This is a genomic window from Streptomyces sp. NPDC005435 (assembly GCF_040703155.1).
Classification (GTDB): domain Bacteria; phylum Actinomycetota; class Actinomycetes; order Streptomycetales; family Streptomycetaceae; genus Streptomyces.
In genome coordinates this window covers 1-112064 of record NZ_JBEXEQ010000007.1, presented here as the reverse complement: position 1 = coordinate 112064, position 112064 = coordinate 1, and the positions used below count along the sequence as shown (strand labels likewise).

95 protein-coding genes and 1 pseudogene (1 of these 96 running past the window's edge) are annotated in these 112064 nt (G+C 74.0%); 41 read left to right on the top strand and 55 right to left on the bottom strand.

The window, feature by feature from the left end; translation table 11 throughout:
* On the top strand, positions 1-822 hold the 3' portion of the coding sequence (locus tag AB0898_RS10985; protein WP_366802569.1) for an ABC transporter substrate-binding protein. Its footprint begins 153 nt before the window's first position; 822 of the gene's 975 nt are visible here — the last part of the coding sequence; the start codon falls outside the window, past its left edge; it ends in the stop codon at positions 820-822.
* 37 nt (positions 823-859) lie between these two features.
* Here AB0898_RS10985 and AB0898_RS10980 read toward each other — a convergent pair whose 3' ends face one another.
* From AB0898_RS10980 to AB0898_RS10965, 4 genes are read right to left on the bottom strand one after another with little or no spacing between them, the layout of a single operon-like run.
* Positions 860-2014: a betaine/proline/choline family ABC transporter ATP-binding protein gene (locus tag AB0898_RS10980; protein ID WP_366802568.1), complete on the bottom strand. Its 1155-nt coding sequence runs from the start codon at positions 2012-2014 to the stop codon at positions 860-862.
* Positions 2011-2712, bottom strand: coding sequence for a lactate utilization protein C (locus AB0898_RS10975; protein WP_366802567.1), 702 nt, complete (start codon positions 2710-2712; stop codon positions 2011-2013). The genes AB0898_RS10980 and AB0898_RS10975 overlap by 4 nt, the downstream gene beginning before the upstream one ends.
* A complete protein-coding gene (locus tag AB0898_RS10970; RefSeq protein WP_366802566.1) occupies positions 2709-4187 on the bottom strand; it encodes a LutB/LldF family L-lactate oxidation iron-sulfur protein in 1479 nt (492 codons plus the stop codon). The genes AB0898_RS10975 and AB0898_RS10970 overlap by 4 nt, the downstream gene beginning before the upstream one ends.
* A complete protein-coding gene (locus AB0898_RS10965; protein WP_366802565.1) occupies positions 4184-4939 on the bottom strand; it encodes a (Fe-S)-binding protein in 756 nt (251 codons plus the stop codon). Before AB0898_RS10965 ends, AB0898_RS10970 begins: the two co-directional genes overlap by 4 nt.
* Positions 4940-5050: 111 nt before the next feature.
* On the opposite strand from AB0898_RS10965, the gene AB0898_RS10960 reads away from it, so the two are divergent.
* Entirely contained in the window at positions 5051-5890 is an 840-nt protein-coding gene (locus AB0898_RS10960; protein ID WP_366802564.1) for a pentapeptide repeat-containing protein, read from the top strand.
* Here the strand turns inward: AB0898_RS10960 and AB0898_RS10955 are convergent.
* Positions 5852-7453, bottom strand: a complete 1602-nt coding sequence (locus AB0898_RS10955) for a cytochrome P450 (RefSeq protein WP_366802563.1) — start codon at positions 7451-7453, stop codon at positions 5852-5854. The genes AB0898_RS10960 and AB0898_RS10955 overlap by 39 nt on opposite strands.
* A 121-nt stretch (positions 7454-7574) precedes the next feature.
* Here AB0898_RS10955 and AB0898_RS10950 point away from each other — a divergent pair, with 121 nt between their 5' ends.
* Both AB0898_RS10950 and AB0898_RS10945 read left to right on the top strand, forming a co-directional pair.
* Positions 7575-8180: a TetR/AcrR family transcriptional regulator gene (locus tag AB0898_RS10950; protein ID WP_366802562.1), complete on the top strand. Its 606-nt coding sequence runs from the start codon at positions 7575-7577 to the stop codon at positions 8178-8180.
* A 163-nt stretch (positions 8181-8343) separates the two neighbouring features.
* Positions 8344-9066, top strand: coding sequence for a DUF2470 domain-containing protein (locus tag AB0898_RS10945; protein WP_366802561.1), 723 nt, complete (start codon positions 8344-8346; stop codon positions 9064-9066).
* Here AB0898_RS10945 and AB0898_RS10940 read toward each other — a convergent pair.
* From AB0898_RS10940 to AB0898_RS10925, 4 genes are all read right to left on the bottom strand, one after another.
* Complete coding sequence (locus AB0898_RS10940) at positions 9034-10302, bottom strand: beta-propeller fold lactonase family protein (protein ID WP_366802560.1); 1269 nt, start codon at positions 10300-10302, stop codon at positions 9034-9036. The genes AB0898_RS10945 and AB0898_RS10940 overlap by 33 nt on opposite strands.
* A 130-nt stretch (positions 10303-10432) precedes the next feature.
* Positions 10433-11686 (bottom strand): aromatic acid exporter family protein, encoded by a 1254-nt coding sequence (locus tag AB0898_RS10935; RefSeq protein WP_366802559.1) that lies wholly within the window; start codon positions 11684-11686, stop codon positions 10433-10435.
* 73 nt (positions 11687-11759) lie between these two features.
* A complete protein-coding gene (locus tag AB0898_RS10930; RefSeq protein WP_366802558.1) occupies positions 11760-12254 on the bottom strand; it encodes an FBP domain-containing protein in 495 nt (164 codons plus the stop codon).
* A 111-nt stretch (positions 12255-12365) separates the two neighbouring features.
* Positions 12366-13010: a PAS domain-containing protein gene (locus AB0898_RS10925; RefSeq protein ID WP_366802557.1), complete on the bottom strand. Its 645-nt coding sequence runs from the start codon at positions 13008-13010 to the stop codon at positions 12366-12368.
* 208 nt (positions 13011-13218) lie between these two features.
* On the opposite strand from AB0898_RS10925, the gene AB0898_RS10920 reads away from it, so the two are divergent.
* Positions 13219-16395 carry a cytochrome P450 gene (locus AB0898_RS10920; protein ID WP_366802555.1) on the top strand — a complete coding sequence of 1059 codons (3177 nt, stop codon included), beginning with the start codon at positions 13219-13221 and terminating at the stop codon, positions 16393-16395.
* A gap of 133 nt (positions 16396-16528) precedes the next feature.
* Positions 16529-17818 carry an ROK family transcriptional regulator gene (locus tag AB0898_RS10915; RefSeq protein WP_366802554.1) on the top strand — a complete coding sequence of 430 codons (1290 nt, stop codon included), beginning with the start codon at positions 16529-16531 and terminating at the stop codon, positions 17816-17818.
* A 205-nt stretch (positions 17819-18023) separates the two neighbouring features.
* Here AB0898_RS10915 and AB0898_RS10910 read toward each other — a convergent pair whose 3' ends face one another.
* Positions 18024-19064 carry a PHP domain-containing protein gene (locus AB0898_RS10910; protein WP_366802553.1) on the bottom strand — a complete coding sequence of 347 codons (1041 nt, stop codon included), beginning with the start codon at positions 19062-19064 and terminating at the stop codon, positions 18024-18026.
* Between the two features lie 161 nt (positions 19065-19225).
* Between AB0898_RS10910 and AB0898_RS10905 the strand changes: the two genes are divergently transcribed.
* On the top strand, positions 19226-19471 hold the full coding sequence (locus AB0898_RS10905) for a hypothetical protein (RefSeq protein ID WP_366802552.1): 246 nt from the start codon (positions 19226-19228) through the stop codon (positions 19469-19471).
* A gap of 65 nt (positions 19472-19536) precedes the next feature.
* Here AB0898_RS10905 and AB0898_RS10900 read toward each other — a convergent pair whose 3' ends face one another.
* The 3 genes from AB0898_RS10900 to AB0898_RS10890 all read right to left on the bottom strand — a co-directional run bounded on the left by AB0898_RS10900 (position 19537) and on the right by AB0898_RS10890 (position 22249).
* On the bottom strand, positions 19537-20769 hold the full coding sequence (locus AB0898_RS10900; protein WP_366802551.1) for a ricin-type beta-trefoil lectin domain protein: 1233 nt from the start codon (positions 20767-20769) through the stop codon (positions 19537-19539).
* Positions 20770-20874: 105 nt separating this feature from the next.
* Positions 20875-21543, bottom strand: coding sequence for a VanZ family protein (locus AB0898_RS10895; RefSeq protein WP_366802550.1), 669 nt, complete (start codon positions 21541-21543; stop codon positions 20875-20877).
* A 76-nt stretch (positions 21544-21619) separates the two neighbouring features.
* A complete protein-coding gene (locus AB0898_RS10890) occupies positions 21620-22249 on the bottom strand; it encodes a DUF4230 domain-containing protein (RefSeq protein WP_366802711.1) in 630 nt (209 codons plus the stop codon).
* Between the two features lie 213 nt (positions 22250-22462).
* Here AB0898_RS10890 and AB0898_RS10885 point away from each other — a divergent pair, with 213 nt between their 5' ends.
* Together AB0898_RS10885 and AB0898_RS10880 are read left to right on the top strand one after the other, a co-directional pair.
* Positions 22463-23416 carry a ribose-phosphate pyrophosphokinase gene (locus AB0898_RS10885; protein WP_366802549.1) on the top strand — a complete coding sequence of 318 codons (954 nt, stop codon included), beginning with the start codon at positions 22463-22465 and terminating at the stop codon, positions 23414-23416.
* Positions 23409-23891, top strand: coding sequence for a hypothetical protein (locus tag AB0898_RS10880; RefSeq protein WP_366802548.1), 483 nt, complete (start codon positions 23409-23411; stop codon positions 23889-23891). The genes AB0898_RS10885 and AB0898_RS10880 overlap by 8 nt, the downstream gene beginning before the upstream one ends.
* 29 nt (positions 23892-23920) lie before the next feature.
* Here the strand turns inward: AB0898_RS10880 and AB0898_RS10875 are convergent, their stop codons facing one another.
* Complete coding sequence (locus AB0898_RS10875) at positions 23921-24295, bottom strand: anti-sigma factor antagonist (RefSeq protein WP_366802547.1); 375 nt, start codon at positions 24293-24295, stop codon at positions 23921-23923.
* 238 nt (positions 24296-24533) lie between these two features.
* Positions 24534-24833 (bottom strand): DUF4235 domain-containing protein, encoded by a 300-nt coding sequence (locus tag AB0898_RS10870; protein WP_366802546.1) that lies wholly within the window; start codon positions 24831-24833, stop codon positions 24534-24536.
* 156 nt (positions 24834-24989) lie between these two features.
* On the opposite strand from AB0898_RS10870, the gene AB0898_RS10865 reads away from it, so the two are divergent.
* On the top strand, positions 24990-25976 hold the full coding sequence (locus AB0898_RS10865) for a cation diffusion facilitator family transporter (RefSeq protein WP_366802545.1): 987 nt from the start codon (positions 24990-24992) through the stop codon (positions 25974-25976).
* 59 nt (positions 25977-26035) lie between these two features.
* Here AB0898_RS10865 and AB0898_RS10860 read toward each other — a convergent pair whose 3' ends face one another.
* Complete coding sequence (locus AB0898_RS10860; protein WP_366802544.1) at positions 26036-26485, bottom strand: nitroreductase family deazaflavin-dependent oxidoreductase; 450 nt, start codon at positions 26483-26485, stop codon at positions 26036-26038.
* A 347-nt stretch (positions 26486-26832) separates the two neighbouring features.
* Here AB0898_RS10860 and AB0898_RS10855 point away from each other — a divergent pair, with 347 nt between their 5' ends.
* Genes AB0898_RS10855 through AB0898_RS10845 form a run of 3 tightly spaced genes read left to right on the top strand, consistent with a single transcriptional unit; the run spans position 26833 to position 28860 of the window.
* The gene (locus AB0898_RS10855) at positions 26833-28062 is read left to right on the top strand and encodes a cytochrome P450 (protein WP_366802543.1); all 1230 of its coding nucleotides are present in this window, start codon (positions 26833-26835) and stop codon (positions 28060-28062) included.
* A 13-nt stretch (positions 28063-28075) separates the two neighbouring features.
* On the top strand, positions 28076-28303 hold the full coding sequence (locus AB0898_RS10850) for a ferredoxin (RefSeq protein WP_366802542.1): 228 nt from the start codon (positions 28076-28078) through the stop codon (positions 28301-28303).
* A 44-nt stretch (positions 28304-28347) separates the two neighbouring features.
* On the top strand, positions 28348-28860 hold the full coding sequence (locus AB0898_RS10845; RefSeq protein ID WP_366802541.1) for a flavoprotein: 513 nt from the start codon (positions 28348-28350) through the stop codon (positions 28858-28860).
* A gap of 21 nt (positions 28861-28881) precedes the next feature.
* Here AB0898_RS10845 and AB0898_RS10840 read toward each other — a convergent pair whose 3' ends face one another.
* A complete protein-coding gene (locus AB0898_RS10840; protein ID WP_407078326.1) occupies positions 28882-29682 on the bottom strand; it encodes an endo alpha-1,4 polygalactosaminidase in 801 nt (266 codons plus the stop codon).
* A 152-nt stretch (positions 29683-29834) separates the two neighbouring features.
* Here AB0898_RS10840 and AB0898_RS10835 point away from each other — a divergent pair, with 152 nt between their 5' ends.
* Both AB0898_RS10835 and AB0898_RS10830 read left to right on the top strand, forming a co-directional pair.
* Complete coding sequence (locus AB0898_RS10835) at positions 29835-30803, top strand: aldo/keto reductase (RefSeq protein WP_366802540.1); 969 nt, start codon at positions 29835-29837, stop codon at positions 30801-30803.
* Positions 30804-31119: 316 nt separating this feature from the next.
* Complete coding sequence (locus AB0898_RS10830; RefSeq protein ID WP_407078325.1) at positions 31120-33084, top strand: ricin-type beta-trefoil lectin domain protein; 1965 nt, start codon at positions 31120-31122, stop codon at positions 33082-33084.
* Positions 33085-33091: 7 nt separating this feature from the next.
* Here AB0898_RS10830 and AB0898_RS10825 read toward each other — a convergent pair whose 3' ends face one another.
* The 4 genes from AB0898_RS10825 to AB0898_RS10810 form a co-directional block, all read right to left on the bottom strand.
* Positions 33092-33574 (bottom strand): universal stress protein, encoded by a 483-nt coding sequence (locus tag AB0898_RS10825; protein WP_366802538.1) that lies wholly within the window; start codon positions 33572-33574, stop codon positions 33092-33094.
* 54 nt (positions 33575-33628) lie between these two features.
* Positions 33629-34924: an arsenic transporter gene (locus AB0898_RS10820; protein WP_366802537.1), complete on the bottom strand. Its 1296-nt coding sequence runs from the start codon at positions 34922-34924 to the stop codon at positions 33629-33631.
* A 53-nt stretch (positions 34925-34977) separates the two neighbouring features.
* Positions 34978-35703 (bottom strand): DUF4232 domain-containing protein, encoded by a 726-nt coding sequence (locus AB0898_RS10815; RefSeq protein WP_366802536.1) that lies wholly within the window; start codon positions 35701-35703, stop codon positions 34978-34980.
* 190 nt (positions 35704-35893) lie between these two features.
* Complete coding sequence (locus AB0898_RS10810) at positions 35894-37276, bottom strand: serine/threonine-protein kinase (protein WP_366802535.1); 1383 nt, start codon at positions 37274-37276, stop codon at positions 35894-35896.
* A 44-nt stretch (positions 37277-37320) separates the two neighbouring features.
* On the opposite strand from AB0898_RS10810, the gene AB0898_RS10805 reads away from it, so the two are divergent.
* Positions 37321-37893, top strand: coding sequence for a sigma-70 family RNA polymerase sigma factor (locus tag AB0898_RS10805; RefSeq protein ID WP_366802534.1), 573 nt, complete (start codon positions 37321-37323; stop codon positions 37891-37893).
* A 15-nt stretch (positions 37894-37908) separates the two neighbouring features.
* Here the strand turns inward: AB0898_RS10805 and AB0898_RS10800 are convergent, their stop codons facing one another.
* Together AB0898_RS10800 and AB0898_RS10795 are read right to left on the bottom strand one after the other, a co-directional pair.
* Complete coding sequence (locus AB0898_RS10800) at positions 37909-40317, bottom strand: SpoIIE family protein phosphatase (RefSeq protein ID WP_366802533.1); 2409 nt, start codon at positions 40315-40317, stop codon at positions 37909-37911.
* Positions 40318-40425: 108 nt separating this feature from the next.
* On the bottom strand, positions 40426-42039 hold the full coding sequence (locus AB0898_RS10795; protein WP_366802532.1) for a multicopper oxidase family protein: 1614 nt from the start codon (positions 42037-42039) through the stop codon (positions 40426-40428).
* A 151-nt stretch (positions 42040-42190) separates the two neighbouring features.
* Here AB0898_RS10795 and AB0898_RS10790 point away from each other — a divergent pair.
* From AB0898_RS10790 to AB0898_RS10780, 3 genes and pseudogenes are all read left to right on the top strand, one after another.
* A pseudogene (locus tag AB0898_RS10790) lies at positions 42191-42415 on the top strand (hypothetical protein); the annotation flags it as partial.
* Positions 42416-42553: 138 nt separating this feature from the next.
* A complete protein-coding gene (locus AB0898_RS10785; RefSeq protein ID WP_366802531.1) occupies positions 42554-42934 on the top strand; it encodes a toxin Doc in 381 nt (126 codons plus the stop codon).
* Between the two features lie 447 nt (positions 42935-43381).
* Positions 43382-45037: an RICIN domain-containing protein gene (locus tag AB0898_RS10780; RefSeq protein WP_366802530.1), complete on the top strand. Its 1656-nt coding sequence runs from the start codon at positions 43382-43384 to the stop codon at positions 45035-45037.
* Positions 45038-45158: 121 nt separating this feature from the next.
* Here AB0898_RS10780 and AB0898_RS10775 read toward each other — a convergent pair whose 3' ends face one another.
* On the bottom strand, positions 45159-46316 hold the full coding sequence (locus AB0898_RS10775; protein WP_366802528.1) for a lactate 2-monooxygenase: 1158 nt from the start codon (positions 46314-46316) through the stop codon (positions 45159-45161).
* Between the two features lie 87 nt (positions 46317-46403).
* On the opposite strand from AB0898_RS10775, the gene AB0898_RS10770 reads away from it, so the two are divergent.
* A complete protein-coding gene (locus AB0898_RS10770; protein WP_366802527.1) occupies positions 46404-46526 on the top strand; it encodes a hypothetical protein in 123 nt (40 codons plus the stop codon).
* Here the strand turns inward: AB0898_RS10770 and AB0898_RS10765 are convergent.
* Complete coding sequence (locus AB0898_RS10765) at positions 46513-47190, bottom strand: cyclase family protein (RefSeq protein WP_366802526.1); 678 nt, start codon at positions 47188-47190, stop codon at positions 46513-46515. The genes AB0898_RS10770 and AB0898_RS10765 overlap by 14 nt on opposite strands.
* Positions 47187-48779 carry a cytosine permease gene (locus AB0898_RS10760; RefSeq protein ID WP_366802525.1) on the bottom strand — a complete coding sequence of 531 codons (1593 nt, stop codon included), beginning with the start codon at positions 48777-48779 and terminating at the stop codon, positions 47187-47189. Before AB0898_RS10760 ends, AB0898_RS10765 begins: the two co-directional genes overlap by 4 nt.
* A gap of 484 nt (positions 48780-49263) precedes the next feature.
* Between AB0898_RS10760 and AB0898_RS10755 the strand changes: the two genes are divergently transcribed.
* Positions 49264-49686: a subtilase-type protease inhibitor gene (locus AB0898_RS10755; RefSeq protein ID WP_366802524.1), complete on the top strand. Its 423-nt coding sequence runs from the start codon at positions 49264-49266 to the stop codon at positions 49684-49686.
* 214 nt (positions 49687-49900) lie between these two features.
* Here AB0898_RS10755 and AB0898_RS10750 read toward each other — a convergent pair whose 3' ends face one another.
* The 4 genes from AB0898_RS10750 to AB0898_RS10735 form a co-directional block, all read right to left on the bottom strand.
* A complete protein-coding gene (locus AB0898_RS10750) occupies positions 49901-52717 on the bottom strand; it encodes an NHLP bacteriocin export ABC transporter permease/ATPase subunit (RefSeq protein ID WP_366802523.1) in 2817 nt (938 codons plus the stop codon).
* A gap of 1 nt (position 52718) precedes the next feature.
* Positions 52719-54956 carry an NHLP family bacteriocin export ABC transporter peptidase/permease/ATPase subunit gene (locus AB0898_RS10745; RefSeq protein WP_366802522.1) on the bottom strand — a complete coding sequence of 746 codons (2238 nt, stop codon included), beginning with the start codon at positions 54954-54956 and terminating at the stop codon, positions 52719-52721.
* Positions 54953-55759, bottom strand: a complete 807-nt coding sequence (locus tag AB0898_RS10740) for an HlyD family efflux transporter periplasmic adaptor subunit (RefSeq protein ID WP_366802521.1) — start codon at positions 55757-55759, stop codon at positions 54953-54955. Before AB0898_RS10740 ends, AB0898_RS10745 begins: the two co-directional genes overlap by 4 nt.
* A gap of 132 nt (positions 55760-55891) precedes the next feature.
* Positions 55892-56107, bottom strand: coding sequence for a type A2 lantipeptide (locus AB0898_RS10735; protein WP_161181995.1), 216 nt, complete (start codon positions 56105-56107; stop codon positions 55892-55894).
* A gap of 685 nt (positions 56108-56792) precedes the next feature.
* Between AB0898_RS10735 and AB0898_RS10730 the strand changes: the two genes are divergently transcribed.
* On the top strand, positions 56793-58199 hold the full coding sequence (locus tag AB0898_RS10730; protein ID WP_366802709.1) for a S1 family peptidase: 1407 nt from the start codon (positions 56793-56795) through the stop codon (positions 58197-58199).
* Between the two features lie 196 nt (positions 58200-58395).
* Here the strand turns inward: AB0898_RS10730 and AB0898_RS10725 are convergent, their stop codons facing one another.
* Positions 58396-60534, bottom strand: coding sequence for a SpoIIE family protein phosphatase (locus tag AB0898_RS10725; protein WP_407078324.1), 2139 nt, complete (start codon positions 60532-60534; stop codon positions 58396-58398).
* Positions 60535-60873: 339 nt separating this feature from the next.
* Between AB0898_RS10725 and AB0898_RS10720 the strand changes: the two genes are divergently transcribed.
* A complete protein-coding gene (locus AB0898_RS10720; protein WP_161179247.1) occupies positions 60874-61482 on the top strand; it encodes a response regulator transcription factor in 609 nt (202 codons plus the stop codon).
* Here the strand turns inward: AB0898_RS10720 and AB0898_RS10715 are convergent.
* From AB0898_RS10715 to lanKC, 4 genes are all read right to left on the bottom strand, one after another.
* Complete coding sequence (locus tag AB0898_RS10715; protein ID WP_366802519.1) at positions 61412-63205, bottom strand: ABC transporter ATP-binding protein; 1794 nt, start codon at positions 63203-63205, stop codon at positions 61412-61414. The genes AB0898_RS10720 and AB0898_RS10715 overlap by 71 nt on opposite strands.
* A gap of 27 nt (positions 63206-63232) precedes the next feature.
* Positions 63233-64942 (bottom strand): ABC transporter ATP-binding protein, encoded by a 1710-nt coding sequence (locus tag AB0898_RS10710; protein ID WP_366802518.1) that lies wholly within the window; start codon positions 64940-64942, stop codon positions 63233-63235.
* A gap of 171 nt (positions 64943-65113) precedes the next feature.
* On the bottom strand, positions 65114-65227 hold the full coding sequence (locus AB0898_RS10705; protein ID WP_018548652.1) for a SapB/AmfS family lanthipeptide: 114 nt from the start codon (positions 65225-65227) through the stop codon (positions 65114-65116).
* A gap of 38 nt (positions 65228-65265) precedes the next feature.
* Positions 65266-67980, bottom strand: a complete 2715-nt coding sequence (lanKC, locus tag AB0898_RS10700; RefSeq protein WP_366802517.1) for a class III lanthionine synthetase LanKC — start codon at positions 67978-67980, stop codon at positions 65266-65268.
* Positions 67981-68189: 209 nt separating this feature from the next.
* Here lanKC and AB0898_RS10695 point away from each other — a divergent pair, with 209 nt between their 5' ends.
* Both AB0898_RS10695 and AB0898_RS10690 read left to right on the top strand, forming a co-directional pair.
* A complete protein-coding gene (locus AB0898_RS10695; protein ID WP_366802516.1) occupies positions 68190-70625 on the top strand; it encodes a SpoIIE family protein phosphatase in 2436 nt (811 codons plus the stop codon).
* Positions 70626-70680: 55 nt separating this feature from the next.
* Positions 70681-70947 (top strand): hypothetical protein, encoded by a 267-nt coding sequence (locus AB0898_RS10690; protein ID WP_366802515.1) that lies wholly within the window; start codon positions 70681-70683, stop codon positions 70945-70947.
* Positions 70948-71052: 105 nt separating this feature from the next.
* On the opposite strand, the gene AB0898_RS10685 is transcribed toward AB0898_RS10690, so the two are convergent.
* The gene (locus tag AB0898_RS10685; protein ID WP_366802514.1) at positions 71053-71637 is read right to left on the bottom strand and encodes a hydrolase; all 585 of its coding nucleotides are present in this window, start codon (positions 71635-71637) and stop codon (positions 71053-71055) included.
* Positions 71638-71756: 119 nt separating this feature from the next.
* Positions 71757-72194 (bottom strand): MarR family transcriptional regulator, encoded by a 438-nt coding sequence (locus AB0898_RS10680; protein WP_366802513.1) that lies wholly within the window; start codon positions 72192-72194, stop codon positions 71757-71759.
* Between the two features lie 180 nt (positions 72195-72374).
* On the opposite strand from AB0898_RS10680, the gene AB0898_RS10675 reads away from it, so the two are divergent.
* Entirely contained in the window at positions 72375-73406 is a 1032-nt protein-coding gene (locus AB0898_RS10675) for an alcohol dehydrogenase (RefSeq protein WP_366802511.1), read from the top strand.
* A 323-nt stretch (positions 73407-73729) separates the two neighbouring features.
* On the opposite strand, the gene AB0898_RS10670 is transcribed toward AB0898_RS10675, so the two are convergent.
* Positions 73730-74095 carry a nuclear transport factor 2 family protein gene (locus tag AB0898_RS10670; protein WP_366802510.1) on the bottom strand — a complete coding sequence of 122 codons (366 nt, stop codon included), beginning with the start codon at positions 74093-74095 and terminating at the stop codon, positions 73730-73732.
* A 173-nt stretch (positions 74096-74268) separates the two neighbouring features.
* Here AB0898_RS10670 and AB0898_RS10665 point away from each other — a divergent pair, with 173 nt between their 5' ends.
* The 3 genes from AB0898_RS10665 to AB0898_RS10655 all read left to right on the top strand — a co-directional run bounded on the left by AB0898_RS10665 (position 74269) and on the right by AB0898_RS10655 (position 76400).
* Positions 74269-74574: a hypothetical protein gene (locus AB0898_RS10665; protein ID WP_366802509.1), complete on the top strand. Its 306-nt coding sequence runs from the start codon at positions 74269-74271 to the stop codon at positions 74572-74574.
* 108 nt (positions 74575-74682) lie between these two features.
* Positions 74683-75771, top strand: coding sequence for an S-(hydroxymethyl)mycothiol dehydrogenase (locus AB0898_RS10660; RefSeq protein WP_366802508.1), 1089 nt, complete (start codon positions 74683-74685; stop codon positions 75769-75771).
* Positions 75771-76400, top strand: coding sequence for an MBL fold metallo-hydrolase (locus tag AB0898_RS10655; RefSeq protein WP_366802507.1), 630 nt, complete (start codon positions 75771-75773; stop codon positions 76398-76400). The genes AB0898_RS10660 and AB0898_RS10655 overlap by 1 nt, the downstream gene beginning before the upstream one ends.
* Positions 76401-76470: 70 nt before the next feature.
* Here the strand turns inward: AB0898_RS10655 and AB0898_RS10650 are convergent, their stop codons facing one another.
* Entirely contained in the window at positions 76471-77601 is a 1131-nt protein-coding gene (locus AB0898_RS10650; RefSeq protein WP_366802506.1) for an acyltransferase, read from the bottom strand.
* A 185-nt stretch (positions 77602-77786) separates the two neighbouring features.
* Between AB0898_RS10650 and AB0898_RS10645 the strand changes: the two genes are divergently transcribed.
* The 3 genes from AB0898_RS10645 (at position 77787) to AB0898_RS10635 (ending at position 79737) form a co-directional block, all read left to right on the top strand.
* Entirely contained in the window at positions 77787-78575 is a 789-nt protein-coding gene (locus AB0898_RS10645; protein ID WP_366802505.1) for an SDR family NAD(P)-dependent oxidoreductase, read from the top strand.
* Positions 78576-78699: 124 nt separating this feature from the next.
* The gene (locus AB0898_RS10640; protein ID WP_366802504.1) at positions 78700-79398 is read left to right on the top strand and encodes a L,D-transpeptidase; all 699 of its coding nucleotides are present in this window, start codon (positions 78700-78702) and stop codon (positions 79396-79398) included.
* A 153-nt stretch (positions 79399-79551) separates the two neighbouring features.
* Positions 79552-79737, top strand: a complete 186-nt coding sequence (locus AB0898_RS10635; protein ID WP_161180205.1) for a hypothetical protein — start codon at positions 79552-79554, stop codon at positions 79735-79737.
* 130 nt (positions 79738-79867) lie between these two features.
* Here the strand turns inward: AB0898_RS10635 and AB0898_RS10630 are convergent, their stop codons facing one another.
* Together AB0898_RS10630 and AB0898_RS10625 are read right to left on the bottom strand one after the other, a co-directional pair.
* Positions 79868-81247 (bottom strand): S1 family peptidase, encoded by a 1380-nt coding sequence (locus tag AB0898_RS10630; RefSeq protein WP_366802503.1) that lies wholly within the window; start codon positions 81245-81247, stop codon positions 79868-79870.
* A 185-nt stretch (positions 81248-81432) separates the two neighbouring features.
* Positions 81433-82263 (bottom strand): SAM-dependent methyltransferase, encoded by an 831-nt coding sequence (locus tag AB0898_RS10625; protein WP_366802502.1) that lies wholly within the window; start codon positions 82261-82263, stop codon positions 81433-81435.
* Between the two features lie 191 nt (positions 82264-82454).
* Here AB0898_RS10625 and AB0898_RS10620 point away from each other — a divergent pair, with 191 nt between their 5' ends.
* Positions 82455-82841, top strand: a complete 387-nt coding sequence (locus AB0898_RS10620; protein WP_366802501.1) for a PPOX class F420-dependent oxidoreductase — start codon at positions 82455-82457, stop codon at positions 82839-82841.
* A 39-nt stretch (positions 82842-82880) separates the two neighbouring features.
* On the opposite strand, the gene AB0898_RS10615 is transcribed toward AB0898_RS10620, so the two are convergent.
* Both AB0898_RS10615 and AB0898_RS10610 read right to left on the bottom strand, forming a co-directional pair.
* Positions 82881-83297 carry a zinc ribbon domain-containing protein gene (locus tag AB0898_RS10615; RefSeq protein WP_366802500.1) on the bottom strand — a complete coding sequence of 139 codons (417 nt, stop codon included), beginning with the start codon at positions 83295-83297 and terminating at the stop codon, positions 82881-82883.
* A gap of 171 nt (positions 83298-83468) precedes the next feature.
* Positions 83469-84209 (bottom strand): TetR family transcriptional regulator, encoded by a 741-nt coding sequence (locus tag AB0898_RS10610; RefSeq protein WP_366802499.1) that lies wholly within the window; start codon positions 84207-84209, stop codon positions 83469-83471.
* A gap of 199 nt (positions 84210-84408) precedes the next feature.
* Between AB0898_RS10610 and AB0898_RS10605 the strand changes: the two genes are divergently transcribed.
* A complete protein-coding gene (locus tag AB0898_RS10605; protein WP_366802498.1) occupies positions 84409-85251 on the top strand; it encodes a hypothetical protein in 843 nt (280 codons plus the stop codon).
* Positions 85252-85386: 135 nt separating this feature from the next.
* Positions 85387-86112, top strand: a complete 726-nt coding sequence (locus AB0898_RS10600; protein WP_366802497.1) for a peptidoglycan-binding protein — start codon at positions 85387-85389, stop codon at positions 86110-86112.
* A 21-nt stretch (positions 86113-86133) separates the two neighbouring features.
* Here the strand turns inward: AB0898_RS10600 and AB0898_RS10595 are convergent, their stop codons facing one another.
* From AB0898_RS10595 to AB0898_RS10575, 5 genes are all read right to left on the bottom strand, one after another.
* A complete protein-coding gene (locus AB0898_RS10595) occupies positions 86134-88476 on the bottom strand; it encodes a SpoIIE family protein phosphatase (protein ID WP_366802708.1) in 2343 nt (780 codons plus the stop codon).
* A 104-nt stretch (positions 88477-88580) separates the two neighbouring features.
* The gene (locus tag AB0898_RS10590; protein ID WP_366802496.1) at positions 88581-88955 is read right to left on the bottom strand and encodes a hypothetical protein; all 375 of its coding nucleotides are present in this window, start codon (positions 88953-88955) and stop codon (positions 88581-88583) included.
* A 103-nt stretch (positions 88956-89058) separates the two neighbouring features.
* Positions 89059-89973 (bottom strand): MurR/RpiR family transcriptional regulator, encoded by a 915-nt coding sequence (locus tag AB0898_RS10585; protein WP_366802495.1) that lies wholly within the window; start codon positions 89971-89973, stop codon positions 89059-89061.
* 115 nt (positions 89974-90088) lie between these two features.
* Positions 90089-91780, bottom strand: coding sequence for an ArnT family glycosyltransferase (locus tag AB0898_RS10580; RefSeq protein WP_407078323.1), 1692 nt, complete (start codon positions 91778-91780; stop codon positions 90089-90091).
* A gap of 137 nt (positions 91781-91917) precedes the next feature.
* The gene (locus tag AB0898_RS10575) at positions 91918-92601 is read right to left on the bottom strand and encodes a nucleoside/nucleotide kinase family protein (protein ID WP_366802494.1); all 684 of its coding nucleotides are present in this window, start codon (positions 92599-92601) and stop codon (positions 91918-91920) included.
* Positions 92602-92921: 320 nt separating this feature from the next.
* Between AB0898_RS10575 and AB0898_RS10570 the strand changes: the two genes are divergently transcribed.
* Entirely contained in the window at positions 92922-93662 is a 741-nt protein-coding gene (locus AB0898_RS10570; protein WP_366802493.1) for a beta-phosphoglucomutase family hydrolase, read from the top strand.
* Entirely contained in the window at positions 93659-96007 is a 2349-nt protein-coding gene (locus AB0898_RS10565; protein WP_366802492.1) for a glycosyl hydrolase family 65 protein, read from the top strand. The genes AB0898_RS10570 and AB0898_RS10565 overlap by 4 nt, the downstream gene beginning before the upstream one ends.
* Positions 96008-96092: 85 nt before the next feature.
* Here AB0898_RS10565 and AB0898_RS10560 read toward each other — a convergent pair whose 3' ends face one another.
* A complete protein-coding gene (locus tag AB0898_RS10560; RefSeq protein ID WP_366802491.1) occupies positions 96093-96299 on the bottom strand; it encodes a hypothetical protein in 207 nt (68 codons plus the stop codon).
* 257 nt (positions 96300-96556) lie between these two features.
* On the opposite strand from AB0898_RS10560, the gene AB0898_RS10555 reads away from it, so the two are divergent.
* Positions 96557-98398, top strand: coding sequence for a glycoside hydrolase family 15 protein (locus tag AB0898_RS10555; protein WP_366802490.1), 1842 nt, complete (start codon positions 96557-96559; stop codon positions 98396-98398).
* Here AB0898_RS10555 and AB0898_RS10550 read toward each other — a convergent pair.
* Positions 98373-98981 (bottom strand): TetR family transcriptional regulator, encoded by a 609-nt coding sequence (locus AB0898_RS10550; protein WP_366802489.1) that lies wholly within the window; start codon positions 98979-98981, stop codon positions 98373-98375. The two genes, AB0898_RS10555 and AB0898_RS10550, sit on opposite strands and share 26 nt — an antisense overlap.
* A 59-nt stretch (positions 98982-99040) precedes the next feature.
* On the opposite strand from AB0898_RS10550, the gene AB0898_RS10545 reads away from it, so the two are divergent.
* Complete coding sequence (locus tag AB0898_RS10545) at positions 99041-99532, top strand: GNAT family N-acetyltransferase (protein WP_366802488.1); 492 nt, start codon at positions 99041-99043, stop codon at positions 99530-99532.
* A 19-nt stretch (positions 99533-99551) separates the two neighbouring features.
* On the opposite strand, the gene AB0898_RS10540 is transcribed toward AB0898_RS10545, so the two are convergent.
* From AB0898_RS10540 to AB0898_RS10525, 4 genes are all read right to left on the bottom strand, one after another.
* Positions 99552-102299, bottom strand: a complete 2748-nt coding sequence (locus tag AB0898_RS10540) for a SpoIIE family protein phosphatase (protein WP_366802487.1) — start codon at positions 102297-102299, stop codon at positions 99552-99554.
* A 65-nt stretch (positions 102300-102364) separates the two neighbouring features.
* Positions 102365-102706 carry a DUF1232 domain-containing protein gene (locus tag AB0898_RS10535; protein WP_366802486.1) on the bottom strand — a complete coding sequence of 114 codons (342 nt, stop codon included), beginning with the start codon at positions 102704-102706 and terminating at the stop codon, positions 102365-102367.
* A 113-nt stretch (positions 102707-102819) separates the two neighbouring features.
* Complete coding sequence (locus AB0898_RS10530; protein WP_366802485.1) at positions 102820-104025, bottom strand: hypothetical protein; 1206 nt, start codon at positions 104023-104025, stop codon at positions 102820-102822.
* 234 nt (positions 104026-104259) lie between these two features.
* On the bottom strand, positions 104260-105624 hold the full coding sequence (locus tag AB0898_RS10525) for an FAD-dependent oxidoreductase (RefSeq protein WP_366802484.1): 1365 nt from the start codon (positions 105622-105624) through the stop codon (positions 104260-104262).
* Positions 105625-105856: 232 nt separating this feature from the next.
* On the opposite strand from AB0898_RS10525, the gene AB0898_RS10520 reads away from it, so the two are divergent.
* Positions 105857-106390 carry an SMI1/KNR4 family protein gene (locus tag AB0898_RS10520; RefSeq protein ID WP_366802483.1) on the top strand — a complete coding sequence of 178 codons (534 nt, stop codon included), beginning with the start codon at positions 105857-105859 and terminating at the stop codon, positions 106388-106390.
* Between the two features lie 130 nt (positions 106391-106520).
* On the opposite strand, the gene AB0898_RS10515 is transcribed toward AB0898_RS10520, so the two are convergent.
* The gene (locus AB0898_RS10515; protein ID WP_366802482.1) at positions 106521-109415 is read right to left on the bottom strand and encodes an NlpC/P60 family protein; all 2895 of its coding nucleotides are present in this window, start codon (positions 109413-109415) and stop codon (positions 106521-106523) included.
* A 487-nt stretch (positions 109416-109902) separates the two neighbouring features.
* On the opposite strand from AB0898_RS10515, the gene AB0898_RS10510 reads away from it, so the two are divergent.
* The gene (locus tag AB0898_RS10510; RefSeq protein WP_366802481.1) at positions 109903-111963 is read left to right on the top strand and encodes a DUF1996 domain-containing protein; all 2061 of its coding nucleotides are present in this window, start codon (positions 109903-109905) and stop codon (positions 111961-111963) included.
* Positions 111964-112064: the final 101 nt, after the last annotated feature.

The following is a 112064-nucleotide window of genomic DNA, read 5'->3' as shown; positions in this document are numbered from 1 at the left end:
ACCATCGGCTCGGCCGGCTTCACCGAGAGCGATCTGCTCGCCCAGCTGTACGCCCAACTGCTCGGCCACGCCGGGTACAAGACCTCGATGCTCACCGTCGCCAACCGCGAACTGTACGAACCCGCCCTGGAATCGGGGCAGATCGACGTCGTACCCGAGTACGCCGCCACCCTCGCCGACTGGCTCAACGCCAAGAAGCACGGCCCCGACGCGCCCCCGGCCGGATCCCCCGACCTCACCGCCACCATGAAGTCCCTGCGCGCCCTCGCCGTCCCGCGCGGACTCGCCGTCCTCCCGCCGGGCCGCGCCGTGGACCAGAACGCCTTCGCCGTGAGCGCCTCCTACGCCCGCGAACACCACCTCAAGACCCTCAGCGACCTCGGCGCCTCGGGACTGAAGGTCCGCCTGGCCGCCGGGGACGAGTGTGTGCGGCGCCCATACTGCGCGCCGGGGCTGAAGAAGGTGTATGGCATCCACATCACCGGCGTCGATCCCAAGGGTGTCGGCACCACACAGGCCAAGCGCGCCGTGCAGTCGGGCCGGGACCAGATGGTGCTGACCACCACCACGGACGCCACCCTGGACTCCTTCGGCCTGGTGCTGCTCGCCGACGACAAGCAGCTGCAGAACGCCGACTACATCGTCCCCGTCGTCAACCGCGCCCGCGCCGGCAGCCCCCGCGTCGCCCAGGCCCTCGGCAGGCTCAACGACGTCCTCACCACGCGGGATCTCGCCGACATGAACCGGCAGGTGGACAGCTGGCGGCGGCTCCCGGCCGATGTGGCCCGCACCTACCTCGAAAACAAGGGCCTGCTCAAGTGACCACACACCAGTGACCGCCCGCCCCGCCGAAAACCCCTCACGCGTCCGCCACCGAGTCGAACCGCACCTGCCCCCGCGCCACCCCCAGCGCGTCCGCGTCCACCGACCGCCGCAGCGCCTCGTGCAGCTTCGCCGGGGTCAGCACGCCCAGGAACCGCGAACCGTCGAGCACCGCGACCCACCCGGCGTCGTACTGGAGCATCACCCCGAACGCCTGCTTCAGCGGCGCGCCCACCGGTACCCACGCCGTCATCCGGTGGGCCAGCTTCCCGACCGTGCCCCCGGCCGTCAGCTCGTCGATGCCCACCCAGCCGCGCAGATCGCCGTCCCGGTCCAGGACCACCGCCCAGCGCGCCCCCTCCGCCCGCAGCCGGGCCAGGGCGCGGTCGGCGGACTCGTCGGGGCGGGCCACCGGCGGCTGTTCGAGGTCGTCCGGCTCGATCTCGGTGACCGACAGCCGCTTCAGGCCCCGGTCGGCGCCGACGAACCCGGCGACGTACGAGGTGGCGGGCGCGCCCAGGACCGTGCCGGGCGTGTCGAACTGCTCGATCCGGCCCTCCCCGTACACCGCGATCCGGTCGCCGAGCCGTACCGCCTCCTCGATGTCGTGGGTGACGAGCAGCACCGTCTTGCGCACCGCCGCCTGCATCCGCAGGAACTCGTCCTGCAGCTGCTCGCGCACCACGGGGTCCACCGCGCCGAACGGCTCGTCCATGAGCAGCACCGGCGGATCGGCCGCGAGCGCCCGCGCCACGCCGACCCGTTGCCGCTGGCCGCCGGAGAGCTGCTCGGGGTAGCGGGAGCCGTACGTCTTCGGGTCGAGCCCCACCAGGTCGAGGAGTTCGGCGGCGCGCGCCCGGGCACGCGCCCGCTTCCAGCCGAGCAGGGTGGGCACGGTCGCCGTGTTGTCGAGGACCGTGCGGTGCGGGAAGAGGCCGACCTGCTGGATGACGTAGCCGATACGGCGGCGCAGCCGTACGGGGTCCACGCGGGCGATGTCCTCGCCGGCCACGGTGATCCGCCCCGAGGTGGGCTCGATGAGCCGGTTCACCATCATCATGGTGGTCGTCTTGCCGCAGCCGGAGGGGCCGACGAGCGTGACCAGTTCGCCCTCGGCCACCTCGAACGACAGCCCGTCCACGGCGGTCGTGCCGTCCGGGTAGCGCTTGGTGACCTGCTCGAACCGGATCATTCCCCCACGCTAGCCGCGCTCCTCTCCGCCCGCCCGGCCCCGCCGACCGAAGGGATGACCCCGGCGAGCACGACCTCGAAGGTGCGCGGCCCGTGCACGCCCTCCACCCGGTCCAGCTCGATGTCGCTGGTGGCCGAGGGGCCGGAGATCCAGGTCGACGGGCGGGTGGGGGAGAGGCGTTCGAGGGCCTGCGGCACGGATGTCACGACCTGCGCGGGGACGCGGACGACGCAGATGTGGTGGTCGGGGACGAGGGTGATCCGGCGCCGGCCCTGCCCCGGACCGCCGTCCAGCACGATCGTGCCCGTCTCCGCGATCGCGACCGCGCAGCCGGTGACCACGCTGTCCACCGCGTCCAGCTCGTACGGCGTGCTCGCGGCCCGGTCGGGTACGGGGGCCGCGTCGGTCGCGGACAGCCACTCCGGCGGCAGCCCGTCCGGTACGAGCACGGACCGGGAGCCCCGCTCCGTGAGCAACCTGCCGATGAGGGAGGGCAGTTCGTCCTCCGTGCAGCGGTGCACGACGGCCCGGTAGTCGGCCAGGTTCTCCGCCAGCAGCTCCGCGGTCTCCTCGGCGGTGCGCTCGCCGTGCTCGCGCAGATAGGGGCGGGGGACCGCCCGGTCGTAGGGGGTGTCGTCGCGGGGTACGTCCGCCAGCGCGCGGCGTACCCGGCCGAGGACCCGTTCCCTGGCGCTCATCGGGCGTCGTCCTTTCCGCCGCGCGTGCGCAGCCACCAGTCCCGGAAGGGTTCGGCCGGTACGGCCGGCAGATCGCGGGTCGCCGTCCAGGCCCGGCCGGGTCCGGGCAGCGTGCGCGGGCGGAAGCCGCGGGTGCGGGAGGCCAGCCGCTGCCCGGTGCGCAGGACACCGGGGCGGGCCAGCGCCCAGCCCGCCGCGCGCATGGCGGCCCGCTCGGCCGCGTGCCCCTTGGCGGGCCTGAGCACCACCCGGTTGCCGTCGCGTACCGCCGGGCCGCCCTCGACGACCCGCTCGCGCAGACGGACCAGCACCTCGGGGATGTCGATGGCGACCGGGCACACCTCGTAGCAGGCCCCGCACAGCGAGGACGCGTACGGCAGGGAGGCGTCGATCTCGCTTGCCGTGCCCCGGAGTTGGGGGCTGAGGACGGCGCCGATCGGGCCGGGGTAGACCGAGCCGTAGGCGTGGCCGCCCGCGCGCTCGTACACCGGGCACACATTGAGGCAGGCCGAGCAGCGGATGCAGCGCAGCGCCTGGCGGCCCACCTCGTCGGCGAGGGTGTCGGTGCGGCCGTTGTCCAGCAGGACCAGATGGAAGGCGCGCGGGCCGTCGCCGTCGGTGGTGCCGGTCCACATGCTGGTGTACGGGTTCATGCGCTCGGCGGTGGAGGAGCGGGGGAGGAGTTGCAGGAACACCTCCAGGTCCCGCCAGGTGGGGACGACCTTCTCGATGCCCACGACCGAGATCAGCGTCTCGGGCAGGGTCAGACACATCCGGCCGTTGCCCTCGGATTCCACGACCACCAGGGTGCCGGTCTCCGCGACCATGAAGTTGGCGCCGGAGATGCCGACTTGGGCCCGCAGGAACTTCTCCCGCAGATGCAGCCGGGCCGCCTCCGCCAGCTCGGCCGGGTCGTCGGACAGGCCCTCGGGCGCGGGACGCCCCCAACGCCCCATCTCCGTGCGGAAGATGTCGCGGATCTCGCCCCGGTTGCGGTGGATGGCCGGGACCAGGATGTGCGAGGGGCGGTCCTCGCCCAACTGCACGATCAGCTCGGCGAGATCGGTCTCGTAGGCGCGGATGCCCGCCGCCTCCAGGGCCTCGTTGAGCTCGATCTCCTGCGTGGCCATCGACTTGACCTTCACAACCTCCGACTCGCCCGTGGCGCGCACGAGTTCGGTGACGATCCTGTTCGCCTCGGCCGCGTCCGCCGCCCAGTGGACGGTGCCGCCCGCCGCCGTGACCGCCTCCTCCAACTGCTCCAGATAGCGGTCGAGATGGGCCAGCGTGTGGTCCTTGATCCGCTTGCCCGCCTCGCGCAGCTCCGCCCAGTCGGACACCTCCGCGACGGCACGGGCCCGCTTGGCGCGGATGGTGTGCGTCGCGTGCCGCAGATTCCCGCGCAGAGTGGGGTTGCCGAGCGCTTCCCGTGCCGCCTCCGGGAAGGCGGGCATGCCGAGGGACGTCGCGTTCATACGGCCGGGTCCTCCTCCGTGCTCGCCAGGATCTCCGCGAGGTGCACCGGGCGCAGGGCCGAACCCGACCGGCTCAGCGTGCCGCCGAGGTGCATCAGACAGGAGTTGTCGGCCGCGCACAGCACCTCGGCGCCGGTCGACTCGGCGTTGCGCACCTTGTCCGCGCCCATCGCCGCCGACACGTCCGCGTTCTTGACCGAGAAGGTGCCGCCGAACCCGCAGCACTCGTCGGCGCCCGGCAGTTCGGTCAACTCCAGCCCCTTGACGGCCTGGAGAAGCCTGCGCGGCCGGTCCCCGAGCCCCAGGGAGCGCAGGCCGTGGCAGGTGGGGTGATACGTCACGGTGTGCGGGTACCAGGCGCCCACGTCGGTCACCCCCAGCACGTCCACCAGGAACTCGGTCAGCTCGTACGTCTTCGGGATCACCGGGGCCAGCGTGGCCGTGAGACCGCCGCCGCGCCCCTCGGCGCTCGCCCGTTCCCCCAGGCGCGGATACAGCTCGCGGACCATCGCCGCGCACGAGCCGGAGGGGGTCACGATCGCGTCGTACTCCCCGAAGACCTCGGCGTAGTGCCGGGCCAGCGGCTCCGTCTCGTGCCGGTAGCCGGTGTTGTAGTGGGCCTGGCCGCAGCAGGTCTGCGCCATGGGGAAGTCCACCTCGACCCCCAGTCTGGTCAGCAGCCGCACCACGGCACGGCCGGTGTCCGGGTAGAGCGTGTCGTTGACACAGGTCAGGAACAGGGCGACACGCATCGCGGCTCCTCGGGGCTCGGCTCCCTCGACGGGCGGACCTTCGCAGCCTAGCCAGTCAGGCCCCCGGAAAAACAGAACCCCGCAGGTCAGCAGGTTGGTACGCTGACCGTCATGCCCGATTCCGCATATACGGCCGACCGCTCCGCCCTGCGTGCCGACTGCACACGCTGCTTCGCCCTGTGCTGCGTCGCGCTGCCCTTCGCCGCGTCCTCCGGGTTCGCCCTGGACAAGCCCGCGGGAAAACCCTGCCCGAATCTGCGCGGCGACCACCGCTGCGGCATCCACACCGGGCTGCGCGAGCGGGGCTTCACCGGCTGCACGGTCTACGACTGCTTCGGCGCGGGCCAGCGCGTCTCCCAGGTGACGTTCGGGGGCCGGGACTGGCGCGGGGGTGAACGGGCCGAGGCCCGGCTGATGTTCGACGTGTTCCCCGTCATGCGGCGGCTGCACGAACTGCTCTGGTACGTCGCCGAGGCACTGGAGCTCGACGCCGCCCGGCCGTTCCACCCCGAGCTGCGGCAAGCGCGGGAGGAGACCGAGGAGTTGGCCGGGCGGGAGGCCGGGGAGCTGGCCGCGCTGGATCTCGACGCCCACTGGCACGGGGTGGCCCAACTCCTGTTGCGGGTCAGCGAGTCGGCCCGGCGCGGGGTCGGCCGGAAGAAGGGCAGGGACCGCCGGGGTGCCGATCTGATCGGGGCCCGCCTCAAGGACGCCGATCTGCGCGGGGCCAGTCTGCGCGGTGCCTGTCTGATAGCGGCCGACCTCACGGGGGCCGATCTGCGGGGCGCGGATCTGATCGGCGCCGACCTGCGGGACGCCGACCTGACCGACGCCGACCTCACCGGCGCGCTCTTCGTCACCCAGCCGCAGGTCAACGCCGCCAAGGGCGGTCCGGGTACGCGACTGCCGGGGTCACTGGTCCGCCCGGTGCACTGGGCAACGGCCGGCTGAACCGGCTTCCACGGCCGAGGAGCCGGACTCCGGCGCCGGCGAACGAGACGCGGCCGCCGCACCGCCCGTCCGCCGCTCCAGCCCCAGCCGCAGCCCCTCCGGCATCAGCGTCAGCCGCTCGGTGACCTCCAGCCGGTAGCCGGGGTCGGGGCGCAGCTCGTAGCGGCGCAGCAGCAGGCCGAGGACGAGGGTCGCCTCGTGCAGCGCGAACTGGCGGCCGATGCAGGCCCGCGCGCCGGTGCCGAACGGCTTGAAGGTGTGCGGCGCCCGGCCGCGTACCGCCTTGGCGTCGAAACGGTCCGGGTCGAAGCGCTCGGCGTCCTCGCCCCAGACCTCGGGGTCGCGGTGCAGCAGCGGCAGCAGGACCAGCGCCCAGGCGCCCCGGCGCATCGGGTGCTCACCGGCCAGTTCGGTGTCCCGGGTGGCCTCGCGGGCGTAGGCCGGAGCGGTCGGCCACAGCCGCAGCGACTCGTCCAGCACCCGGCGCACGTACCGCAGCTTGGCGACCTGGTCGTAGCCCGGTTCGGGCGTGTCGCCCCAGACGCGGTCCACCTCGGCGCGGGCGCGGGCGGCGATCCCGGGGTGCCGGGCGAGGTAGTACAGGGCGAAGGAGAGCGCGCCGGAGGTCGTCTCGTGGCCCGCGACCAGGAAGGTGATGACCTGCTTGCGGACGTTCTCCGCCGAGAGGCGCTCCCCGGTGACGGGGTGGGCGGTCTCCAGCATCCGGTCGAGGAGGTCCCCGGTGCCACCGCCACCGCCACCGCCGGAGCCGCTGCCACCGCCGACGCCGACGCCGGAGCCGCTCCCGCCCCCCGAACCCCGCCGGGCGGCCACCAGCGCGTCGACCGTCCGGTTGAGGTGGGCGATGTCGGCCGCGTTGCGCCGGGCGGCGGTGCGCAGCAGCAGCGGAGCCAGCGGTCCGGGCACACTGTTCAGCCGCTGGGCATAGGTGAGCGTGCCGATCATCGCCCGGACGAAGGGATGCGGCCGGTCCCGCTCGAAGGAGCCGAAGTCGTGCCCGAAGCCGGTGCGCGCGATGGTCTCCAGGGTCAGCTTGGTCATGTCCCCGGGCACGTCCACGGTGCGTCCGGCGGCCAGCTCGCCGTCCCAGTGGGCGGTCAGCCGACCGGCGACCGACAGCATCATGCCGTGGTAGGTCTCCATGGCCTCGCGGCTGAAGCCGGGGGCCAGGACGTCGTGCGCGAGCTGCCAGTTGGGCTCGTGGTTGTACGCCGTGAACAGGCCGTCCCCGACGACCGGCCGGAGATTGGCGACCCCGAGGCCGACGTGCTTGGCGAAGCGTGACTCGTCGGCGAGATCGGCGGCCAGCCGCGCGCCCCACACGAACACGAACTCCTTGCCGAACGCCCGCCGCCGGAAGATGGGCCCGAGCTCCCGTCCGTAGCGCATCGAGTCCTGGAGCGGGCGGCGCCGGTCCACGCCCACCACGTCACCGGCGAGCGGCAGCCGGCGCGCCGGATGCGGGATGCGGTCCAGCTCCGGCCAGCCGTGCTCGGCGCTGCGGAACCCCTTCGGCAGCCCGCTCTCCGTCGTCTCCGCCATGGCGCGATCTCCCTTGATCCAGCGGACGGTTGTGCCTGCGTTCCCTGCGTGTTGTACGCGAGTTCAATAGCCCGGTTCAGTCTGGTCCGCTTGTTGAATCCGCGTCAAGTAAGGTGGCCGCATGGCCGCGAACGAGGGGGAACGCGCCCGGCGCAGACTCAGCACCCAGGAGCGCCGCGAGCAGCTGCTCTCGGTCGGCGCCCGGCTGTTCTCCGAGAGCCCGTACGACGACGTGTGGATCGAGCGCGTCGCCGAGATCGCCGGCGTCTCGCGCGGACTGCTCTACCACTACTTCCCGAACAAGCGGGACTTCTTCGCGGCCGTCGTCGAGCGCGAGAGCGGGCGGATGCTGCGGATGACCGCGCCCGTGCCCGGGGTGCCGGTGCGCGAGCAGCTCGCCGCGGGACTGGACACCTATCTGACCTACGTCGAGACCCACGCCCACGGCTTCCGCGCCTTCCACCGCGCGGACGCGGCCGGTGACCAGGCCGTACGCCGGGTCTACCAGCGGGCCCTCGCCGACCAGGAGCGGCAGATCCTCGCCGCGCTCGCCGCCGACCCGGAGTTCGGGCCCGGGTTCGAGGAGTCCGGGTCCGCCCGGCTCGCGGTGCGCGGCTGGCTGGCCTTCACCACCGCCGTCTGCCTGGAGTGGCTGCGCGAGGGCACCCCGGAGCGCGACGAGGTCCGGGAGCTGTGCGCGCGGGCGCTGCTGGGCGTCATCGCGTAGCACCCGGTCATTTCGCGCCCCCGCACGACTGCCGAAGTCCTATGGGGCGGCGGCCGGTTGGCGCTCCCCTGCGCATTCTCTCGTCACCCGTTCGGCGTGGCGTGGTTGGCGTGCGCCCGGATCTTCGATAGGTTAGGCAAGGCTTACCTAAGGAGGACTCGGGATGGGTGACACGCAGGACTGGGCGGCCGGACCCGGAGCGGCGGAGCGGGCGAGGTCGGTCCTCGCGGCCGCGTGGTCGTGCGCGGTGACCGCCGAGGGCGCCCGGGAGGAGTACGTCGGCGCGCACTCCGTGACCGAGGACGGCGGGGTGCTGCTCGACGTGCCCGAGGACAGCGCCCTGCACACGGCGGCCCTGTGCGCGCCGCGCGGCGAGCCCAGCGCGGTGCTGGAGTTCGCGGACGTGGCCCCGGTGCCGGTGCGCCAGCGCATCCGGGCCCGGCTCTGGATCGCCGGCTGGCTCTCGCAGGACGGCGGCTCGCTGCACTTCCGGCCCACCCGTGTGGTCCTCCGGCTGCCCTCCGGCGCCCAGGTCGTCGGCCTGGAGGAGTTCGCCGCCGCCCGGCCGGACCCGCTGGCCCTCGCCGAGGCCCAGCTGCTCACCCATCTGGCCGATTCCCACCCGGACGCGGTCGAGCGGCTGACCCGCCTGGTGCGGCCCGAGAGCCTGCACGCCGCGACCCGGGTCGTGCCCGTCGCCGTCGACCGGCACGGACTCACCCTGCGCATCGAACGCACCCGCGCCCACGGCGACGTACGCCTGGCGTTCCACACGCCCGCCGACGACGTCTCGCAGCTCACCGAGCGGATGCACGCCCTGCTCACCCAGGCGGCCGCGGCGTGCCCGCGCGCCCTACAGCGGCACCGCGCAGACGGCGACGGGTGACGCGAACGGCTCGCCCGCGAGCCGCAGTTCGCCGCCGTCGACGTGGAACACGCCGACCGTGCCGGAGCGCTGGTTCGCCGTGAACAGCAGCCGGCCGTCCGGCGACAGCGCGATCTGCCGGGGGAAGTCCCCCTCCACCGGCACCGTGCCCAGCAGCCGCAGCCGGGCGCCGTCGTCCTCGACGGCGTACCGGGCGATGCTGTCGTCCCCCCGGTTGGCGAGGAACGCGTACGCGCCGTCGGCGCTCACCACGAACTGCGCCGGATAGTTGGTCACCCCGCCGCGTGAGCCGGAGGGCTGCGGGGCGCCGATCGTCAGCCGGCCGGTGCCGGCGTCGTACGCGCAGACGGCCACCGTGTCGTCCACCTCGTTGGCCAGATAGGCGTACCGGCCGCCCGGGTGGAACGTCAGATGGCGCGGCCCCGCGCCCGGCCGGGCGGACGCCCGGGACACCTCGGCGAGCGTGCCGCGCGTGGTGTCCAGGCGGTACGAGTACACCGTGTCGGTGCCGAGATCGACCGCGAGGACGTGCCCGCCGTCCGGCGCGGTGAGGAACTGGTGGGCGTGCGGGCCCTGTTGGCCCGGTCCCGGCGGCGGGGCCGTATGGGTGACCAGCGCGGTGCGCTCACCGGGCACGCCCGAGGCGTCCAGCGGGTGCACGGCGACGCTGCCCGAGCCGTAGTTCGCGCTCAGCAGCCAGCGCCCGCCCGGATGCACCGACACATGGCAGGGAGCCGAGCCGCCCGTGCCCCGGCTGCCGAGAACCTTCCCGTCCGCGAGCCGTACGGTCCTCACCGCGCCGTCCTCGCGCTCGTCCACCGCGTACAGGGTGCGGCCGTCCGGATGCACGGCCAGGAACGACGGGTCGGAGACCTCGGCCAGGACACCCGCGCCCGTGATGGCGCCGGTCTGCGGGTCGTACGACGCCCTGCCGATGCCCTTGCCGCCGTTCTCGCCCGAGGTGTAGGTGCCGAGGTAGAGGGGGCGGGGGCCGGAGCCGGCGGGGCGCGCCGGGCGGCTCTCGGGGGCGGGCTTCCCGCCGCCCGGCGGAGTGCCGTGCGGCGCCGTGCCGTCCGCCGCCGGGCCGTCCGCGCGGGGCTCCTGCGGGGGTGCCGGGGAGGGCACCGCCACCACGGCCGCCGTGCCCGCGAGGGCGCCGACGAACCGGCGCCTGTTCCAGCCCCGCGCCCGTGCGCCCGCGTTCCCGTGCCCGGAGCCGTCGTCCGTGCCGTACATCCCGTGCCTCCGCCGCCCCTCGCTGCTCTCGCGTCCCGTACGTCAGGGTCACCTTGGCGCGGCGCGGCCCGGGAAGGCAAGGCGAACGGGTCATGCGACCCGGTCGGGCGGGGCGGTCGGGCGGGGCGGTTCAGCGGGAGCGTCCGCCCGCTCCCGTGCGGTTGCGCCACAGGTCCTCCTGGACGCCGAGCCGCTCGCGCAGCCGGTTCATCCGGGGCAGCCGGGCCCGCTGCTGGCGGGAGACCCGGTCCAGCTCCTCCAGCAGCCGGCGGCTGCGGTGCTCGGTGTCCATCTCGTCGATGATGCGGCTCACCTCGGCCAGGACCGCGCCCATCAGCTGCCAGTTGGCCCAGTCCGAGCCGATCTCCTGCTTGATCTGTTCCGCGAGCCGGTCGCGGGTGGCGGCCGCGGTGTGCAGCTCGGCCGTGAGCCGGGCCTCCGCCGACTCGGCGTTCGCGCTGAGGTCGGTGGTGACCAGCACCGCGAAGCTCACCACCGCGTCCGCCACCTCGGACAGCACCTGCTGAACCGTCGCCCCGATCGGCGGCGGGAACAGCTCCCGGCCGCCCCGCGCCTTGGCCAGGTCGGTGAAGGAGCGGGCCATCACGCGCAGGACGACGGTGCAGATCTCCAGCGTGTCCAGACCGGTCCGCAGCACCACCCGGTGCAGCAGCCCCTCCTTGACGCGCGGGTTGAGCCGCAGGCTGTCCTCGGCCTGCCGCAGCGAGGCGTCCACCTCGATGATGTCGTGGTCCATCCGGCGGGCCTCGTGCAGCCGCTCGGCCGCCTGCTGCCAGGGGACGGCGCCCGCGGCCTCCTCACCCATCCGGAGCATCAACTGCCGTACCTTGCGGGCCAGACCGTCGATCGAACGGCCCGCCTCGTCCACCCACACCGGCGGCGGCAGCAGCAGATTGCAGGCCATGCCGGTGATGGCCCCGATCAGCGTCTCCACGATCCGCGCCCACGCCGTGAAGCCGACGGTGGTGACCCCGAGCACCAGCATGGCGCTGATCGCCACCTCGACCACGTACTCGTGCACGCGCACCAGATGGCCCACCGTCAGCGCGGACACGATCAGCAGGGCCAGGCTCCACCAGGTCAGCCCCACCAGCAGGCTGAAGATGATGGCGACCACGACCCCCGCGACCACCGCGTTCACCCGGCGGATGCCGTTGGTGAGCGTGGCGTAGAAGGTGACCTGGACGACGAGCAGCGCGGTCAGGGGCGAGGTCAGCGGGGCGGGTTCCGGGCTGAGCCGGAGCGCGACGACATAGGCGATCGTCGCCGCGAAGGCCGACCGCAGCGTCTGCACGACCACCGGCTCGCGGCGGCGCGCGATCAGGCGCCGCAGCCCGGCTGTCCACTTCCGTACGTCTGGCATCCCTTGCCCTGTTCCCGTTCCGGGGGGGCGGTGAACGGGGCCGAAAGAGGACCGTTCGTGTGACGTGTGTGACTCAGGTGTGCAGCTTGTCCACGAACGCCGCCAGGTTGGCGCACGCCCGGTCGATCTGCTCCTGGACGGTGAGGCTCTCCTCGAAGCGGGTGCCGGAGTCGGGCACCTTGCGGCCGCGCACGTACAGGGAGCACGCCAGGTCCGCGCACATGTACACGCCGACCGAGTTGCCCTCGCGGCCGGCCGGGCCCGCCTTGCGGGCCGTCATCAGGGAGACCCCGCCGCCGCGATGGGTCGTCAGGCACACCGAGCACATGCTGCGGTGCAGGAAGCCGTGGCGCGCGGGCGGGAAGCGCAGGGCCACCCCGGCGAGGCCGCCCGCCCGCTCCACCACCAGATAGCTGCGGTCGGGCGCCCCGGGATCGCGCCAGCCGAGGAAGTCGAGGTCGTCCCAGGGGCGTTCGGCCAGATCGCGCGGGACCGTCAGCCGTTTGGCCTCGCCCTTGGAGCAGTTGACGAACGAGGCGCGGATGTCCTGCTCGGTGAGCGGTCGCATGGGGGGTCCTCCGGATACGGCTGCGGCTCGGGGAGCCTAGGGGGTCTAGGTGCAGGGTGAGCATATGTAGGGAGTGGGGGAGGGGCCAACGGTTTTCGCCGGGACCGAGCCCTACTCCGCACCCGCCCCCCGCGCCTCCGGCGGCCACACCCCCGGCACCAGCACCCCCAGCGCGTAGGCGCGGGCGATCAGCTCCGTGCGGTTGGCCGCGCCCCAGCGGGCCGACAGGCGGCGCAGATGGTAGGCGACGCCGTCCCGGCTCAGGCCCAGCTCGCGGGCGGCGCGGTCCGTCGTGGCGCCCCCGGCGAGCAGCGCAAGGACCCGGCCCTCGGTCTCCGTGACCCGCGCGGGCTCCGGGCCCCGCCGGACGCCCCGCTCCCCGCGCACCCGCAGCATCACCAGGAGCGCCGGGGTCGCGTCCACGCTGTCGCTCACCGGGTCCGCCGTCAGCTCCCCGAACCGCTCCGCGCCGCCCGGCGCGCTCCAGCTGACCGAGACCTCGTAACGCGAGCGGTGCCGCAGCCGCAGCGCCTCGGCGATCCGCTCCACCTGACCGGCCTCCCGGGGCCGGAACACGCTCAGCACGTCCCGCCCGCGCAGCTGCCCCGGGGTCGTACCGCACGCGGCGGCCATCGCCGGGTTCGCCAGCATCACCACGCCGTACACATCACAGACGGCGACCGGCATCGGCACCCGGTCGAAGAGGGTGAGCGCGCGGTTGCGCCACACCACGCCGTCCGTCCGCCCCAGGTCCATCCGCCGCCTCCCGCTGTGCAAAGCCAGTCCCATCCAAGACGAAAGCACAGGTCAGCGGCAACTTACGGGTCTCATGGGCGCCCTTGGCGCAAGTACTTCCGGAAACTTTCGGCTACAGGATCGTGTAGTGCCATGGCATGGCGCCGGTGCGCCGGGCGGCCAGTCTGGAGAGCAGGACTCCCGCCCCGCGAAAGGCAGTTGCCGCGCCATGCCCCCCACCGCACCGCTTCCCGAGCCCACGGACCCCGGCGTCCCCGTCGTCGACATCACCGCCACCGGTCCCGGCCGCACCCCCATCCAGCAGGTCATGGGCCTGATGCGCGAGCACGGCCCGGCGCTGGTGCGCCGGCTGCACGGGCGGGACGCGCTCTTCGTCGCCGACGCCGACCTCGTCGCCGAGCTGGCCGACGAGGACCGGTTCGCCAAGCACATCGGGCCCGCCCTGGAGAACGTGCGCGCCTTCGCCGCCGACGGCCTGTTCACCGCCTACAACGACGAGCCGAACTGGGCCAAGGCCCACGACATCCTCATGCCCGCCTTCGCGCTCGGCTCCATGCGCGCCTACCACCCGGTGATGCTGAAGGTCGCCCGCCGGCTGATCGGGTCCTGGGACCGCGCCGCCGGCGCCGGACGCCCGGTGAACGTCCCCGACGACATGACCCGGATGACGCTCGACACCATCGGCCTGGCCGGCTTCGACTACGACTTCGGCTCCTTCGACCGCGACGAGCCGCACCCCTTCGTCGAGGCGATGGTGCGCTGCCTGGAGTGGAGCATGACCCGCCTGGCCCGCATCCCGGGCGGCGACTACACGGCGGCCGACGCGGCCTTCAAGGCCGACGCCGACTATCTCGCGGGCGTCGTCGACGAGGTGATCGCCGCCCGCACCGGCACCGACCAGAGCGAGGCCCAGGACCTGCTCGGCCTGATGCTCACCGCGCAGCACCCCGCCGACGGCACCACCCTGGACACGGCCAACATCCGCAACCAGGTCATCACCTTCCTGATCGCCGGCCACGAGACCACCTCCGGCGCCATGTCCTTCGCCCTCTACTACCTGGCCAAGCACCCCACCGCGCTGCGGCTCGTCCAGCGCGAGGCCGACGCGCTGTGGGGCGACGCGGCCGACCCCGAGCCGACGTACGACGAGGTCGGCCGGCTCACCTACACCCGCCAGGTGCTCAACGAGGCGCTGCGGCTGTGGCCCACCGCCGCCGCCTTCAGCCGCGAGGCCCGCGAGGACACCCTGCTCGGCGGGCGCATCCCGCTGCGCGCCGGGCAGGCCGTCAGCGTGCTCGTGCCGATGCTGCACCGGCAGGACGTGTGGGGCGACAACCCCGAGCTGTTCGACCCCGAGCGGTTCACCGCCGAGGCCGAGGCGGCCCGCCCGGTGCACGCCTTCAAGCCCTTCGGCACCGGTGAACGCGCCTGCATCGGACGGCAGTTCGCGCTGCACGAGGCGACCATGCTGCTCGCCATGCTGGTCCACCGCTACCGGCTGCACGACCACGCCGGCTACACGCTCGACATCAAGGAGACGCTGACCCTCAAGCCCGAGGGCTTCACGCTCGCCCTGACCCCGCGCACCCCCGCCGACCGCGCCCACGCCCCGCTCCCCGGCGCCGCCCGCGCCGAGGCCGCCGAGGACAGCGCCGCCGGCACCCTCCCGGCCCGGGTCCGCCCCGGCACCGCCGCGCTCTTCCTGCACGGCAGCAACTACGGCACCTGCCGCGAGTTCGCCGCCCAGCTCGCCGACGAGGCCGCCGCCCTCGGCTGCGCGACCGAGGTCGCCCCGCTGGACGCCCACGCGGACGGCCTGCCCACCGACCGCCCGGTGGTGATCACCGCCGCCTCCTACAACGGCCGCCCCACCGACGACGCCACCGCCTTCCACGCCTGGCTCGACGGCGACCACGACCTGACCGGCGTCACCTACACCGTCCTCGGCGTCGGCGACCGCAACTGGGCCGCCACCTACCAGCACGTCCCCACCCGCATCGACACCCGCCTCGCCGAACTCGGCGCCACCCGGCTCACCGAGCGCGCCGCCGCCGACGCATCCGGCGACCTCACCGGCACCGTCCGCGACTTCACGGCGGGACTGCGCACCGCGCTGCTCCTGGAGTACGGCGACCCGGACGCCACCGTGTCCGCCTCCGCCGGCGAGCCCGAGAGCGCCTACGAGGTCCGCGCCCTGACCGGCGGTCCCCTCGACGCCGCGGCCGAGCGCCACGGTCTGGTCCCGATGACCGTCACCGAGGCCCACGACCTCACCGCGCCCGGCCACCCGCGCGTCAAGCGGTTCCTGCGCGTCGCCCTCCCCGAGGGCGTCACCTACCGCACCGCCGACCATCTGACCGTGCTGCCCGCGAACGACCCGGACCTCGTGGACCGCGCCGTCGCCGCCCTCGGCGTCGCCCCCGAGGCGGTCCTCGACATCCGCGCCACCCGCCCGCGCCGCGACGGCCTCGCCCTCGACCGCCCGCTGACGGTCCGCGAACTCCTCACCCATCACGTCGAGTTGCAGGAGAAGCCGAACCGCCGCCAGCTCGATCTGCTCGCCGGGGCCAACCCCTGCCCGCCCGAGCGCGCCGCGCTCGCCGCCCTGCCCGGCGACGACCCGCGCACCCTGCTGGAGATCGTCGAGGACCACCCCGCCCTGCGCGGCGCCCTCGGCTGGCCCCTGCTGCTCGACCTGCTCACCCCGCTGCGCCCCCGCCACTACTCCGTCTCCTCCTCCCCGGCGGACGACCCGCACCACGCCGACCTCATGGTTTCCGTGCTCGACGCCCCGGCCCGCTCCGGCAAGGGCCGCTACCGGGGCACCGGCTCCGGCCACCTGGCCTCCCTCAAGCCCGGCGACACGGTGTACGCCCGCGTCCAGCCCTGCCGCGAGGTGTTCCGGATCGACGGCTCGGCCCCGGTCGTGATGATCGGCGCCGGAACCGGCCTCGCTCCCTTCCGGGGCGCCGTGGCGGACCGCGCCGCAGCCCGCGCCCAGGGCGCCGAACTGCCCACCGCGCTCCTCTACTTCGGCTGCGATGCCCCAGGCGCGGACTACCTCCACGCCGAGGAGCTGCGCGCCGCCGAGGCCGCCGGAGCCGTCTCGCTGCGCCCCGCCTTCAGCGCGGCCCCCGAGAACGGCGCCCTCTTCGTCCAGCACCGCATCGCCGCCGAGGCCGACGAGGTGTGGGACCTCCTCACCGCCGGCGCCCGGGTGTACGTCTGCGGCGACGGCTCCCGGATGGCCCCCGGCGTACGGGAGGCCTTCCGCACCCTGTACCGGGAACGCGTCCCCGGCGCCGGTGAGGCGGACGCCGTCCGCTGGCTCGACTCCCTCGTGGCGGACGGGCGTTACGTCGAGGACGTGTACGCGGCGGGGTGACCGGAAGCCCACCGAGCACCCACCGTGAGCCCCACGCCTTAGCTCACAGCATGAGATAAGGGGTGCCCCGACATCGTGCCCGGCCTGCCAGGAGAGGTATGTTGCAGGTCGGGCACGGTTCGGAAGGGGCCACATGGCGGGGCGGAACGGGCGCACGGTACGCGATCTGAGGCGGGGCAACCGCACGGCCGTGCTCCAACGGCTGTACTTCGACGGCCCGTTGAGCCGCTTCGAACTCGGCCCGGCCACCGGACTCAGCTCCGGCTCGGTGAGCAACGTGGTCGCCGACCTCGTCGCGGACGGCCTGGTCGAGGAGGCGGGCAGCGTCGACTCCGACGGCGGGCGCCCGCGCACCCTGCTCCGCGTGGCCCCGCACAGCGGCCAGATGATCGGCGTCGACGTGGGCGAGACCCGCGTCCGCGTCGAGCTGTTCGACCTCGCCCTCACCGAACTCGCCCGCGTGGAACACCCGTTGGCCCCGCAGAGCTACGACGTCGAGGTGATCGTCGGCCACATCCGCGACGGCATCGCCGAGGTCCTCGCGGCCCCGGAAGCGGTACCCGACCGGCTGCTCGGCGTCGGCGTCGGCGTCCCCGGCATCATCGAGCACACCGCCGAACAGGGCGCCGTGGTGCACGGCCAGACCATCGGCTGGGACGGCGTCCCGCTGGAGCGGCTGCTCCGCGCCACCTCTCAACTCCCCGACGACGTGCCGTACTTCATCGACAACGGCGCCAAGACGCTCGGCCAGGCCGAGATGTGGTTCGGCGCCGGACGCGGCGCCCGCAACGCCCTGGTCGTCCTCTTCGGCTCCGGTGTCGGCGCCTGTCTGGTCGCCCCCGACGTGGAGCAGGGGCGGGCCGTGGAGTGGGGGCATCTGACCGTACGGGTGCGCGGGCGCCGGTGCCGGTGCGGGGCGCCGGGGTGCCTGGAGGCGTACGCGGGCGCCGAGTCGCTGCTCGCCCGCTGGCGCGAGGAGGGCGGACGCCCGCCGGAGGACACCGACGAGGAGACCGCGCTCACCGCGATGCTCGCCGCCGCCTACCCGGCCGGCGACGCCGAGCCGGACCCGGTGGCCCTCGCCGTCCTTGAGGAGACCGCCGAGTACCTGGGCGCCGGGCTCTCCGACCTGATCAACCTCTTCCAGCCCGAGCGCATCCTGATCGGCGGCTGGGCCGGGCTCCAGCTCGGCACCCGCTTCCTGCCCGCCGTACGCCGTCACGCGGCCACCTACGCGCTGCGCCACCCGGCCGACCGGGTGACCATCGAGCTGGGCCGTCTCGGTCCGGACGCGGTGACCGTGGGTGCGGCGATCCTGCCGCTGGCCGACTTCTTCGCGCGCGGCGGCCGGCGCGCCGAGCCCGCCCCCGGGGACCGGCGCCCCGCCTGGCACACGGCGCTGGAGGAGCGGTCGCCGCGCTGAACGCGCGGAAAAGGACCGTAAACCGAGGCAAAAGGCCGTAAAAGCCTGAAAAAAGAGGAGCCCCGGCCGTGACGGGGGGACGCACGGCCGGGGCGGGGTGGGACACGGCCGGTCGGTCGACCGCGTCCCACACCTCCTACAACGGTTCGCGCCGCCCGGTCGTTCCTGCGGGGACGGTGACCCGTGTCACGTCCATGAGCGCAGGTCAGCGCGTTGCCGCCCGCTCGGGAACCCGGCCCTCGCGGGTCCAGCCCAGCAGCTCGTCCGCCGTCCACGTGGTCACCACCCGCTCCGGCGGCACCGCGCACTCCTCGGCGCGGGCGCAGCCCAGGATCTGCCAGTCCAGCTGGCCGGGCGCGTGCGCGTCGGTGTCGACGGAGAACAGCGTGCCCGCCGCCACCGCCTCCCGCAGCAGCCGCCTGGGCGGATCGAGGCGTTCGGGGCGGCTGTTGATCTCCACGGCGGTGCCCGACTCGGCGCAGGCCGCGAACACCTCGGCCGCGTCGAACGCGGACTCGGGCCGTTTCTTCCCGGCGAGCAGCCGCCCGGTGCAGTGGCCGAGGACGTCCGCGTGCGGGTTCCGTACGGCCTTCACCATGCGCCGGGTCATCGCGCGGGCGTCCATCCGCAGCTTGGAGTGCACCGAGACCACCACCACGTCGAGCCGGTCGAGCAGCCCGGGCTCCTGGTCCAGCGAGCCGTCGTCCAGGATGTCGCACTCGATGCCGGTGAGCAGCCGGAACGGCGCCCAGCGGGCGTTCAGCGCCTCGATCACGTCCAGCTGCTCGCGCAGCCGCTCGGGGGAGAGCCCACGGGCCACGGTGAGCCGGGGGGAGTGGTCGGTCAGCGCGGTCCACTCGTGGCCCAGCGCGGCCGCCGCCAGGCCCATCTCCTCGATCGTGCTGCCCCCGTCCGACCAGTCCGAGTGGGTGTGGCAGTCGCCGCGCAGCAGCGCCCGCAGCCCCTCGCCCGCGCCGTCCGTGAGCGGCGCCCCGGCCTCCTCCTCAAGGGCGCTCAGATAGCCGGGCACCTCACCGGCCAGGGCCTCCCGCACCACCTGGGCGGTCTTCGGCCCGATCCCCTTCAGCGACTCCAGCGAACCGGCCGACGCCCGTCGGGCGACCTCCTCCTCGGGCAGGGCGGAGAGGACCCGGGAGGCGGTGCGGAAGGCCTTCACCCGGTAGGTGGGCGCGAGCGAGCGCTCAAGCAGGAAGGCGATCCGGTCCAGGGCCGCGACGGGATTCATGGGTCACCTCCGGCTTCGGGCACCCCCGGTGGGCGCGGGCCGCCCCCGGCCCACGGGGACCTCCAGCGTTCCCCAGCCCCGCGCCCGGCGCACGGCGGGCGCCGCCGGTCCGGCTCACCTGGACGAGTCGTCCGGGTGCGTGGCGATTTAGGCTCTAGAACATGACCGAACAATCAGCTCCGTACATGTCGAAGCCGCGGGTCATGGTGCTCGGGGTGTGCCCCGGCAAGCCGGGGCGGCCACCCTTCCGGATCATGGAAATCGACGGTGAGGTGATAGGCGAGGTCACGTCCATCACGGAGGTGCTGGAGGTCGCCGCCGCCCGGGGGATCGTCATCCACGACCTGGACGACCCGGACGTCATCCGCTGGGTCGGCGGCGACAAGTTCACCTGGAGGCTGCGCTGAGCCCGGGCCGGCTCGGCCGGTGGTGAGCCCGGGGGCCGCTCAGCCGGCCCTGACCCGGGGGCCGCTCAGCCGACCGTCCACTTCTGGTTGGCGCCTCCGCCGCAGGTCCAGATCTGCAGCCGGGTGCCGTTGGCCGAGTTGTTGTCGGTCACGTCCAGACACTTGTCGGCCTGCGGATTGACGATGTCGTTGGCCGACGACACCACCCACTTCTGGTTGGCGCCGCCCGTGCAGTCCCACAGCTGGACCTTCGAGCCGTCCGCGGTGGCGTTGTTCACCACGTCCAGGCACTTGCCGAGCGCCCGGATCGTGCCGTCCGAGCCGACCGTCCACTGCTGGGCGGCGGTGCCGTTGCAGTCGTAGAGCTGGACCGGGGTGCCGTTCGCGGAGTTCGCGGCGGCCACGTCCACGCACTTGCCGGCCAGGCCCCGGATGGCCTTGCCCGCGGCGCCGTCGGCGGTCGTCACCGACACCGAGTCCACCACGAGCTGCGCCGGGAACTTTGTCGAGCCGTCCGGGTCGCCCGGCCAGTAGCCGCCGACCGCGAGGTTCATGATCAGGAAGAACGGCTTGTTGAACACCCAGGTCCTGCCGCCCAGGTCGGCCGGGGTGCGCCGCTGGTAGACGTTGCCGTCCACCGACCAGGTGATCGAGTCGGGCGCCCAGTCGACCGCGAAGGTGTGGAAGGCGTCCGCGAAGGCCTGCCCGCCGGGCAGCGAGTAGCCCGCGCCGATGCCGCCCGAGCCGGAGTAGCCGGGGCCGTGGATCGTGCCGTGCACCGTGGAGGGCTCGAAGCCGACGTTCTCCATCACGTCGATCTCACCGGAGTCCGGCCAGTTCACCGGGGTGCCGAGCATCCAGAACGCGGGCCACATGCCCTGCCCGCGCGGGATCTTCATCCGCGCCTCGACATGCCCGTACTGCGCGTTGAACTTGCCCGAGGTGTTCAGCCGGGCCGAGGTGTACTGACACGTGCCGTACCAGCACTGGTAGTTGTTCGGGTTCTCCTTCTTGGCGGTGATCACCAGATGGCCCTGGCCGTCCAGGGCCGCGTTGTTGGTGCCCGAGGTGTAGTACTGCCGCTCGTGGTTGTTGACGTTGTCGCCCGTCTCCTGCGTCCACTTCGAGGAGTTGACCGCGGAGCCCGCGGGTCCGTCGAAGGTGTCGGAGAACGTGGTGACGGCCGCCGCGGCGGGCGCCGCCGGGCCGGCGTGCGCGGGCGCGACGGCCGCCGCGGCGATCAACGCGGCCGAGAGGGAGGCGAACAGGCATCTGCGGAGCAGGCGTGGGGTGGCCATGGTTCTCCGTTTCACGTGGGGGGTCTGCTGCACCTCGATTCAAGGAGTGAACTGACGACACGTCAATACCTTGGTACGGACCAGTAGTCGGAGAGCCTCCGTGCGTCAGGCGCCGGCCGGCTCGCGCACCCGCCGCGCGTGCACCGCCCGGCCCAGCCGGCGGCCCAGCAGCGCCCAGCCGATCAGCGAACCGGTGGTGTTGAGGATGACGTCGTCGATGTCGAAGGCCCGCCCGGTGATCAGCGCGCCCTGCGTCAGCTCGACCATCAGCATCACCAGCGCCGTGAGCGCGAGGACCTGGACGACACCCCGGGCACGCGGGGCGAGCACCGGCACCAGCACGCCGAACGGCACGCCGAGCAGGATGTTCCCGCCGAGCTGCCGGATCACGTCGCGTACGGAGGCGTAGTCCAGGTACGCGCGCAGGGAGCGGCCGGGGTGCAGATTGCTGTGGGTCAGCGCCACCGAGGCCGGGGACGGCTCCAGGGTGACCCGGGCGAGCAGGATGGCGAAGGCCACCATGAAGACGAAGGCGAGCAGCATGATCGGCAGCCGCAGGGGGAGCGGGAGCGGCCTGGGGCCCGGGGGCGGCGCCGCCTTCCCGGCGGCGCCCGTCCGGCGGACCCGGGCGAGGAGGCCCGCTCGCCCCGTCTTCCCGGGAGCGCCGGCCTTCGCGGGGGCGCTTGCCCGTCCGGTCTTCGCCTTCCGTTGCGGCCGCTCACCTCGCCTTTGCAGGCGCAGCGCGGCGGGCAGGCGGGAAGCGGTACGGGCCATGCGGTCCTCCGGTCGGGGATGCGGGTGTGCGTTCAGGGGCTGTACGGGCGCGGGGGCCCGTGTGCGGGAGTGGCATTCAGGAGCCGTACGTGACGCGCACCTTCTCGAAGCCGAGGGAGCGCAGCAGGCCCTGGAGCATGCCGGTGGTGTTGGTCTCGGCGCGCGCGGTCAGCTCGCTGTCCTTCGCGGCCTCGCCGATGTGCTGGACGGCGAGTTTCTGCACCGCCTGCTCGCCGTTGGGGTTGTCCGAGAAGAAGTCGCCGAGGCGGTCGAGGAGTCCGCGCTGCTTGGAGACGGCGTAGGAGCGGTCGGGGTCCAGGGCGGCCTTGCCGAGCCGGGCGTGCGGCAGGCGGAGGGTGGCCGAGGTGCGGTCCTCGTTCACGCGCACGTCGTTCTTGCCGAGCGCGCCGAGATCGACGTAGGCGTCCACGGTGCCCGCGCCGACGTACAGCGTGCGGGTGCCCCGCAGCGCGTCCGGGAGGAACCTGGCGTCCTTCTCCAGGTCCACCACCACCTGGAAGTTGCCGGAGGCGGCGTCGTAACGGCTCATGTCCTGAATGGACTTCAGGAGCGCCGGGCCGGAACGGTCGCGCGTCTCGGTGCCGAACAGGTCCTTGATGCCCGGGAGTACGGCCAGCCGTATCCCCGCCACCAGCAGCACCAGCACGACGACGATCGCGGTCACCACTTTGGCCCAGAGCGGCATGCGCCGGGGCACGTCTCTGACAGAACGGGTCCTGACGGAACTGGTCTTGTCCACGGGTCCTCCTTCCCCCGAACGGATGCCCGCCAAATCCCCGCGCAGACCGTTGAGTTGGCCGGACGGTACGGATGACGTACGCGGCAGGCGGCGAGGGGCGGCGCGGGGCGCCGATAGCATGTGCGCCGCAGCCCGTACGGATCATGCGAGGAGCGGATCGTGCGAGACATCGCCGTCTTCAGTGGCAGTGCCCATCCCCGGCTGGCCGAGGAGGTCTGCGCGCATCTCGGGGTGCCGCTCAGCCCGGCCCGGGTGAGCCGCTTCGCCAACGACTGCCTGGAGGTGCAGCTCCAGGACAACTGCCGGGAACGGGACGTGTTCCTGATCCAGCCGCTGGTCAAGCCGGTGCAGGAGCACCTGGTCGAGCTGCTGCTGATGTGCGACGCGGCGCGGGGTGCCTCCGCCGCCCGGATCACCGTCGTGATGCCGCACTACTCCTACGCCCGCTCCGACAAGAAGGACGCGCCCCGCATCTCGCTCGGCGGCCGTCTCGTCGCCGACCTGCTGGTGGCGGCCGGGGCGAGCCGGGTGCTGGCCATGACCCTGCACGCCCCGCAGGTGCACGGCTTCTTCTCCGTCCCGGTGGACCATCTGCACGCGCTGCGCGAACTGGCCGCGCACTTCTCGCGGTACGACCTCTCGCGCACCACCGTCGTCTCCCCGGACCTCGGCAACGCCAAGGAGGCGGCGGCCTTCGCGCGCATGATCGGGGCGCAGGTGGCGGCGGGCGCCAAACAGCGGTTCGCGGACGACCGGGTGAGCATCAGCGCCGTCATCGGCGAGGTCGCCGGGCGCGATGTCATCGTGCTGGACGACGAGATCGCCAAGGGCAGCACGGTGCTCGAACTCCTCGACAGGCTGCGAGAGTTGGGGGCGCGGTCGATCCGGGTCGCCTGTACGCACGGGCTGTTCGCGGCCGGTGCGCTCAAGCGGCTGAGCGAGCAGCCGGACGTTCTGGAGATCGTCTGCACCAACACCGTCCCGGTCCCGCTCGACGACCACCCGGAGAAACTCCGCGTCCTGTCCATCGCCCCGGCCCTCGCCGAGGCCGTGCGCCGCATCCACAACGGGGAATCGGTGAGCGCGCTGTTCGAGGAACCGAAGAATGCGTGAGCGGGGCGCGCCGCGCGTCCTCGGCGTGCTGATGCTGCTCGTGGCGGCGACGGGGTGTGCGCGGGGAGGCACCGCGTGCGCGGGCTGGGGAACCGAGGCGGGCGTCGGCGTCCTGTTCCGCCAGGCCGGGCACGGGCAACTCGCCGGGGCCGTCGCGGAGTTGTGCGCGCGGGGCGCGTGCGTGCGGTCGCGGCTGCGGGACGAGGAGATCACCCGGGTGAGCCTCCGGCTGCCGGAGGACGTGGACCCGGGCCCCGGTCCCGTCCGGCTGCGGGTCACTCCGGCGGGTGCCGCCCGGCCCGTCATCGACGCCTCCGCCGAGGTGCCGCTCACCCGGCAGAGCGACGGCTGCGGCGGCGGGTCGTACCACCGGGGGCTCGCCCTCACCGAGGACGGGGCCCTGACCACGAGGATTCCGAAGTCACTGGGCGAGGACTGGATGAAGCAGCTCCGCGGGCGGACGACCGCCCGGTGACGGGGGCGCCCCGCTCGGCGGGACCCCGCTCACCGGGAATCCGCGTCCGACTCCCACAGGGCCGCCTCCACGGTCGGGTGCGGGGGCAGGAGGCGGGTCAGGCCGGTGACGCGGAAGACACGGAGGGTCAGGGGGTGGGTGCAGACCAGATGGAGCCGGCCGCCGCGCTCCAGCAGCCGGCCGCGGGCCCGGTGGACCAGGCGCAGCCCCGAGCAGTCGAAGAACTCCACGGGGCGCAGGTCGAGGACGAGCCGGAGGCCGGGGCGGCCGGTGAGCCGGTCGAGCAGCGGGGCGATCTCGGCGGCCGTGGCGATGTCGATCTCGCCGCGTAACTCCAGCACCGTGTGGTCCCGGTCCTCGTGCACACGCAGATGCCGGGTGGGCGGAGTGGGGTCCTGTCGCACGACGGCATCACCTCCCACCCGCGCCCGTGACGCGCTCCGCGCCCGCCTGCTCGCCTTCGTCAGAAGGAATTTGAGCATGTTCGATTGACATATGTCTTCGACTTTGACGCATGTCGTTCGAACATGATCGAGTTGTGCCTACGTAAGCGATTGCGTGGCGTGATCGCGTCGTACGGCGGTGCTGCGGCCGTGCTGCGGCGGACGTGGCTCGGTGCCGCGTGGTGCCGTTCGGCGCCGCTCAGTGCCGCTTCGCCGGGCGGGGCTGCGGCCAGGTGCCCGTCGAGCGGGCGACCGCCTTCGCCCGGGTGCGGTCCACCGCGCTGCGGGCCACCGCGAAGATCGCGCCCTGCACCGCCGCCGCGAGCAGGATCTCGCCCCAGCCCCGGTCCGGGTCCAGGGGGTCGGGCGCGTGGTCCTCGTGCCGGACGACCGTCCACACCTTGCGGAACGCCAGCCCCGCCAGCGCGCCGCCCGCCCAGCTGAGCAGGAAGCCGACCGGCTGGTAGTGGAGGGGAAGCTTGGTCTTGTTCTTCGCCATGGGTCACTCCTTCCTCGTGGCACGGGCCTCTTGTCGGCCGAGCGGGCCGCGCCACCCGTTCGCCCTCCCCGGCCCTCTCGCCGCCGGCTTCCCCCTTCCCGTACTCCGCCCGAACGGCGTCGTATGAACCGCCCGGTGCGGGGCATTCGGTGACGGATGAGCGGGACATCCTCGAAGCGGAAGAAGCAGGCCAGGGCCGACCGGCACACCCGGATCACCGTGCTGGTGGCGCTCGCCGCGAACCTGGTGATCGCGGTGGCCAAGGCGGCCGGCGGAGTGCTCGCCGGCTCGCCCGCGCTGCTGTCGGAGGCGGCCCACTCGGTCGCCGACAGCCTCAACGAGGTCTTCCTGCTGGCCGCGCTGCGCCGCAGCCGCCGTCCGGCCGACCGCGGTCACCCCTTCGGGTACGGCAAGGAGCGGTATTTCTGGTCCCTGCTCGCGGCCGTCGGGATCTTCGTGATGGGCGGCTGCTTCTCCTTCTTCCAGGGCTTCGAGGCGCTGCGCACGGGCACGGAGGAGAAGTTCAGCGGCTATGTCGCGGGCCTCGTCGTCCTCGGGGTCGCCTTCGTCGCCGAGGGGCTCTCCCTGCTCCGCGCGCTGCACCAGGCCCGCCGGAAGGGGGGCGGCTCCGCCGATCTGAGCGACCCCGCCCTGCGCACCGTGATCGCCGAGGACGGCACGGCGGTGCTCGGTGTCACCCTGGCCGCCGCCGGCATGGCGCTGCACATGGTGACGGGCCAGGTCGCCTGGGAGGCGGCCGCCTCCATGGTGATCGGCGCGCTGCTCGTCTCCGTCGCCTACCGCCTCGGCCGCGAGGCCCGCGACCAGCTCATCGGCGAGGCCGCCGACCCCGAACTCACCGGCCGCATCCGCGCGCTGCTGTGCGCGCAGCCGGAGATCGACAGCGTCGAGGCGCTGTTCACGATGAAGACCGGCCTCGACTCCACGCTGGTGGCCGCGCGCGTCGACCTCGTGCCGGGCATGGACAGCGAACGGGTCGAGGAGGTCGCCGTACGCATCAAGCGGTCGGTCGCCGAGATGTTCCCCGACACCGACCGCGTCTTCCTCGACGTCACCGACCGCGACGGCGCCACCGGCACACGGGAGAGCCCCGCCGCGACGGGGGAACGCGGCGGGGCCTGACCGGCGAGTGCCCGGCCCGCGAACGGTTCATGCACCGGGCCCCGGAAAAATCCGCGGGCTCAGCCCGCGTCCACCGGCTCCAGCACGAACACCGGGATCTCCCGGTCCGTCTTCTCCTGGTACTCCGCGTACGGCGGGAACGCGGCCACCGCGCGCTCCCACCACTCGGCCTTCTCCGCGCCGGTCACCTCGCGGGCCCGCATGTCCCGCTTGACCGGGCCGTCCTGGAGCTCGACATGGGGGTCGGACTTGACGTTGAAGTACCAGACCGGGTGCTTGGGCGCGCCGCCGACGGAGGCGACCGCCGCGTACGCGCCGTCGTGCTCCACCCGCATCAGCGGCGTCTTGCGGATCTTGCCGCTGCGCGCGCCGCGCGTGGTCAGGACGATCACCGGCAGGCCGGTGTCCCGCAGCGTCGTCCCCTCGGTCCCGCCGGAACCCTCGTACAGCTCGACCTGCTCGCGCACCCACTGGGCCGGGCTGGGCTCGTACTCGCCCTCAAGCGGCATTGCCTCGTCCTCTTCTCGGTCAGACGGCTCTTGCTCGTACGGCTTTCTTCTGCGACCTGCCACAACAGCGGCGGGCGCCGCAATCATCCGTACCGCGCAGCGGTGGCCGGAACACCCCCGTATCCGCGAGACTGAAAGTGGCCGGAAGCAACCGAGTAATCTGGCCGAGAAGAAGCGAAGTGCGATCCGGAACGGCCGGAACCGGTGCTTCCGCGCCCCTGCCGGCCACGCTCTTCGGCCAGATCCGCGAGGCCACCGATCTGGCCGGACTTGCCGTCGCCCCATGAGTGCCCCAGGCATCTAATGAAGATCGGCACGACGCACCTCTTCGTCTGCGAGGTCTTTCCATGACGGAACTGACGGACATCACCGAGCCGGACGCCCCGGTCACCCCCGTCGCCTTCCCGCAGGACCGCTCCTGTCCCTACCACCCGCCCACCGGGTACGGCCCGTTGCGCGAGGCGCGGCCGCTGTCCCGGGTCACGCTGTTCGACGGCCGCGAGGTCTGGGCGGTCACCGGGCACACCGCCGCCCGCGCCCTGCTGGCCGACCCCCGGCTGTCCAGCGACCGCACCAGGCCCGGCTTCCCCGTCCCCTCGGCCCGCTTCGCCGGGGTGCGGGACCGGCGGGTCGCGCTGCTCGGCCTGGACGACCCCGAGCACAAGGTCCAGCGGCGGATGATGATCCCGTCGTTCACCGTCAAGCGCGCCGCCGCGCTGCGGCCGAGCATCCAGCGCATCGTGGACGGCCTGCTGGACGCGATGACCGAGCAGGGGGCGCCCGCCGAGCTGGTCTCCGCCTTCGCGCTGCCCGTGCCGTCCATGGTGATCTGCGGCCTGCTCGGGGTGCCGTACGACGACCACGAGTTCTTCGAGGAGCAGTCCCGCAGACTGCTGCGCAGCCCGACCGCCGAGGAGACCCAGGCCGCCCGGGTGGCGCTGGAGGAGTACCTCGGCGATCTCGTCGACCGCAAGGCCGCCGCGGCCGAGCCCGGCGACGGCGTGCTCGACGACCTCGTGCACCAGCAGCTGCGCGAGGGGTCCCTGGACCGGGCGGAGACCGTCTCGCTCGGGCTCATCCTGCTCGTCGCCGGGCACGAGACGACCGCCAACATGATCTCGCTGGGCACCTTCACCCTGCTCCGCCACCCCGAGAAGCTGGCCGAGCTGCGCGCCGACCCCTCGCTGCTGCCCGGCGCGGTCGAGGAGCTGATGCGGATGCTGTCCATCGCGGACGGCCTGGTGCGCGTCGCGCTGGAGGACATCGAGGTCGAGGGGCAGACCGTCCGGGCCGGCGAGGGCGTGCTCTTCTCCACCTCGGTGATCAACCGGGACGCCTCCGTGTACGAGGACCCCGACACCCTGGACTTCCGCCGCTCCGCCCGCCACCACGTGGCCTTCGGCTTCGGCATCCACCAGTGCCTCGGGCAGAACCTCGCCCGCGCCGAGCTGGAGATCGCCCTCGGCTCGCTGCTCACCCGGCTGCCCGGGCTGCGCCTTGCCGTCCCCGCGGAGGAAATTCCCTTCAAACCCGGCGACACGATCCAGGGGATGCTGGAACTCCCCGTGACCTGGTAAGAGGCTCAGGCCCATGCACATCGACATCGACACGGACACCTGTATCGGCGCGGGACAGTGCGCGCTGGCCGCCCCGGCGGTCTTCACCCAGGACGACGACGGCTACAGCTCGCTGATCCCGGGCCGCGAGGACGCCACCGACAACCCGATGGTGCGGGAGGCGGCCCGGGCCTGCCCCGTCGGCGCGATCACCGTCACGGAGGACTCGCCCCGGGCGGCGGTGAGCGCCACGGACGACTGAACGCGGCCGTCGGCGAGGTCCCCGGGTCCGGGTAGGGTGCCCGGATGACCGACCGAGCCGGCGGGCCGTTCCTGTACGTCGTCGTCTGCGCGGCCGGGATCGCCGACGGGGTCGGCACCCTGATCACGGCCGCGCGGACCCGGGGCTGGGACGTCGGCGTCATCGCCACACCGGCGGCGACGAACGGCTTCTTCGACCTGGCCGCCGCCGAGCGGCTGACCGGCCGTACCGTACGGTCCGCCTGGCGCACCCCTGCCGACCCGCGCCCCTTTCCGCCGCCGGACGCGGTCGTGGTGGCGCCCGCGACCTTCAACACCGTCAACAAGTGGGCCGCCGGGATCGCCGACACCCTCGCGGTGGGCACCCTGTGCGAGGCGCTCGGCCTCGGCGTGCCGATCGCCGTGCTGCCCTGCGTCGGCGAGGCACTGGCCGCCCACCCCGCCTACGGGGAGAGCGTGGCCCGGCTGACCGGGCTCGGCGTGCGGTTCGGGGCGGGCGGCGGGGACGGCGGCTTCCCCTGGGAGTCGGCCCTCGATCTGCTGGAGCCGCCCCGCTGAGCCGTCGGGTCAGGCGCAGGGTCAGCGGGTACGGCGTACGTACCCCGGATCGCCGGGCGTGGAGACCTCCAGGTCCCGGCGGACGATGCTCAGCCGTCCGCCCCAGCGCGCCAGCGCCTTGCGCAGTCCCGCGTCGGTGTACTCGACGTCCAGCACCCGGTCGTCGTACGCCTTCGCGTACACCCCGCACTCGTCGTACTGCCCGCACTCCTCCGCCACCGCGAAGTCCAGCCCGGCGGCCTTACGGCGCCCGGTCAGCTCGGCGGTGTTCTTCTGGCCGACGGCGAGGCGGCGGGCGTGCGCGTGCCGGGTGAGCAGGCGCATGTACGCGACGGCGTCGTCGGCGGTGAGCAGCCGGCGGGAGCGGGTGTAGCTGTCGTAGTTGTCGGGCTCGACGGCGTCGAAGCCCTTGCGGGCGCAGCCGTCGGTCCAGGCGTTCACCCGGCGCGCGATCCGCTCCCGCTTGGCGGGGGTGCCGAGGTCGAGGAGGGGTTCGTCCCAGTCCTCGTCGATCACCGTGCGGCCGTCTCCGTCGCGCAGCAGCAGGTCGGCGGGCCAGCCGGCGCGTTCGCCGGGCTGGGCCTGGAAGGCGTTGACGTAGCAGACGTTGTAGCGGCCGGGGGCGGGGGAGCCGGAGCGGTCGCGGGTGACGATCCGGACCCCGGCGGGCGGCGGGTAGGCGCCGCCGATCTGGTAGTCGAACCCGGCGTGGCGCGGCGGCAGCCGTATCGCGTCCTCGTCGTGTCCCGGCGCGCAGCCGGCCAGGGCGGTGGCGAGGGCGAGCAGCACGGCGGCGGCACGCGCGACGGCCGGGCGGGTCACGTGTGCTCCCTCGGTTCTCGTGTGCGGCGGCGGGAGTGCCGTACGGCACTTCCGTGATCCAACCGGCCGCGCGCCGCGTGCGTCAACTCGCCCTGACCGGGCCGACGTACCCTCGCGGTGACAGCACCTTCCCCACGGCAGGAGCGGCAACGATGCGGTATGTGAAGCTGGGTTCCACGGGCCTGGACGTCTCGCGGATCTGTCTGGGCTGTATGACCTACGGCGAGCCCGACCGGGGTGTCCACGAGTGGACGCTCGACGAGGACGCCGCCCGGCCGCTGATCCGGCAGGCGCTGGAGGCGGGGATCAACTTCTTCGACACCGCCAACGTGTACTCCGACGGCACCAGCGAGGAGATCGTCGGCCAGGCACTGCGGGACTACGGGCACCGCGACGAGATCGTGCTCGCCACCAAGGTGCACGGCCGGATGCGCCCGGGACCCAACGGCGGGGGCCTGTCCCGCAAGGCGATCATGTCCGAGATCGACCACAGCCTGACCAGGCTCGGCACCGACTACGTCGACCTCTACCAGATCCACCGCTACGACCACGAGACGCCGGTCGAGGAGACGATGGAGGCCCTGCACGACCTGGTGAAGGCGGGCAAGGTCCGTTACCTCGGGGCGAGTTCGATGTACGCCTGGGAGTTCGCCAAGGCGCAGTACACCGCCGAGCTGAACGGCTGGACCCGGTTCGTGTCGATGCAGAACCACTACAACCTGCTCTACCGCGAGGAGGAGCGGGAGATGCTGCCGCTCTGCGCGGACCAGGGGGTCGGGGTGCTGCCGTGGAGCCCGCTGGCGCGGGGGCGGCTCACCCGCGACTGGGGCACGGTCACCGGGCGCAGCGCGGGCGACGACTTCGGCAGCCGGCTGTATCTGGAGAGCGACCGGGAGATCGTGGAGGCGGTGACCCGGGTCGCCGAGGCGCGGGGCGTGCCGCGCGCCCAGGTGGCGCTGGCCTGGCTGCTGCACCAGGACACGGTGGCGGCACCGGTCGTCGGGGTGTCCAGGACCGGGCATCTGGAGGACGCGGTGGCCGCCGTACGGCTGGAGCTGACCGAGGAGGAGATCGCGGAGCTGGAGCGGCCGTACACCCCGCGCGCGGTGAGCGGGCACTGATTTCCGCCGCCTATTTTTCCTTGACCGGTCAACAGGATTCCCGGGATTGAATCCCGGTCAATGATCATCTTCCTTCCCGCCGTGTTCCGTTTTCCGTGCCCGCGAACGGGAGATCTCTTGTTCCGCGCCGCCGGCCTGTGCGAAAGTGTGCGCTGCCGGCGCGCGGACAATTGTTTTTCCGCCGCGAGCGCCGGTCCGCTCCGGTGCGTCCCCCCTGTCTCAAATGAGCTTCCCCAGGCGGGCGTTGGGGCTGTCGCGTTCGGGGTCCTGCCGTCGGTATGGGCCGATTCCGTGTCGGGTCTGGAGGAATGCGGTAGTGAAAGGCGAAGGACCGGAGAATTTCCCTGATTTCCCCCAGTCCCGGGATTCCGGCGAATACGGCAGGCGCACTCCGGTGTCGGACCGGGAACTCAGCACCGAGCTGAAGAACTGGACGGGAGCGGCGCCCGCGCTGCACCCCGTCGGCGAACTCCTCGACCGGCACTGGGCCGCGGGGTACGCCTACGCCCGGCTGTGCACCGCCGGACCGCGCGCCGCCGGGATGCTCACCACCGCCGCCTTCACCCGGCTCTTCGGCGAGACCCTGCGCCAGGCGGGACCCTCCGCCGCCTGGCGCCCCCATCTGCTGGTCACCGTGCGCCGCGTCGCCGCCGAGTGGGACGGCGACGGCCGCCAGGACCTGCTGCACCCCGCGCTGCTCCCGGGCCCCGGCGGCACCGAGCGCGCCGCCGCCCGCCTCCTCCCGCCCTCCGGCCGGCGCCTGCTGTCCCGCGCCTTCCAGCGGCTGCCCCAGTCCTACCGCGCCGTCCTCTGGCACGCCGAGGTCGAGGGCGAGCCCCTCTCCGTCCCCGCCGAACTGCTCGGCCTGGACGAGGAGAACACGCTCATCGAACTGCGCCGCGCCCGTGAGCGGCTGCGCGAGGAGTGCCTCCAGACCCACCGCGAGCTGGCCGCCGACCCCGAGTGCGGACGCTATCTGCGGATGCTGGACGTGACCTTCCGGCGCGGCGCCCTGGACATGGACCCCGATCTGCGGGCCCATCTGGAGGGCTGCCGCCACTGCATGGAGACCGCCGAGCAGCTCGGCCGCTTCCGGCAGGGGCTCGGGCTCGCCCTCGCGGAGTCCGTCCTCGGCTGGGGCGCCGCCGAGTACCGCGAGGCCCGCGCACACCGCGCCGAGGAGGCGCCCGCCGTACCCGCGCTCACGGGCGGCGAGGACTTCGAGCGGCCGCCCGCCGCCGCCCCCGGCCCCCCGCCCGCGCCCCGGGGCACCGCCGGCTCCGGGCCGGCCGTCCGCCCCGCCGCCTCCGGGACGGCCGTCCGCCCCGCCGCCTCCGGGACGGCCGTCCGCTCCGCGCACCGGGCCGCGCGCCGCGCCCGCCGCCGCAACCTCGGCATGGCCGTCGCCACCGTCGGCGGCCTGGTCGTCCTGCCGCTGGTGCTGTGGTCGGCGCTCGGCTCCGGCGACGACTCCGCCCGCGCCCACGGCGCCACCCCCTCCGAGGCGCCGGACACCCAGCCGCCCACGCCGGGCCCCTCCTGGGCCGGGGCGAGCACCCGCGAGGGCGCCCTGCACGGCAGGCTGCACAACGTGGCCTCCGGCGACTGCATCGCCGTCGCCGGCAAGGCGGCCGAGGGCGCCGAGGCGAAACTCGCCGCCTGCTCCTCGGCACCGTCCCAGCGCTGGACGTACGAGCCCAACGGGCTGCTGCGCAGCGACGCCGCCCCCGATCTCTGCCTCGACTCCCACCTCGGCTACTCGGTCCGCCTCGCCCCCTGCACGGCCACCGGAAGCACCGCGCGGAACCTCCGCTACGACTTCACCCTCCAGGGCGTCCTCGTCCCGCGCTGGGACCAGGACCTCGCCCTCACCCCGGCCGCCACCGACGGCTCGGGCGCGCTGGTCGTCAAGAACCGCGAGGACAGCGGGGCGCAGCGCTGGGTGATGGACACCAGCCGTACCGACCCCCAGATGCAGAGCGTCGGCTGGGACGGCACCACCCCGCCCGCCAAGGGCGCGGGCAGCACGTCCGCCGCTCCCGGCCGGACCGCCTCACCGGCCCCGACGCGGAGCGCGCGGCCCGCCCCGAGCGCGACCCCCACCGAGCAGCCCGGCCCCACCGAGGAGGGCTTCCCCGTCTCCTACCGCTGCGCCGACCACCAGGACGCCTGCTTCCGGGGCGGCCGCTCGGGCGACGGCGACCACGGCGGGTCCTACGGCTCGTACGGGGGCTCCTACGGCGGTTCGTACGGCGGCTCCTACGGGGGACGCCGCCACTGACGGACCGTCAGTGGGGCGGCGGGGGCGGCAGCGTCCGCAGGGAAGGAGCCCGGTCCGGCCAGACCAGCAGGACCGGGCAGGGCGCGTGGTCCACGGTGAAGCGGGAGGCCGGGCCCAGGCTGTGCGGACCGAGCCGGGTGCGGTCGCCGTCCCGGGCGAGGACCAGCAGATCCGCGCCCTCGGCCGCCGCGACGACCTCGCGCTCGACCCGCCCCGAGCGCTCCTCGCGGACGCAGGGGCGGCCGAGCCGTCCGGCGGCCGCCGCGAGCAGCTCCGCCGCCGAACCGTCGTTCAGCGCCTCCATCAGGTCGCCCGGATCGCCCCGGCGCCCCCGGCCCAGCAGCCCCGCGAACGCCCCGTGCGCCACCCCGGGCACCTCGGGCCCGCTCACGTGCAGCAGCACCACCTCGGCACCGGCCGGGGTGTGCTCCCGTACGGCGTCCACACAGGCGGGCCAGGTGCCCTCGACGAGCCAGGCGATCACACGCATCCGGGGCCGTCCCCTCTCGACGTACGGCGGCCGCTCCCACGGACCGCCGAGGCTTCAGAACAGGTGCAGCGCCCCCCACAGTGCCACCACCGACACGGCCAGCGCCGAGGGCACGGCGATCAGACCGAGCCGGGTGAACTCCCCGAGGTTCACCCCGTGGTCGTGCTGGTGCACGATCCGCCGCCACAGCAGGGTGGCGAGCGAACCGGCGTAGGTGAGGTTCGGACCGATGTTCACCCCCAGCAGCACCGCGAGCACCGCGCCCGCGCCCGCCGGGGCCGCCAGCGGCAGCAGGACGAGCACGGCGGGCAGATTGTTGATCAGGTTCGCCAGGACGGCGGCCAGCGCGGCCGTGCCCAGCAGGGCGAGCAGACCCGTGCCGCCGGGCAGCACGTGCTTGAGCGCGTCCGCGAGCCCGTTGTCCACCACCGCGCGCACCACCACGCCGAGCGCGAGCACGAACAACAGGAAGGAGGGCGCCGCCGCCCGCACGACCGTCATCGGGGTCGCCTGGCGCCGCAGCAGCGCCCGGCCCGCCAGCACCAGCGCGCCCGCCGCCGCGACCCACGCCGGGTCCACCCCGAACCCCGACGCCACCACGAACCCGGCCAGCGTGCAGCCCACCGTCACCAGCGCGAACAGCGGCAGCGGCGGCTCCTCGCCCCTCTCCCCGGCACCCGGCGCCGACACCGCCAGATCCCCGGCGAAGAACCGCCGGAACACCACGTACTCCACCGCGATCGCGGCCAGCCACGGCAGCACCATCAGCGCCGCGAACCGGGTGAAGCTCAGCCCGCTCGCCGCGAAGGCCAGCAGGTTCGTCAGATTGGACACCGGCAGCAGCAGCGAGGCGGTGTTGGACAGATGCGTACAGGCGTACACCTGCGGTTTCGGCCGTACGCCGGTCCGCGCGGCCGTCGCGAACACCACCGGGGTCAGCAGCACGATCGTCGCGTCCAGGCTGAGCACGGCCGTGATGACCGACGCCAGCGCGAACACCGCCGTGAGCAGCCGCACCGGGCGCCCCCGCGACCAGCGCGCCATCCACGCCCCGCACGCCCGGAACAGCCCCTCCACGTCGCAGAAGTGGGCGAGCACCAGCACCGCCGCGAGGAACCCGACGACCGGGCCGAGCCGGGCCACCTCCTCGCGGGCGTCTTCCAGCGGGATGACACCGGTGGCGATCGCCAGCCCGGCGGCGGGCACCGCGAGGACGGCCTCCGAGCGGCCGAAGGGCCGTACGACCGCCCAGGCGAGCACCGCCACGAGCAGGACGGCGGACAGGGCCTCGGCGAGCGGGGTGTTCAGGGCGTTCCTCCGGGTCGGACGGGGTCGTCGGTGCCCGCCCATGAAAACAGATCACGGGCGGGACACCGCGCGTCCGTGCGGCCGGGCCCGGCCGGTCAGGGCTGGGTGCCCGGCTGGAACACGCTCAGGAAGACGGAGGAGGAGTTGCCGCCCACCGGCACCTCCCCGGCCGTCCACGCCACCTTCAGCGAGTCCCGCTCGTCCGGCGGGGTGACCACCAGCGCGGCCGGGCGCGCCTTGTCGGCGCCGCTGATCTCCGGGTTGGAGAAGGTCAGCCCCGCCCAGGCGCTCGCCCCCGGCCGCAGCGTGACCGTCACCGCCGAACCGGCCGAGCGCTTCGGGTCCGGGCCGAGCTGCCGGCCCGAGGCGTCCACGAAGGCCGCGCCCGGATAGCCGTGCACCGTGCAGGTGCGGGAGGACGTGTTGGTGAGCACGACGGGGAAGTTCTCCTGCCCGGCCCCCGGGTCGTTGCGGCCGACCGAGGCGCGCAGCTCGGAGGTGTGGCAGCGGGAGCTCGCGGCGGGCCTGGCGCCCGGCTTCGTCGCGTCGCCCTTCGTGCCGCCGTCGTCCTTCGTGCCCTCACCGCGCTGGGAGGCGTGGGCCGAGGCGGACGCGCTGTCCGAGGCGGTGGCCGTCGCCGCCGACGCGGGCGGGGAGACGCCCGGTGACCGCTCGGTCGCGGGCGCGGCCGTACCCGGCTCGGTCCTGACCGGTTCGGCACGGACGCCCTGGCCGCCGCCGCAGGCGGTCAGCAGACCCAGGACGGCGGCCGAGCCCGCGATGAGGGCCCCGCGCCGCGCGGAGAAGGATGAGTTCGCCATGTCGCTCGACACTCCTGGTAGTCGCGGCACGCGCCGTACGCGTGCCTCGGGCGCCGGGTGCGCCGTCACCACACTCCGATGCGCGGACCGGGGGAAAAGTTCGGAGCGCGCGAAGAATATTTTCCCGCCCCCGGTGCTTTCGTGCCTCGTGAGCGCCTTCACGCCCCGCCGGCGCCTTCGTGCCCCCCCCTCAGCCGACCCGCAGCGAGCCGAGCACGCCGTTCACCGCGTCCGCGTCACCCCGGACGCGCACCTGGACGTACACCTGCGGCTCGTCCGAGCCGTCCGCCGGGCGCAGCGCCGACTCGGTGACCGAGCCGCCGCCCGGGCAGTCGCCCCAGGTGCGCACCGTGCCGCGCCAGCCGCCCCCGGTGAACGCCTTGCCGCCGCTGTCCCGGCAGCCCGCGTGGGTGAGCGCGGCCACCCGCTTCGTCACGTCCCCGTGTTCCGTCACGCCGGCGAAGACGCCGTCCACCGGCGCGGCCAGGTCCGGCCAGCGCGCCAGGTCGCCCGCCACGACCAGCCCGGGCTCCTGCCCCGAGGGCAGTCCGAGCGCCGCCGGGTTCCAGCCCGAGTCACGGACCTCGCGCGCCCACGCGGCGGGCACCTCGACGCTGATCCGGCCCGAGGCGTCCCGCACCCGGACCGGTCCGGCGGCCCCGGCGGCGGGCCGGTGCAGCACCAGGGCCGTCGCCCCGGCGGCCACCCCCAGCGCCACCGCCCCGGCCACGACGGCGTACCCGGTGCGCACCCGGCGGGGCCACCGCCGGCGCCCCCGGCCGCCGCCCTCCGCCAGCCGCTCCAGCTCGTCCGCGAACGCCGCCGCGTCCGGCCAGCGCCGCTCCCGGTCCGGCTCCAGGGCCCGCAGCAGCGCCCGCTCCACGTCCGCGCCGAGCCCCGGGCGCAGCCGCCCCGGCGGCACCACGCGGCCCGGCGGGCCCGGCACGGTGCCGGTGACCAGCTGGTAGCCCACCGCGCCCAGGCTGTAGACGTCGGCGCGCGCGTCGATGCCCGCGCCCGGCTCGGCCTGCTCGGGCGGCTGGTAGCCCGCCGAACCCGCCGCCAGGGTGAGTACGGACGCCTGCGCGAGGCTCTTGGCCAGGCCCAGGTCCGCGAGGAGCAGCCGGCGCTCGCCGTCCGGGGCGGTGTGCAGCAGCACGTTGGTCGGCTTGATGTCGCGGTGCACGATCCCCGCCTCGTGCAGCGCGGCCGCCCCGCGCGCGGCCTCGGCGGTCAGCCGCAGCGCCTCCGGGACCGGCGGCGGACCGTCGTCGAGCAGATCGGCGAGCGTGCCGCCGTCGGCGTACTCCATGACGAAGTACGGCCTGCCGTCCGGGAGTTCACCGATGTCGTAGACCTGGACCAGACGGCTGGAGGAGGCCCGGCGCAGCAGTTTCGCCTCGGACAGGAACCGCTCACGCACATCGAGCCGGTGCGCCCAGTTGTCGGCGAGCACCTTGACCGCGACCGGTGCGTCCAGCTCGTCGTCGTGGGCGAGCCACACCGTGGCGAAGGCGCCGGTGCCCAGGACCCGTTCCATGCGGTGACGGCCGATCCGCTCCGGGGGATGCATACGACTATCATGCCTGGCCTGAGATCGACTTCGAGGGGGCAGCGGTGGGGGACGAGCCGACGGCCGCCGCGGCGGACGAGCCCACGGCCGAGGGCCTCGCCCGGCTGGCCGCCACCGGCGACACGGCCGCGCTCGACCGGCTCCTGGCCGAGCTGCGCCCGGAGGTGGTGCGCCGCTGCGGGCGGTTCCTGCCGTGCCGGGAGGACGCCGAGGAGGCCGCGCAGGACGTGCTGCTCCAGGTGGCCCGGCACATCACCGGCTTCGAGGGCCGCAGCCGCTTCAGCACCTGGCTCTACACGGTCGTCGCCAACTGCTGCCGCCAGAAGTACCGCGAGCTGCGCCGCCGCGCCGCCGAACGGCCCGCCCCGTCCATGCGCCCCGAACCCGTCGACCCCCGCACCACCAGCGTCATCGCGGGCTCCCGGGTCGACCTCCTGGAGGCGCTCGACCGGCTGGAGCGCGAGTATCCGCACCTGGTCGCGCCGCTGGTCTACCGCGACATCTGCCATCTGGACTACGCCGAGGCCGCCGAACGCGCCGGCATCCCGCTCGGCACCCTCAAGTCCCGCCTGCACGAGGCCCGCAAGCGGGTACGGCCCTGGCTCAGCGGCTACTGAGCGGCTGCCGGGCGGTCACCCGCCGTCCCCCTCCAGGGTCAGTTCCGCCCAGATGGTCTTGCCCTCGGCGGTGTGCCTGCTGCCCCACCGCTGGGTGAGCTGGGCGACCAGGAGCAGCCCCCGGCCGCCCTCGTCGAAGGTCTTGGCCCGCCTCAGGTGCGGGGCGGTGTGGCTGGCGTCCGACACCTCGCAGATCAGCCGGTCCGCGTCATGGATGAGCCGTAGCCGCACGGGCTGCGAGCCGTAGCGGATCGCGTTGGTGACCAGCTCGCTCACCACCAGCTCCACCGTGAACGCCGCCTCGGTCAGCGACCAGCGCTCCAGCTGCTCCCCGACCTCCCTGCGCACCGGTGCCACCAGCGCCGGGTCGTCCGGCACGTCCCAGGCGGCCACCTGGCCCGCGGGCAGGGCGTGGGTGCGGGCCAGCAGCAGCGCCACGTCGTCCGCCGCGTCCCCGCGCGGCAGCAGGGCGTCCAGGACCCGGTCGCAGGTGGCGTCCAGCGCGTGGCCGCAGCGCTCGCCCGGGCGCCGCGTCTCGTCGCCGAGCACCTCGAACAGCAGCTGTCTGCCCCGGTCCCCGGCGCGGTCCCGGGAGGCCACCAGACCGTCGGTGTACAGGGCGATCACCGTGCCCTCGGGCAGCTCCACCTCCGCCGACTCGAAGGGCAGCCCGCCCAGGCCCAGCGGGGTGCCGGAGGGCAGGTCGAGTTCGCGGGGCGGCTTTCCGGGCTCCAGGACCACGGGTGGGGGGTGTCCCGCGCGGGCCAGCGAACAGCGCCGGGACACCGGGTCGTAGACCGCGTAGAGGCAGGTCGCGCCCACCTCGCCGCCGCCGTCGCCGGACTCCTCGTAGAGCCGGACCACCAGGTCGTTCAGATGGGTGAGCAGTTCCTCCGGGGCCAGGTCGAGGTCGGCCAGGGTGCGCACGGCGGTGCGGAGCCTGCCCATCGCCGCCGACGCCTGCACCCCGTGGCCCACCACGTCCCCGACGACCATGGCGACCCGGGTCCCGGACAGCGGGATCACGTCGAACCAGTCGCCGCCCACCCCGGCCCGGGCCGCCGGGAGATAGCGGGAGGTGGCCTCCAGGGCGGCCGTCGGCGGCAGCCGCCGGGGCAGCAGGCTGCGCTGGAGGGCCAGGGCGGTGTCGCGCTCGCGGGAGTAGCGGCGGGCGTTGTCGAGGCAGACGGCGGCGCGCGCGGTGATCTCCTCGGCCAGCAGCACGTCGTCCGCCGTGAACGGATCGCGGCGCCGGTGCCGGGCCAGCACCACGACCCCGAGGGTGGTGCCCCGGGCGTGGACCGGCACCGCCATCGAGCAGTGGATGCCGAACTCGCGCACCCGCTCGCCCCGCTCCGCGCTCCAGGCCAGCCATTTGTCCAGGTCGCCCGCGGCCACCGCGGCGGTCACGGTACGGCCGCTCAGCAGCGCGGCCGCCTGCGGGGAGAACTCGGGGTACACCTCGCTCGCGCCCGGCTCGGCCACCGCCTCCGGCTCCCCTTCGAGGACGGAGCGGTGGGCGGCCCGGCGCAGCGGTACGGGCGCCACCACCCGGTACGGGGGCCCGCCGCCGGGTCCGGCCGCGTCCAGCAGGTCGACGGTGACGAAGTCCGCGAGCTCGGGCACGCACACGTCCGCCAGTTCCTGCGCGGTGCGGGTCACGTCCAGGGAGGTGCCGATGGCGATGCTCGCCTCGTTCACCAGGCGCAGCCGCTGCTGGGCCCGGTGGGCCTCGGTGACGTCGTGCGCGGCGACCACGACGCCCCGCACCTGCCCGTCCGCGTCGGTGACCGGCGCCATCCGGGCGAGCCAGACCCTGCCCGCCCCACCGTCCGCGTCGCGGGCGAAGACGCGCAGGTCCACGGGCCGGCCGGTGGTGAGCACCCGGAGCATGTCCCGCTCCAGGTCCTCGGCCTGGGGCAGGCCGCCCATCTCGGTGATCCGCAGCCCGCGCACCCGGTCCTCGGACAGTCCGGTGATCCGGGCCATGGCGTCGTTCGCGCGGCGCAGCCGCAGCCGCTCGTCGTACACGGCGACGGCGCACGGGGACTGGAGCAGGGCCGCCTCGGACAGCGGGTCACCGGCCGCCGGCGGGGTGGTGCCGGCGGGCGGGGCGAGGACGAGCCAGTCGCCGCCGCGGTCGCCGTCGCCCCGGCGGTGGCGGGCGAGCAGCCGGACCGGGACCGTACGGCCGTCCCGGTGGCGCAGGTCGAGCGTGCCGTCCCAGTGACCGCCCGAGGGGAGCGGCGCGGTGCCGCCGTCGTCGTCGCTCGCGAGCAGGAGGGCGGCCGGGCGGCCCAGGACGGCGTCGGCCGGGTGGCCGAGCAGACGCCGGGCGCCCTCGTTCCACTCCAGCAGTGTTCCGTCGTCGGCGATCACGGCCCGGGCCGTCGCCGCCTCGTCGAACGGATAGCCCCGGCTCATCGTCGCCACTCCCAAGCGCGTGCGCGCAGAGTCGACAGGCGCACCTCCGTCACCCAGCCTAGGGCCTGTCGTCCGATTCCCGCCTGCGGGACGATGCGCGCGCCCCGCTCAGGTGCGGTAGCCGAGGATCGTCATCATGCCGCTCTCCGAGTGGTACTGGTTGTGGCAGTGCAGCATCCACAAACCCGGGTTGTCGGCGTCGAAGTCGAAGACCAGCTTGCGGTGGGGCAGCACGATCGCCGTGTCCTTGCGGGCGCCGTTCGCGTCGAGGCCGGTCATCGCGAAGGTGTGGCCGTGCAGATGCATGGGGTGCCACATGTCGGTGGCGTTGATGAGGGTGACGCGGACCCGCTCCCCGGCCTTCACGGGGTGGCGCTGGCGCACGTCGTACGGCTTGTGGTCGAAGCTCCAGTCGTACTTGCCCATGCTGCCCGTCGCCCTGATCCGGAACTGGCGGTCGGGCTCGCGCTCGGGCAGGGCCGCCGAGTCGGCGGGGCGCAGCCGGTTGGCGAGGACGATGTTGCCGTCCAGCTCGTCGGGGTGCACATCGGGGAGAGGAACGGTTCTGCTCTTGTCGGTGCGCAGCACCGCGATCGCCTGTCCGTTCTTGCCCTCGGCCTTCGCCACGAGCGGGAAGACCCCGTCCTTGGCGGTGACCAGCACGTCGTAGCGCTCGGCCATGCCCACCAGCAGCGCGTCGGTGTCGCAGTGCTGCACCGGATAGCCGTCGGTGTGCGTGACCGTCATGGTGTGCCCGCCGAGCGCGACCCGGAAGGCGGTCTCGGAGCCCGCGTTGATGATGCGCAGCCGGATGCGCTCGCCGGGACGGCAGCGGAAGCTGGTCGGCTCGCCCGGGCGGCGGCCGTTGACGAGGTAGACGGGGAAGTCGACGCTGCCGCCCATGCTGTGCAGCAGACGGCTGTAGGAGTGGTGCAGCCTGCGGTCGGGGCCGTTGTCCACATGCGTGGCGGTGGGGTGGGCCGACGGATGCTGCGGGCCCATCCCCATGTCCATGCTCATGCTGTCGAGCAGGGACGAGTCCGGGATCAGCTGGCGGAGCACCTTGTCGGGGGTGGAGCCGTTCACCCCGTCGAGCCAGTCGTCCAGGATGACGATCCACTCCTGGTCGTAGGAGAGCGGCTCGCGCGGGTCGTCGATGATGAGCGGCGCGTACAGCGCGCGGTCCGGCTGCATCCCGACGTGCGAATGGATGAAGTACGTCCCCGGTTCGGCGGCGGTGAAGCGGTAGGTGAAGTCGGTGCCGGACGCCACGGCCCGCTGGGTCAGCCCCGGCACGCCGTCCATGTCGCAGCGCAGCCGGATGCCGTGGAAATGCAGGGTGGAGAACTCCGGCAGCCGGTTGGCGAAGGTGATGCTCAGCACGTCACCCGCGGTGGCGCGCACCAGCGGCCCGGGGAGCTGGTCGTGGTAGGCCCAGGTCCGTACACTGCGGCCGCCGAGGTCCAGCGTGGTCTCCCGGGCGGTCAGCCCGACCATGCGCACGCGCCCCGAGCCGCGCCTGCGCTCGGCGGCCCGGACCTCCGGGCCCGACGGGTCGACATATCCCTCGGGTCCCACGGGGACGAAGGCCTTGCCGGCCGCCGACGCGCCGCTCGGCCCCGGCCGCGGGCCGGGGCCGGAGTCCGTGCAGGCAGCCAGGAGACCCGCGCCGGCGGCAGCGAACGGGGCTCGGAGCAGGGTACGCCGCGAAGGTGTATGCATAAAGGAAATAAGACACTTTTTGTGCTGATATGTGATGGATCTGCGGCGGCGCGTCCGCTGGTGTCGGGCCACCACCGTCCGCGGTACCGGCGGAAAAGGGCCTTCAACTGGCGGAATTTACGGGTAAGTACCCGGGCTGTACCGTGAGGCCATGCCAGCTCTGAATGTGGAGTTCAGCGAACGCGAACTGGCCGACCTGCGCGAGATCGCCAAGGAGCGCGGTACGTCGATGAAGGCCCTCGTGCGCGAGGCCGCCGCCGCGGACATCGCCCGGCACCGGGCACTGCGGGAGGGCGCGGAGACGTTCCGCGGCTTCTTCGCCGCCCACGCGGGGGAGTTCGCGGCGGCCTTCCCGGACGACGAACCGGCCGTACGAAGCGCCCGCGCACCCGCGCCCGGCCCCGCCCCTGCTCCCGGCCCCGCCCCTTCCGCCGCCCCCGCTTCCGCCGCCCCCGGGCCCGCCCCTGCTTCCGCGCCCGCGCCCGCTTCCGCCGACGGCGAGGCCGCCTGAGCGATGCCGTCGTCCGTCATCCACATCGACGTCCCCTGGCTGCTGCGGCGCTACGAGGAGGTGCTCCCCGGCGCGGCGGCGGTCGGGGACCTCTCCGTGCTGGTCGCCGCCGTGGCCCGGCACCGGGTCGAACCCCCGGGGCCCGGGGTGGAGGCCGACGCCGCGTGGCGCGCGGCCGCCCTGCTGCACACCCTCGCCGTGCTCCGGCCGCTGCCCTCGGCCAACGCCCGCTTCGCGTGCGCCACCGCCGTCGCCTATCTGGCCGTCAGCGGTGTGCGCGTCGAACCGCCGCCCGGCGCCCTCACCGGGCTCGTACGCGAGCTGCGCTCCGGGACGGCCGACGTCCACGGCGCGGCCGGCCGGCTCCGTTCCTGGCAGATCTGACACCGCCCGGCGGACGGGGGAAGCCGTCGTGACCGCCGGCCGGGCGGTGGGAACGGACCGGCCGGCCGGCCCCGTACGCGGAACCGCCGTTCCGCCGGGGCCTCCCGGGAAGGACCGGGAACCAGTCCACACCGCCGCCCCGCCCCACGACAGCGTGCGCGGCGGGGCGATGGGTGCGCGTGTTTCACACGGGGCGCGAGAGAACACACCCGCGCGGGGTTTCGAAGACTTCCTTTCAAAACCGGTGATGTGGGACGGGCGCCTTGTTGCTTGTGCAGAAGTTGTGCGAGGGTTGACACACCCGCGCGGGGGGTAAGGTCCGGGACCGCTTCGGCAGTTGAGGAACCGGAGTGGGGACGACGCCGGTGACTTCCCGCTCCCGTGCGCACCCCGGAGGTCCGCTCTCCCGGCTCCCACGCACCGCACGCGCCAAAGGAAACCGCCCAAGTGACCACCCCCCGCCCTCCCCGGCCCCCGTATCCGCACGGCGGCGACCCGGGTGAGTCCGACGAGTCGCTCGCCGCGCCCCTGCGCGCCGGTTCCGACGCGGAGGCGTCCCGCTCCGCCGCCCTGCTGATGGCCCGTCACTGGCAGCCCGCCACCGACTACGCGGTCATCTGCCTGGCGACCTCGGGCCCCGTCGCCCACATGGTCACCGCGGCCGCCTTCCACCAGGTGCTCGACCGGCTCCGCTTCGGCGAGCCCGCCGTGGCCCTGCGCCCCCGGCTGCTGCTCACCGTCCGCGACACCATCGTGGAATGGGCCGCCGCCGATCAGATCACCGCCGCGCTGCCCGGGCTCGGCAAGCCGGCGGGCGGACGCGGGATGCGCGCGGCCAAGTCGCTGACGCCCGAGAACCGCGCCCTGGCCGAGCGCTCCTTCCACGCCCTGGCCCCGCTGGAGCAGGCCCTGCTGTGGCACACCGCCGTCGAGGCGGAGCCGGTCGGCGTCCCGGCCGTACTCCTCGGACTCGACGGGGCGAGCGCCGCCGCCGCGCTGGAACAGGCCCGGGAACGGTTCCGCGAGGGCTGCGTCCGCGCCCACCGCGAACTGGCGCCCAGCGCCGAGTGCCGCCACTACAACCGCCTCTTCGAGGTGCCGATCCGCCGGGGCGGCGACCTGCTGCCCGACGTGCGCAGGCACCTGGCCGCCTGCACCTACTGCCGGCACGCCGCCGAACAGCTCGGCCAGATCGACACGGCGCTCGGCGCCCTGCTCGCCGAGGCCGTCCTCGGCTGGGGCGCGCGCCGCTACCTCGACTCCCGCCCCGGCCGCTCCGGCGCCGGGGCCGAGCCCGGTACCTCCCGCCGCCCGGGCGGCCGCAGGCGCGGCGGCGGCAGACGCGGGGCCGCGGCCGGGGCCGGCGAGGGAACGGGCCGCCGCCGGGGGAGCGAGGGTCCGCTCGCCCGCGTCGCCGGGGCCTGGTCGGCCAAGGTGGTGCTCACCGGCGTCGGCGTCGCCTCCGCCGGACTCCTCGTGACCGTGTTCGCCGCCGGTGCGTGGCCGGGTGGTCGCGACGGCGCCTCCCAGGTCGCCTCCACCGGTGCCAAGCCCGCCGCCGACCCCCGCTCCGCGCAGCCGTCCGGCGCCGCGTCACCGTCCGAGCCCGCAGCGACGCCCACCGCCGTCGCGGTCCCCACGGCCGGGCACCCCTTCCGGCTGCGCAACGTCGGCGCCGATCTCTGCCTGAGCGTCAAGGGCGAGCCCCGGGACGGCGCCGCGACCACGCTGGCGCTCTGCTCCGGCGACGACATCCAGCGCTGGACCTACGACGCCGACGGGCTGCTGCACAGCGCCGCCGACCCCCAGCTGTGCCTGGACTCGCACGCCGACCCCGGTGTCGTCATCCTCGGCACCTGCGCCGACGCCGGCACGGACCGCGCGGACGACGTGCGCTACGACCTCACGGTGCGGGGCGATCTGCTGCCCCGCTGGGACCGGACCCTGGCCCTCGCGGCGGCGGACACCCGGCCCGGCTCCGACATCGTGGCCGCCTTCCGGGACCGCTCGGCGGGCCAGCGCTGGCTGGCGGACACGCCGTCGGCGAGTCCCGACTCGCTCTCCATATCAGGGGTTTCGGAGCCGCCGCGCCAGGGGGCGTAGTGTCTGCGGCGCTTGGGCGGGGGAACACGGGGGGTCTCGCCGTTGGCGGGTGCCGGTTCGGTTGGGCTGGTCGCGCGGTTCCCCGCGCCCCTGGGGGGTGCCGTGCCCTCGGCTTCTCGGCTCAGGTCAGCGAGTCCGGGGACAGCGTCGCCACGGAGGCGTGGCCGGAGAGGGCCAGCGTGAGGTCCAGTTCTGCCAGCAGGCAGCGGATCACGTGGTCCACGCCTGCCTGGCCGTCCAGGCCGAGGCCGTAGGCGTAGGGGCGGCCGAGGAGTACCGTACGGGCGCCGAGGGCGAGTGCCTTGAACACGTCGTCGCCGGTGCGGATGCCGCTGTCGAACAGTACGGTGAGGCGGTCGCCGACGGCATCGGCGATGCGGGGCAGCGCGTCGGCGGCCGCGAGGGAACCGGCCACCTGGCGGCCGCCGTGGTTGGAGACCACCACCCCGTCCATTCCGGCGTCGGCGGCGAGCCGGGCGTCGTCCGTGTGCAGGATGCCCTTCAGCACGATCGGGCCGTCCCAGTGCTCCCGCAGGAACTCCAGGTCCGGCCAGGTGTGTCCGGCGTCCCCGAACAGCCCGAGAAAGCGGAGCACGGCCGCGTCGGGGTCCTCGTGCACCGGCTTGGCGAGTCCTGCCTGGAACGCCGGGTCGGTGAAGTAGTTGGCGGTGCCGACGCCGTGCAGGAACGGCAGGTAGGCCCGGTCCAGGTCGCGGGGGCGCCAGGACAGCAGCGGGGTGTCCAGGGTGACCACGAGGACCGCGTACCCGGACGCCTTCGCGCGGGCGAGGAAACTGGCCGTCACCTCCCGGTCGCTGCCCCAGTACAGCTGGAACCAGCGCTCGGCGTCCCCCATCGCCTCCGCGACCTCCTCCATCGGCGTGCTCGACGCCGAGGAGAGGATGTACGGCACGCCCCGCGCGGCGGCGGCACGGGCGGCACCGGACTCCGCCTCCGGGTGCATGATCGACAGCACCCCGACGGGAGCGAGGGCCAGCGGCGCGGGCAGCGTACGCCCCAACACCTCGACGGACAGGTCCCGTTCGCGTACGTCCCGCAGCATCCGGGGCACGATCCGCAGCCGCTCCAGCGCGTCCCGGTTGGCCCGCGCCGTGCTCCCGTCCCCGGCGCTCCCCGCGACGTACCCCACGGGCCCGGGGCCGAGCCGGTGCTCGGCCAGCTCCTCCAGCCGGGTCAGATCGGTGGGCAGCCGGGGCACGGCACCGCTCATCCCGTTCAAGTAGATCTCGTACTGGAAATCCGCCCACTGCCCGGCCATGATCCGGCCCCCTCCACTCCGTCACGGACATCCGGCCCCGAGGGGACCGGCGTCGATCCTAGGCGGGCGGGAGTCCCACGTCAGGAGGTGCGACGGGCCTTCGACCCCACCGGCCTCCACCCGTGGCTGTCCTGTCTCCTGATCGCCCTCGGCTGGCTCCTCGCGACCACGGTGGCCGCCGGGATCACCCGCGCCCTCAGCCGCCCGTAGCGCCCGCCCGGTCCGTCCACCGCGCCACCGCCCGCACCGGCGCTCCGTCCGCCCCCGGCAGATGGAGCGGGAAGAGGAAGACCTCGGCGTCGGGTACGCCCACCAGCCGGTCCAGGTGTGTCAGGTTCTCGGCGATCACCCCGCCCGCGCCGCACAGGACGCGGTGGGCGGGGAGAGCCGGGTCGGATGCGGGGCCGCTCGGGTCCACGCTGAGGGCGTCCGCCGCCACCGTGCGGACGCCGGCCGACACGACGGCCTCGGCGGCGGCCGGGGTCAGGAAGGGATGGTCCGCGTAGGTGGCCGTGCCCCAGTGGGCCGACCAGCCCGTGGCCAGGAGGAGGACCGTGCCCGGAGCCGACGCCCCCAGGGCCGGCGCCAGCAGCTCCGGGGTGACGGGGGAGCGGGGCGCAAGGCCGCGTACGTCGGCCACCACCGCGCGGCCCGCGAAGCGGGACAGCGGGAGCTCGTCCAGCCGGGGCCAGGCGTCGTCGATGTGGTACGGCGCGTCCACATGGGTGCCGGACTGCGAACCCAGGTGCAGGGAAAGGACGTTGACGCCGTCGGCGGGGGCGCGCAGCGCGGGGGAGACCGTGACCTCCGGGTCACCGGGATACACGGGCATCCCGGTGACCACGGGGACCGAGAGGTCCAGCCACTCGGTCATCGGGTGGGTTCCGTCGCGGCCGGCTCGCTCACCAGGGCCGGGCCGTCGCCGCCCGTGATCGGCGGGACCGGGGTGTCCGCCGTACGGGCCAGCCGCGGGCCCTCGGGGCCGTAGACCGCGCGGGGCTCCGGGAACAGCCACAGCAGCGCCAGGAAGAGCAGCGCGGCGACCGCCAGGGACAGCGGCAGGCTGATGTCCACCCCGCCCGCCAAGTCGCCCAGTGGGCCCACGAATTGGCCCGGGATGTCGGTGAACAGCACACCCAGCACCGCCGAGACCCACCAGGCGGTCATCCCGCGCCAGTTCCAGCCGTGCGCGAACCAGTAACGGCCGCCGCGCTGACGGCGGTTGAAGACCTGGAGGGCGTCGGGGTCGTACCAGCCGCGCCGGGTCCAGAAGCCGAGCATCATCACGACCATCCACGGCGTGGTGCAGGTGATGATCATTGTGGCGAAGGTGGAGATGGACTGTACGAGGTCCAGGCCGAAGCGGCCGATGAAGATGAACGCGATGGACAGGGCGCCGACCAGCAGCGTTGCCCGGACCCGGGACAGCCTCGGGAAGACGGAGGAGAAGTCCAGGCCCGTGCCGTAGAGCGAGGTGGTGCCGGTCGACATGCCGCCGATCAGAGCGAGAAGGCACACCGGCAGGAAGAACCAGCTCGGGGAGATCGCCAGCAGCCCGCCCACGAAGTCCGGCGCCTTCGGGTCCACGTACTCCGGCGCCTTCGTCGCGATGATGCTCGCCGTCGCCAGGCCGAACACGAAGGGCAGCAGCGTGGCGAGTTGGGAGAGGAAGGCGGCGCCGATCACCTTGCGGTGCGGGGTGGACGCGGGGATGTAGCGCGACCAGTCGCCGAGGAACGCGCCGAACGACACCGGGTTGGACAGCACGATCAGGGCCGCGCCGATGAACGACGGCCAGAACATCGACCGGGTCGCCGCGTCCGCGTGGGCCGTGAAGACACCGGCGTACGACGGGTCGAAGTCACCGGCGAAGGCGATCGCGCCGAGCAGGAACAGCACGGTCGCCGACATCACCGCGATCTTGTTGACGAAGAGCATGAACCGGAAGCCGTACACGCACACCGCGAGAACGAGCCCCGCGAACAGCGCGTACGCCACGACGTACGACAGCGTGCCGCGCTCCAGGCCGAACAGCCGGTGCGCGCCGCCCACCAGGGCGTCGCCCGAGCTCCACACCGAGATGGAGAAGAAGGCGATCGCGGTGAGCAGGGAGAGGAAGGATCCGACGATCCGGCCGTGCACACCGAGGTGCGCGGAGGACGCCACCGCGTTGTTGGTGCCGTTCACCGGGCCGAACACGGCCATCGGACACAGGATCAGCGCGCCCACGACCACGCCGAGGACGGTCGCGGCGAGGCCCTGCCGGAAGGAGAGCCCGAACAGGATCGGGAACGCGCCGAGGACACAGGTGGAGAAGGTGTTCGCGCCGCCGAAGGCGACCCGGAAGAGGTCGAGCGCGGTCGCGGTGCGCTCGGAGTCGGGGATGCGTTCGACGCCGTAGGGCTCGACCTCGGTGAGGGCGGGCGGCGGCGTGGCCGGGGATTCGGCGGGCTGTGAGGTCAACGGGGGCTCCTGCGCCGCGTGATGGCGGATGTCCGGGTCGGGATCTGCCGACGGTACGGCGGGGCGGCGGAAACGGACCAGGTGCTGTTTCATCCATCTTCCGGGCCCCACGATGGACGGTTCGGCCATCGGGCCGCGCCCGGAACGCACCCGAAACCCGGGCGAACGCGAGGAAGCGTGAAGGTGTCACGAACGGGACGTGAAGGGGGCCCGGGCGGCCACGGCCGGAATGTTTCAGGCCGATTGCGCAGGCGGTGGTTTTCGGCCATCGAGTCGTCAAGTCAGATCAAGAACCGTGGGGTTGAGCGGCCGACGTGTTCGATTTCCGTGACTTCTCGCCACTGATTCAACACGCAAGGTTACTGAAAGTCATGGGTGGGATGTGTGTTCCGGCGGCGGACTCGGCAGAGTGGCGGCCGCCGCCCCGGCACCCGAACGGAACCGGGCCGGCACCCCCGTCTGTTCGAGCGGAAGGATGCACACGATGCGGAACACCGCGCGCTGGACCGCGGCGCTGGGACTCACCGCCGCCGCCGTCTGCGGCCCCCTGACCGGGGCTGCCGCAGCCGCCCCGGCCTCGCTGTACGCGCCCTCGGCGCTGGTGCTCACCACCGGGCACGGCGACAGCGCCGCCACCCTCGCCCCCGAGCGCGCCGTCACCCTCAGCTGCGCCCCGACGGCGTCCGGCACCCACCCGGACCCCGTCCGGGCCTGTGCCGAACTGCGCGGACTCCAGGGCGACTTCACCGCCCTGAAGGCTCGCGACGACGTGTGGTGCACCCGGCTCTACGACCCGGTCACCGTCACCGTCCAGGGGGTGTGGCAGGGCCAACGCGTCTCCTACGAGCGCACGTTCGGCAATTCGTGCGCGAAGGACGCTCTCGACAGCAGCGTCTTCGCGTTCTAGACCGGGATCGCGCGGACTCCAGGACGCCGGATCGGGCTCGTGACTGGGGAGTGCGGCCCCTGGCCGGAGCGACCGTGATCCCGTGGCCGGAGCAGGCGGACGGTGTGGGGCCGTCCGCCGGTCTCCGGAAGCACAACCGTGTCCCGGCCAGGGCCCGTGGGGGGCCCTGGCCGGGACACGGCGTTTTCTTGCGCCTTGCGCGGCACCCCGGCTCCTAGGCCAGCTGCCTGCGCACCAGTTCGTGCAGCCGCCCCCCGGTGTCCGCGAGGAGTTCGGCGGGCGGGCCCTGCTGGACGACCTTGCCGTCCTCCATCACCACCACCCGGTCCGCGTCCATGACGGTGGACAGGCGGTGGGCGATGACGATCCGGGTGGCGTTCAGCTTGCGGGTGCTCTCCATGACCGTGCGCTGGGTCTCGTTGTCCAGCGCGCTGGTCGCCTCGTCGAAGAACAGCACCCGGGGCCGGCGGATCAGCGCCTGGGCGATCATCAGCCGCTGGCGCTGGCCGCCGGAGACCGCGCCGCTTCCGGCGACGATCGTGTGCAGCCCCATCGGCATCCGCTGGATGTCCTCGGCGAGCCCGGCGAGTTCGGCCGCCGCCATCGCCTCCTCCGGGGTGTACGGCTCGGCGCCGCAGATGACGTCCAGGATCGAGCCGTTGAACGGCTGCGCGTGCTGGAGCACCACCCCGCACTGGCGCCGCACCGCCGACCGGTCGAGGGCGGCGAGGTCCTGCCCGTCGTAGAGCACGCTGCCGGAGACCGGCTTGTCGAAGCCGATGAGCAGGCGCAGCAGCGTGGACTTGCCGCAGCCGCTCGGGCCCACCACCGCGACGAACTCGCCCGGGCGCACCGCGAAGGACACGTCGTCCAGGACCAGCGGGCCGTCGTCGGCGTACCGGAAGGACAGCCGCCGTGCCTCCAGCGCGCCGGTGAGCGCACCGGGCCGGGTGCTGGCCGAGCGCACCTCGGGGGTGGCGTCCAGCACCGGGCGGATCTCCTCGAACAGCGGCAGCGCCGCGACCGCCGAGACGAACGCGCCGGTCAGCTGGGTCACCGAGGTCAGCACCATCGTCACCGAGGTGCTGAAGGTGAGGAACGCCGCCGCCGACATCGCGCCCTTCGCCGGACCCGCGAGCAGCATGAACATCACCAGGGTGCACACGGGCAGATAGACCGCGCCCAGCACCGAGCTGAGGTTCTTGATCCGGCCGACCTTCTGCTGGAGCTCCCGGCTGCGTGCGAACTCCCGTGCCCAGGCGGCGTAGGCGTAGTTCTCCGCCGCCGCGACCCGCAGCTTGGGCAGACCGCGCAGGGTCTGGAACGCCTGGTTGTTCAGCTTGTTGCCGAGTGTCACCAGACGCCGCTGCCAGCGCACCTGCCACAGCCCGAGCCCCAGGAACACCGCGCCGATCACGATCAGCAGCCCGATCGCCGCGAGCGCCATCGGCACGCTGTACCAGAGGAGCAGCCCGACGTTCATCGCACCGACCGTGACCGACTGGGCAACTACCGGTCCCACGCCCGCCAGTAGCCGCCGGATCGCGCTGACACCCATGGCGGCGCTGGCCAGTTCACCGGTCGAGCGGCTCGCGAAGAACCGGGTGGGCAGTCTCAACAGCCGGTCCCACACGGCCGGTTGCAGCGCCGCCTCGATACGGCCCTCCAGGCGCAGGATCGTCAGGTTCTCCAGCAGCGTGAACGCCGCCGAGACGATCCCGCTGAGCATCACCGCGAGACACACCTGCGCGATCAGGTTCTCCCGCGCCTGCGGCACGTACTCGCCGAGCACCTTGCCCGTGGCCACCGGCACCAGCGCGCCGATCGCCACCGTCACCAGCCCGGCCAGCATCAGGTTCGCCAGGTCGCCGCGCGTGCCGCGCAGACTGAAGCGGAGCAGGCCGAGCGGGCCGAGGCGCCGTTCGGGCAGCGGACGGTAGAACATCACCGCGCGCGGCTCGAACTCCTCCGCGTTCGCCTTCTCCACCGGCGTCTCGCGCCCGGTCGCGGGCTGGACGGCGACATAGCCGCCGCGCCGCCACAGCAGCGCCACCGGCGCCCCGGACAGCGCCCGGTGACCCACCAACGGGCCCACGTTCTCCCGCCACCAGTGGCCGTCGAGCCGGACCGCGCGGGTGCGCACCCGGGAGGCGAGCGCGACACGCTCCACCGGGTCCAGGCGCTCGCTCTCGGTGCCGCTGTGCGCGGGCTCGGCCAGGGCGATCCCGGCCGCCTCCGCGACCAGCCGGCAGGCCGCGTATCCGGCGTCCGCGTCGGCGGCCGTGGTCCGGCGGGCCGAGCGCTTGCCGATGGAGGCGAGCAACGTCCGGTCGGCCTCGGCGCGCACCGCCTCACCGGCCTTGATCCCGGCCGCCGTCCGCGTCTCGTGGCGGCGCTCCAGCTGCTCGATCCACCGGTCGAGCGCGGTCAGCAGCCGGTACTGCTGGTCCACCAGGGTCTGCCACAGCGCCGGGTCCATCAGCAGATCGGCGGCGGCCTCCGCGCCGTACACCGAGCCGTACTGCACGCTGCCCGGCGGCACCTGGGTCCAGAACACGTCGTCGTCCGAGGGCGCGGTGGAGCGGTCCTCGGCGAGCGGGGCCTGGAACAGCACGGCGAGGCCGCGTCCGACGCCGAGTGCGAGGGCGTACTCCAGGGGGCTGGTGGCGGGGGGTACGTACTGCGGGTTGCCGTACTCGTCGTAGGACCAGGTCTCGGTCCGCGCGCTCTGGTACAGCTCGCGCAGGTTCACCCGGTGCACCACGCAGTCCCGCACCGGGCGGGCGACCAGGGTGTGCTGGGGTCCGGCGACCGGGCCGAGCAGCAGGGCGCCCGCCTCCAGGCGGCCGAGGTGGTGCCAGTGGCCCTGCTGGGCGGCGTCCACCGCGAACAGGTCGAGCGCGCCGGACGCCACCAGCCACAGCACCTGCGGCCCTTCGAGGTCCAGCCGGCCGAAGCCCGCGCAGTCCACCCGGGTGCCGAGCGCGCCGAGGGCGCCGAGGACCAGGTCCCCTTCGTGCGTCTGCGTCATCTCATCGCTCCCTGACCAGCGCCGCGTAGGCGCCGCCGCGTGCCACCAGCTCCTCGTGGCGGCCGCGTTCGACCACCGTGCCGTGCTGGAGGACCACGATCTCGTCGCTGTCGCGGACCGTGCTCAGCCGGTGCGCGATCACCACACAGGCACAGCCGCGCCGGCGCAGGTTGTCCATCACGGTCAGTTCCGTCTCCGCGTCGAGCGCGCTGGTCACCTCGTCCAGGACGAGGATGCTCGGGCGGCGCACCAGCGCCCGCGCGATCTCCAGGCGTTGACGCTGGCCGCCGGAGAAGTTCCGGCCGTCCTGCTCGACCCGGCTGTGGATGCCGCCGGGCCTGCGCATGACCACGTCGTACAGCGCCGCGTCCCGCAGCGCCTCCACCACGGCCTCGTCCGGGATCGAGCGGTCCCACAGCGCCACGTTGTCGCGCACCGAGCCCTCGAAGAGGAACACGTCCTGGTCCACGAAGGAGACCGAGGAGGCGAGCGCGCCGCGCGGAATGTCCTCAAGCCGCGTGTCGTCGATCCGGATCACACCGTCCCACGGCGAGTACAGCCCCGAGATCAGCCGGGACACCGTCGACTTGCCGCTGCCCGAGCCGCCGACCAGCGCCACCTGCTGACCCGGCCCCACCGTCAGGTCGAAGCCGGTGAGCAGCGGCTTGTCGAGCGGGCTGTAGCCGAAGGTCACGTTCTCCAGCTCGACGTGCCCGCGCAGCCGGCGCGTGGACTCGCCCGCGCCGCCCGGGCGGTCGTAGAGCGGGTCGGCCTGGAAGTTCTCCACGTCCTTCAGCCGGGCCACGTCGGCCGCGAAGTCCTGGATGCGGCCCGCCACGCCGTTCAGCCGGGTGAGCGGGGCGGTGAAGCGGGCCACCAGCGCCTGGAAGGCGACCAGCAGCCCCACCGAGATGTGCCCCTCGATCGCCCGGACACCGCCGATCCACAGGATGAGCGCGCTGTTGAGCGTGGCCAGCGTCGGCGCCACCACCCCGAGCCACGCGCTCGGCACCCCGAGCTTCTGCTGCTCCTCCAGCGTCGCCGCGTGCTGCCCGGCCCACTTGCGGAAGTAGCCGTCCTCGCCGCCGGTCGCCTTCATCGTCTCGATCAGCTGCAGGCCGGTGTACGAGGTGTTGGTGAGCCGCGCCGTGTCCGCGCGCAGCTTCGCCGTACGGGTCGCGCGCAGCCGTACGACCAGCCGCATCGCCACGATGTTCAGCAGGGCCACGCCGATGCCGACGAAGGTGAGCTGCGGGTCGTAGGTGTAGAGGAGGAGCGCGTACAGCACGACCACGATCGCGTCCACGCCCGCCGCCGCGAGGTCGCGGGCCAGGGTCTCGGCGACCTGGTCGTTGGACTGCAGGCGCTGGACCAGGTCGGCCGGGGAGCGCTGGGAGAAGAAGGTGACCGGCAGCCTGAGCAGATGGCGCAGGAAGCGGGCGCTGGAGAGGGTGGAGGAGATGATCCGGCCGTGCAGCAGGTTGGCCTGCTGGAGCCAGGTCAGCACCAGGGTCAGCGCGATGCAGGTGCCCATCGAGGCGAACAGCGTGCCGAGCAGCGAGGTCCGGCCGCCGATGAGGAACATGTCGATGTACGTGCGGCTCAGCGCGGGCACGGCCGCGCCGACCGCGACCAGCAGCAGGCTCGCGAGGACGGCGGCGGGCAGGGTGCCCGCGGTGCCGCGCAGCCGGGCGGGCATGGCGCCGAGCACGCCCGGCTTGCGGCCGCCCTTGGCGAAGTCCTCGCCGGGTTCGAGGACGAGCACCACACCGGTGAAGCTGCCGTCGAACTCCTCCATGGGCACGAAACGGCGGCCCTTGGCGGGGTCGTTGATGTACACCCCGCGCCGGCCGAAGCGGCGGCCCATGCCGTCGTAGACGACGTAGTGGTTGAACTCCCAGAACAGCACGGCCGGTGCGCGCACCTCGGCGAGGGCGGCCAGGTCCATCTGCATGCCCTTGGCGGTCAGCCCGTAACTACGCGCCGCCTTGAGGAGGTTGCTCGCGCGCGAGCCGTCGCGGGAGACACCGCACGCGATGCGCAGCTCCTCCAGCGGGACATGGCGGCCGTAGTGGCCGAGCACCATCGCGAGGGAGGCGGCGCCGCACTCGACGGCCTCCATCTGGAGCACGGTGGGCGTACGGACCGTGCCGCCACGGCCCTTGGGGACCGGGCGGCGTGGCGGGGCCGCTCGTCTGCGGCTACGGGTGTCGGGGTCCTGCCCCGTCTGTACGGTCACGGGAGCAGCCAATCGAGGGGGCGCTGGTCGGCCAGATGGACCGAACCGGTGGCCAGGGTCATGGAGTCGAGCCGGAAGGGCGGTCCGTCGGCGGAGGACCAGCGGTAACCGCTCTTCGCCGAGGCCGACTTCTCCAGTTTCACGGTCACGGCGACCGGGCGGCCCGCGCGGGTGAACTGCCGGCCGAGCTGGGTGTCGCCGAGGAACGCGGCGATCGACTGGGCCGACTGGGCGGTGCGGTCCACCGACTTCACCCGGCCGCGCAGCACGCCGTAGCGGTCGGCGGGCACGGAGGAGACGGTCAGGTCCACCTCCGCGTGCGCCGGGACGGCGGCGGCGTTCTCGGCGGGCACGTACACCGTCGCGTAGAGCGGGTCGCCGGCGTGGGCCACCTTCTCCACCGCGGCCACGTTCGCGCCGGTCCGGATGATCTGTCCGATGGTCGCCGCGAGCGCGGTGATCCGTCCGGACGCGACCGTGCGGATGAGCGCATCGCCTTGCGCGGTACGGACCTTGAGGACGGGCGCGTTCGCGGGAAGCTGTTCGCCCTGCTTCGCGAGCACGGCCGTCACCTGGCCGGCGACGGGGCTCTGCAGGAGGTAACTGCCCTGCGCGTGCGTGAGGATGGCCGGGGCGGTGACCGTGGAGGTGACCGAACCGGTGACGGCCCACACGGAGGCGGCCGCCATCACGACGACGGTGACACCCAGCGCGAGCCAGCCCTGCGGGCGCGCGAGGCGCACCGGGAGGTCGAGTTCCTCCGGTGACTGGAGCTTGGCGAGGGCCTGTTGGCGGAACTGCACGGAACTTCCCTCACCCGAGGAGAGACGACGGCACGGAGACTGCGGCGGGGTCCTGCGCGGAAACCGCCGGGGAACGCCCGAGAGTCCCGGAGCCGGCGGACGGCTCCGGGACTTCGGTGAAACCGGGTGCGGTCAGAGACCGGCGACCAGGTTGGTGACCGGCTGGGTGTTCAGGCCGGTGACGCCCTCGACGGTGCCGATGGCGGTGTCCACCACGCCGGAGACCGGGACGATGCCGTTGACGGCGCCGGTCACGGTGTTGAGGGCGTTCACGGACAGGCCGCCGGAGACGTTGTCCAGCTCGGCGTCCGAGATCTCGACAGTCTCGACCTGGGGGGTGGAGTTCATGGTGGAACTTCCCTTCATATGGATATCTCACAAGGGGGGAGAGCGGCCCCCTCTGGGGGACAGATGGACCGCCGCGTCCGCAGGGGCACCCGGGGGGCCACCGTCTCCGGCAGCCCCCGAGCGGTCCCCGCGGTGCGATGGATCAAAGCACGCACGCCACGCCCGCTTCCACCCGAACAAGCCCCTCACCAGGCGTTTCTGTCGGTAATGGGGGGCGATGGTGCAGGCGTGCGCACCGGGTCGTGGCCACTCCTTCACAGGCCGGGCGCGCGTCGCACACCCCCTCGTGCGTTCCTCCGGCGGCGAATCCGGCACTCCTCTCCAAAGGCGCGTCGCGGGAGCGCGCGGATGTGCAGATCCGGCCTCTCCGGTGACCCGCTTGGGCAGTCGGTGTGCAGATTCCCTGAAGCAACGATTCCGGTACACGTGAGGGACGGACCGTCACCTGACGGGGCCCCAGCGTGACGATCCGGACCCGCCGGCCGTGCGGTACGGCCCCACCGCCGGTGCAGACACCCCCTGTGCGATGGCCGATTCGCTTTGCTTCCAAGGAAGTTGGCGAACGGAGTTGAACGCTGCGCGCGCCCCGCCCGTACTGGTGGCCGTCCGGGCGCCCCCGATCCGACTGCCCTAGCGGCAGACCCCCGTCCCCCACTGGAGGTCGAGAAGGTTGAGTCACAAGCGAATGCCCAAGCGCAAGGCCGCGATAGCGGCGGGCGGTGTCGTGGCGCTCGGAGCCGCGGCCCTCCTGCTGCCCAACGCCATGGCGTCCCAGGACAAGGACGCGACCGCCGCCGCAGGCACCGCCAAGACGCTGAAGGCCACCGACGCCTCCACGCTCAGTGCCCAGCTCCAGAAGCAGCTCGGCACCGCGTTCGCCGGTGCGTACTACGAGAACGGCAAGCAGCAGCTCGTCGTCAACGTGGCCCGGGGCGACCAGAACGCCATGGCGCGCGCCCAGCAGGCCGGTGCCGCCGTCCGCGAGGTCGACAACAGCACCTCCGAACTCAAGGCCGCCGCGCAGACGCTGAGGACCAAGGCCACCATCCCGGGCACCGCCTGGGCGGTGGACCCGCGCACCAACAAGGTGATCGTCAGCGCCGACAGCACGGTCACCGGCGCCAAGTGGGACCGCCTGGAGTCCACCGTGGACGGCCTCGGCGCGAACATGGCCACCCTCAGAAAGTCCTCGGGCACCTTCAAGACCTTCGTCTCCGGCGGCGACGCGATCTTCTCCCAGGTCGAGGGCGGCAATGTGCGCTGCTCGCTCGGCTTCAACGTCACCGCCTCCGACGGCAGCCCCGCCTTCCTGACGGCCGGTCACTGCGGAGTCGCGGCCAAGGAGTGGTCCGACTCGCAGACCGGTCAGCCCATTGCCACGGTGGACCAGGCGAACTTCCCCGGCGCCGGCGACTTCTCACTCGTGAAGTACGACGACCCGGCGACCGAGGCCCCCAGCGAGGTCAACGCGGGCAACGGCCAGACGGTCCAGATCACCCAGGCCGAGGACGCCACCGTCGGCTCCACCGTCTTCCGCATGGGCTCCACCACCGGGCTGCACAACGGCCAGGTGACCGGCCTGGACGCCACGGTCAACTTCCAGAGTGAGACCGACCCGAACGGCGTGGACACCGTCACCGGTCTCATCCAGACCAACGTCTGCGCCGAGCCCGGCGACTCCGGCGGCTCCCTGTTCACCCAGGACGGCGGCGCGGTCGGCCTGACCTCCGGCGGCAGCGGCGACTGCACCAGCGGCGGCGAGACCTTCTTCCAGCCGGTCACCACCGCCCTCGCGGCCACCGGCGCCACCCTCGGCGACGGCGGCCAGGCGGGCGCGGGCGACCAGGGCACCGGCGACGACCAGGCCGGTGCCGGCGACGAAGCGGGCGCCGGTGACCAGGCGGGTGCCGGTGACGAGGCCGGTGCCGGTGACCAGGCCGGCGGCGACGAGGTCGGCGGCTCCGCGGACCCGTCCGCCGCGGCGGGCGACCAGGCGGGCGCCGGTGACCAGGCCGCCGACGACCAGGGCGCGGCCCAGGACGACACCGCCCGGCACCACAAGTCGCGTCACCACCACAGCGGCGGCAACTGAGCCGACGCCAGCCCTCCGGCACCCGCGCGGGTGCCGGAGGCCATGACTCCCCGGCCGGCCGTTCACACGCGGTTCCGGCCGGCCGGGGACGGTCCGGCCCTCCGGCGGGAGGGCCGGACCACCTCTTTTCATGACGCGGCCGGCACTGTCCGCCCCACGAGGTCCGGCACCGTCCGCCCCACGAGGTCCGGTGCCGTCAGCCGTCCCCGCTCGCCCGCAGCAGCAGCACCGCCACGTCGTCCACCCGCTCGCGCCCCGACGCCCCGTGCCGGATCAGCTCGTCGGCGACGTCCTCCAGCGGCCCGGCGCCCGCCTCCGCGAACACCGCGCCCAGTTCCACCAGCGCGTCCTCGATGTCCACGCCCGGCGACTCCACCAGCCCGTCGGTGTAGAGGGCGAGCACCGAACCGGGAGTCAGGGACACCTCGGTCGTCGGATACACCGCGCCCGCGTCGATCCCGAGCAGCGGACCCCCGGCCAGGTCCAGCACCCGTACCCGGCCGTCCGGGCGGCGCAGCAGCGGCGGGGGATGGCCGGCCCGGGCCATCACGGCCCGTCCGCGTGCCGGGTCCAGCCGCAGATACAGACAGCTCGCGAACAGATCGGCGCCGAGGTCCAGCAGCAGCCGGTTGATGCTGTCCATCACCTCCTCGGGCGCCTGTCCCACCGCCGTGTACGCCCGTACCCCGGTGCGGATCTGGCCCATCAGCGCGGCCGCCGTCACGTTGTGCCCCTGGACGTCGCCGATCACCGCCGCCGCGAGCGGCCGGGTCGGCACCAGGTCGTAGAAGTCGCCGCCGATGTCCATGCCCCGGGTCGCGGGCAGATAGCGCGCCGCCGCCTCGATGCCCGGCGGCGGGGTCAGGCTGTGCGGCAGCAGCGCCGACTGGAGGCCGTGCGCGAGGCGGTGCTTGGCGTCGTACAGCAGGGCCCGCTCCAGCGCCTGGGCGATCAGCCCGCCGAGGCTGGTCAGCACCGCGCGCTCCTCGGCCCGGAAGACGTGCGGTTCCGCGTACGCCAGCACGCAGGTGCCCACCGGGCGCCCGGAGGCGACCAGCGGCAGATACGCCCAGGCCGCGAAGCCGTCCCGGGGCTCGCGGACCGAGGGGTAGAGCCGTTCCAGGCGTTCCGCCGACTCGAAGAAGCCGGGCACCCCGCTGTCCAGGGCCTGGGTGCCGGGGGTGCGCGCGCTCAGCGGCAGGCCGTCGTAGTGCTCCACCGCGCGCGCGTCGGGATAGCCGTGGTGGCCCAGCACGCGCAGCCGTCCCTCCTGCGAGCCGAGCAGTACCAGCGCCCGGCTGCCGACGGCGGGCCCCAGCTCGTCCGCGACCAGCCGCACCAGGTCTCGTACCGCCACCGCCTCGGTCAACGCGCCGGTCAGGCTCAGCAGTTGGGAGATGGTCACCAGGCGGGGCGGGGGCGTGCCCGACCGCGCCGCCTCGCGCGCCCGCTCGGTGAGCACCTTGACCCGGGTGATGCGCACGCTCAGCCCGGTCGTGCTCGGGTACAGCCGGAAGGACAGCCACTGGTCCGGCGGCCGCAGCGCCACGAACGAGGTGGGCCGCTGGCTGAGCAGCGCGGCCCGGTAACGGTCCTCGTACCCCGGGTCGTTGAGCCAGGGCACCGACACCCAGGGCGGCGTGCCGAGGAGTTCGGCGGCGGGGCGGCCGAGGAGTTCGGCGGCGGCCGCGTTCAGGAAGCCGATACGGCCCCGCAGGTCCATCGAGACCAGGCCGTACGGCAGCCGGGACAGCAGCCGGGCCGCCTCCGCCGGGTCCGGGTCGGCGGCGGCCTCCGGCGCGGGCGCCGCCAGCAGGTCCGGCTCGGGGCCGGGCGGCCGGGCCTCGGCGGCGGCCCGCTCCAGCTGCCCGGCCAGCCGCGCGCAGCTCTCCGTCAGTCGCGTCTGCTCCTCGCCGGACACCTCCGCCGGACGGCTGCCGGGCCAGGTCACGAACACCACGCCGTGCACCCGGTCCGCCGTCGCCAGCGGCACCGCCGCGAGCGCGAAGGGGTACGGCAGCACCACCGCGATCCTCGGGAACCTGCGCGCCATCTCCTCCGCGCCGCCCACCCACACCAGGCGCCGTTCCCGGACCGCCTGGGCCACCGGGATCCGCGCGCTCAGCCCGACCCGCTCCCAGGGCGCCGCGAAGGCGCGGGGCAGCCCCGCCATCACCGCCATCTCCAGCACCGGCGCGTCGGGCCGCAGCAGATAGACCGCACCGGAGTGCGCCCCGACCTCCTCCATCATCGAGGCGAGCGCGACCGACAGCAGCGGTCGTCCGGCCGCCGGGGACACGGACGCCGGCCCCGGTGTGTCGGACACCCCGACCACCTCCTCGTACGGTCGCGCGCCCGGGCCGGGCGGAGCGGGGCGCCTGTCGGGAGGCGCCCCGCGCGCGGCGGATGCCGTCACCGGGCGGCGTCCCCGACCTGCGCGGCGGCCCGGCCGGCAGGGGGAGCGACCGAGTACCCCGCGAGGGCGGGGCCCATGCCCGTGGTTTCGGAGCACGCGATGGCACACGGGCGCCGCGTGTGCGCCCCCGCGCCTCGTGATGGCCGGATCTCCGCGCACGAGATGGGCCGCCACGCCCAACAATGGGCACGCGGCCGACTTCCGAGGGTGACAGTCCGGCCGCGCAGAGCGACGTACGGCGAGTCCTAGGGGGCGGGAGTGATCCGGGTGCTTCTGGTGCACGACGCGTGTCTGGTACGGGCGGTCCTGGCGGAGTGGCTGCGGCGGGAACCGGGCCTCCACGTGGACGACACGCCGTGGCGCGGCGCGTCCGACCAGGTGCGCACGCTCTCCCCGGACGTGTGCGCGGCCGATCTCGAATACGGCGACGGCCACGCGGCGCCCCCACTGGCCGAGTTGTGTCCCCCGGGCACGGGGGGACGCCCGCCCGCGCTCGTCGTCCTCGCCAGTGCCCATCGCCCCGGACTCCTCAAGCGCGCCGCCGAGGCGGGCGCCCTCGGCTTCGTCGACAAGGCGGGCTCCCCGGAGCGCCTGGTCCGCGCGATACGGCACGTGGCCGCGCGGGAACGTTTCATCGACGCCTCGCTGGGCTTCGGCTTCCTGCGCGCGACACAGATCCCGCTGACCCGCCGGGAGCTGAGCGTGCTGGACCTCGCCGCGGGCGGCGCGTCGATCGCCGAGATAGCCCGCAGCCTGCACCTGTCCCACGGGACCGTCCGGAACTACATGGCGGCGATCACCCGGAAGACGGGCGCACGGAACCGGATCGACGCCATCCGGATATCGCGGGGGGAGGGGTGGCTGTGACGGCCGCTCCCGGCGCCGCCCGGCCCGCCCGCGCGTCGGACGCCCCGGCCCAGTCGCCCATGAGGTCCCGGTACAGCGGCGAGGCGGCCGGCAGCTCGGCGTGCGTGCCGCACACCGTGCGCGGGCCGTCCAGCACCAGGACGAGATCCGCCCGCCGCGCGGAGCTCATCCGGTGCGCGACGACGACCAGGGTGCCGCCGGGGCGGGCCGCGAACGCGCGTTCCGCGCGGGCCTCCGCCTCCGCGTCGAGGTGGCAGGTCGCCTCGTCCAGCAGGGCCAGCGGGGCGGGGGAGAGGTAGGCGCGGGTGAGGGCGACGAGCTGGCGCTCGCCCGCCGAGAGGGCGGCCGGGTCGACGCGCGCGGCCGGACCGCCCAGCTTGCGCAGCAGCGGGAGCAGGCCCACCGCCTCGGCGGCGGCGAGGAGTTCGTCCTCCGGGACCGGGTCCGGGCGGTGCAGCGTGAGGTTCTCGGCGAGGGTGCCGCCGTGGACGTACGCCTCCTGCGGGATGAGCACGCGCCGGGCGGCCGCGTCCGGGCCGGGCACCGGGTGGCCGTGGACGCGTACGGTGCCCTCGCCCGGCGTGAGCACCCCGGCCACCAGGGCGGTCAGCGTGGACTTCCCGGTGCCGCTCGGGCCGACGACGGCGAGGTGGGCGCCGGCGGGCAGCGTCAAGTCCAGCCCCTGGAGCACCGGTTCGCTGGCCGGACCGTAGGCGAAGCGGAGACCCGAGAGGGCGAGGGCGGCGGGAGTCCGGGACTCCGGGGCCGCCTCGGGGGGCGCCGGCCGCACCGTTCGGGCGGGCTGCTCCGGCGGGACCAGGCGGCGCAGTACGACCGTCAGCCGGGCCCCGCTCGTGCCCAGCCCGTGCACCAGGTTCTGCAGGGCCGGATACAGGGACTGGCCGACGTAGGCGAGCGCGCCGAGGAGCGCGCCCGGTGTCACACCCCGGCGCAGGAGCCAGGGCGCCGACACGAGGAGCAGCAGGACCGGCACCTCGCCGCCCAGCGCGAGCGCGGCCACGCGGGCCGGGCTCCAGCGGGCCAGCGAGCGGGCCGCCCTCAGCTCGGCGTCGACACGGCGGCCGAGGCCGGCCGCGACCTGGGCCTCGGCTCCGGTCGCGGTGATGTCCCGCAGACCGGGGCCCACCGCGCCCAGCTCCCCGGCCAGCGCCTCGTCGGCCGTCAGGAACGCCTCCTGGCGGTGGGCCAGGGGACGCAGGGTCGCCGCGAACAGGGCCACCCCGGCCAGCAGCGGAGGCAGCACCACCGCAAGGAGCAGCGGGTCCAGGGAGAACAGGCCGGTCAGCGCGCCCGCCGCAGTGAAGAGGAAGGAGCGGGAGACCAGGACCAGACCGGCCAGGGTGTCCCGGGCGATCTCCACCTGCTGGGTCAGCCCCGAGAGCGCGCCCGGGTCGGCCTCGCGGACCCCGCGCCGGACCACGCCCGTCACCAGCCGGTCCCGCACCGGCTCGACCAGCGCGGCCACCACGCCGTACACCCGCCCGGTGCCGACCGCGCCCACGGCCACCGCCGCCGCGGCCGCGCCGAGCCAGAGCAGCCCGGTGCGGACGTCCCCGGCGAGGAAGCCCGCGTCCAGGGCGCGCGCGAGGGCGTACCCGGCCAGGAAGGTCTGCCCGGCCTCCAGAAGGGACCAGGCGCCGAGCCGTACCAGCACCCGCCACGTGGTCCGTGCGTACCGGGCCGCCCGCCGCCGCAGCTTCATCGGGGCTCAACTCCCATATATATAGGGCTATTTACTCGTGTCCTGGGCGTCGCCGAACACCGCCCGGTACTCCGCCTCCCGCCACAGCTCGGCATGCGGCCCCACCGCGCGCACGCGTCCCCCGTCCAGCCAGGCCACCGCGTCCGCCGCCGCCGCGGTCGCGGCCCGGTGGGCGACCAGGAGGCGGGTCGGGCCGCCCGGGGACAGCAGGGAGCGGGAGATCTGGCGTTCGGTGACGGTGTCCAGGCTGGAGAGGGCGTCGTCCAGGATCAGCAGCCGGCCGCCGTGTGCGAACGCCCGCGCGAGGCCCAGGCGTTGGGACTCGCCGCCGGAGCGGGGCGCGTGTGCGAGCGGGGTGTCGTAGCCGTGGGGCAGCCGGCGGACGAACGCGTCGGCGCACGCCGTGCGGGCGGCCTCGCGGACCCGGTGGGCGGGCGGCCGGTCGAGGCCGAAGGCGAGGGCGTCCTCGACGGTCGTCCCGGACAGCGCCGGGCGCTCGAAGGCGTAGGCGACCGCGCGGCGCAGCGCGTCGTGGGTCAGCTCGCGCAGCGGCACGCCGTCCAGCAGCACCGCACCCGCGTCCGGGTCGGCCAGCCGCCCGGCGAGCTCGGCGAGCAGCGACTTGCCGGTGCCGGACCGCCCCACGACGGCGAGGGTGGTGCCGCCGGGCACCGTGAGGTCCACCCCGTCGAGGACGCTGCGGCCGCCCCGGCGGGCGGTGACACCCCGCAGTTCCAACGTGCCTGTGCCGGGCCGGAGTCGTCGCCCGCCGTACGCGAACTCCGCCTCGCCCAGCACCTCGGCCAGCCGTGCCGTGCCCGCCCGCGCCCGGCTCAGCGCGGCCAGCCGGCCGACCAGCACACCGACCCCGGTCGCCAGCGCCGCGTACCGAGAGGCCGCCAGCACGTCGCCCACCGTGAGCCGGTGCCGGGCGAGCAGCAGTCCGGCCACCGCGACCACGCCCAGGCTCAGCAGCGGGCCCACGGTGAGGGCCCGGGCCGCGGCCCGCCCCTGCACCCGCCACATGGCGTGGCCCGCGCGGGAGAGCCGGGGCAGCGGGGCCAGCACCCGCGCCGACTCCCGCTCCTCGGCGCCCGCCGCGCGGATCGTACGGTGGCCCCCGACCGCCTCCGCCAGCGCGGCCGCGATCACGCCCTGCTCCCGCTGGTACTCGGCCGCACACGCCGAGGTGTCCCGCGCCAGGGCGCGCAGCAGCAGCGCGAGCACCGGCGCGCCGGTGAGGAACACGGCGGCGAGCAGCCAGTCGATGAGGCCGAGCGCGACCAACGCCCCCAGCGGCAGCGCGAGTTCGGCGAGCAGCGCGGCCAGCGCGGCAGGACCCGTACCCGCCTGGGCGGCGCCGCCGACGAGCCGGGCCACCAGGTCCCCGTCGCCGAACCGGGCCGCCCCGCGCGGCCCCAGCGCCAGCACGTGCCCGGTGACCCGGCGGCGCAGCCACGCCGCCGAGCCCGCGTCCAGGGTGCCGCTCACGACACCCGCGCAGCCCTCCAGCACGGCCGACAGCAGGATGAGCCCCGCGCACCACAGCACCGGGCGGGTGGCGTCCTCGCGGGCCAGCAGCAGGTCCAGGGACCGCCCCAGTGCGGCGGGCAGCAGCAGCCCGGCGGCCGTCGCGGCGGTGCTCAGGACGAACAGGGCGGCGGCGCGGGGGGCGCCGTGGCGGAGTACGGCGCGGGACAGGGTGCGGGTGGCGTCGGCGTCGGGACTGGTCGTCATCGGCTGCGGCCTCGCCTCGGTCGAGCGGGTGGGGCGGATCGGGTTCTGCGGTCAAGCCGCCCTGGAATGAAGGGAGTCGGCGATCGGAACGCCGCCGGGGAACGGGAAGGCCCCGGACGCCCCCTCCCCGTGAGGGGAGAGGCCGCCCGGAGCCGGATGGTGCCGGTCAGGTCACAGGCAGAGCAGAACGCTGGCCGCCGAGACGCAGGACAGCAGGCTGACGGTGCTGGCGACGGTGAGGGTGTGGTCGTCGGACTCAAGGACCTGGAGGTCGAGCAGTGCCATGGTGGTGTCCTCTCCCTGTTCATGGGGACGGGGTTGTGTCACGACTCCGGGTCGGAGCCGCGTGTGGGGGCCGCCTTCAGCGGCGGAAGGAAGGGCAGGTGGGCGCGCTCGCCCGCGTCGCCGCCCGCGTCCGTACCGGCGCCGTGCGCCGAGGCGAGGGCGAGCAGACAGCCTGCCGTTCCGGTGGCGAGGTCCATCGAGAGCCGCATCATCTGGTGCCCGGGGAAGGCGAGTTGGCCCTGGTAGGCCATCGCGAACCAGCCGAGCCCGTCGATCTGCCGCTCCAGCCGCTCCCGGCCGGCACCCGGCGCGGTGGTGCGCGCCAGCTGCAGCACCATCCCGGCGCGGCCCTGGAAGAGACCGGGCTGTGCGTAGAAGCGGGAGCTCGCGGCGGCGAGGATGCCCTCCCGGGCACGCTCGAACTCCGCTGCCGCGCCCGCCGCGTGGGCGAGGAGGGTCTGTTCCCGGCCGCCCGGAGCCGCCGCGCGGGCCTGTGCGGCGAAGCCGTCGGCGCCCGTGTGCGCCAGATAGTCGTCGAGGACCAGCCCGATGCCCACGCTGCCGTCCCCGAGGTAGGGCAGCGTGCGCCGGCCCTCGTCGACCTCCAGGCCGCCGCTCGCCTTCTGGACGACACAGCAGGCCAGGTCGCGGCGGAGCGCCTCGGCCGCCGCCGCTGCCGCGCGGGGGTCGCCGGTCTCCTCGTACCGGCGCAGCAGGAACAGCGCCGGGCCGCTCGCGCCGCGCATCAGACCCGCCCGGCGCCGGGGCGTCTCGGGGACCGGTTCGGCGAGCCGTCGTACGAGGATGTCGGCGGCCTCGGCGGAGTGGTCCGCGAGGGCCTTCTCGCCGGTGGTGGCCGCGAGGTGGCCGAGGACCAGGCCGAGCCCGGCCAGTCCGCCGTGCAGGTCGGAGGACAGGTTGCGCCAGTTCTCGCGCAGGATGCCGGCGACCAGGTCCAACGCCTGCTGCTGGTAGCCGAGTTGGTCGAGGACCAGGGCGACGCCCGCGAGTCCGTCGTAGAGGCCGAGCGGGGTGCCGGGTGGCGGGGGAGCGGTGTGCCTCAGCAGCCAGCGCTCGCCCTCCTCGTAGCGGTCGGCCCCGCAGGCGGCCAGGGCGTACAGCACTCCGGCCGCGCCGTGTGCGAGGCCGAGGCCGCCGCCGTCGGCGAACTGGGCGATGTCGCCCGGGAAGAGCCGGTCGGCGCGCTCCGGGGTCGCGGAGGCGAGGAGCGCCTTGACCATCGAGTCCCGGCTGTGCGGCCAGTCGCCCGGCCGCACCAGCGGGGTCGCCGGCCGGGTCTCGCCTCCCGCGGTGTTCCGGGTGATCTCGGCGACCGCCTCGTCCAGGAAGGCGCGCGGCACGTCCGGGAACTGCTCCGCGATCACCTCGGCCAGATGCGCGGCCTTGCCCCGGTCCACCACGAACAGCGAGGTCACCGGCAGGAACAGGGCGATCCGCAGACAGGCGAGCGCATAGCGGTCCACGTCCTTGCCCCGGCGGTCCGGCGGGGCGAAGAAGCCGGGGTGGGCGACCGTCTGCCGGCCGTTCTCCGCGGCCGGGGCCGCCGCCTCGAAGTCGATGAGATGGACCGTTTCCTCGTCCGGCGCGACCATGATGTTGAAGACGTGCAGGTCGTTGAAGACCAGGCCGCGTTCGTGCACCGCCGCCACCGCCCGCTCCACCGCCGCGTGGATCCGCAGCGCCCAGGCCGTGTACGCGGCCGTCTTCGCCGGGTCGGGGTCGGATATCAGCAGCGGATGGCGCTCGGCGAAGAAGGAGTTGAGCGGGCGGCCCTCCAGGAACTCCATGACCAGGAACCGGTGTTCGCCGAGGACCAGCCAGTCGAGGACCTCGGGCACCACCCCCGTCCCGGCGACCAGCTCCAGCGCGTCCTTCTCCCGCTCAAGGCGGGTCACCGCGTCCGCGCCGTCAGCCGCGAGCCCCGCGTGCGGCCGCGCCTCCTTCAGCACCACCCGGCTGCCGTCCCGCACGTCCGAACCGGCGTACACCCCACCGCCGTTGGAGAAGTGCAGCGCCTTCTCGATCCGGTACGGCAGCTCGCCCACCGTCGTGGTGTTGCGGGCCTCCAGATGCGGCCGCAGGAACTCCGGCAGCGTGACCCACTCGGGCACCTGGAAGGAGGGGTCGCGCCGGTCCGGCACGAGCGTGCCCTCGCCGTCGGCCACCGCGAGGACCAGCGAGCCGCGCTCGTCGACGACGTACCGGCGGGCGAACGCGCCGTAGCGGACGTAGAGCGGGCCCGCGCCCCAGCGTAGGTCGGTCAGGATGTACGGCCCCTCGACACCGTCGAGCAGTGCGCCCAACTCGGTGAGTATCTCGTACAGTTGCGCCTCGTCGGCCGGGTAGACGGTGACGAACTTGCCGCTGGTGTCGCGGCCCGCGTACTTGGCGTTGCGCAGGTGCAGCAGATGTGGACCCGGCACGAACTTGAACGGGATGCGGCGCGGCACGCAGTAGTCCCACACGATCTCCGCGACCCGGCCGGCGTTCGCGGCCGTCGCCGAGGAGTGGATCTTCCAGCCCTGGGCCGGTCCCGGCTCCGGCGCGCCGTCCTCGCCCAGCGGGGTCAGCGTCAGCCAGTCCCCGGAGCGTGCCGCGTGCCAGCCGTCCGGCACCGGGCGCCGCGCCGCCGCGTACTGCGGTGCCGGCGCCCCCGCCTCCGCCGAGAGCCGGTCGGGCGTGTCGTAGAAGTGTCCATCGGCGAGCGCGTACACCTCGTACCGCTTGTCCATGCCCCTCCCGCCCCTGCGTCCGCCGTCCGGTGGTCCCGGCCGGCATGGGAAGACACTCTCAGGAGCCGAACGGTCGCGGACAGTCATACACGTCATGAGATCGTCGTGCGAAACGCACGGGTAAAGATGTGTTCGGACCGCTACGCGCGGAATGCTCGTACCACTTGGGGCGTGCACGGGGGCTGCGCACAGCCCCCGCAGGCGCTGTAATGGCCAACGTGGCGAGCGAGGGTGCTGCGGTACGCAGATCGAGAACTCAGCGTGCCGAGCGTGTCCTCGCCACGCTGATGGCCCTGCCCTCCGTGGACCGGCCCCGCCGGGTCCTGGAACAGGCACTGGTCCTGGCGGGAGCCGCCTACGCGGCGGTCTACGCCCCCGGCGACGACCCCGCGACACTCCGGCTCGTGGAGTCCGCGGGCCTGCCGCGCACGGTGTACGGCCTGCGCGACGGCTGCCCGGCCACCGCGGGCTCGCCCGTCGCCCAGGCGCATCGCACCGGACGGCCGGTCTGGTCGGGCCCCGGTGAAACCCCCGCCCCGGACGCCGGCTTCTCGCTCGCCGCGCTGCCCCTCGGAGTGCCCGGCAGCGGCTGCCTGGTCGCCGTCACCGAACAGCCCGGCGGCTTCGGCGCCGACGACCGGGCCTGCCTGGAGCTGCTCGCCGGGGCGGTCACCGCGCCGGTGCCCGTACCGCCCGCCCCGCCACGGGAGTTGGCCGGTGACGCGTTCCGCCTGGCCATGGACACCGGCCGGGTCGAGGTCGGCGACGACATCCTGCGGCTCTTCGGCCTCTCCCGCGAGGCGTTCGACGGCAAGGTCGAGACGCTGCTCGGCCGCACGGTGCCCGAGGACCTGCCCGCGCTGATGTCCGTCGTCGAGGCCGACCACATGCCCGTCGGCGACCGCGAACTGGAGTTCCGCGCCCTCCAGCCCTCCGGGGCGCCCCGCTGGCTGCGGCTGCGCGGCCGGCTGCTGCCCGGCGGCGGGGGACACCCGGCCCGGCTCGTCGGCACCGTCGCCGACGCCTCCGCCTTCCGCTCCGACGTCACCGACGTGGCCCGCGTCCAGCGGCTGGCCGCCGCCCTCGCCACCGCCGGCACCGTCAAGGACGTCGGCCAGGCCGTCGTCGCCGCGCTGCGCGCACCCCTGCGCGCCGACCGCATCGCGCTCGCCGAACTGGAGAACGACCGGCTCGTCGTCACCGTCCTCGATCCGCCCGAACCCAGCGCCTGGCCCGAACTCTGGCGCGCGGAATGGCGCGGCGAGTGGCCCGACGCCCCCGTACGCGCCATGCCCGCCCTCGCCGCCGCCCTGCGCAAGGGCCGCGCCCGCATCTGGCCCGCCGGCTCCCGCCTGGAACCCGGCCTCGCCGGAGTCGGCCCCGGCGGCCTCGCCGTCCTGCCCCTGCCCGCCGGGGGCCGCACCGCCGGGGTCTGCCTGATCGGCTGGGACCGCCCGCACGAGTTCGGCCCCGACGAACGCGCCCTGCTCACCGCCTGCGCGGGCCTGACCGGGCAGGCCCTGCTGCGCGCCCACGCCTTCGACGCCGAACACGAACTCGTCGGCATGCTCCAGCGCACCCTGCTGCCCCGCCGTCTGCCCCGCCTCCCCGGCGCGGAAGCCGTCGCCCGCTACCTCCCCGCGACGGCGGGACTTGAAGTGGGCGGCGACTGGTACGACGTGATCCCGCTCGCCGACAACCACGTCGCCCTCGTCATCGGCGACGTCCAGGGCCACAACGCGGGCGCCGCCACCCTCATGGGCCAGCTCCGCACCGCCCTGCGCGCCTACGCGGCCGAGGGCCACCCCCCGGACGTGGTGGTCGCCCTCGCCAACCGGCTGCTCCTCGACATGGAGACCGACCTCTTCGCCACCTGCGCCTACGTCGACGTCGACATGGAGAGCGGCTCCGCGCTGTGCGTGCGCGCCGGGCATCCGCAGCCGGTGCTCCGGCACCCGGACGGTGCCACCGAGACCGTGCCGGCCGAGGGCGGGCCGCCCCTAGGGGTGCTGGACCGGGCCGAGTTCCCGATGACCCCGCTGCGGCTGAGACCCGGCACCGTCCTCGCGCTCACCACCGACGGCCTGGTGGAGTCCGCCGACTCCGACCTCGACCAGGGCATGGCCCGGCTCGCCCGCGACCTCTCCGCCGTCGACCCCGCCGACCTCGGCGCCGCCGCCGACGCCCTGCTCGGCGGGGCCCACCGGGGCGACGACGTGGCCCTGCTGCTCACCCGCTACGACGGCATGGCCGTACGCCCGCTGCGCGAGAGCTGGACCGTGTGGCGCGTCCCCGAGGCGGTCCGGCACGCGCGCCGCTTCACCCGGCGCGTGCTGCGCGGCTGGGACATACCGGACGACACCCTGGACTCGGCGCTCCTGATCGTCTCCGAGCTGGTCACCAACGCCCTCGTGCACACCGAGGGGCAGGTCCGCCTCGACCTCGGCCTGGTCGGCCGGCGGCTGCGCCTCGCGGTCGCCGACGCCTCCCCGCGCGGCCCCCTCAAGCCCACCAGCGTCGGCTGGGAGGCCACCGGCGGCCGGGGCGTCCTCCTGGTCGAGGCGGTCTCCTCGACCTGGGGCACGGTGCCGGTCAGCGGCGGAAAACAGGTGTGGGCGGACCTGGTGACGGACGAGAACGCGTGAGCGGTCCGGTGGTTTCGAGTGGCGCGTTCGCCGCCTGAAACTAGGGTCGGTTGGTGTGGCTCACACCTTTGAAGAACTGGTGCAGAAACAGCGTGCGGCCGACGCGGCCCACGCCACCGTGACGGACCTGCGCGACACCTACGGTCCGCCCGCCGAGCGCGGGATGACCGGCGCCCAGTCCGGCACCTACGAGACCGCCCTGCGCGCCTGGCGCGACCTGGCCCGCGACGCCCAGACCGCGGTCAGCGAGTACGCCCGCGAGACCGGCCGCCCGCGCGGCGAGGTGGAGGCCGAGGTCGAACGGGCGGCGGCCGGGGACTGACCCGCGCGGGCCCTCGTACGCGCGTGCCCGGCCTCCGGTGATCCGCACCGGGGGCCGGGCACGCGGGCGCGCCGCCGGCCGTGGAGCCGTCGACCGCGGGGTCCGTCAGCCGTGGGTCTTGGCCAGCAGCTCCAGGATCTCCGCCGTGGTGCCGTTCTCGCCGAGACGCGGGAAGACGCGCTCGACGCTGTTCGCGTGCGCCTCGGCGTCCGAGTCGGCCATCGCGTCGGTGGCCAGGGTGACGTTGTAGCCCGCCGCGTAGGCGTCACGGGCGGTGGACTCCACGCCGATGCTGGTGGCGATGCCGGTCAGCACGATCTGCGTGATGCCCCGCCGGCGCAGCTGCACGTCCAGGTCGGTGCCGAACAGCGCGCTCCAGTTGTGCTTGGTGACCGTTATGTCGCCGTCGTGGCCGGAGAGTTCGTCCACGAGGACGTCCCAGCCCTCGGGGAAGGAAAGGCCGCGCGGCTGCCGCTCGGTGCGGCCGGGCACCGCGTCCGCGCCGTCGGCGGCGAAGGAGACGCGGACCAGCACCACCGGCAGCTCGCGGGCGCGGAAGGCGTCCGCCAGCTCCACGGAACGGGCCACCACGTCGGCGGCGGCGTACGGCTGGGTCTGCATGCCCACGATGCCGCGCTGGAGGTCGATCACGACGAGGGCGGTACGGGGGTCGAGCGTGGTGACGGACATGAGGTGATCAGACCTTTCGGGGGGTGAGCCGGCCGCGCGAACGGTCCGGCGGGGTGCTCACCGGCGGACCGGCGGGCATGAACGGGGCCGGGGGTACGGCCCGGCGGGTATGGCCGGTGTCACGGGTGCGAGAGCCGTTCCAGCAGGGACAGCGCCGTGAGCACGGTCTGCCGCTCCTCCTCGGAGAACCGGTCCTCCAGGGCGCGCGCCAGCCACTCCTCACGCACCTGCCGGTTGCCCTCCACCCGCTCCTGCCCCGCCTCGGTCAGGGTGACCAGCTGACGGCGGCCGTCGGCCGGGTCGGGCGTACGGCGGATCAGCCCGTGCCCGTCGAGCGCGGCCAGCGTGGCCGCCATCGACTGCGGCCGTACGCCCTCGGCGGCGGCCAGCGCGCTCGCGGTGGCCGCACCGTGCTTGCCGACCAGGGAGAGCGCCGACTCCTGCGGCGGGGTGAGACCGGAGTCCCGCGCCACCTCGCGGATACGGCGCCGCAGCCTGCCGAACATCACGCGCAGCTCGCGCGCGGCCAGGGCGGCGGAATCCGAGATGTGGGCCATGCCGTCACCGTAGACACCGGCAGGGTGGACTGTCCAGTTCAGCCTGTTCAGTTTTACCTGTGTAAAAGGCGGGTGGACGCGTCCGGTCCGGCCGAGCCCGCTCGGCGCGCGTGATCGCGGGCGAACTGGTCTGCTGGAACGGCAGGGCCCCCACCCCCGAGCCGTACTCCGGAGACACGCATGAGCACGTACCGAGTCGCGCAGGTCACCGCCCCCGGCGGGACGTTCGAGCTGGTCGAGCGGGAGGTGCCGCATCCGGGGCCCGGGGAGGTGCGGATCGCCGTGGAGGCGTGCGGGATCTGCCACAGCGACGCCCTGTTCGTGGACGGCGCCGCGCCCGGCATCACCTTCCCCGAGGTCCCCGGGCACGAGATCGCCGGGCGGATCGAGGAGCTCGGCGACGGCGCGCTCGGCCGGGGCTGGAAGGTCGGCGACCGGGTGGCGGTCGGCTGGTTCGGCGGCAGCTGCGGCTACTGCACGCCCTGCCGCCGGGGCGACTTCATCGCGTGCGTCCGCCTGAAGGTGCCCGGCTGGGCCTACGACGGCGGCTTCGCGGAGAAGGTGATCGTGCCGGTGGACGCGCTGGCCCGCATCCCCGACGGGCTCGACGCCACCGCCGCCGGACCCATGGCCTGTGCGGGCGTGACCACGTTCAACGGGCTGCGGCGCAGTGTCGCCCGCGCCGGCGACCGGGTCGCGATCCTCGGCCTCGGCGGGCTCGGCCACCTCGGCGTGCAGTTCGCCGCCGCGATGGGCTTCGAGACCGTCGCCATCGCCCGGGGCCCCGAAAAGGCCGGATTCGCCAAGGAGTTGGGCGCCCACCACTACATCGACAGCACCGCCGGCACCCCGGTCGCGGAGGCGCTGCAGAACCTCGGCGGCGCCAAGGCCGTCCTCGCCACCGCCGGGAACTCCGCCGCGATGTCCGCCACGGTGGACGGGCTCACCCCGCGCGGCGAACTCGTCATCATCGGGGTGTCGCCCGAACCCCTGGACATCTCCCCGCTCCAGCTCATCAGCGGCGTCCGCGACGTCAAGGGCCACCCCTCGGGCACCTCCCAGGAGGTGCAGGACACCATGAACTTCGCCGTCCTGCACGGCATCCGCCCGATGACCGAGGTCGTCCCGCTGGACGACGTGGAGTCGGCGTACCGGAAGATGCTGGCCGGGCGGGCGCGGTTCCGGATGGTGCTGGAGACGGCGGGCGCCTGAACCGGCGCCCGCCGGGCGGCGACGGGCGGCCGCGCCGGACCTGGTCACGGGTGCCGCCCGGCCGGGGCGACGCGGCGCCCGGCGTGCCCCGGCCTCACCGCCGAACGCCCCCTCTCAGCCGCGCCGTCGACGCCCCGGCCGGTGCCGGGCCGCGAACCTGGCCGCGTGTCCCGCCGTGCGCAGCGCCGAGCGGAGCGCCCCCGCGGCGGACACGTGCCCCGGCCCGGCGAGCTCGCGGTGGGCCGGGCGGGGGCCGAAGGACGCGCGGGCCGAGAACGACCACGAGAGGCGGGATCCGACCTGGGCGTGCGCGCCCCGCGTGCCTAGTCGTCCCATGCCTGGATCAGGATCTGCTCGGAGATCCTGCCGTCCCGCAGGGTGATCATCGACTCGGCGTAGACGCGGTCGCCGTTGGCGTACTCGCAGGACTCGGTGAACGCCGCGTGATCGCCGTCGATCACGCACTGGCCGAGCCGGTGGATCATGTCGCGGCTGTAGATGTCGTCGAGCATCTCCCTGATCTCGCTCCGGCCGCGCAGCACCTTGGGGTGGCTCGGCTGGGCGTCGCGGTCGATGACGCGTATCTCCGCGTCGTCCTCGTACAGGTTCAGGAGCGAGTCCCCGGTGTCGGACTCGATGCTCTCGCGCAGTGTGTCGGTGGTGAACGCGGGGTTTTTCGTGCTGCCCATGGTGGCCTCCTTCGGACGCTGGCGGCCCGGCGCGGAGCGGGACCGCACGGGGTCCACCTTTCGAGGCTCCCCCGCCCCGGCGGCCACGGCAAGCGCAGACGACGCGCTCCACCTGTCGGGTGAGGAGCGGCCGGTGCCCGTGTCCGGGGCGGGGCGCGCGCGTTGCAGAGGGCATGATCTCAACACGACGTATCGTCGCCGCGGTCGGTCTCGCCGTCGGCGTCACGGGACTTGCCGCGCCGCTCGCGAGCGCGGCCGACGCGAGCGCCGCGGGCACCGGGCAGATCAACCCGGTGACCACGCTGGACAACCTCGCCGTCAGCGACATCCCCGCCGAGCACCGCGCCGAGGTCCCCGGCGTCGGCGAGCAGCTGCGCGGTCTGAACCAGCTCAGCGACATGAACCGTCTGAACGAACTCCACCAGCTGACCGACCTGGCCGCCCCGGCGTTCGGCGTCCTCCCCGCGCTCGGCGGCTGACCGTACGACCCACGCTCCCGGGACCGGGCCCGTCAAGGCCCGGTCCGACGTATGTCCGTGGCGTAGGGTCGGCGGCGAAGGTACGTACAAGGGAAAAGGGGCCAGGTCATGGCGCAGGAAGTACGCGGCGTAGTCGCACCGGGGAAGGATCAGCCGGTGCGCGTCGAGACGATCGTGATCCCCGACCCCGGGCCCGGCGAAGCCGTCGTACGCATCCAGGCGTGCGGGGTCTGTCACACCGATCTGCACTACAAGCAGGGCGGCATCAACGACGACTTCCCCTTCCTGCTGGGCCACGAGGCCGCGGGCGTCGTCGAGTCGGTCGGCGAGGGCGTCACCGAGGTGGCGCCGGGTGACTTCGTCGTCCTCAACTGGCGCGCGGTGTGCGGCAATTGCCGGGCCTGTCTGCGCGGGCGCCCCTGGTACTGCTTCAACACCCACAATGCCAAGCAGAAGATGACCCTTGCCTCCACCGGTCAGGAGCTGACCCCGGCGCTGGGCATCGGCGCCTTCGCGGAGAAGACCCTCGTGGCCGCCGGGCAGTGCACCAAGGTGGACCCGGCCGTCTCGCCAGCCGTCGCCGGACTGCTCGGCTGCGGTGTGATGGCGGGCATCGGCGCCGCGATCAACACCGGCAACGTGGGCCGGGGCGACTCGGTCGCCGTCATCGGCTGCGGCGGCGTGGGCGACGCGGCGATCGCGGGCGCGCGGCTCGCCGGGGCGGGCAGGATCATCGCCGTCGACATCGACGACCGCAAGCTGGCCAAGGCCCGCGAACTGGGCGCCACCGACACCGTCAACTCCCGTGAGACCGACGCCGTCGAGGCGATCCGCGGGCTGACCGGCGGCTTCGGCGCCGACGTCGTCATCGACGCGGTCGGCCGCCCCGAGACCTACCAGCAGGCCTTCTACGCCCGCGACTTGGCGGGCACCGTCGTCCTGGTCGGTGTCCCCACCCCCGAGATGCGGCTCGAACTGCCCCTGCTGGAGGTGTTCGGCCGCGGCGGCGCCCTCAAGTCGTCCTGGTACGGCGACTGTCTGCCCTCCCGTGACTTCCCGACGCTCATCGACCTGCACCTCCAGGGCCGGCTGCCGCTGGACGCGTTCGTCACCGAGACGATCCAACTGGACGAGGTGGAGAAGGCGTTCGACCGGATGAGTGAGGGCGACGTGCTGCGCTCGGTGGTGGTGCTCTGATGACCGCCCGTATCGAACGCCTCGTCACCTCCGGCCAGTTCACCCTCGACGGCGGCACCTGGGACGTCGAGAACAACGTGTGGATCGTCGGCGACGACCACGAGGCCGTCGTGATCGACCCGGCCCACGACGCCGAGGCCATCGCCCGCGCGGTCGGCGACCGCCGGCTGACCGCCATCATCTGCACCCACGCCCACAACGACCACGTCAACGCGGCCCCCGCGCTCGCGGACCTCACCGGCGCCGTCATCTGGCTGCACCCGGACGACCTGCCGCTGTGGAAGCTCACCCACCCCGACCGCGACCCCGACGCCCACCTCAGGGACGGCCTGGTCATGGAGGCCGCGGGCGCCGACCTGACCGTCCTGCACACCCCGGGCCACGCCCCCGGCGCCGTCTGCCTGTACGACCCCGGTCTCGGCACCGTCTTCACCGGCGACACCCTGTTCCAGGGCGGCCCCGGCGCCACCGGCCGCTCCTACTCCCACTTCCCGACCATCGTCGACTCCATCCGGGACAAGCTCCTCACCCTCCCCCCGGACACCAAGGTCCTCACCGGCCACGGCGAACCCACCACCATCGGCGCGGAGGCCCCGCACCTGGAGGAGTGGATCGCGCGCGGGCACTGATTCCCGCCGACACACATGAGGGGGCGGCCGGTCGAGAGACCGGCCGCCCCTGCTCGCGTCCTTCCGTGTCTTACGACCGTGCGGACGCGACCAGCGCCCTCCAGGACCTGTTCCGCTTGAAGGGCAGCTCGAAGACCCGGGCGAACAGCCACGCCCCCAGTACCGAGACCGGCAGCGCCACGCCGATCGTGAAGCAGAAGGTCGGCAGTCCCCGGCCCACGAAATGCGGCGCCACCCGGTGGATCACGGCCATGACGACCGGCAGATGGATCAGATAGAGGCTGTAGGAGAAGTCACCGAGGCTCCGCACCGGCCGTGTGGTCAGCAGCCGTACGAGCACGGCGGGCCTGCCGGTGGCCACCGCGACGAGCAGCAGCGTCATGGCGGGGGCGACGGCCAGATCCACCCAGAAGTAGTGGTCCACCGTCCACACGAAACCCCGTACGGCGCCGAGGACCAGAACGGGTACGGCCGCCAGAGCGGCGAACCACCCCCACGGCAGCCGGCGTACCCGCTCCGGCGCGACGACGATCCCCGCGCCCGCCATGCCCGCGACGAACACGGGCGCGAGATGCGCGGTGAGCCCGTTGGCACCCTCGACGGGGTTCGCGCCGGGCGCCAGCACGCCCAGGGCGATCACCGGCAGTGTCACGGCCGCGACCAGCGCCGCCGCCCCGAACTTCCGCCGCACCAGCAGGAGAAGGGGGAAGAGGAGATACAGCTCGCTCTCCACGCCGATCGACCAGAACGCGCCGTTCGGCGTGGGCGCGGTGAACACGTCCTGGACGCCGAGGCCGTACACCAGGACCGACTTCGCGGTGGGCGGTCCGTAGTGCGAGGGCGACACCACGAACCAGGCGACGACCAGGCTCATGACCAGCGCCGCCCAGTACGGAGGCAGGATCCGCCACGCCCGCCGCCGCAGGAACCGGCCGACCCCGCCCGTGCGCCAGCCGTGCCGCGCCGGAGCGAGCGCCAGCGAGAAGCCGGACAGCACCAGGAAGAACACGACGGCCAGCCGCCCGAACATCAGCCCGTCCAGCCAACCGGGCGCCGAACTGCGGGGATAGCCGGGGAAGGCGTACAACCAGCAGTGGAACAGCACCACATACAGGGCGGCCAGCCCGCGGAGCCCGTCCAGTCCCAGGACCGGCCGGGCGGCGGGGAGTTGACCTGCCGGCTGTTCCGCGGGGGCGGCCACGGCGAGGGTTCCGCCGCCGGCCGGGCGGCTCGCATCCACTGAAATCGCTCGACCTCTTCTCGGGACGCCGAGCGGCACGCCGCCGCCCGCAGCGAGTGGTACGTGACGGACGGCCGGACAGTTCAACGGACTTGTCCGCGTACGGCCTCTGTCGCACCGCGTGCCGCCGGTCTACCGTCGGCCCCATGACCGATCCAACTCGCTTTGCGGGGCATGGAGTTCTCGTCACGGGTGCGGGCCGGGGCATCGGCGCGGCCGTGGCGCGGCGGATCGCCGAGGAGGGCGGCCGGGTGCTCGTCACCGACCGGGACGCCGACGCGGCCGGACGGACCGCCGAGGGCCTGCGGGAAAAGGGGCTGGACGCAACGGCGTTGAGGTGCGACGTGGGGGAGCGGGAGTCCGTCGAGGCGGCTGTCGCCCATGCCGTGGCGGCGTTCGGGACGCTGGATGTGCTGGTGAACTGTGCCGCCCGGTCCTCCCCGGACACGGAGCTGTTCGAGGACGGTCCCGACGACGTGTGGGAAGGGGACCTGGACATCACGCTCACCGGGGTCCACCGCTGCTGCCGCGCCGCCCTGCCGCATCTCGCCGCCTCCGGGCGGGGTGCCGTCGTCAGCATCGGCTCGGTCAACGGGCTCCAGGACTTCGGGGGGCACGCCTACAGCGCCGCCAAGGCGGGCCTGGCCTCGCTCACCCGCACGCTCGCCGGGCACGCGGCCGCGCGCGGGGTGCGGGTCAACCTCGTCGTGCCGGGCACCGTGCGCACCTCGGCGTGGGAGGGGCGGGACGCGGATCTGGAGGCGGTGCGCGGGCTCTATCCGCTCGGGCGGATCGGGGAGCCGGAGGACGTCGCGGCCGCCGTGGCCTTCCTCGCCTCCCGTGACGCGGCCTGGATCACCGGCACCGCCCTCGTGGTGGACGGCGGACTGACCGCCGTGCACAGGGGGTTCCACACGGCGCTGCACGGACGATGACCGACAGACGGTGAAGTTCACCGTTTCGTCACAGCATGACCGGAACCACAACCGTCCGGCCCGCCGGCGGGTCTAGTGGGCGACGGATGCCTTCGGGGCACAGGAGAGGGGAAGGGGTCGGACCATGGGGGACAAAGCACGCAGACGAGGTGCCGCCCTGCTCGGCGTCACCGCACTGGCGGCGCCGCTGGCGCTCGTCGTCACCGCCGCACCGGCCCAGGCCGCGAGCTGCACGAGCACGGCCGGGCCGTACCAGAAGCAGGTGGAGAAGTTCCTCGGCCGCCCGGTCGACGGCAAGCAGTCCAGCGCCGACTGTTCGGCCATCCGCGGCTTCCAGAACAAGCACGGCATCACCCCGGCCATCGGCTACGCGGGCCCGGTGACCTGGGGCGTGATGGACCTCATGAACAAGCAGAAGGCGGTCGGGAAGAAGCCCAATAAGGCGGGCAAGTGCCCGGTGAACAAGGGCCGCATCGCCTGTGTGAACCTCACGCTCCAGCTGAGCTGGGTCCAGGACGGCAAGAAGCTGGTCTACGGCCCCGTACCGGTGCGCACCGGCCGCGACCACTACGAGACCCGCACCGGCCTGAAGAAGATCTACTGGCGTGACATCGACCACGTCTCCAACCTCTACGACGTGCCGATGCCCTACAGCCAGTTCTTCGACGGCGGGCAGGCCTTCCACTCGGTCGGCCTGAGCATGTGGAACCCGCCGGGCTCCCACGGCTGTGTGAACATGACCACGAAGGACGCCAAGAAGTACTGGTCGCTGCTCAGGAACGGCGACGACGTGTTCGTGTACGGCCGCAAGCCGGGCACCTGAGAGCCGTAAGCCGGGCACCTGAGAAGCGGGCCGGGGGCGCCCGTTCGCCCCCGAACTCCGCCCGGGTCACGCCCCATTGACGTGATGAGTAACACGGTCCGAAATGTCCGTATCGAGCGCACTTGCTCACGTCGTCTTCACGGGGACCGGCATATGCTTCACATCATGTCCACCACTGCTGACACCGCCTGCCAGCGGTCGGCCGCGGAGGTCAACGAGGAGATCCGGGCCCTGTGGCGCCGCTCGGGCGGGATTCTCACCACCGAGCAGCGCGCGGAGTACCAGCGCCTCGTCCTGGAGTGGGCCTCCGCGACACCGCAGCCGCGCCGCCCGTCCTGAACCGGCCGCCGCGCGACCGCCGCCGTACTCGTTTCCGTTCCTTCACGACCGTACGGGTGCGTCGAGTGACCGATTTCGCCGATCAGCTTCTCGGCACCCGCCACCCCGCACCCGGACGGCCGCGCCCGGGTCAGCCCCAGGTCGCCGAGTAGTACCGCTGGTAGGCCCGCCGCTCCTGCTCCGAGCGGATGTAGCGGGCCGCGATGAGGGCGATCAGGCTGCCCGCCATGATGAGCAGGCCGGGACCCACGTTGCGGGTGTCGGTGAGGCGCGCGAGGAGGGTGCGGCCCTGGGCGATGCCGCTCACCGGGGCCGTGGAGCCGGGGGAGGCGGCGCTCGGGGCCACGGTGCTCTGCGGGGTGGCGGTGGACGGCGCCGGCGACGGGTTCTGCGCGGCCCCGGCCTTGCCCCCGGAGGTGATGAGGCGGACGTTCAGCGCCGACATCGCCTTGATCAGTGGCTGGAAGAACGTCGTACCGCCCGACGTGCAGTCGCCGCTGCCGCCCGAGGTGACGCCAAGCGCCACCCCCTCGGAGAACAACGGGCCGCCGCTGTCGCCGGGTTCGGCGCACACGTTCGTCTCGATCAGCCCGGTGACGGTGCCCTCGGGGTAGTTGACGGTCGCGTTGAGCGCGGTCACCTGGCCGTCGTGCAGTCCGCTGGTGCTGCCGCTGCGGAACACCCGCTGCCCCACCGTGGCGTCGGCCGCCCCGGTGATCCGCACGCCTTTGCCGCCGCCGACCGCGACCACGTCGGCCCCCGCCCCGGCCTTGCCGGAGTCGTACTGCACGAGCGAGAAGTCGGCGCCGGGGAAGTTGGTGTTCACCGTCGTGCCGAGCTGCTGGTTGCCCTGGTTGTCGGCGAACCAGATGGAGCCCGCCGGGCCGCAGTGGCCCGCTGTGAGGATGAAGTCCCGTTGTCCGTTGGTCACGTTGAAGCCCGCCGAACAGCGGCCGCCCGTCGAGAGGATGGGCTGCGCGCCGTTCAGCCGCGTGGTGAACGTGCCCTTCGAGCGCTCCATGGTGACGAAGTTCCCGATGCGCGAGGCGACTTTGGTCATCCTCGTCCAGTCACCGGACGACACCGTGCTGTCCGCCCGTACCACGACCCGGTTGGTGCGGTAGTCCACCGACCAGGCGGTGCCCGCCACGCGCGGTGCCGAACGCAGCGTCGCGGCAGCCGACTTGAGCTCGTTCATGCTGTGGCCCACCATCTTCGGCTCGGCGCCCGCCTGCCGCACCTGCCGTGCGGCCCCGGCGTCCGTCACCGCGACGACCGGCCGGCCGTCGGCGCCGATCCAGCTGCCCGCGGAGCGCGCCGTGCCCAGCTTCGCCGTCAGCGTGCTGCCCGTCTCGGCGGCGGTGGACGCCGTGCTCAGCGGGGCCGCGGGGGACTGCGGGGGCTCGCTCGCCATGGCCGCCTGCGTCACCATCGCGCCCCCCAGAAGGAGTCCGCCGACGGCCGCCAGCCGTGTCACTCGCCGGACGACCCGCCGTCGTGCGTGCCTCATGCCAGACTCCCGAAACCCCGAGCGCGCGACACCCCGTCCGGGCATCGCGGGGCCCTCCGGTCGATGAGCGCCCGCCCCTGAGTACGTGGGGCGGGGCGGACGCGTTCAGCGACTGCGGCGATCTTCCGGCGGGTTCCGTGGATTCCGTTTTCCCGTACGGGGAGGGGGAGTTCGCGTGGGCGGGCTCAGCCCTTGCGGGCCACCCCGCCGAACATCGCGACCTCCTCCGGTTCGTCCCCCTCGCCCGGCTCCGGGCGCCAGCGCGAGCAGGAGACGACGCCCGGCTCCAGCAGTTCGAGACCGTCGAAGAAACGGGTCACGTTCTCGGGGGTGCGCTGGGTCAGCTTCGGGGTCCCGTGCTCGTTCCAGAACGCGACCGCCTCGTCCACGTCGGGCATCGAGGGGCTGGTGATGGTGTGCGAGAGCACGAGATGGCTCCCGGCGGGCAGCCGCTCGGTCAGCCGCCGCACCAGGCCGTACGGGTCCTCGTCGTCGCCGATGAAGATGACCACGCCGAGCAGGATCAGCGCCACGGGCTCGTCGAAGTCCAGTGTCTTCGCGGCGTGTTCGAAGATCGCGTCGATGTTGCGCAGATCCTCGTCCAGATAGTCGGTACGGCCCTCGGGCGTGCTGGTGAGCAGGGCGCGGGCGTGCGCGAGCACCAGCGGGTCGTTGTCGACGTAGACGATCCGGGCGTCCGGCGCGAGCCGCTGGGCGACCTCGTGGGTGTTGTCGGCGGTGGGCAGCCCGGTGCCGATGTCCAGGAACTGCCGTATGCCCGCCTCCTGTACGAGATGGCGCACGGCGCGGCCGAGGAAGAGGCGGTCGGCGCGGGCGTACTCCCCGATGCCCGGGTGCAGTTGGCGGATCTGGTCGCCGGCCGCGCGGTCCACCTCGTAGTTGTCCTTGCCGCCGAGCCAGTAGTTCCAGATCCGGGCGGTGTGCGGCTGGCCGGTGTTGATACGGGCGCGCAGCGACTCGGCGACATCGTTGGCGGCGGCCGGGTTGTCGGTCACGTGGGTCAGCTCCTGAGGGCCTGAAGGGAGTGGTGCCTTGAGCGGTGCACGGCTCAAGACGCAATCTAGACGCAGGAGTTGATCCCCGTCGCGGGTCCCGGGTATTCCGCCGCAGGGTACGTGCGGTGGCGGCCCCCGCTCCCGGGCCCCGTCGTGCTGCCGGGCGGCGAGCGGCCTCCTAGACTGCGGACATGGACGACACGCTCCTGGCCCGGCTCGGCACGGGCACGTACCTGCTGGTCACCAGTTACCGCAAGGACGGCACCCCCGTGCCCACCCCGGTCTGGGTGGTGCGCGACGACGACGCCCTGGGCGTCTGGACGACCGCCGACAGCTGGAAGGTCAAGCGCGTCCGCCGCCGCGCCGATGTGCTGGTCGGCCCCTGCGACATGCGCGGCAACGCGACCGGCGAGCAGGTCCCGGCCACCGCCCGGATCACCGACGCGGACACCACCGCCCGCTACCGCTCCCTCATCGCCCGCAAGTACGGCATCGTCGGCCGGCTCACGCTGCTGGGCAGCCGGATCCGCCGGGGCGCGGAGGGCACGGTCGGCATCCGGATCACCCTCAAGGACTGAGCGTTCAGGGGCCGATCCGGGCCGCGAACAGCGGGCGGTTCAGCTCCAGGCCCGGTACGCCTCGTCGAGCAGCTGGAACACCGGCTCGCCCCGTACCGGGTCCTTGGCGGTGGACAGCCGCACCCGGTCCCCGCTGTGGATGCCGACGGCCGGCCCCATGACCCGGCCCCGCACCACGAAGCCCTCGGCCATCTCGACCAGGGACACATTGCGCGCCATCGGGGTGTTGCGGTGCACCACGGTGGAGTGGCGGACCGTGCCGACGCCCTGGCTGCGTTCCGTGCGCAGGTCGCTGCCCTGGCACACCGGGCAGAGCAGCCGGTGGTACATCGCCGTGCCGCACCAGGCGCAGCGCTGGAAGGTGAGGGCGTCCCTGTCCTCGGCGGAGCGGGGTTCGAGCACATCCGCCGCCCGGCCGCCCGCCGGGTGCGTGGCGCTTGCTGAGTGCTGGTACACGCTGGTCAACTCCCTGCGCTGGGCCGGACATCCCGAACGCGCGGCGTGAACCGCGCACACGTGTGCCCGGTCGTCGTGCCACCGTGCACACCGCCAGCGTATGGCACGCAGTGTCAGCCGTAAAGGCACTCCGTACCCTCAATGTGCGGGCAACGCCGTCCGGTTGCCCCCTCAGGGCCGCCCGAGCACCGCTTCGACCTCCCGCACCACGCGCCACAGCGGGGCATCGCGCCGGGCGACGACCACGATCACGTCCTCACCCTCACTCCGGACAGGCGTCACGGGCGTCACGCGGGGCCGGTCCGCCGCGCCGCCGCCCGGCTCCGCGAACGCCGCCCGCACACACCCCAGCGCCCGGTCCACGGCCGCGTCCGCGTCCCCTGCGCCGTCCGAACGCAGCCAGGACCGCAGGGCGTTGTTGTGCGCCGCGACCACCGCCGCCGCGATCACGTCCGCGCGCAGCGTGCCGTCGGGACGCCCCGCGTACCGCTCCCGCAGATAGCCGGCGAGCGCCCGCTCGTAGCGCCGCACCACCGACAGCTCGTACGCGCGCAGCCCCGGCACCTGCTTGGTCAGCCGGTAGCGGCGCACCGAGAAGGCCGGGTTCTCCGCGTACATCCGCAGCACCAGGCGGGCCGCGTCGCACACCCGCTCCACCGGTTCCCCGGTGCCGTCGCCCGCCGCGAGGAACGCGGTCATGTCGGCGAGGCAGCGCTCGTGGTCGGGGAAGACCACGTCCTCCTTGGAGGGGAAGTAGCGGAAGAACGAGCGCCGTCCGACGCCGGCCAGCGCCACGATGTCGTCCACGGTGGTGCGGTCGTACCCGCGCTCCACGAAGAGCCGGAAGGCGGCCTCGACCAGGGCGTCACGCATCGGCGGCTTCGCGGCCGGGGCCGCGCTGCTGGTGCTCATGAGCGGGAACGTAGCACCCCGACGGCCCGTGTGGCACTCGGTGCAGCGCAAGCCGCCCCGGAGGGAACCGAGTGCTGTGCGGCCGGGCCGGGGCCCGTATCTCCACGCGATCACCGCAGGGCCCGCCGATCTTCACCCCGTGCCCTCGGCGTAACCTTTCTCCACCCTGTCGCCACCGGTCCGCCCGAGGAGAACCCCCATGCGCCGCCCCCGCCTGCTCTACGTCACCGACCTGGCGTTCCCGGCCCGCGGGCGCCGCTACGGCGACGAGGACGTCTTCCTCACCTCCCGGCTGCGCGCCCACTTCGACCTGGCGCTGTGCCATCCGCTGGACGCGGCCGCGCTGATGGACGGTTACGACGCGGTGGTGGTCCGCAACTCCGGGCCGGTGCTGGGCTATCTGGCCGAGTACGAGAAGTTCCGGGCGCACGCGCTGGAGACCGGGGCCCGGGTGTACAACCCGCTCACCGGCAAGGCGGACATGGCGGGCAAGGGGTATCTGATCGAGCTGACGGCGGCGGGCCACCCGGTCATCCCCACCGTCGACCGCGCCGAGGACCTGGACCGGCTGCCGCGGGCCGACCGTTACGTGGTCAAGCCGCGTTTCGGCGCCGACTCCCTCGGCCTGCGCCTGGTGCCCGCGAGCCGGGTCGCCGAGGCGCCCGTCGCCGACGGCAGCGTCCTGGTGCAGCCGCACGTCGACTTCACCCACGAGATCTCCTTCTACTTCGTGGACGACGACTTCGCGTACGCCCTCTACGCCCCCGACCCCCGGCGCCGCTGGGAGATGAAGCCGTACCCGGCCACCGCCGCCGACCTGGAGTTCGCGCGCCGCTTCATCGACTGGAACGCGCTCGGCCACGGCATCCAGCGCGTCGACGCCTGCCGCACCGTCGCCGGTGATCTCCTCCTGGTCGAACTGGAGGACCTCAACCCCTACCTCTCCCTGGACGCGCTGCCCGAGGAGGACCGCGACGCCTTCGTGGCCACGCTGACCACCTCCCTGAACCGCTTCGCCCAGGCGGCGCCGCTCTCCGCCTGAGCACTGCCTGAGCCCTGTCTCATCTCCGCCTGATCTCCGCCGCCGGGGCGCGGTCCTGAACGCCCGCCCCCCGCGCGCCGTATCCCCGGTCGGGACCGCGCACTCCCGGACCCGAGGGACGGAAAGGAGAGCAGCGTGCCGACACCCCCCGATCCCCAGCCGCCGCGCCCCGGGCGGATCGTGGAGCCCGTCCGCGTCGTACGGGCCCGCCGCCAGGACGCGCTCGCGGAGCTGATGCGCGAGCTGCTGCCGGAGGACGGCCAGGGCCGGCGCGAGTCCGCCGGTACGCCCCCTCCCGGGCGCCCCGGCACGCCCCCGCCCCCGCCGCCGCCCGCCGGGGCCGAGGACGAGACCCAGGAACTGCCCCCGGTCCCCGAACACCCCGAACCTTCCGGAGCGCCTTCGCCGCGGGCCGGGCACCGCCGGTCCGTCGCGGTCCTCGCCCTCGGCGCCGCCGCGCTCGTCGGCTTCGGCTGCGCCCTGCTGCTCCCCGCCCGGCAGAACGCCACCGCCGCCGGCCCGGCCCACTCCGCCGCCTCGCGCCCCGTGACCATCACCCCGGCCACCACCGGACCCGCCACCCCGGCCGCGCCCTCACCCGACGCTCCCGCCGCCTCCGCCACCGCCGATCCGGACGGCCCCGGCACCCTGCGCGAGGGCGACTCCGGACCCGGCGTCACCGAGCTGCGTGAACGCCTGCTGCGCATCCCGGACGTGTTCCGGGATGGCTCGGCGACCGGCGGCTACGACGCCGTACTCGCCGCCGCCGTCGCCCGCTTCCAGGTCTGGTACGGCGTCAGCGGGGACGAGCGCGGTGTCTACGGCGACGACACCCGCCGCGCGCTGGAGTCGCGGACGTGAGCGGTCCGGCTACTCGTCGGCCTACTCGTCGGCCGAGGGCACCCGGACGTCCACCACGCACACGTCGTCGCGCCGCTCGTCCGCCAGCAGCGAGGCGAGCAGCGCGTCCAGCGAACCGGCGCCCTCCCGGCCCTGCGCGCGAACCGTGCCGGCCAGGCGGGACAGGGCCGTGTCCAGGCTCTCGCCGGGCCGCTCCACCAGACCGTCGGTGTACAGCAGCAGCCGGTCGCCCGGTTCCAGGCGCAGCTCCGCCGGCTCGAAGACCGGTGCCGCGCTCGCGCCGAGCAGGATGCCCCGGGGACGCGGCACGTAACGCACCTCGGTGCCGCGCACCAGCAGCGGCGGGGGATGCCCGGCCTGCGCCCAGGTGAGCACGCGGGTACGGGGGTCGTAGCGCGCGAGGACCATGGTGGCCGTGGTCAGCGCGTCCCGGGAATGCAGCAGCAGCTGGTTGAGCCGGGCCAGCGCCCCCGTCAGCGAGGAGCCCGTGCTGACCATGCCCTTGGCGGTGAACCTCAGCTGCGCCATCGTGGCCACCGCGTCGATGCCGTGGCCGGCCACGTCGCCGACCACGAACAGCGCCTGGTCGTCGGGGAGTTCGATCGCGCTGAACCAGTCGCCGCCGACCTGGATGCCCGACTGCGCGGGCAGATAGGCGACTTCGACGCGCAGCCCGGCGAGCCGTACCGGTCTGCGGGGCAGCGGCAGCAGGGCGTGCTGGAGCCGCCCGGCCAGGGCCCGTTCGGCCTGGAGGACGCCGCGCTGGAGCAGCATCGCGCGTTCGCTCTCGATCAGGGCCAGTTCGGCGCTGCGCTGCGCGGTGAGGTCCTGCACGAACCCGTGCACCTCCACCGGGGTGCCGTCCGGCTCGGTCACCGCCTCCGCGACGATCCGCAGATGCCGTACGCCGCGTTCGGTGTGGATGCGGAACGGCAGGTCGAACGGGGTTGCCCGGAGGGTGAGTTCGGTGATGGCCAGGGTGAGGGTGTCCGCGTCGTCCGCCGCGACCAGCTGGGGCAGCCGTCCCAGCGGCACCGGTCCGGCGGCCGGGTCCTGGCCCAGCACCGCGTACGCCTGCGCGGACCAGGACGTCTCGCCGGTGACCAGATTCCAGTTGGCCCAGCCCAGATTGCCGAGCCGCTGCACGTCGGCCAGCCGCTGTTCCTGGAGCTCCGCCGGGTCGTGGCGCAGCCAGGTCACCAGCAGACCGCCGTCCAGCGGGGCGGCCCGCACCGAGTAGGTCGCGGTCACGGGCACGCCGTCCACGGTGTCGTGATAGGCGAACGGCTCGCTCTCGAAGGGGATTTTGGTGGTGAGCGCCTGGAGGTAGCCGTCCCACAGCGCCTCGCCCGCGACGGACGGATAGCTCTCCAGGATGCGGCTGCCGACCATGTCCTGGCCGGTGCGGCCGAACACGTCCACCGCCTCGGGCGCCGCGGCCTCGATGCGGTAGTCCTCCACCTCGCCGGAGGCGGAGCGCAGCGGGCACAGCAGGATCGCGGCACCGGGCAGCGCGTCGAGCACGCTCTGCACCGGCTGGGAGCCGTCGTCGTGGTTGTCGGGGCGCGCGTCGAAGGCGCGCAGCCGGCCCGCGCACAGCCGGGCCACGGCGCGCAGCAGCCGCCGCTCGCGCGAGGTGAACGGCCGGTCCTCACCGCGCAGCACACCGAGCGCGACCCCCGAGGCGGCCCCGCCGGGCACCGGCAGCCAGGCCCGGGACCGCCAGCGGTCCGGCGGGTCGTCGACGAGCAGATAGTGCTCCCGGTCCTTGGCCAGGTCCTCCAGCCAGCAGGCCTCGCCCGCCGCCAGCGCCTCCAGCGGGGCCACATTGGTCAGGGGCGGTATCCGGTGCCACTGCGCGGCGAAGGTGGGCGCGATCCCGGCGTGCCCCAGCAGCTGGAGGCCGCCCTCGGGCAGCCGCTCGTACAGCATCACGGCGTCGGCGCCGGCCTCCGGTGCCAGCTGCCGCAGCAGACACGCGGCCAGCTCCTGCGGGGAGCCGACCCGCACCAGGTCCCGGCCCACCGCGCCGAGCACGTCCGCGATGTCACCGGTGCCGGAGGCCGCGCCCGAGAGCCGCGCGTCCCGCTCCGGCCGCCCGTCCGCCTCCCGCACGGGCGACTCCAGGGCGCCGAGCGTCAGCCAGCACTCCTCCAGAAGGGTGCGGTCGCCCGCCCGGGCCCGCCGCAGCAGTTCGTGATGGGCCGCGTCGGCGGTGCGGCTCTCCGCCGCCATCAGGGCGCCCTTGGCGCGCTCCACCACCGCCGTGGTCGCGGCCTCGTCGCGCAGCCGCTCCAGTTCCGCGCGCTGCCGGGCCACGGCCTGGGCCAGCGCCGTGGGGTCGGCGCCGGTACCCGGGTCCATGGGAAGCGCTGGATCGCTCGTCACGCGACGAGCATGGCACAGGTGAAGCCGCTCGATCACGTGTCCGGCCGGTACGTGTGCTGCTCACGCGGTACGCGCACCGCTCAGCGGGCGGTGCCCCGTCCGCCGAGCGCCTCGGAGACCACGCGCACACTGCGCGCGATGTGCTGGAGCTGGAGGAGTTCGGCCGCGTAGAGCTTGATCGAGTGCTCGATGACCGCCTCGGGCAGGCCGAGGACGGGCAGCTCGGTCCGGGCGGTCTGCAGCGCGGTGCGCGCGACCCGGATCTCCTGCTGGACCTGGAGCCGGGCGTGCCGGGCGAGCAGGACGGGGTGTTTGATCAGCGCCGGGTAGCCGGCGTAGCGGGCCGGGATCAGCTCGCGCAGCCAGCGGGCCGCCGAGCGCTCCCAGTCGTAGCTGCCCGGGGTCTTGACCTGGCATGGCCAGTCGGGGCTGATGCGCGTGGTGGTCATGGGCATGATCGTCGTCGCTTCCGGGTGTGCCGCGTGGGGGGCGCCGGGAGCAGTATTTATATATGCCGTCGGGTTTTCAAGACGCATGAAAACATTCATGCGTGCCGGTTCACTCCGGCAGGAAGAACCGCCGCTCCTCCGCCCCGCGCTCGTACTTCTCCAGCCGGGCCTGGGTGCGCTCGGGGTCCGCGTCCGTCATGGCCTGGAGCAGCGCGGCGGCCATCAGGCCGGGCGCCGCGTACGAGTCGAAGACCAGCCGGGAGCCGGTGCCCGTGGCGAAGGTGACGTCGGCCTCGTCGGGCAGCGGGCCGAGCGCCAGATCGGTGATCAGCGCGACCTTCAGACCGGCCTCGCGCGCCACCCGCAGCGCGGTCAGCGTCTCCCGCGCGTGCCGGGGCATCCCGAACGCCAGCACCCAGCCGCCGCCCGCCTCCCGCGCCTGCAGCAGCGCGTCGTACGCCACGCTCCCGCCCTGTGTCACCAGCCGCACATCGGGGTGGATGCGGCGGGCCGCGTACCCGAAGTACTCCGCCAGCGAGGCGGAGATGCGCAGCCCGAGGACGGTCAGCGGGGTGGAGCGGGACAGCGCGCGCCCCACCCGGACCACCTTGCCGGGGTCGGCGAGGTCGCGCCGCAGGTTCTCCAGGTTCTGGATCTCGGCGTCCACCGCGGCCTGGAGCTCGTTCGCCCGGTCCGCCTCGTGCGGGCCCGGCAGCGCGCTCAGGGCGATCGACTGGAGGCGTTCACGCAGCGCCGGGTAGCCGCTGAAGCCGACCGCCGCCGCGAACCGGGTCACCGACGGCTGGCTGACCCCCGCCCGGTCGGCCAGCTCGGTGATCGACAGGAACGCCGCCTCGGTGATGTGCTCGATCAGATACTGGGCGATCCGCCGCTGCCCCGGGGACAGCCGGGGCCCGTCGAACAGCGCGCGCAGCCGGGAGGTCGGGGAGGCCTCGGCCCGGGCGACGGAGCCGCGCGAGGTGATCGCTGACGCCTGGGCGCGTGCCGCTTGCGGAGAGGGCACCGGCCCGTCGACTTTTTCTCCCACGATCACTCAACATAGCTCACCGCCCTTGGCGGCCCGCCGGGTTGCCGAGGACGCGGGCGCCGGGGCCGGGCGCCGGGCCGTGGCCCGGGGCTCAGCGCCGGTACAGCGTGATCGAATACCCCACCTCGTCCACGGGACGGCTGGTCCGGATCAGCCGGGCCAGTCTGCCGCGCGCCTTCGCGGCCGCCGAGTCCGACACCACGAGCAGCCCGTGCACCCGGGACACGGGCACCTTGCGCGGATCGGAGGCACGGATGCCGTAGGCGGAGGGCACCCCGCTGCCCTTGTAGACCAGCCACACCCGCTCGCCCGGATACCGCTCCCGCAGCCGGTCCCCGAGCCTGCCGAGGTCCTGGCCCCAGTCCACGTTGGAGTCGTGCAGCAGCCGGTGTGTGGCCGCCGGGCCGCCGAACGCCTCGTTCGCGTACGGCAGGTAGTACGGGAACACGCGCAGCGAGGTCACCGCGGCCCAGGCCACGAGGAGGCCGGCCACCGGCACCGCCCACCGGCACCGGACCGCCGTCACACAGCCCGCCGCCACCGCCAGGAACACCGGCACGAACAGCGCGTACCGGGTGCCGAACTCCCGCGCCCCCGTCATCGCCACGGCCAGCAGCAGCGCCGGGGGCAGCAGCAGATACGGCACGGCGGGACGCGGCGGGCGCAGCGCCAGGGCCGCGACGGCACCGGCGGCGCCCAGCGCGAGCAGCGGGAGCGGGGTCTTCACCAGCAGCGCGACGGGGAGGTAGTACCAGAGCCGGCCGGTGTACACCCGCCCGAACAGGAACCCCTGCCAGGCATGGTGCTCGAAGGCGAACTGCGTCCGCATCCCGGCCCGGTAGGCGGGCGGCAGCGGCAGCAGCGCGGTCAGCCGGCCGTGCAGTCCGGCCAGGGCGGGCACCGGCTCGGCGGGGGAGAAGCGAAAGCGGGGATCGACCGCCGCGTACACCGCCCACACCACGGCGACCGCCAGCACGGCCACCACCGCAGCGCCTCCCGCGCTCAGCAGCGCCCGGCGCCGCCGGTCCGCGCCGGGCAGCGCGTGCCACACCGACAGGCCGGCGAGCAGCATCAGCACCGGGACCGCGGGCAGGGCGCTCATCTTCGTGGCGATCGCGGCGCCGAGGGCCAGGCCGGCGAGCGGTACGTACCGCCGGGGCCGCCGCCGCGCCCGCCAGGCCAGCCAGGCGGCCGTCACCAGGAAGCCGGTCACGGGCATGTCCAGGGTGGCCAGCGAGCCGTGCGCGATCACGTCGGGCGAGAAGGCGTACAGCGCCAGCGCCACCAGGCCGCCCGCCGTGCCCGCCAGGTCACGGGCGAACGCGAACACCACGAGCCCGGTCAGCAGCGTCAGCACGATCACCGGGAGCCGCGCCCAGAGCATCAGCCGGCCGGGGTCGTTGCCCGAGCCGTACAGCAGATGCCGGCCCACGGCGCCCTGGGTGCCGGGGTAGGCGGGGTCGTAGTTCGGGTCGGCCACCGCCACCCCGGCCGCGATCAACAGCTTGGCGAGCGGCGGGTGTTCGGGGTTGTAGCGCAGCCGGTGCTCGTGGAGGTAGTCGGTGGCGGTGGCGACGTAGACCGGCTCGTCGATGGTGGGCGTCTGCTGGACGGCGGTGGTCACCATGGCGACGGCCAGCTGACCGAGGAGCAGGGCGACGAGCAGGACGAGGAGCGGGCGGCGGCCGCCCGGGGGCAGACGCGGCCACGCCGGGGGGAGGACGGTCCTCCGGGTGCCGGGGACCGGCTCGTCCCGAGGGGCCGTCCGCTGTTCGCTCGCCATCGCCCGCCCCGCGCCGGCGCCCTCGGCCGCCGGGGCGACGGCCCGCGTCCCCCGCGCCCGGCGGCGCCACCGCCCCGTGAGTCGTACCGGCGGACTCTCCGCCGTGCCCAGGGGTACGGCCCCGGGGCGGCCGGGGTTCACCCCGACGCCGGGGAGGGGACGGGCGGCGCCCCCTGCGGCGAGGGCAGCGCGGCGCACGGCACGATCAGGTCGGCGGCGTCGCGGGTCGTCGCGATCAGGTCGGCGTTGCGCTGGTCCGGGCCGAGCACCCAGGCCAGCGCGTCCCCGTGCGGCTTGCCGAACTCCTCGTGCCGGGCCACCAGACGCCGTACCCGCTCCGCCTCGTCCACCTCGCAGTACCAGACCTCGTCCAGCAACGGCCGCACCCGCGCCCACGAACCCTCGCGCAGCAGAAGGTAGTTGCCCTCCGTCACCACGAGCCGCGCGGTGGGCGGCACGGGGATGACACCGGCGAGCGGCTGCTCCAGCACGCGCTCGAAGCCGGGCGCGTACACCACGTCGTCCGTCTCCTCCCGCAGCCGGCGCAGCAGCGCCGCGTAGCCGCCCGCGTCGAAGGTGTCCGGCGCGCCCTTGCGGTCCCGTCTGCCCAGCCGCTCCAGCTCGGCGTCGGCCAGATGGAACCCGTCCATCGGCACATGCGCCACCCACGGCGGCCCGTCCGCGTTCAGCGCCCGCGTCAGCGACTCCGCGAGCGTCGTCTTGCCCGCCCCGGGCCCGCCCGCGATCCCCAGAATCGCGCGCTCCCCCTCCCGGACGAGCCCACGCGCACGGACAAGAAGGTCTTCGAAGATCGACGGCATGGGCAGAGTGTGCCACCGGCGCTCCGCCGGCGGAACGGGTGACGCGGGAGAGGATCGGGATACGGGTGCGGCTGGAGGGTGTGCACGCGGGGCGTGGGGTGGCGGGGCCGCGTGCCGGCTGTCCGGGGAGGTGCGAGGCCCGGGGGACCCCCCACCACGGCGGTGGGACCGCCCCTCCCGCCCGGCAGGACCGCGTCGCCGCGCCCGCCCGGACACCTCCCCCGCACCACACCCACACAGCCGTACGCCCCCGACCCACCCGGCCGTACACCGGGAACCGGCCGGGAATCCGCCCCCGCTTCCGGGGAAGGCTGGCTGTTATGACTCAGCTCGGACTGCCCGACACCATTCTGGCCTGCCTGTTCGACCTCGATGGAGTCGTGACGAAGACGGCCGTGGTCCACGCGGCCGCGTGGAAGGAGACCTTCGACGCGTACCTGCGCGGATACGAGGGGGAGCGGGGGCGGCCGTTCGACGCGGTCGCCGACTACGACGAGTACGTGGACGGGCGCCCCCGCGCGGACGGGGTGCGGGCCTTCCTGGAGTCGCGGGACATCCACCTGCCGGAGGGCACCCCCGACGACCCGCCCGACGCCGAGACCGTCAACGGGCTCGGCAACCGCAAGAACGAACTGCTGCTCGCGAAGATCCACAGCGGCGGGGTGGAGGCCTACGAGGGCACGCTGCGCTACATCGAGGCGGTCCGGGCGCACGGGCTGCCGACCGCCATCGTGTCGTCCAGCGCGAACTGCCGCGACGTGCTGCGCGCGGTCGGCGCCGAGGACCTCTTCGACGTACGGATCGACGGGGTGGTGGCGGCCGAGCGCAAGCTGCCGGGCAAGCCGCACCCCGACACCTTCCTGGCCGCCGCCCACGACCTCGGCGTCGAGCCGGGGCGCGCCGCCGTCTTCGAGGACGCGCTCGCCGGCATGGACGCGGGCCGCGCGGGCGGCTTCGGCTACGTCGTCGGACTCGACCGGACCGGACAGGCCGACGCGCTCTACGCGCACGGCGCGCATATCGTCGTGAAAGACCTCGCCGAGCTGGGAGGAAAGCAGTGATCACGGAGCGCGCCTACACCGTCGAACCGTGGACCGTCCGCGAGACGGCACTCGACCTCGACATCCTCGCCCAGAGCGAGTCGGTCTTCGCGCTGTCCAACGGCCATGTCGGCTGGCGCGGCAACCTCGACGAGGGCGAGCCGCACGGCCTGCCCGGCAGCTACCTCAACGGCGTGCACGAGCTGCACCCGCTGCCGTACGCCGAGGCCGGGTACGGCTACCCGGAGTCCGGTCAGAGCGTCATCGACATCACCAACGGCAAGATCCTCCGGCTGCTCGTCGACGACGAGCCCTTCGACCTGCGCTACGGCCGGCTCGTCTCCCACGAACGCGTCCTCGACATGCGGCGCGGGGTCCTGGAGCGCACCTGCGAGTGGACCTCGCCCGCCGGATCCACGGTCCGGGTCCGCTCCACCCGCCTGGTCTCCCTCACCCAGCGCGCGGTCGCCGCCATCGCCTACGAGGTGGAGGCCGTCGGCCGCCGCAGCCGCGTCGTCATCCAGTCGGAGCTGGTCGCCAACGAGAGCCTGCCGGGGCCCAACGGCGACCCGCGCGCCGCGATGACCCCGCACTCCCCGCTGGAGCAGGAGGACGGCTTCGCCTCGGCCGAGCGGCTGCGCCTGGTCCACCGCACCAAGCGCAGCGGACTGCGGGTCGCGGTCGCCGCCGACCACGTCGTCTCCGGGCCCGGCCGCACCACCAGCCGCAGCGAGAGCGGCACCGACGTCGCCCGGCTCACCGTCACCTCCGTCCTGGAGCCGGGCCAGACCCTGCGGGTGGAGAAACTCGTCGCCCACGGCTGGTCCGGCACCCGCTCGCTGCCCGCGATGGCCGACCAGGTGGACGCCGCCCTCGCCGCCGCCTCCCACGACGGCTGGCAGGGCCTCCTCGCCGACCAGCGGGAGTGCATGGACGACTTCTGGGCCCGCGCCGACGTCGAGGTGCACGGCGACGAGGAGATCCAGCAGGCCGTACGCTTCGGCCTCTTCCACGTCTTCCAGGCGGGCGCCCGCGCCGAGCAGCGCGCGATCCCCGCCAAGGGCCTCACCGGCTCCGGCTACGACGGGCACGCCTTCTGGGACACCGAGATGTTCGTGCTCCCCGTCCTCACCCACACCTCACCGCGCGCCGTCGCCGAGGCGCTGCGCTGGCGGCACAACACCCTGGACGCCGCCCGCGAACGCGCCGCCCAACTGGGGCTCGGCGGGGCCGCGTTCCCCTGGCGCACCATCGAGGGCTCGGAGGGCTCCGCGTACTGGCCCGCCGGCACCGCCGCCTTCCATGTGAACGCGGCCATCGCGGACGCGGTCGTCCGCTACGTGGAGGCCACCGGCGACGTCCGCTTCGAGCGCGAGGTCGGCGTCGAACTCCTCGTGGAGACCGCCCGGTTGTGGCGCTCGCTGGGCCATCACGACCACCACGGCGCCTTCCACATCGACGGCGTCACCGGGCCCGACGAGTACAGCGCCATCGCCGACGACAACGCGTACACCAATCTGATGGCCCGTCAGAACCTGCTCGCGGCGGCCGACGTGGTCGAACGCCACCCCAAGGAGGCGCAGGCGCTCGGCGCCGACGAGGAGGAGAGCGCGGCCTGGCGCGACGCGGCCGAGGCGATGAACATCCCCTACAACGACGAACTCGGCGTCCACGAACAGAGCGCGGGCTTCACCCGCTACCAGCGCTGGGACTTCGCGGGCACCAGCCCCGACCAGTACCCGCTGATGCTGCACTTCCCGTACTTCGACCTCTACCGCAAACAGGTCGTGAAACAAGCCGACCTGATCCTCGCGCTGTACACCTGCGACACCTGCTTCGACGACGAGCAGATCGCCCGGGACTTCGCCTACTACGAGCCGCTCACCGTCCGCGACTCCTCCCTGTCCGCCTGCTGCCAGGCCGTCATCGCCGCCCAGACCGGGCACCTCAGGCTCGCCTACGCCTACACCACCGAGGCGGCCCTGATGGACCTGCACGACCTGGAGCACAACACCCGCGACGGACTGCACATCGCCTCGCTGGCCGGGACCTGGATGGCACTGGTCGCGGGCTTCGGCGGGATGCGGCGCCCCGTCGGCCGCTCCGGGCTGCGGTTCGCGCCGCGCCTGCCCGAGCACTTGCGCCGGCTCGCCTTCCACCTCCAGTACCGGGGGCGCAGGCTGCGGGTGGAGATCAGCGCGGACAAGGCGACGTACTCCCTGCTCGACGGCCCGCCCCTGCTCCTCAGCCACCACGGCGAACCCTTCACCCTGCACGCCGGCGAACCCGCCGTACGCCCGCTGCCGCCGGTGCCGCTGCGCCAGGCCCCGGAACAGCCGCCGCACCGGGAGCCGCGCAACCTCTGAGGGACCCCTGCGGGGCTCGGCGGGGTCATGGCCGAGCGTTGCCTTGCGGGGCGCGGGCCGAAGGGGTCCGCGCCCCGCGTCCCGTCTAGGGCAGCAGCTTCTCGACCGCCGCCGAGCCCTCGCTCTCCAGCTTGCGGCGGGCCCACTCCAGGTTCTTCGGCGTGACGTCCCTGCCCGCCGCCATCACCAGGTCCTCCGGCGAGACGTCCCGGGAGGGAGCGGTGTGGAGCAGGGCGTCCGGGGTGCAGTAATCGTCGGACGACCGGGACTCTTCGGATGTTGAGCTCGACATGATGCCTCCTCGTCGGTCCGGATGGGCGCATCCGTGCCGGTGCCCGCAGACGGGGCACCCTCTCACCATTGCCCGCCGGGCCACACCCCGCATCCCGGAAGGTGCCCGGCGGCCGGTGCCGGACCGCCTGCCCGGCCCCGGCGGCCCCCACACATCCCGTCGGCACACATCCCGTCGGCACCCCGGCCCACACCCGCACCCGCACCCGCGCGCCTAAGCTGGAGGCACCCCCGTATCCCCACCGGGAGGCAGCGGCGATGGACGGGACCTCCTTCCAGTACGACATCCCCAGGGGCGGCCTGCGCCACCTGCCCATCGCCGAGCACGGCCTCGTCGGGGACCTGCGCAGCGTCGCCCTGGTCGGCAGCGACGGCACCATCGACTGGTACTGCTGCCCCTCCTTCGACGCCCCCAGCGTCTTCGCCGCCCTGCTCGACCCCGAGCGCGGCGGCCGCTTCGCGCTGGCCGCCGCCGTACCCGCCCGCACGAAGCAGTTCTACTTCCCCGACACCAACGTGCTCATCACCCGCTTCTTCACCGAGGAGGGCGTCGGCGAGGTCCAGGACTTCATGCCGGTCACCGGCGACGACCAGACCGAGCAGACCCGCCACCGGCTGATCCGGCGCGTGGTCTGCGTCCGCGGCACCGTCCCCTTCCGCGTCCTGGTCGCCCCGCGCTTCGGCTACGGCGCCGACCCGCACACCGTCCGCGACGACGAGGGCCGGCTGCTCTTCGAGTCGCCCGAGCTGTCCCTCGCGCTCACCACCACCGTCGCCCTGGAGTGCGACGCCCGCGACGCCCGGGGCGAGTTCAAGCTCGGCGAGGGCGAGACCGCCGTGTTCGCCCTCGACCAGGCGGGCGACGAGATCGCCCCGCGCGGCTGCGCCCACGCCGAGGCCGAGGCCGAGTTCAACGCGACCGTCGCCTACTGGCGCCGCTGGCTCGCCCAGTCCCGCTACCGGGGCCGCTGGCGCGAGATGGTCCACCGCTCCGCCCTCACCCTCAAGCTGCTCACCTACGCCCCCACCGGCGCCATCGTCGCCGCCCCCACCACCAGCCTGCCCGAACAGCTCGGCGGCGAGCGCAACTGGGACTACCGCTACGTCTGGGTCCGCGACGCCGCCTTCGCCGTCTACGCCCTGCTCCGCCTCGGCTTCACCGGCGAGGCCGAGGCGTTCATGCGCTTCCTGACCACCCACATCAGCCCCGGCGACGGCGCGGCGCGCGGCCCGCTCCAGATCATGTACGGCATCGACGGCCGCACCCACCTGCCCGAGCGCGAACTGCCCCACCTGGAGGGCTACCGGGGCTCCGCGCCGGTCCGCGTCGGCAACGCCGCCGCCGGACAGCTCCAGCTCGACATCTACGGCGCCCTGATCGACTCCATCTACCTCTACGACAAGTGGGCCCAGCCCATCTCCAGCGCCCAGTGGGACGACGTGTGCCACCTGGTCGACTGGGTCTGCGACCACTGGGACCAGCCCGACGAGGGCGTGTGGGAGACCCGGGGCGGGCGCAAGAACTTCCTGTACTCCCGGCTGATGTGCTGGGTGGCCATCGAACGCGCCATCCGGCTCGCCAACCGCCGCGGGCTGCCCGCCGACCACCGCCGCTGGCGCCAGGCCCGCGACGCCGTCTACCGCCGCATCATGGACCGGGGCTGGTCGGAGCAGCGCCACGCCTTCGTCCAGCACGAGGCGAGCGACGTCCTGGACGCCTCCGTGCTGATGATGCCGCTCGCCAAGTTCATCGCCCCCACCGACCCCAAGTGGCTCTCCACCCTGGACGTCCTCACCGAGGAACTGGTCTCCGACTCCCTCGTCTACCGCTACGACCCCGGCGCCAGCCCCGACGGCCTGCGCGGCGACGAAGGCACCTTCTCCATCTGCTCGTTCTGGTACGTCGAGGCCCTCGTCCGCGCCGGCCGCCTGGACGAAGCCCGCCTCGCCTTCGAGAAGATGCTCACCTACGCCAACCATCTCGGCCTCTACGCCGAGGAGATCGGCCGCACAGGTGAGCAACAGGGCAATTTCCCGCAGGCGTTCACCCATCTCTCCCTGATCAGCGCGGCTTTCAATCTGGACCGGGCGCTGGGGTGAACCAGCCCTGGAGTGACTCCAGTTGATGGCGGACCGCCGCCGTGACCCGCTCGGTGTCACCCGTCGCCAGCAGGTCAAGGAGGCCGCCCCGCAGCACCGCGAGCACCAGGGTGCGTTCCGCGCGGGCGCCCTCGGAGTCCCGCAGCGCGGCCGGCTGCGCACCCGCGAGCAGCGTCAGCCAGTCCTCGACCGTGGCCCGCGCGAAGCCGCCCCACGGCCCGTCCGGGTCGGTGAGGGAGCGGGCGTAGCTCTCCACCCAGAGGGTCAGCAGACCCCGGTGGGCGTCGTCGGACAGCCATCGCCACAGCTCCAGCGCGACCGGGCGCAGCCCCCGGGGCTCCTCGCGCGCGTCCATGATCCGCCGCAGCGCGGCGAGTTCATCGGCCCGCGCCCGGGCGAGCAGGGCGCGGATCAGCCCGTCCTTGCTGCCGAAGAGGTAGAGCAGCACACGCGGACTGGACCCGATCGCCTCGGCGAGCGGGCGCAGGGACAGTTCGGCGAGGCCGCCGCGCAGCGCGTAGGCGTAGGCGGCCTCCAGCAGTTCCCGGCGGCGGGGCGAGGGGTCTGGCTCGGCGGGGCTCACCGGAGTTAGTCTACTGAAACAGTCGTTTCAGTGGCGCGGAAGGGTACCGGGAGGACGCGATGACGGAGCGTACGGCGGTCGTACGGCCCCTGGACCGGCCCGGCGACCTGGGCTGGGTGGTGCAGGCCCACGGGGAGTTCTACGACCGGGAGTTCGGCTGGGACACCGACTTCGAGGCACTGGTGTGCCGGATCGTCGCGGACTACGCCGACGGCAAGGAACCGGGACCCCAGGCCGCCTGGATCGCGGAGGTGGACGGCCGGCGGGCGGGCTGTGTCTTCTGCGTCCGCGCCGACGACCGCACCGCCAAGCTGCGCCTGCTCCTCGTCGACCCGGCGGCCCGCGGACTCGGCGTCGGCGCCCGGCTGATCGGGGAGTGCCTCGACTTCGCCCGCGAGGCCGGGTACGAGGCGATCACCCTGTGGACCAACGACGTCCTCGGCTCCGCCCGCCGCCTCTACCAGCGGCACGGCTTCGAGCTGACCGCCGAGGACCCCCACCACAGCTTCGGCCACGACCTGACCGGCCAGACCTGGCAGCGCCGCCTCTGAAAGCGCCGGGGGCCGAACGTCACGGCAGGGGCTGTTCCGCCCAGATGATCTTGCCGGTGGGGGTGTAGCGGGTGCCCCAGCGGTCGGCGATCTGGGCCACCAGGAACAGGCCCCGGCCGCCCTCGTCGGTGCTGGCCGCGTAGCGCAGGTGCGGGGAGGTCGTCGTGCCGTCGGAGACTTCGCAGATCAGCGAGCGGGCCAGCAGGAGCCGTACGCCGATGGGGCCGCGTCCGTAGCGGATCGCGTTGGTGACCAGCTCGCTCAGGATCAGCTCCGTGGTGAAGGTCAGCTCGTCCAGGTTCCAGTCCGCGAGCTGCCGGGTCACCTTCGCGCGGATCTCCGAGACCGCCGCCGGATCGGAGGGCACCTCCCACTCGGCCACCCGGTCCTCGCCCAGCACCCGCGTCTCGGCCACGATCAGCGCCACGTCGTCGGCGGGCCGCACCGGCAGCCGGTCGAGCACGACACGGCAGGTCTCCTCCGGCGAGGCGTCCGGCGCGTGGCCGAGCGCGTCGCGCAGCAGGTCGAGGCCCACGTCGATGTCCCGGTCCCGGTCCTCCACCAGACCGTCGGTGTACAGCACCAGCCGGCTGCCCTCCGGCAGCTCCAGCTCCGCCGTCTCGAACGGCAGCCCGCCCAGGCCCAGCGGGGGACCGGCGGGCACGTCCGGGAACTCCACCCGGCCGTCCGGGTAGACCACCGCGGGCGGCAGATGACCGGCGCGCGCGATGGTGCAGCGCCGCGACACCGGGTCGTACACCGCGTACAGACAGGTCGCCCCGGTCACCGCCGCCGCGCCGTCCGCCGGGGTCTCGTCCTGGTCGATCCGGCCCACCAGCTCGTCCAGGAGGCCGAGGAGTTCGTCGGGCGGCAGGTCGAGCGAGGAGAAGTTGTGCACCGCCGTGCGCAGCCGGCCCATCGTCGCCGCCGCGTGCAGCCCGTGCCCGACCACGTCTCCGACGACGAGCGCGACCCGGGCGCCCGGCAGCGGCAGGACGTCGAACCAGTCGCCGCCCACCCCGGACTGCGCGGGCAGATAGCGGTAGGCGATGTCCAGGGCGTCCTGCGCGGGCAGCGAGCGGGGCAGCAGGCTGCGCTGGAGGGTGACCGCCATGCTGTGCTCGCGCGTGTAGCGGCGGGCGTTGTCGATGGACACCGCCGCCCGCGCCACCAGTTCCTCGGCGAGGGTGACGTCCTCGGCGTCGAAGGGCTGCGGCTTCTCCGAGCGCCAGAAGTTGGCCACCCCGAGGATCAGATTGCCGGTCCTGAGCGGCACCGTGATCAGCGAGTGGATGCCGTACTCCACGATCTCGCCGGTGCGCTCGAAGTCCTGCGCGCGCCAGCCCGGCGCCTCCCGCAGGTCGGGCTCCACCACCGACTGCCCCGTGGCCAGGCTGCGGGCCTGCGGCGAGGTCGGCACGAACCGGATGTGCTCGCCCAGCGGATACAGCGGGGCGTCCTTGCGGATGCCGCTGTACGCCGCCCGGCGCAGATCGGTGCCGGGCTTGGGCTCGTCGCCGTTCAGCACCGCCTCGAACAGGTCCACCGTCACGAAGTCCGCGAACCGGGGCACCGCCAGCTCGGCCAGCTCCTGCGCCGTACGGCTCACGTCCAGGCTGGTGCCGATGCCCACCCCGGCGTCGTACAGCATGTTCAGCCGCTCGCGCGCGACCTCCGCCCGGCCGGACAGGGCGCGCAGCTCGGTGGAGTCGCGCAGGGTGGTGACGCTGCCGGGCGGGCCGCCCTCCAGATCGGTGGGGCGCTGGTTGATGGCGACCAGCTTGTCCTTGACCAGGTGCACCTCGTCCGTCGCGACCCGCCCGGAGGCGAGGAGACCGGCCGTCTCGTCGTCCAGGCCCAGATCGAGGACGCTGCGCATCTCGGCGTCGTCGGGCAGGTCGAGGAGGCGGTGCGCCTCGTCGTTGGCGAGCAGCAGCTGTCCGTCGCCGCCGACGATCAGCACGCCCTCCCGGACGGCGTGCAGCACCGCGTCGTGGTGCTCGTACATCCGGGTCATCTCGTAGGGGCCGAGCCCGTGCGTCTGGCGCAGCAGCCGCCTGCTGACCAGCGCGGTGCCCGCCGTGGCCAGCGCGAGGGCCGCCGCGGCCGCCGCGAGCAGCAGCGGTACCTGCTGGTCGGCCGCCCCGCCGACGTGCGCGGTGGTGATCCCCGCGGACACCAGCCCGACGACCTTGCCGCCCGCGTCCCGCACCGGCACCACGACCTGCACCAGCGGGCCTATCGTCCCGTTCAGGTGCTCGACGACCGTGCCGCCGTGCAGCGCGGGCCCGATGGTGCCGACGAACTTCTTGCCGATGCGGTCCGGGTTGGGATGCGTGTAGCGGATGCCGGCGGTGTTCATGACGACGATGAAGTCCACGTTGGACGCCTTGCGGGCCGCCTCCGCGCTGGGCTGGAGGACCGCCGTCGGGTCCGGGGCGCGCAGCGCCGTCGCCGTGCCGGGCGCGTTGGCGAACGTACCGGCGGCGGCCAGCGAGCGGTTGCGCGCCTCCAGATCGCTGTCGTGCCGCACCTGGAGCACCTGTGCCACCACGGCCGCGACGACCAGCAGCAGCACGATCACCACCTGGAGGATGAACACCTGCCCCGCGACACTGCGCGCGGACAGCGCCGCCCGCAGCACGCCGGGGGCGGAGCCGGAGCCGCTGCCGGCCGTACCGTCCGGCCGGTGCGCGCCGAAGGGCGCGCGCGGATGCCCGAACGAACGGGGCGTCCGCGTGTCGGGCCGGCCGGGCAGTCGCACCATGTGCCCATGTCTACACTGCCCGGCCTCATCAGGCGAGACCGTCACAGCCGGTGGCGGACGGCGCACTACGAGGACCGCCGCGCCGGGCCATCCGGACGCCCCCGCTTCGCCCCGGTGGCGGGAGCCCGTACGGGTTCCTCCGTAAGGGGGCGCGGGGGCCGCATCGAGCGCAGGGCGAGAAGCAGCACGCCGATGTCGTCCAGATAGACGGGATCGGGCAGCAGGTCCGTCGGCAGCAGGAGATAGACGACCGCGCCCCAGAACACCCAGCGCGGCCCGGTGGGCAGCCCGGCCCGGCGCAGCCCGCGCCGGGCCCGCACCAGCCGCACCAGCAGCGCGACCGCGACGCCCAGCACCCCGGCCGCCACGACGGCGCCCACCAGCAACAGGACCGTGGTGGAATCCATGCGGTCTCCCCTCCCTCTTCGCCCCGCTTCCGCCCCGGGCCCTCGCGCCGGGCCCGGGACCGTACGTCTTCCCTCTGCCCGCCGTACGGCGCCCTACGGCACCGTCGGCCCGCTCACTCCGTCCGGCCGCCCCCGTCGTCGGCCGCCTTGTCCGCCGCCGTGTCCGGTGCCGCCGCGGGTGCCTCGGGCGCCGGCTCCGGCTTCGGGCCCTTCGGGATGAACCTCAGCCGCTCGAAGGTGCGCGTGAGCTGCTGCAGCGGTGAGCCGGTCCGGGCGTCGGCCCGCTGCTGCTGGGGCAGCGCGGCGGGCGCCAGCTCGCGGTAGGCGGCCAGCGCCTCGTGGGCCTCCTCGGCGGCCTGCCGGTACAGATCCCGCGACTTGGTCATCGCCTCCAGCGCCTCGGCGTACCGTGTGACCCGCTGCCGCTCGCGCTCCAGCTCCTCCTGGAGCGTCATCAGCGTCCAGTGGTCCCGGAGCTCGCCCAGCGCCTCGCCGAGATGGCGGGGCAGCGGGCGTTCGAGTGCCACGAACCGCCGCAGCGCCGCGACGAGTTCGGTGGGCTCGGAGCCGTCCAGGAACACGCTGCGCACGCTGAAGTCGCCGCTGTCGTAGTCCTTCGGCGCCGGGTCGGGCGGCAGCAGCACGGCACCGCCGCGCGGCACCTCGACCCCGAGGTCCTTCAGGGCCCAGTTGACCCCGCGGAACTGCTGCGGGCTCGCCCGGTGCTCCACGACGCGATGGCGCAGGCCCGGCGGGAGCAGTCCGGCCAGCGGCAGGCGGCCGCGCTCGTCGGGGGTCATCGCCTCGTGCACGACCAGGTTGACGCACCAGGCGTCCTTGGCCGCGTCCCGCAGCCTGCGCCGCATCTCCTTGTCGTCCGCCGGAAGCGGGTTGACCTGCCGGAAACGCAGGCCGGGGACGGCGGGGTGGTGGTCCCAGCCGCTGTCCTGCGGGGCGCCGCCCTCGGGCCAGAACAGGGTGGCGGGCGAGGGCCACGACTCGTCCCACGGCCGCTCCGCCTCCGCTACCAGCCGCCACTCGCAGCCCTCCGGGCGTCCCGTACGGGGCAGAAGGGTCAGCCGGGCCCGTACGGTGACGGCGCCCCCGGCCCGCCAGCGGGCCTCGAAGACATGCCGCCCGGACTCGCCGTCCCCTTCCACGGGCACGGCCGGTTCGGCGAAGTCGTCTATGTCCCCGCTCTCCGTGCGCCGCCGCAGGGTGCGGCGCACGACCTCCTCGGGGGCGGGGCCGGTGTGACGGCCCCGCGCCGCCCAGAGGGTCCGGGGGACGGTGTCGCGGTCGGTGGCGGAGTTCGACATGGGCCAATTCTGCTGATGGAGGCGGGTGCGTCCTCCAGTATCACCGTTCGGGTGCGCCGCGCGGCGGCCGGTCCCCCCGGCGGCGCGTCGCCCGTCCGGACGCCGCCCGCCCCTCCCACATGGGGGAACGCGCCACGGCGCGCCGAGACCCCTGCGGGACGGGTGCGGTCCCGTAGGGGTCTCGGTCTTCAGTTCGTACGGCACCGGGCGTACGGGCCCGGTCCCCTACGGGACTTACGCGCCGGACTCGCGGAGCATGTCCTCGCGCTCGACGAGCTTCACGCGCGCGCGGCCCTGGGGCTCACCGAGGGCGCGCTCGGCGGCGTCCAGCTTGTACCAGCCCTCCCAGGTGGTGAAGCGGACGTTCCGCTCGGCCAGGAACGCCTCCACGGCCTCCGGCTCGGGCGTGGCCGGGGTCTGCAGACGGCCATTGGCGTGGTCGTCCAGCAGGTTGGCGACCGTCTCGTTGGCGTCGCCCTTGGTGTGGCCGATCAGGCCGACCGGGCCGCGCCGGATCCAGCCGGTGACGTACGTGGACGTCAGGTGGCCGCCGCTCTCCTCGATGACCCGGCCGCCCGCGTCCGGGACGGTGCCCGTCTCCAGGTCCCAGGGCAGCTTGGGCAGCTTCTCGGAGAGGTAGCCGACCGCGCGGTAGACCGCGGTGACGTCCCAGTCCTTGAACTCGCCGGTGCCCTTGACGTTGCCGGTGCCGTCGAGGGCGGTGCGCTCGGTGCGCAGGCCCACGACCTTGCCGTCCTCGCCGAGGATCTCCGCCGGGGACTCGAAGAAGTGCAGGAAGAGCTTGTGCGGGCGGTCGCCGACGTCGCGGATCGCCCAGTTCTCCAGGGTCTTGGCGACCATGTCGGCCTGCTTGTTGCCGCGCCGGGTCTCGATGGAGCCCGCGTCGTAGTCGATGTCCTCGGGGTCGACGATGACCTCGATGTTCGGGGAGTGGTCCAGCTCGCGCAGCTCCATCGGGCTGAACTTCGCCTGCGCCGGGCCGCGGCGGCCGAAGACGTGGACCTCCAGGGCCTTGTTGGCCTTCAGACCGTCGTAGACGTTCTGCGGGATCTCCGTCGGCAGCAGCTCGTCCGCGGTCTTGGCGAGGATGCGGGCGACGTCCAGGGCCACGTTGCCGACGCCCAGGACGGCGACCTTCTCGGCCTCCAGCGGCCAGGTGCGCGGCACGTCCGGGTGACCGTCGTACCAGGACACGAAGTCGGCCGCGCCGTAGGAGCCGTCCAGGTCGATGCCGGGGACCGACATCTCGCGGTCGGCCATCGCGCCGGTGGAGAAGATCACCGCGTCGTAGAAGGCGCGCAGGTCGTCCAGGCTGAGGTCGGTGGGGTAGTCGACGTTGCCGAAGAGGCGGATCTGCGGCTTGTCGAGCACCTGGTGCAGGGCCGTGATGATGCCCTTGATACGCGGGTGGTCGGGGGCGACGCCGTACCGGATCAGGCCGAACGGGGCGGGCATCCGCTCGAAGATGTCGATGGACACGCCGGGGTCGGCGGCCGTCTCGGACTTCAGCAGGGCGTCGGCGGCGTAGATCCCGGCGGGGCCGGCTCCGACGATGGCTACCCGCAGGGGGCGCGGCATGATCAGGTTCCCTTCGAGCGTGGACAGGCGACTCGATCAGGAAGCCTAAGCTAAGGCAGCCCTAAGTTAGTACGCGGGTCCGTTCTATGGACACATAAGCTTGACTTATGGGTCGATAGGTCGGGTTATCGCATGAGATGGGGGCTGTGCGCGGGGAATGGTCCTGCGGGGGGTGGTCCGGCGGGGTGGGGGTGCCGCGTGCGGGCGGTCCGGTGGTCACTAACCTGCCGGCGTGACTTCTGACGACGGCCGGCGGTTCCCGGCCCCGCTCGCCGCCGCGTTCGCCGTTCCCTTCGGGTACGACGACGGCCGGGGGATCGACTTCGAGCCCTTCCCGGCCTTCCTGAGCGCCGAGGACACCACCGACTGGCTACGGGCCTGGACCGGCGACCCGGAGCTGAACGGCGACGCCTTCCGGGTGTTCGGCCAGGACGGCTCGGGCGGCTGCGCGGCCTTCTGGCTGGTCCGCCCCGGCCAGGGCCTCGCCGGGCAGCCCGTCGTCTTCCTCGGCTCCGAGGGCGAGATTGGGGTCGTCGCCCGCGACCTCGACGACTTCCTGTGGCTGCTCGCCGGCGGCGTCGGCCCCTGGGAGGCCGCCACCGCTCACGAGCCCGGCCGGACGCCCCGGCCCGACGAGGCGCGCACGGCCGTCGCGCGGCGGTTCGCCCCGCAGCGGGAGCGGCCGGCCGCGGCCGTGATCGAGCGGGCGGCCCGGGAGTTCCCGGACTTCGACGACACGATCATGGGACTCTGTGGGGGGTCGTGACGCGGCGGGCGGGGCGGTTGGCGCTCCGCTTGCCGTGACGGGCGGCCGTGGACGGGCGACCGCGGGTGAGTGACTGCGGACGGGTGACCGCAGGTGGGCGACTGCGGGCGGCCGACCGTGGGTGGCGGGCTCAGGCGGGGCGGATCACGCGGTGGATCGCGGCCTCGCCCGCGCCGTAGACCGACTCCTCGCGGATGAGGGCGCCGGGGCCCGGGGCGTGGATCATCGTGCCGTTGCCGACGTACAGGCCCACGTGCCGGTCGTCCTCGAAGAAGAGCACGAGGTCACCGGGCTGGATCGCGGCCGGGTTCACCGGGCTGCCCCCGAGCGCCTGCTCCGCCGCCGTACGCGGCAGTACGACACCGGCCGCGCGCCACGCGCCCTGCGTGAGGCTGGAGCAGTCGTACGAGTCCGGCCCGGTCGCCCCCCAGACACACGGCTTCCCGAGCTGCGCCCGCGCGAACTCGATGGCCTTGGCGGCACGGACGGCATGCGCGGACTCGCCGGCGGCGGGGGTGGCGGGAGCGGCCGTGGGGAAGGCGTTGGCGGTCTGGGCGGGCGGGGGAGTGGGGGCGGGGGTCTGGGGCGGAGCGGTCGGGGCGGGCGGGACGGACGGGGCGGCCGGGGGCTGCTGGGGGTAGGCAGGGGGTGCGGCGGCTGCCGGGGGCATGGTGGGGGCGGGGGCCGGCTGGGGCTGGGGTGCGGTTTGGGGGGCGGGGGCGGCCTGGGTGGCGGTGGCTTGCGCGGCCGGGAAGGTGAACGAGCCCGTCTGGAACGCGGCGGCGGGGTACGGGCCGGTGGGTGCGGGGGCCGGCTGCGGCGTCGCCGCGCCGGCCATGGGCATCGCGCCCGGGTTCGCCGCCTGGTACGCGCCCGTGGCTCCTGCCTGGGGTGTCCCCGGGGCGGCGGTGGGGAAGGCGCCCGTGCTCGCGGCCTGCGCCGCGCCCGCGCCGGGGGTCGGGAACTGGCCCGTGGCTCCGGCCTGGAGCAGCTGCGGGTCAACCGCGGCTGCGACGGCGGCACTCACCGCCTGCGAGGCGGCGCCCCCGGCCGCCGGGAACATGCCGGTACCGCCCTGCGGGGGGAGCCCCGGGGCAGCGCCGGGGAAAGCCTCCGCGCCGGCGGCCTGCGCCGAGCCGTTGGCCGCTGTCGGGTACGCGCCGGTGTCGGTCTGCTGGGGCATCGCGGCGGCGACTCCGGGGAACGACCCGGTGTTTCCCGCCGGGGGAGCGGTGGGACCGGCCGAGGGGAAGGTGCCCGTGCCCGCCGTCTGCATCGAGCCGGTGTCGGCCGCCGGGTACGCCCCGGCGCCGCCCTGCTGGGGAGCGGTGGCACCAACTCCGGACAGAATCCCGGCACTTGCGGCCTGCATCGGGCCGGTGTCGGCCGTCGGGTAGACGGGCCAGGTGCTGCCCTGCTGCGGGGCGGTGGTCCCCGCTCCGGGGAAAGTGCCGGTGGCTGCGGCCTGCATCGCGCCGGTGTCCGCTGCCGGGTACGCCCCGGTGCCGCCCTGCTGGGCTGCGGTGGCGTCAACTCCCGGGAAGGTTCCGGTGTTCGCCGTCTGCATCGGGCCGGGGTCCGCCGCCGGGTACGCACCCGTGCCGCCCTGCTGAGGCGTGGTGGCGTCAACTCCCGGGAAAGCTGCGGTGTTTGCCGACTGCATCGGGCCGGGGTCCGCCGCCGGGTACGCACCCGTGCCGCCCTGCTGAGGCGCGGCGGCGCCAACGCCCGGGAGAGCCTCGGCGTTTGCGGCCTGCGTCAGGCCGGCGTCGGCCACCGGGTACGCCCCGGTGCCGCCCTGCTGGGGCATCGCGGCGGCGACTCCCGGGAACGTACCCGTGTTTCCCGCCTGAGCCATCGACGGATCGACGAACGGGAACGCGCCCGTGCCGCCCGCCTGGAGCATCCCCGGGTCGACCGCCGGGAAGCCGCCCGTGCTCGCCGCCTGGTACGCGCCCGTGTCCGCGACCGGGAACGCGCCCGTGGCTCCGGCGGGAGCCGCGGGCGACGACGCCTCCGGCGCCGGGGCGTAGTACGCGAGCGAGCCCGTGTCCGTCACCGCGTCCGGGATGGCCGCGTACGCCGCGTAGGCACCGGCGTCGATGCCGGGCGCGGGAGGCGCGGCGGACCACTGCTGCGGCTGCTGCCACTGCCCCGTGACCTGCGACTGGCCCCCGGTCTGTGACGGACCCCCGGCCTGCGACGGACCCCCAGCCTGAGGCTGAGCCACGGACTGGGCCTGGCCCTGCGGCTGGGCGGGCTGAGCCGTGGGCTGCGCGGGCCGCCCCGAGGTGGCCGTCGGCGGTACGGGGTGCCGGGTGAGGAGCTGATTGGCGGAGGCCAGCTTGTCCTGGTACTCGGACTTGGCCTCGGTGCCGGGCGGCGTGGCGGGCAGCCCGCCGGCCGCGCGCACCGCGGCCTCCTGGGCGACCGCCGGGGCGGGCCCGGCGGGCGGCGCGGCGAGCGCGGCACCGGCGGGCGCGCCGTACCCCATCGGCTCCGGCGGCCCCGCCGTCATGGCCGGCAACGGAATCAGACCGCTCGTCTCGGTCATGCCGGGACCGGCGAACCCCGCAGGCAACGCGCCCTGTACAGGAGGGAGTTGGGCGGGCGGCAGCTGGGCGGGGGCCGGTCCGGCCTCCAGGGCCGCCGGGGGCCGCGCGCCCGGCAGCTCCGCCGGACGCTCCGCGGAGGGCCCGGCGCCGAGCGCGGGCTGGGAGGGGGCGGTGAGTCCGGCGGCGTAGTCGGGGCGGGGGCCCGAGGCGATCTCCGGCATCCGGTCCGGCGGCAGCGCGGCCGGAACCGTCGGGCCCAGCTTGGCGCGGGCCACGTCGAACCACTGCTGGGCGAGGGCGTCGAGGGCCGGGTCGGAACCGCCGCCGCGCTGCTTGGCCAGCGGCACCCCCCGCTTACGGGTGGCCGCCGCCATCGCGCGGGTCGCGTTGAAGTTGCCGGTGTCGTTCTCGGCCCGGGCGTAGAGGGAGTCGATCCGCTGCCGCACCTCTTCGGGATTCTCCGATGCCATGCGAGACGCGCTCCTTCCTCGCCCCGCGGGGCAATCGGGCCGGCGCGCCCGCGAGTCGGTCGAAACCCCCGCTCCGGGCGCCGCGGAGGGCTCACGGGGTGGGGAGCCGGGCGGCCTTGCCGTCAACCTAACCAACTTGTGTCACTCGTGTGAAGGTCGTCGGGTGGAATGTCCGATACGTATTTGTGATGTTCACGGCAGTGTTCGAACGGGAAAGGGGGTGTCCCCCCGGCCCACCTCCGGCGCACGACGGCCGGAAGGCGCCGCCTCGCAGCTCATCACGCGTCATGTGGCCGTTTTTTCTTATGAGTTCGGCCTGAATCCCGGGTCCCGTTGAACACATCCGCATCGCCCCGCGTATGGGGTCCGGGGCGCTTCCCGCCCCGGACCGAGCACGCCCCGACCGACCACGACACGCAGGGGAACGACCTTGGAACCCAACAGGCGCAGACGCCCGACCGGCGCACGACGCGTGACCTTCGCCGCCATGGCACTGATGCTCGGCGGCGGTGGCCTCGTCGCGGCGAACGTCTACGCCTCGGCCTCCGAAGGCGGCTGGGGCGGGCAGGGCCCGGAGGCGACGGGACAGGTCAAGGCCGCCGGCATGGCCACGATCGACTGCCCCGACGTGGGCACCCAGCTGACGAACGTGCCGGAGGCGGCCCGCGCCGACGTGGACCGCGAACTCGCCGCGCTGGACCAGCAGATCGCCGCCGCCTACCAGCAACTCCAGCAGTCGGCACCGGAGATACGGCAGGACCCGGCCGCCGCCGACGGCCCGATCATGAACCCGCTGAAGGACAAGCGGAAGGCCACCCTGGACCGCGTGGCCGACGCCATCGGCCGGGCCGGGAACCGCCCCGAGGGCCTCGACGCGCTCGCCGCCTGCACCCTGCGCCCCGCCGAGAGCGCCCCGGGCGACAGCGCGTCGGCCGAGAGCACGCCCCCCGCCGCCACCCAGGCCCCCGTCGGCGACGGCCAGGCCCCCGCCCCGGGCCAGGGCGGCAACGGACCCGTCGCGGCGGACTACGCCGACATCAAGTCCGTACAGCCCAACGTGCCGAATCCGGCGAAGGGTTCGGACGCCTCCACCGGCACCTTCACCTCCGAGTGCGGTGTCAACGAGAACGGCCTGCGCAACTCCGACAACGTCATCGTGGCCCCCGGCGTCTCCAACGGCGCCCACCACTTCCACGACTATGTCGGCAACCAGTCCAACACCGCCTTCGCCAGCGACGACGACCTCGCCAAGGCCGACACCTCCTGCGTCGACAAGGGCGACAAGTCCACGTACTACTGGCCGGTGCTGCGCCTGCAGAACGGCGCGCAGGAGAAGGACGCGGGCGCCCCGGGCGGCGGTACCGAGGGCAACGCGGGCCAGATCGTCACGCCCAAGCAGGTCACCATCAGCTTCGAGGGCAACCCGCGCGGCAAGGTCACCGCGATGCCGAGGCTGCTGCGCATCATCACCGGTGACGCCAAGTCCTTCGTCAACGGCCCCGCCAACGCCAACGCGTCCTGGAGCTGCACCGGGTTCGAGGACCGGCAGCTGAAGGACAAGTACCCGCTCTGCCCGTCCGGTTCGGACGTGGTGCGCACCTTCCGCTTCCAGAGCTGCTGGGACGGCCGCAACACCGACAGCGCCAACCACCGTACGCACGTGGCCTTCGAGGGCCAGGACGGCGCCTGCCCCCAGGGCTTCGAGCCCATCCCGCAGCTGGTGCAGCGCATCGTCTACGACGTGGACGCGCCGAGCCTGAACGACGACGGGAAGACGGTGCCGCTGTTCGCGGTGGACTCCTTCCCCGAGCAGCAGCACAAGCCCGTCACCGACCACGGCGACTTCATCAACGTCTTCGACGAGGGCCTGATGGGCCAGATGGTCGACTGCATCAACTCCGGCCGTACGTGCGGCCCGCGCGGTGACGACGGCGGCGACAAGGGCGGCGACGACGGCAACGGCGGCGGCACCGGCGGCGACAACGGCGGCGCGACGGCGAACCCGGGTGGCGACGGCAAGGGCGGCGACCAGGGCGACGGCGGCAGCGGCGACGGCAAGAACGGCGACGACCAGGGCACCGCCGCTCCGTCCGAGGGCGGCGAGCCCGGCGCCACCGCCACCGCGACCAGCCCCGCGGAGCTGCCGAGGACCGACGCGACCGTCACCCCGGCCGGGGGCACCAAGCACAACGGCCACGGCAAGGGCGGCAAGCAGGACGAGCCCGGCAGGACCGCCGAGCCGGCCGAGACGGCCAAGCCGGCCCAGGCCCCGAAGTCGGACCGCACCACCGCCCCCGCGGGCCGGGCCACCGAGACCGCCGGAGCCACCGAGACCCCCGGTGCCGCCCCCTCCGTCTCGGCCACCGACAGCACGGGCGCGGCCGCCGTTCCGCAGACCACGCCTCCGCCCGCCACCGGCACCGAGCCCCAGACGTCCGGCGGCAGCCTCGCGGAGACCGGCGCCCAGCTCTGGCCCGCCGCGATCGGCATCCTGCTGGCGGCGTCCGGCCTGGTGATGTTCCTGCGGGCCCGGCGCCTGCGCTACTGACCGGGAGCGGACAGCCGTAGCGACAGGGCGGCGGCGGTGCCGGGGCCGGCCCGCCCCGGCTGCGGGTCGCCAGCGCCGCGGCCACGGCGACCGCCACCGCT

Excerpts from the sequence above, each read along its gene's own strand:
- AB0898_RS10560 (WP_366802491.1), bottom strand. The coding sequence starts at position 96,299 with ATGTCGAGCTCAACATCCGAAGAGTCCCGGTCGTCCGACGATTACTGC.
- AB0898_RS10630 (WP_366802503.1), bottom strand. The coding sequence starts at position 81,247 with ATGAGGCACGCACGACGGCGGGTCGTCCGGCGAGTGACACGGCTGGCG.
- AB0898_RS10905 (WP_366802552.1), top strand. The coding sequence starts at position 19,226 with ATGACCGAACAATCAGCTCCGTACATGTCGAAGCCGCGGGTCATGGTG.
- AB0898_RS10575 (WP_366802494.1), bottom strand. The coding sequence starts at position 92,601 with ATGCCGTCGATCTTCGAAGACCTTCTTGTCCGTGCGCGTGGGCTCGTC.
- AB0898_RS10935 (WP_366802559.1), bottom strand. The coding sequence starts at position 11,686 with ATGCCAGACGTACGGAAGTGGACAGCCGGGCTGCGGCGCCTGATCGCG.
- lanKC (WP_366802517.1), bottom strand. The coding sequence starts at position 67,980 with ATGGACAAGCGGTACGAGGTGTACGCGCTCGCCGATGGACACTTCTAC.
- AB0898_RS10635 (WP_161180205.1), top strand. The coding sequence starts at position 79,552 with ATGCTTCACATCATGTCCACCACTGCTGACACCGCCTGCCAGCGGTCG.
- AB0898_RS10515 (WP_366802482.1), bottom strand. The coding sequence starts at position 109,415 with ATGGCATCGGAGAATCCCGAAGAGGTGCGGCAGCGGATCGACTCCCTC.
- AB0898_RS10765 (WP_366802526.1), bottom strand. The coding sequence starts at position 47,190 with ATGACCGAGTGGCTGGACCTCTCGGTCCCCGTGGTCACCGGGATGCCC.
- AB0898_RS10705 (WP_018548652.1), bottom strand. The coding sequence starts at position 65,227 with ATGGCACTGCTCGACCTCCAGGTCCTTGAGTCCGACGACCACACCCTC.
- AB0898_RS10655 (WP_366802507.1), top strand. The coding sequence starts at position 75,771 with ATGACCGCCCGTATCGAACGCCTCGTCACCTCCGGCCAGTTCACCCTC.
- AB0898_RS10920 (WP_366802555.1), top strand. The coding sequence starts at position 13,219 with ATGCCCCCCACCGCACCGCTTCCCGAGCCCACGGACCCCGGCGTCCCC.
- AB0898_RS10825 (WP_366802538.1), bottom strand. The coding sequence starts at position 33,574 with ATGCGTGTGATCGCCTGGCTCGTCGAGGGCACCTGGCCCGCCTGTGTG.
- AB0898_RS10800 (WP_366802533.1), bottom strand. The coding sequence starts at position 40,317 with ATGAGCCGGGGCTATCCGTTCGACGAGGCGGCGACGGCCCGGGCCGTG.
- AB0898_RS10535 (WP_366802486.1), bottom strand. The coding sequence starts at position 102,706 with ATGGATTCCACCACGGTCCTGTTGCTGGTGGGCGCCGTCGTGGCGGCC.
- AB0898_RS10570 (WP_366802493.1), top strand. The coding sequence starts at position 92,922 with ATGACTCAGCTCGGACTGCCCGACACCATTCTGGCCTGCCTGTTCGAC.
- AB0898_RS10925 (WP_366802557.1), bottom strand. The coding sequence starts at position 13,010 with ATGGACCTGGGGCGGACGGACGGCGTGGTGTGGCGCAACCGCGCGCTC.
- AB0898_RS10525 (WP_366802484.1), bottom strand. The coding sequence starts at position 105,624 with ATGCCGCGCCCCCTGCGGGTAGCCATCGTCGGAGCCGGCCCCGCCGGG.
- AB0898_RS10815 (WP_366802536.1), bottom strand. The coding sequence starts at position 35,703 with ATGGCGAACTCATCCTTCTCCGCGCGGCGCGGGGCCCTCATCGCGGGC.
- AB0898_RS10605 (WP_366802498.1), top strand. The coding sequence starts at position 84,409 with ATGCGCCGCCCCCGCCTGCTCTACGTCACCGACCTGGCGTTCCCGGCC.
- AB0898_RS10730 (WP_366802709.1), top strand. The coding sequence starts at position 56,793 with ATGCCCAAGCGCAAGGCCGCGATAGCGGCGGGCGGTGTCGTGGCGCTC.
- AB0898_RS10945 (WP_366802561.1), top strand. The coding sequence starts at position 8,344 with ATGGGTGACACGCAGGACTGGGCGGCCGGACCCGGAGCGGCGGAGCGG.
- AB0898_RS10540 (WP_366802487.1), bottom strand. The coding sequence starts at position 102,299 with ATGGTGCGACTGCCCGGCCGGCCCGACACGCGGACGCCCCGTTCGTTC.
- AB0898_RS10675 (WP_366802511.1), top strand. The coding sequence starts at position 72,375 with ATGAGCACGTACCGAGTCGCGCAGGTCACCGCCCCCGGCGGGACGTTC.
- AB0898_RS10665 (WP_366802509.1), top strand. The coding sequence starts at position 74,269 with ATGATCTCAACACGACGTATCGTCGCCGCGGTCGGTCTCGCCGTCGGC.
- AB0898_RS10595 (WP_366802708.1), bottom strand. The coding sequence starts at position 88,476 with ATGGACCCGGGTACCGGCGCCGACCCCACGGCGCTGGCCCAGGCCGTG.
- AB0898_RS10845 (WP_366802541.1), top strand. The coding sequence starts at position 28,348 with ATGACCGACCGAGCCGGCGGGCCGTTCCTGTACGTCGTCGTCTGCGCG.
- AB0898_RS10555 (WP_366802490.1), top strand. The coding sequence starts at position 96,557 with ATGGACGGGACCTCCTTCCAGTACGACATCCCCAGGGGCGGCCTGCGC.
- AB0898_RS10820 (WP_366802537.1), bottom strand. The coding sequence starts at position 34,924 with ATGGGCGGGCACCGACGACCCCGTCCGACCCGGAGGAACGCCCTGAAC.
- AB0898_RS10860 (WP_366802544.1), bottom strand. The coding sequence starts at position 26,485 with ATGCCGCTTGAGGGCGAGTACGAGCCCAGCCCGGCCCAGTGGGTGCGC.
- AB0898_RS10710 (WP_366802518.1), bottom strand. The coding sequence starts at position 64,942 with ATGACGACCAGTCCCGACGCCGACGCCACCCGCACCCTGTCCCGCGCC.
- AB0898_RS10685 (WP_366802514.1), bottom strand. The coding sequence starts at position 71,637 with ATGTCCGTCACCACGCTCGACCCCCGTACCGCCCTCGTCGTGATCGAC.
- AB0898_RS10735 (WP_161181995.1), bottom strand. The coding sequence starts at position 56,107 with ATGAACTCCACCCCCCAGGTCGAGACTGTCGAGATCTCGGACGCCGAG.
- AB0898_RS10915 (WP_366802554.1), top strand. The coding sequence starts at position 16,529 with ATGGCGGGGCGGAACGGGCGCACGGTACGCGATCTGAGGCGGGGCAAC.
- AB0898_RS10775 (WP_366802528.1), bottom strand. The coding sequence starts at position 46,316 with ATGGCCGGGCAGTGGGCGGATTTCCAGTACGAGATCTACTTGAACGGG.
- AB0898_RS10750 (WP_366802523.1), bottom strand. The coding sequence starts at position 52,717 with ATGACGCAGACGCACGAAGGGGACCTGGTCCTCGGCGCCCTCGGCGCG.
- AB0898_RS10970 (WP_366802566.1), bottom strand. The coding sequence starts at position 4,187 with ATGAACGCGACGTCCCTCGGCATGCCCGCCTTCCCGGAGGCGGCACGG.
- AB0898_RS10695 (WP_366802516.1), top strand. The coding sequence starts at position 68,190 with ATGGCCAACGTGGCGAGCGAGGGTGCTGCGGTACGCAGATCGAGAACT.
- AB0898_RS10640 (WP_366802504.1), top strand. The coding sequence starts at position 78,700 with ATGGGGGACAAAGCACGCAGACGAGGTGCCGCCCTGCTCGGCGTCACC.
- AB0898_RS10900 (WP_366802551.1), bottom strand. The coding sequence starts at position 20,769 with ATGGCCACCCCACGCCTGCTCCGCAGATGCCTGTTCGCCTCCCTCTCG.
- AB0898_RS10865 (WP_366802545.1), top strand. The coding sequence starts at position 24,990 with ATGAGCGGGACATCCTCGAAGCGGAAGAAGCAGGCCAGGGCCGACCGG.
- AB0898_RS10715 (WP_366802519.1), bottom strand. The coding sequence starts at position 63,205 with ATGAAGCTGCGGCGGCGGGCGGCCCGGTACGCACGGACCACGTGGCGG.
- AB0898_RS10680 (WP_366802513.1), bottom strand. The coding sequence starts at position 72,194 with ATGGCCCACATCTCGGATTCCGCCGCCCTGGCCGCGCGCGAGCTGCGC.
- AB0898_RS10530 (WP_366802485.1), bottom strand. The coding sequence starts at position 104,025 with ATGTCGAACTCCGCCACCGACCGCGACACCGTCCCCCGGACCCTCTGG.
- AB0898_RS10620 (WP_366802501.1), top strand. The coding sequence starts at position 82,455 with ATGGACGACACGCTCCTGGCCCGGCTCGGCACGGGCACGTACCTGCTG.
- AB0898_RS10975 (WP_366802567.1), bottom strand. The coding sequence starts at position 2,712 with ATGAGCGCCAGGGAACGGGTCCTCGGCCGGGTACGCCGCGCGCTGGCG.
- AB0898_RS10910 (WP_366802553.1), bottom strand. The coding sequence starts at position 19,064 with ATGAATCCCGTCGCGGCCCTGGACCGGATCGCCTTCCTGCTTGAGCGC.
- AB0898_RS10955 (WP_366802563.1), bottom strand. The coding sequence starts at position 7,453 with ATGGCGGAGACGACGGAGAGCGGGCTGCCGAAGGGGTTCCGCAGCGCC.
- AB0898_RS10795 (WP_366802532.1), bottom strand. The coding sequence starts at position 42,039 with ATGCATACACCTTCGCGGCGTACCCTGCTCCGAGCCCCGTTCGCTGCC.
- AB0898_RS10965 (WP_366802565.1), bottom strand. The coding sequence starts at position 4,939 with ATGCGTGTCGCCCTGTTCCTGACCTGTGTCAACGACACGCTCTACCCG.
- AB0898_RS10580 (WP_407078323.1), bottom strand. The coding sequence starts at position 91,780 with ATGGCGAGCGAACAGCGGACGGCCCCTCGGGACGAGCCGGTCCCCGGC.
- AB0898_RS10785 (WP_366802531.1), top strand. The coding sequence starts at position 42,554 with ATGCCGTCGTCCGTCATCCACATCGACGTCCCCTGGCTGCTGCGGCGC.
- AB0898_RS10940 (WP_366802560.1), bottom strand. The coding sequence starts at position 10,302 with ATGTACGGCACGGACGACGGCTCCGGGCACGGGAACGCGGGCGCACGG.
- AB0898_RS10810 (WP_366802535.1), bottom strand. The coding sequence starts at position 37,276 with ATGCATCCCCCGGAGCGGATCGGCCGTCACCGCATGGAACGGGTCCTG.
- AB0898_RS10980 (WP_366802568.1), bottom strand. The coding sequence starts at position 2,014 with ATGATCCGGTTCGAGCAGGTCACCAAGCGCTACCCGGACGGCACGACC.
- AB0898_RS10645 (WP_366802505.1), top strand. The coding sequence starts at position 77,787 with ATGACCGATCCAACTCGCTTTGCGGGGCATGGAGTTCTCGTCACGGGT.
- AB0898_RS10610 (WP_366802499.1), bottom strand. The coding sequence starts at position 84,209 with ATGAGCACCAGCAGCGCGGCCCCGGCCGCGAAGCCGCCGATGCGTGAC.
- AB0898_RS10960 (WP_366802564.1), top strand. The coding sequence starts at position 5,051 with ATGCCCGATTCCGCATATACGGCCGACCGCTCCGCCCTGCGTGCCGAC.
- AB0898_RS10850 (WP_366802542.1), top strand. The coding sequence starts at position 28,076 with ATGCACATCGACATCGACACGGACACCTGTATCGGCGCGGGACAGTGC.
- AB0898_RS10835 (WP_366802540.1), top strand. The coding sequence starts at position 29,835 with ATGCGGTATGTGAAGCTGGGTTCCACGGGCCTGGACGTCTCGCGGATC.
- AB0898_RS10590 (WP_366802496.1), bottom strand. The coding sequence starts at position 88,955 with ATGCCCATGACCACCACGCGCATCAGCCCCGACTGGCCATGCCAGGTC.
- AB0898_RS10670 (WP_366802510.1), bottom strand. The coding sequence starts at position 74,095 with ATGGGCAGCACGAAAAACCCCGCGTTCACCACCGACACACTGCGCGAG.
- AB0898_RS10660 (WP_366802508.1), top strand. The coding sequence starts at position 74,683 with ATGGCGCAGGAAGTACGCGGCGTAGTCGCACCGGGGAAGGATCAGCCG.
- AB0898_RS10880 (WP_366802548.1), top strand. The coding sequence starts at position 23,409 with ATGCGTGAGCGGGGCGCGCCGCGCGTCCTCGGCGTGCTGATGCTGCTC.
- AB0898_RS10950 (WP_366802562.1), top strand. The coding sequence starts at position 7,575 with ATGGCCGCGAACGAGGGGGAACGCGCCCGGCGCAGACTCAGCACCCAG.
- AB0898_RS10890 (WP_366802711.1), bottom strand. The coding sequence starts at position 22,249 with ATGCCGCTCTGGGCCAAAGTGGTGACCGCGATCGTCGTCGTGCTGGTG.
- AB0898_RS10545 (WP_366802488.1), top strand. The coding sequence starts at position 99,041 with ATGACGGAGCGTACGGCGGTCGTACGGCCCCTGGACCGGCCCGGCGAC.
- AB0898_RS10870 (WP_366802546.1), bottom strand. The coding sequence starts at position 24,833 with ATGGCGAAGAACAAGACCAAGCTTCCCCTCCACTACCAGCCGGTCGGC.
- AB0898_RS10510 (WP_366802481.1), top strand. The coding sequence starts at position 109,903 with ATGGCACTGATGCTCGGCGGCGGTGGCCTCGTCGCGGCGAACGTCTAC.
- AB0898_RS10930 (WP_366802558.1), bottom strand. The coding sequence starts at position 12,254 with ATGCGACCGCTCACCGAGCAGGACATCCGCGCCTCGTTCGTCAACTGC.
- AB0898_RS10895 (WP_366802550.1), bottom strand. The coding sequence starts at position 21,543 with ATGGCCCGTACCGCTTCCCGCCTGCCCGCCGCGCTGCGCCTGCAAAGG.
- AB0898_RS10855 (WP_366802543.1), top strand. The coding sequence starts at position 26,833 with ATGACGGAACTGACGGACATCACCGAGCCGGACGCCCCGGTCACCCCC.
- AB0898_RS10755 (WP_366802524.1), top strand. The coding sequence starts at position 49,264 with ATGCGGAACACCGCGCGCTGGACCGCGGCGCTGGGACTCACCGCCGCC.